Here is a 115,343-nt window from a genome sequence, read left to right as displayed (position 1 = left end):
AACAATGTCACCGAAGTTGCAAGGATCGCGCCTGCGCCCATTAGCGTCGCAGACATCGCCACCAGTGCCCCCAATGCTGTCCCTGTCACTGTTCCCCAACCGGTGCGCCGTCCGCTGCGCAGTGCAAAATTCACCGTCAGTATGATATTTGGGCCGGGGATCACCACCACAATTGCGCTGGCGAGGACGAAAGCGATCCAGGTTTCATAGGTCATAGGTATTTCCATATGTAAGACCGACGGAGAATTGCACGGCACATAGGCTCTGTAAATAACCGATCACCAATGCGCCGCGTTCAGGCCTTTAGACGGTAACCCGTGCGCAGCATCGCCCAGCCTAGCAGGCAGACTGCAAAAGTTGCGCCACTGCAGACTACCAGTCCCAACCAAGGTGAGCTGTCTGAAGTGCCGATCATGCCGAATCGCACCCCATCAATCAGATAGAAAACCGGGTTCAGATAAGAAAGTGTCTTAAGAACCGGTGGCAATGCCGAGACGGAGTAGAAGGTGCCGGACAAAAACGCCAAAGGTGTGACGATAAAATTCGTGATCGCTGCCATCTGGTCGAACTTTTCAGCAAACACACCGGCAACGATCCCAAGCCCGCCCAGAAAACACGCGCCCAGAAGGACAAACACCAGCGCGACAAGGGGATGCGAAGGCCATATACCCAGCGTCAGTCCAAGCCCCAGTGCAATGCCCAGCGCCACCAGCAAGCCGCGGGCAACTCCGCCCGCCAGATATCCCAACAGGATCTCCAGCCCGGACAAAGGCGGCATCAGGGTATCCACGATATTGCCTTGTACCTTGGTAATAACAATCGACGATGTGGTATTGGCAAAGGCGTTCTGGATCACCGTCATCATCAAGATGCCCGGTGCCAGAAAAGTCAGGAACGGAACCCCCATGACATCACCGCGCTGTGGGCCGATGGCGATATTGAAAATCATCAGAAACAGCGCAGAAGTCACCAGTGGGGCGAGCAGGGTCTGGGTCCAGACCACCAGAAACCGGGTGATCTCTCGACCGGCCAGTGTGCGCAGCCCCATCCAGTTAAAACGACCAAAGCGACGTTCGCCCAGGCCAATACGATAGCTGGTGTCTGACATGTCTGCCCCTAAATTCTGTGTCCGGCCTGCATACCTATTGCACCGACAAGTGCAAGATGGCTTGTAACTCGCGGCGCAGTGATTAGAATAGGCCACTGATACGGAATACTATGGCGGTCGCAGGTTTCTTGGGGCCGCTTTTAGCTTGGAAAGGCAAGATATGTCCTGGACAGACGAGCGCGTTGAACTGCTCAAAAAGATGTGGGGCGAGGGTCAGTCGGCCAGCCAGATCGCCAAAGAACTGGGCGGGGTCACCCGCAATGCGGTGATCGGCAAGGTGCACCGGTTGGGCCTATCCAACCGCAACTCCACTGGTGGGGCCAAGTCTGCTGAACCTAAGGAGAAACCCGCAGCCGCGGCGAAACCTGTGCCCAAGCCCAAGGTGCAGCCCAAGACCGAGCCTGCACGTCCAATCACCCCACCTGCTGCCAAGTCAGCCGATGGCAAGCCGATGCTACCTGCTCGCAAGCAAATCATTCCAGCTGGTCAGCCGCTGCCACCGCAGCCCTCGGCCAATGAAATCAGCCCAGAGGCACTGGCCAAGGTTAACGAGATCGAGAAGAAGGCCAAGCGCCTGTCTCTGATGGAATTGACCGAACGCACCTGTAAGTGGCCTGTTGGCGACCCCGCAACCGAGGACTTCTGGTTCTGCGGTTTGTCAGTTCAGCAGGGCAAACCCTATTGCGAAGCCCATGTTGGCGTTGCCTTCCAACCGATGAGTGCCCGCCGCGACCGTAAACGGTAACCTCTGGCAGATATCTGACTAATCTAACGGCGCCCCTTTGGGCGCCGTTTTTTTTGTTGCCTGGGATCATCTGGTAATGCTCAATAGCTCAAGCTTCCTTCGACATCGTTGGCAAACTACCGCAACGTCCAGGACGGACACTTCAAAAGGACATTGCAATATGGGCGATCCATTTTTCCACCCGGTATCGGGATTTGATCTGCCGCGATTTGCCGGCGTACCGACATTTATGCGGTTGCCACATGTATCGCTAGACGATCCCCGGATCAAAGACGTTCAGATTGGCCTGATCGGCACACCCTGGGACGGGGGCACAACAAACCGGCCCGGTCCCCGCCACGGCCCCCGTCAATTGCGGGACATGTCCACGATGATACGCGCCCAGAATGGGGCCACCCAAATCCGCCCGTTTGAACTGGTGAACTGCGCCGATCTGGGTGACGTAGCCCCCAACCCAGCCGGACTGGAAGACAGTATGGCGCGGATCACCGCATTTTATGATCAGGTCACCGAGGCAGGCATTCTCCCCATGACTGCTGGCGGAGACCATCTGTGCTCGTTGCCAATTTTGCGCGCACTTGCAAAGGACGCCCCATTGGGAATGATCCATTTTGACAGCCACACAGACCTGTTCCACAGCTATTTTGGGGGCACGATGTATACCCACGGAACCCCATTCCGTCGCGCCATCGAAGAGGAGTTGCTGGATCCCAAACGCGTTGTCCAAATTGGTATTCGGGGCACAACCTACGACAGCGAAGACCGTGACTTCGCCCAAAACGTCGGCGTGCGAATCATTCCCATCGAGGAATTCCACGCGCGTGGCGTCGACGATGTAATGGCGGAAGCCAAAGAAATAGCAGGTCACGGCAAAACCTACGTGTCCTACGACATCGATTTTGTCGATCCAGCTTATGCCCCCGGCACCGGCACCCCCGAAGTTGGCGGCCCCAACTCGTTTCAGGCCATCCAGGTGGCCCGGATGCTGGACGGTGTGAATATTGTCGGCGCAGATCTGGTGGAAGTTTCGCCACCCTTTGACACGGCTGGTGCGACGGCATTTTTGGGGGCTTCGATCATGTTCGAAATGCTCTGCAACATGGCACAAAACCTAGCATCCGATTAACGCCCCAATGACCAGAAATGGTCACTGGGGTATTTTGTTCCTAGACCTTAATCAGGCGCAGAAGAGGTGAAGTTGGGGATCTTGTTACCCGAGGCATTGTTGGGCTCGATCCCCGGCCAGTTTCCCTCTGCCAGGTTGATGTTGCCGGGAATGTCTTCTTCCCAGAACCCGTTCACAACCGTGGTGATGTTCAGGTAGAGCTTGTCATCGACAATACGCCACAGGTTTGGGTTGCCCGGCACCTTGCCACCTTTGGACACCCCATATGCACAGTGGCCATCGTACTGCGGCGCGTAGTAATCAGGGTCGCTTAGAAACGCTGCGCGATTGGCTTCGGTTGCAAAGGCAAAGGTAGCGCCATTGTGCTCTGCGGTGAGGCTGGATTTCCCTGGAACACCGGAAGGCTGAGAGGTGCCAACCGTCGACTGCGGTAGGCTACGATAGGCAACGACATCATACCCGGACACCGCATACCCCGTACCATCGATGTACTGCTCCCCCGCAAAGACTGGCAAACCAAGGGAGATAACCGCTGCGGCCGCCAATAAAATACGCTTCATCACGTCATCCTCTCAAAGATGTTATTCGTTCATTTTCACCAGCATCCCGCCGGGTTGCTGATCACAATATGCATTGCAGCCATAATGCGAAGGGGGTGTCACGTCTCTGTGTCCCGCCACGAGTGGATGTGAACAAACAGGGCAAAATGTTTCAATCAGACCTTCCAGTCATTGGAATTTTCAGAATGCACCTTAAGTCAGGGAATGCAATTTGCAGCAAAAGCGTTATTGCTGGACTAAACAGTGTTTCCAACAACAAGGCCCAACAGATGAGTGATACTTCTTATACCCCGGCAAAGGTCTGGACATGGAGCCAGGAAAGCGGCGGTCGTTTTGCCTCGATCAACCGTCCCGTGGCAGGCCCCACCCAGGACAAAGACCTGCCCGTGGGCAAACATCCCATGCAGCTCTATTCGCTGGCCACCCCCAATGGGGTCAAGGTCACGGTGATGCTGGAAGAGCTGCTGGCTGCCGGCCATACAGGGGCCGAATATGATGCCTGGCTGATCAACATCGGCGAAGGCGACCAGTTTGGATCCGGTTTTGTCGACGTCAATCCGAACTCCAAGATCCCCGCATTGATGGATCACAGCGGCGACGCCCCACAGCGGGTCTTCGAATCCGGCTCGATCATGATGCATCTGGCAGAAAAGTTTGGCGCGTTCCTGCCCAAAGAGGGCTCTGAGCGGACCGAAGTGATGAGCTGGTTGTTCTGGCAGATGGGCAGCGCGCCATATCTGGGCGGTGGCTTTGGCCACTTCTACGCCTATGCGCCTGAGAAATGGGAATACCCCATTGATCGCTTTGCGATGGAAGCCAAACGGCAGTTGGATGTGCTGGATCGCCAACTGGCGGATCATCAGTACATCGCTGGTGGTGACTACAGCATTGCCGACATGGCGATCTGGGCCTGGTATGGCCAGTTGGTTCTGGGCCGCTTGTATGACGCGGCCGAATTCCTGGACGTTGAAAGCTATACCCATGTGGTACGCTGGGCTAAAGCCATCGATGCCCGCCCAGCGGTCAGCCGGGGCCGTATGGTGAACCGTGCCTTTGGTGAGCTGCATACTCAGCTGCGCGAACGCCACGATGCATCGGATTTCGACACCCGCACACAAGACAAGCTGGAAACAGCAGCGGAATAAAACATCTTGCCCGGCCGAAAGGCCGGGCTTGCCTATGAACTTATTTCAGCCGTGGCGGATTGTCCGGGTCTCCTCCCGGTATCTTTGGTTGATGCACCTTAGGCTCTTCCGGTTGAGGCAGGTCAAACCGCAAACCGACCTTAGCCAGTTTGGCTGACATCGGATCAGACGATGCAAAAAAGCCGACATCCATCGCTCCAGCCTCGATCCCAGAGAAGGTCAACGCTTCACCTGCGGCCTTGGCCAGGGCCGATTGCGCTGCCTCCTTGGCATCAACAAAGCCCAAGAGGTGCCCCTGCCCTCCTCCGTCATACCGTACGCCAACCAGATACGCCGATGTTGCCAGCCCAGCGGCACTGGCCAGCTTCGCGTCCAGCGCAGTCAACAGAACCTCCGGCAGTCCGATCGGAGGCACAATCTCGGTCAGCGCTGCCTCGACCTGATCTGGCGCATGTTCCAAAGTTTGATGCAGCCAATCCACTGCCTCGGCCGGGATCAGGATCGATGAAGGAGCGACTTCGAGGTTCACCCCCAGCCCAATCCCCTGCCCGGCCAGCATCTGGGCCACAACCCGCCCGGACAGAGCCACATAGGGCACCACCCGGTCGGCAAACTGGGCCAGCCGCTCTTCGCGGTCGAACACCAGTACAAACGCACCATCCGCCAGCTCAAACATCTCGGGCGAGATATTGTCGCCCTCTGCCTCTTTGCTCAGCATCATGAACAATTCGGAATCCGCTAGTCGCTCGTAAAAGCGCAGTCGCGCTGTATCATCTTGCGGCGCGGCGATCATCGCAGCATGGGCGCGGTCCAGCGCTGTGGTCTCAGTCATCTCAACACCTCTTTCACCCTAGCTTGCAGTTCTGGCACCAGCTCAGACTCGAACCACGGGTTTTTCTTCAACCATCCGGTATTGCGCCAGGACGGGTGTGGCAAGGGAAAGACCTGCGGCGCATGATCCCGCCAGCTACGCACTAGATCGTTCACCGGTGTTTTGCCGCCCAAGTGATAGTGCAGTGCATGTGCACCTACCAAGACCGTCAAGGACACCTGTGGCAGGTGCTGAAACACCCGTTCATGCCAGGTGCGGCGGCACAAAGCAGGCGGTGGCAGGTCAGCCCCCTTGGCGTTGTAACCGGGAAAACAAAACCCCATCGGCACCACCGCGACGCGGTCCTTGTCATAAAATTCAGCGTCATTGATCCCCAGCCATTCTCGCAACCGGTCACCAGAGGCATCGGTAAAAGGGCGACCGGTTTGTTGGACCCGCGCGCCCGGTGCCTGACCAGCAATCAAGAGGCGCGCCGAGGATCGAAGCCACACTATAGGCCGGGGCGAGTGGCCCGTTGCCGTCATCGCAAACCTATCCGCACACAGCCGGCAAGCACGTATCTCTCTCTTTAGCGTGCCAAGGTTCTCCATTGTTCATCCTCTTGACATATCCATTGTTGCCCATCAGGAAACAATAAGACGCTAGACCCAACTTCGTTTAACCATCGAAATAACCATAGTAATTTACGCGTTCGCAATTTCAGGCCAACCAAGAAGGTTAATAGACCATTGATAAACTATGCTACAATTCGACATAATATGGCCAAATTCGACGCGTAAGCCGTTAACACTCCTCTGATATGGAGGGAAAAGGTGCCACGTCACCAAGTAACAACCGTGTCAAGAGTCCCGGACCAGGGGCCAATCGGGCAGTACCGGAATATCGATGCTTGAGTTTGTAAATGTCAGCAAGTCCTTTTGGACAGGAACCCAGCGCAAGGTGATCCTGGACAAAGTCTCGTTCCAGGTGGAACTGGGCAAGTCATTGGGCGTGCTTGCACCAAACGGCACTGGCAAGACAACCCTGATCAACATGATGGCCGGATTGGAAAAACCCGACGATGGGGAAATCATCCGATCCAGCAAAGTGTCGTTTCCGCTTGGCTTTATGGGCGGCGTGGTCAATCGGCTTTCGGCCTTTGAAAACTCTCGCTTTATTGCCAAACTATATGGCTTGGATCCTGATTACGTCGAAGCCTATTGCCGCTGGCTTTGTGGCTTGGGTGAGTACTTTGACCAGCCACTGGGCACCTATTCCTCAGGTATGCGGGCGCGGTTTTCGTTCTCTTTGATGCTGGCGCTGGATTTTGATATCTACCTGATCGATGAAGGCATGCCCGGCACCACAGATGTTGAATTCAATAAGAAAGCGGGCGCAATACTGGAAGAGCGGCTGCTGACCACCACCATTATCATCGTCTCGCATCAGGCAAAGACGTTGGAAAAATTTGCCCGCTCTGCCGCAGTCCTCTTGGACGGGCATTTGCATATGTTTGAAACCTTGGAAGAAGCGAAACAGCTCTATGACTATGAAACCCAAGGCTAAGAAATTTCGCATCCGCCGCGGCGCCGGACCTACCGCAGCGGCAGCCGCCGCTCGCCCGTCCGCGGATGCGGCCCCTCAGGCTGCGGCACAGCCGCCAGAGCAACCGGCACGGGCAAAATCTATTCCCGGCCCCAAAGGTGGTGCCGCTGCGGCACCTGCACAGCCAACTGCAAAACCCGCAATGAGCGGTCAGGTTAGTTCGGCGCGAGAGACCGGTGCGGAAACTGATATTGATGCCATTCGCCAAGAAGGGCTGACGGGGCGCCAATTGCGCATGGCACGCCGCGTCGCGCAGAAACACAATTTGCCGGCCACCTCAGACTTTGATGCCGTACGTCTGTTGCGGAAAAAAGGCATCGACCCGTTCAAACGCGCCAATATGCTTGAATTGGTGGTGCCACAGAACAGCGCCCAACCTGCTGGCGGGCCATTGGCCCCGGGCGCGGTGCAGCTGCCTCAAACGGTGCCGGCAGCCAAAACCAACCTGCCATCAACCGAGTTGAGCGCAAGCGAGCGGCGCAATCGCCAAATTCAGGATATCCAGCGCGACATTGCCAGCCGCCGTCGCCGCAAGCTGCTGCTTCTGGTTAGTCGTCTGGCGTTTTTCGTCATGCTGCCAACAATTCTTGCTGGCTACTACTTCTACAAAGTGGCGACCCCGATGTACGCCGCCAAATCTGAATTCCTAATTCTGAAGGCTGACAATGCTGGCGGCGCCGGTCTTGGCGGCTTGTTGAGCGGCACCCAGTTTGCCACCAGCCAGGATTCGATCGCAGTACAAAGTTTTTTGCAGTCCAAAGAGGCCATGTTGCGATTGGACAGAGATGTTGGTTTCAAGTCCCACTTTACCCAGGAATGGATCGACCCCCTGCAACGGTTGAACGAGAACCCAACCAACGAAGAGGCCTATAAAACCTATTCGCGCAATGTCAAAATTGGCTATGATCCAACCGAAGGTGTGGTCCGGATGGAGGTCTCTGCCGCCGACCCCGAGGTCTCAGCCCAGTTCGCCCAAAGTCTGATCAACTACGCCGAAGAGATGGTCAACAATCTGTCTGTCAACAAACGCTCCAATCAGATGAAAGATGCTGAGCGTGGCATGGAAATCGCTGGTCTTGAGCGCCGAAGAGCCCAGGAGGCGCTTGTGCGTCTTCAGCAAAAGGGGGCTGTATTAGACCCTGAAGGTGTAATTCTGTCGCTGCGATCACAGATCAGCACCTTTGAATTGCAAGTTCAGGAAAACGAACTGGAGCTTGCAGCTTTGCTCGACAATGCCCGCCCAAACCAGGCAAAAGTCGCCGGCACCCGTGCCGACATCGCCCGGCTGCAAGCCGTTATTGATCGTTTAAACCAACGCATGATCAATGCTTCGGCTGGTGAGAATTCCTTGGCCAGTCTGAGTGTGCAGATCCAGATGGCACAGGCTGATCTCGCCACCCGTGATCTGATGTTGCAATCCGCGCTGCAACAAGTTGAACAAACCCGCATGGAAGCCAACCGTCAGGTGCGCTATCTGACCACTGCGGTGCAGCCTGTTCCCAGCCAGGAACCCTCCTATCCACGCAAGTTTGAAAATACGATTTTGGCTTTCCTGATCTTTTCAGGTATCTATCTGATGTTCTCACTCACAGCCTCCATCCTTCGCGAACAGGTCTCATCTTAAGCCATGAAAAATATCCAAATCGCCGACCTTACCATCGGCAATGACCGCCCCCTGACCCTCATTGCTGGCCCTTGCCAGTTGGAAAGTGCCGATCACGCACAGATGATCGCAGGAAAAATGAAAGAGGCATGCGACGCCGCCGGGGCACAGTATGTGTTCAAAGCGTCCTACGACAAGGCCAACCGCACCTCGATCAGCGGTGTTCGTGGACCCGGCATGGACGAAGGTCTTGCGATGCTGGACAGCGTCAAAAAGGCCATCGGTGTGCCTGTTCTGACGGATGTACATACCACCGATCAATGCGCGCCAACAGCTGCGGTCTGTGACATCCTGCAGATCCCGGCGCTGTTATGTCGTCAGACCGACCTATTGCTGGCAGCGGCGGAAACCAGCGCCGCGATCAATGTCAAAAAGGGCCAGTTTCTGGCACCCTGGGACATGGCCAATATCGTCACCAAGATCGAAAGCACCGGCAATCAGCGCATTCTGCTGACCGAGCGTGGAACCTCGTTTGGCTATAATACTCTGGTCACCGATATGCGGTCCCTGCCGCAGATGGCCTCCACCGGTTATCCCGTTGTGATGGATGCCACCCATGCGGTGCAGCAACCGGCTGGCCTTGGGGGCTCAACCGGTGGTCAGCGTGAGTTTGCGCCAGTGATGGCCCGTGCCGCAGCTGCCATAGGCGTTGGTGCAGTTTTCATCGAAACACATGAAGATCCTGACCGTTCTCCTTCGGATGGTCCCAACATGATTTATCTCGACCAGATGCCCCAGCTCATTGAAACCCTGATGGCATTTGACACTTTGGCAAAAGCCAATCCAATGACCTTTTGATTTAGCGATAAGAGTTTTTCCATGACAAAACCAACCGCCCCGGTGACGCCCAACACCTGGAATTTCCTGCGCGATCCAATGATAACCCCCACCGGTTTTCGCGAATATGACGCGCGCTGGAAGTACCCGGATGAGATTAACCTGCCCGGCATTACCGCCTTGGGTCTTGGTCTGGGCACACAGATGATTGCGCGTGGCATTGACCCGGTCATTGCCGTCGCCAACGATTATCGCGATTATTCGCTCAGCATCAAAAACGCACTGATGCTGGGTCTGATGCAGGCCGGTATCGCCGTCAAAGACATTGGTCCAGCGGTGTCACCCATGGCCTATTTCTCACAGTTCCACCTAGATGTACCTGCGGTTGCCATGGTCACCGCCAGCCACAACCCCAACGGCTGGACCGGAGTCAAAATGGGCTTTGAACGCCCCTTGACCCACGGCCCAGATGAGATGAGCGAGTTGCGCGAAATCGTCCTGCAGGGCAAAGGTGTTGCCCGTGCCGGTGGATCCTACGAATTTGTCGATGGGGTCAAAGAAGCCTACCTGGATGATCTGGTCGGCGATTTCAAAATGTCCCGTAAGCTCAAGGTGGTCTGCGCCACCGGCAACGGCACTGCCGCTGCCTTTGCTCCGGAATTGTTTGAACGCATCGGCGTCGAAGTTGTACCCAGCCATAACGAGCTGGACTATACCTTCCCCCATTACAACCCAAACCCCGAAGCCATGGAAATGCTGCACGACATGGCGGACAGCGTCAAAGCCTCGGGCGCAGATTTTGCGCTTGGGTTTGATGGCGACGGTGACCGCTGCGGTGTGGTCGACGATGAAGGCGAAGAAATCTTTGCCGACAAAGTGGGCGTCATCATGGCGCGCGATCTGTCCAAGCTGCACCCCAACGCCACCTTTGTCGCGGATGTGAAATCCACCGGTCTGTTTGCCTCTGATCCAGAGCTAAAGAAAAACGGCGTCACTGCTGATTACTGGAAAACCGGTCACAGCCACATGAAGCGCCGAGTCAAAGAAATCGGGGCCCTCGCTGGCTTTGAAAAGTCCGGACATTACTTTCTGGCAGAACCCATTGGCCGTGGTTATGACTGCGGTATGCGGGTGGCGGTTGAGATCTGTAAACTGATGGATCGCAACCCGGATATGAAAATGTCCGATCTGCGTCGGGCACTGCCCAAAACATGGGCCATGCCCACCATGTCGCCCTACTGCGCTGATATCGAAAAATATGATGTGCTGGATCGTCTGGTCGCCAAATTGGTTGCGAAACACGCAGCTGGCGAAACCCTGGCTGGCCGCAGCATCAAAGAGGTGGTTACAGTCAACGGGGCCCGTGTCATCCTTGACAACGGCTCATGGGGGCTGGTGCGTGCCTCTTCCAACACTCCCAATCTGGTGGTGGTCTGCGAAAGTTCGCAAAGTGAAGAAGAACTGCGCGCCATCTTTGCCGAAATCGATGCCGTGATCCGCACCGAACCTCTGGTAGGCGACTACGACCAGACCTTCTGACTAGAACATTCTCATGGCGCGCTGTTTTCAATCCCCGCGCCATGAGGCCCCCAGACCGGATCCCAGGTTTCATCTAGCTATAAATATCCCGGGGTCTGGGGCAGCGCCCCAGCTCTTACCCGCTCTTAGTTCCCCTGCAACAGCCGCAATAGACTGTCCTTGGCACGTTGCTCCAGCCCATCCTGAATCGCTTCTTCCAAATCCTGCGTTGGTGCAATTTCAACCTCCAGCTCTTCGCTCAACTTCTGACGCAGCTGATCTGTGGCCTGCTCTTCAAGACCATCTATCTCAGCCTCCAGCGCCTGGCTCAGGTCGGGGCGGATCTTAGGATCAGCCCAAGGGCCAGTAATCCGCAGCGGGATCGATAGACCCTGACCACTGTTTGCAGCCAGTGCTGTTGGCACAAACAGGTAATCCAGATCCTGCGCGCCCAACCCGATGCGTCCTTTGCCCTCTGCCCGCAAGGCTTTTAGCGAAATCAGCAGATCCTGATTGTCCAGGTTGCCGTCTTTCATAGTGTAACTGGCACTCAGCGCATCAAACACCGTACTGCCGCCATTGCCGCCGCCGGACCGCATCAACCCTTCCAGGTCAAACCCGTCGAAGAACCCCTTGCCAATTTCCAACCATCCTGCGCCACTCAAGGATCGCATAATAGTATCTTGTGAATTGCCGACCCCAAGAAAATTCAGCTCGCCCAGTGCCTCGCCGTTCAGCCGATTATACCCTGCCAACTGCCCCAGCGCCTGTTCCAGCTGGATACCGGAATAGGTCAGCTTACCGCCAACCGACAGCCCACCGCGGTTGTTGGCCACCAACTGACCCTGCACCGTGCCGCCAAAAATCGCCGCCGGATGAAAGCGCATGACAGCCCGCGCGTTGTCGATCGACAGGCTGAGCTTACTCGCCCCTAATTTGACCTGCCCCAAATCCAGACTGGCCAGCGACAGGTCCAATGTTCCGTTGGCCAGCCCCAAGGCTGAAGCGTCAATCCGCTCCGCTGACCAGCCACTGCTTGTACTCGCTGCCCCCCCGGTTCCACCGCTGCTGTCACCCCCTGCGGCCAGTGCCGACAAATCCAGCGCCTCGGCCTGCAACTTTGCAGTAAACTGCGGCACCTTCCCCATGACCAGATCCACAGCTCCGGTCATGGCATTGCCATCAAGATCCAGGCTCAGGTCGCGCAGCGCCAATCGGCCGTCTGGAGTATAGGTCAGATCACTGCCAATCACAGCGCCCTGCCCCAACCCGCGTGGGAGACTGACCTCACCCAGGCCAGTTGACCGCATCAGTCCAACAGTGTCCTCGGTCTTGGCGGTAAACCGTCCGGTCACCTCACCACTGACCCCGGCGCGGCCATCAAACCGCGCAAATCCACCCGCAGTGGTCACCGTGGCCCCAACCGAAGACACCTGACCGCCAAGAAACGCTGCAAATGTCCCAACTTCTGCCAAAACTTTCACCGGGGTGCCGTTCGGATGCAGGGTCAGCGTCATATCCGCCGTGCCACCGGGCTCCGGCCAGGCCAGATCCAGATCAATTGCTGTCATTTCAACCGGGGCCTCGCCATGCGCCGCATAGGTGACGCTGGCACCGCTGAGCACCAGTTTTTCAATGCTAAAAGGCTGCGCAGCAGCACTCGTCTCTGCAGTGGAAGCCGGATCAGCAGTTGTAGTTGAACCCGCCAGCACCCAGTTGCCCTGCCCATTGGCATTGGTGGCCAGGTTCAGATGCGGTTCTGTTGCTGTGACCGAGGTGATCCTGATGTCGCCGCCCAACAGATCGGGCGCTGAGACGCCAACCGACAGGCCCTCGGCCGTCAGCATGGGTTCAGGGCCAGCCCAGTCTGCATTGGAAAGAGTCACTGCCCCGGTGCGAATACCCAGCACCGGCCAGACCGAAAACGCCACCTCACCCTGCACCTGCATCCGGCGCCCTGTCTGCGCCTCAAGCTGATCTGCCGCCAGTTCGGCAAACTTTTCCCCCGGCAGCAACAACAAGCCGCCAATGACAACAATCACCGTCATGCACAGCGCTACAAAAATCCGAAATAACAATCGCATGACGCGTCTCCTCGTCTGTTTGGCATCAGATTAACGCGTCAGAGCCTGGGTGCAATGCCTGTGCCCGTTTGCACCTAGGGTACCAAAGCCAAATCAAAGATTTACCCACTACCGCAACCGGAATCGCTGGCGCAGACCAAGGCCAAGGAAGAACAAAAGTGGCAGGCTGAAAATGGTTTGAACCCCCGAAAGAACGGACAACGATGTTGGTAGATCGTTCAGTACCTCACTCAGGAAGGTACGGCCAAAGCCAAATAGTGGGAACAGATTGGAAAAACTGAGTGCCATAGCAGTTCCCATTGGGTGGTCGATGATCTCGGTTGGCGAGGGAACGCAACAACTCGCCAGATAGCCCCAGAAACACGCAAACCCAAAGGCCCAGATAATGGTCAACCCTATCACCGGGCGGGCTATAGAATGGCCATAGTCAGAAAAATATCTGTAAACTTGATAGGGAAGACGCCTAAGTGGCTCCTCATGGCGCGATGCAAAATACATCTCGCGGCGAAAGAAAAAATGTTGATCTTCAGTCAAACCCTTCTTGGCAAGCAGGTTTCGAATAATCCCGCAACTTTCACGCGCCTCCTTTGCTGGGGTGGTCATACCCTTGGGCCAATGCGCTGCATCTGCGGTGAAGTCAGTAACTGGATAGAGGTCGGTGTTTGTAAACTCAGGATATGAGCGCGAAAACAATGTGCCCCGGAACGATGCTGACTTGCTGAAGATCGCGTCGGTGAATCGAACTCCTGCTATACTGATTGTTCCGGGAGTGTGAAATTTGCTCTCGGCAAAGTCAGTGATCCCTTTGAATTGGACATTTGGAAAGTCTGCTCGCTTGATGAATGTCGAAATTCGAAACGTCACATCTTTTTCAAATGTACTCGATGCAAAAGAGGTGTCTGCTCCAAACCTGGTCCAAACAAAGCTTGCCGGGCCACCAAAAGTCACTTGTTTAAAATCTGTCTTGCCGTTGAATACCGTGAAATCAAAACTTGCACTGTCTGTAAATTCACCCCCATCAAAAATACATGTCTGTACGAAGCTTCCTTGGTTAAAAACAGCACAACCTTTGACCTTTAGTTTTTCAAGAAGAGAGGAGCCAGTCACCGAAACCTTCTTCAGATCCAAATCGCCATCAACAGCCACATCGTTCAGCACCAAGCGACCATCAACTTTGAATGCTTCAGCCAAAAAGTCAGATGTAAAACAGGAGTCGGCAAAATGCGCACTTCCTGCAACTTCTGTTCCTGACAGATCAACCTTCTTGGCGAACCCACATTTGATGAACAGGGCATCGTTCTGAAACTTCGATCCTTTAAGATTCAGATCAGAATGAAAATAAAAATTGTTTGCTGAAAACAGCTTCACAAAATCAGTTCCGCTCAAGTCAACTTGATCATGGGGCCTCGGAATTGTTTGTGCGGGCGCATCTGGGCCATTTCTTTTTTCCCATTGCTCTTGAAACCGTTCCTCAATTTGCCTTGTTACAACGCCCGGAGTTCCTCCCGCTTCAAACACTAAACCGTGTTTTCTGGTTCTTTCAACTGCCGACGTTCCGGACACTACTTGAGAATACAAATTCCAAAGTTTTACATTTCTCTTATGAAGCTCTTCATCAATCTCCTCTCCCTCCTGCTCCCCTTCGAGTGTCATCAGCACATACCAGGGGTTCTCATTTGCGGGCTTCAGGTCAGATTTAGGCGTTAGCGCCTCTACTGTTTCATCACGCATCTATCTGTCTCGTCATCCCAAATGGCTTCACCCACACGTTAAGGGCGATTACCGTGACCTATCAACTGCTATCTAAGGGCAGCGCCTGACCCTGGGTGGGCGTGAAACGCCCTCCCCGTTTTGCCCAAGGCAAACCTCCGGTTTGACGGGAGGGTCGGGCGTTGCCCGGTCTTACAGCCGGGCAGTAACGCATAGCTGCAACCCGGTGCACGGGTGGTGCACGCTTAGTGCACGCATATCACCCCCGTCATTCTTGCCTATTGCGGCATTCCTGATATATGCGCGCACATGACCCAGAACCCATCCAGCAATCCGCCAGAACTCCGCCCCGACCTCGCCCCTCAGCTGCAAGTGCAGGAAACCCCGCGCGCAGGCCAGCCGACGCTGGGCATGGTCTCTTTGGGCTGTCCCAAAGCGCTGGTGGACAGTGAGCGCATTCTGACCCGGTTGCGGGCCGAAGGTTACGGTATCTCACCCGATTACACCGGTGCGGATGCGGTGATCGTCAACACCTGTGGCTTTCTCGACAGTGCCAAGGCCGAAAGTCTGGATGCGATTGGCGAGGCGCTGAAGGAGAACGGCAAGGTCATCGTGACGGGGTGTCTGGGCGCGGAACCCGATTACATCCGCGAGCACCACCCCCGCATTCTGGCCGTTACCGGCCCGCACCAATACGAACAGGTGCTGGACGCGGTGCATGCCGCCGTGCCGCCTGATCCAAACCCGTTTGTGGACCTGCTACCTGCCACTGGCGTGCAGCTGACCCCGCGCCACTTCAGCTATCTGAAAATCTCTGAAGGCTGCAATCATCGCTGCAAATTCTGCATCATCCCGGATATGCGTGGCCGTCTGGTGTCGCGTCCGGCCCATGCGGTCCTGCGCGAGGCTGAAAAGCTGGTCACGGCTGGCGTGCGTGAATTGCTGGTGATCTCGCAGGATACCTCTGCCTATGGCATGGACCGCAAGCACGATCTGAACCCTTGGAAGGGCGATGAGGTCCGCAGCCATATCACCGATCTGACCCGCGAACTGGGCCGGTTGGGCAACCCCAAGGATCTGTGGATCCGGTTGCACTATGTCTACCCCTACCCCTTTGTCCGCGAGCTGATCCCGCTGATGGCGGACGCGGACACTGCCGTGCTGCCCTATCTGGATATCCCATTCCAGCACTCGCACCCGGATATGTTAAAGCGCATGGCACGACCTGCTGCTGGGGCCAAAACCCTGGACGAGATCGCCGCTTGGCGCGCCACCTGCCCCGACATCACCCTGCGTTCGACCTTTATCGTTGGCTATCCGGGTGAGACTGAGGCCGAGTTCCAGCACCTGCTGGACTGGATGGACGAGGCGCAGTTGGATCGTGTGGGCTGTTTCAAATACGAAAACGTCGATGGTGCGCGGTCAAACGCCCTGCCCGATCACGTCGCGGAGGAGGTCAAGCAGGACCGCTGGGAACGCTTCATGCAAAAGGCGCAAGCGATTTCGGAGGCCAAGCTGGAAGCCAAGGTTGGCCAGACCATGGATGTGATCATTGACGACATCGACGAAGACGGCATCGCCACCTGCCGCACCAAGGCCGACGCGCCCGAGATTGACGGCAACCTGTTCATCGACGAAGGCACTGACGGGCTGAAGGTGGGTGAAATCGTCACCGTCGAAGTGGATGAAGCCGGCGAGTATGATTTATGGGGTAAACTCGGATAAAGAAATGGTCCGGGGGACCATTTCCCGAGTTTACGGGCGGAGCCCAAAGCATTGCCCAACTAGTGCTCAGAAAGCACTTGGGAATCTGCGGGTCGTTTCATGCGGCCCACCGGCCACGCGACACCCGCCAAGACACCTGCTAGGCTTCCACTATTCAACCGGAGGAAGCCAATGCCCGCCTATCTCATCTACGACGTCGAAATCCACGACCCCGCCCCCTACGCTGAATTCATGGAGCGGGTGAAACCGCTGGTCGAGGAGATGGGCGGCACCTATCTGGCCCGTGGCGGTGCCCACGAGGTGTTAGAAGGCGACTGGAACCCCACACGCATCGTGCTGTTTCAATTCCCCGACATGGACAGCGCCCGCGCCCTGTTCAATTCAGAAGATTATGCGCCGTTGAAAGAGTTGCGACAGAGTTGCTCAACCGGGCATGTGGTGATTGTGGAGGGGGTTTAGGTCGACCGGACTCCGATAAAATCGGCTATCTCAACTCAAAAACACTTGCGCTTTGCGATTTAAAGCCACTTGTTGCGACCAGCAAGATAGATCTCTTTACCCTTTGAAAGTTCAGCATGTTTCGCCCAATAGACCTAGGCCCGTTTGTTGCCAAGTGGGAAGCCAATAAGACAAATTCCAAAAGTTACAATGAAAGCTACAGCGCGTTGCTTTCTTTTGGTGAGAATGTTCATGAGCAGTCGGAAGTATGCGTTTTGGCACATGCAGTCTACGGTTGGATGCCAACAATCCTGAAATCACACTGTTTAAACGAAATCTCCATTCAAAAAATCCGAGAAGGAGGCCTGCCAAAGGAACCACCCCTAAACAATTCTTGGGTTGGAACCTCAAAAATGCTCCATTTCCTCGCCCCAAGTGTTTAGCCCATTTGGGATAGCCGCGTCGCTGTACATTTTGGACTACCGCGCAGTGATCAGCACAATCGTCGTGAGGTGTATAGAGACTACACAGACTTCATGCACAATGAGGTCAATAACTACGTTAACCCGACGCACTACAACAATCTGCGTTTTCTGGAACTATGCCTGTTTTCAGACAGACCTGACTCTAAAACGAGTCGAGTGAGCACGCAGTAGTGTTAAACCAAGACCACAAAACGCCACGAGTGTAGGTTTACACCCCAGCATGTTGGACTGACTGAATTGCAAATAAAATGCAAAATCCCTCAAACCAACCCCACCAACACCACCACCCAAGCAACCCCAACGGCAACCGCAGTCACAAACACCCCGGCACTGCCTGCATCCTTGGCCTGCCCGGCCAGCGGGTGTTGCTCTTGCGATATGTAATCCACCGCCCGCTCAATCGCGGTGTTAAACAGCTCGGCTGCCAGCACCAGCATGCCCAGTGCCAGGATTAGCGCGCGCTCTCCGGTTTCCAGCGGTAGCCACAGGGCAAACCCGGCTGAGGCCAGATTGGCCCAGACCCATGTGCGAAAGCTGTGTTCGTTGATCCAGGCATCACGGCAGCCGGACCAGCTCCAGAGGATGCGGTATTTCAGTCGGTTCAAAAAGTATTTCATACCGCCAGACTGGCGCGGTGGTGCCGGGGATACAAGCGGTCGGCTTGACCTGTGGCCCTTGCGGATCACGTCTTGGGGGAACGCAACCCCTTTGGGAGAACCGCAAGCCATGTCAACACCCCCAAATATCGCTCAAAAAGCCCCCTTTGCCGTCGAGGTCACAGAGGGGAAGATCTATTTCTGGTGCGCTTGCGGTATGTCCAAGAAACAGCCCTTTTGTGATGGGTCCCACAACGGCAGCCCCTTTGGACCCGTTCAATACACCGCCGAAGCCAGCAAAAAGCTGTTCTTTTGTGGATGTAAACACACCGGCAAGGCGCCGCTTTGTGACGGCAGTCACTCTAAGCTTTAACCCGTTGGGCTAAGGGGCGGCGCGACAGGAATGAAGGGCCTGACCTAACGCTTTAACTGCGTGAGCAAGGCCCCGTTGACGCAGAACTCAGGCGCGGAACTGGAGGGGCCATTCTGTTGCGACAGCCATAACGCGCAGCTTTTGTCGCAGCCAGCGTTGCGGCAGTTGGTCAACATGCGGCTGTAGTCTGAAGCGGCTAGCGTGCCCTCGGCCCGGGCAGCCCCAAGATCAACACCAACGGCCTTGGCTACGGAACTCGTCAGCCACATGTGCCGGTAGATATCTCCGGCGGGTATGGGCTTGGTGTTTCCGTCTTTCATTTACCTAGGTCCTTTTTTGCGGCATCGCGAAGCTGGTGCAATGACTCTGCATTGCAGCACCCAGACGGAGGTGCCGCGGCTTGTTCAGTCGCGTCCAGCCAGGCATGGCATTTTTGTGGATAGGGACAACCACGACAATTTGTGATCATTTGGGTCCAGGTTTCGTTGTCGATTTTACCGGCCTCAAAGGCCTGCACCAGATCAGCACCAACTGTGTGACCCATGCGGCCCAGCAGACGTAGATGATACAGAGGGTCGCCCAATATCTGCATACCTCCGGCTCCTCTGCTCAAATGGTTTGCTCATGCAGGTAGTCCAACAGGTCACGGTTGCGGCAATAGTCCGGCGGAGAAATCGAAGCGATACTATCTGTGGCCAGCAACTTGCCACACTGGCCGGGATGGGCGCATTTGGTGCACCTCAGCACCGCCTCGGACACCTCGTCCAGCGCCAGTGCGCCATCAATCGCTTGTTGTTGCAGGTCCAGTCCCGTTGCGGTGCCCATGTCATCAAACAGGGCTGCGTGTTTTTTCAGAGTGGCAAGGTCGGGCACGGCTATCTCCTGATCTGATCCAATACCGATCTGAATAGATGGCGCCGTCGTGCTTTGCATTGATGCAAGTCAAAACAGCAAAGAGCCTTATTCCGCAAACCCCTGATCCGACAAATAGGCCCGAACGGCATCCTGGACCCGTCGGAACCGATCACCCCCCAGTTTCTTGCCCCCATACCAGCGGGTGACAATAACCACATGATCTTTCAACTCGGACCGCTCCAACATGCGCAGAATAACCATACCAGCGCCGCTTTCACCGTCGTCGGCCTTGAGCCCGCCAGTGGGAAGAAGTGCCGCCCAGGTGTTATGGCTGGCCTTGGCGTAAGCCTTGTCGTGTTTCAGCCGCGCCAGCACGGCATCAATTTCGGCGCGCGAAGTGACCGTGGCGCCGGATACGGCGTACCGAGAACCACGATCCGTCAGGATCACGCCCAGCTGTACCAACTGCGGTTCTGGTGGTGTCATCTGTGTCATCAGTTAATTCAGACCTGGTGTTAGAGCGATGGTGCGGTGCACAACCTTGACCCTGTCATGGTTGGAAGGGTGGGTGCCCAGAAACCGGTCTCCCGGGTCTGGCAAACGGTTGAAGAACAACACACCAATGCTGGGCGAATAGCCAGATTGATGGGTTATGATGGTGCCCAGTTCATCCGCCTCCAGTTCAAACTCTTTGGAATAGCTACGGGCACCAACCAGAGCGCCCAGATCTTGCGCTTCGGCGATTTCTCCGGCGCTGGCGCCCGCTGCAGTTGCCAATCCAGCAAAGATGATTGCGCCGGACACCGCGTTCTCGTGCTGCCGCCGTAGATGACCACGAATATGGTGCGCGGCCTCATGTGACATCACAAAGGCCAGCTCGTCACGGTTTTCAAGATCTGCCAGCATGGCACGCGTAAAGGTAATCACCGGGCGACCGGAGCGCGAAAGACTTTGATAGGCATTGGCTGGCGCATCAGGGTTGCGGTCGATTTGGATCAGAAAATCACAATTCACCCCTTTGGTTCGGGCTCGGCATTCCTGTTCGGCCGCATAGTCAACCTGACGGGCCACAGTGGCAAATGCGGTCCCCACTTCATGTGGCGTCATGTCTCCTAAATTCTTAGCTGACTCGCCACTGCGCACCTTTTCCCCGGGGAAAGGAGGGGTATAAACTTCACATCCACCAAGGGCAAAAAGAAGCAGTAACAAAAGGCGGCGCATAAAAATCCCTTGGGCAATTCAAGTTGATACTAAAGACCTATCAGCACTGAGATCAATTGCACCCAGTCAATCCTTATCCCACATCAGTTAAAGATACTGTGATGCTACAAAGCCTTGCCAGAGGGACTGTCTCACGGCAAGCTGGGATTATGTTTACCATAGAACATGAGTTTGACGCCACCGTGATCACCCTCTTGGACGAAGGCACCGCGCCTTTGCAAGAAGATATCACCATCAATTCCTTTGCTGAATGTGTCACTATCGAGCAATACGACCCACGCACGGATCGGGTACAGCTGATAACCCTATCGCTGGACCAGCTACGCGACCTTTCAGTTGCACTAGACCTTCCCGAAGGGGTGTATCAGCTGCGTGATGCCACTGAATAGACAAACAGCTTTTCGCGCGCACCCTGCCCGCGTTTCAAAGTAAGATGCCTAGGTGCGACCCCCATTGCCGTTGCAAGCAGGGTTCGCACCGCTTCGTTGGCTTTACCGTTTTCTGGTACAACAGTCACCCGGACCCGCAGGCCGTCTTTGCCAAGCTCAATCCCGTTTCGTGATGCCTTAGGGGTGACCCGCACCAGGATCTCCATTCCGGGCTGAGCCAGATGGCTCAGGTCAGGCAGGTGTTTTTTCTTTGGTTTGCCCATTGTGGCAGTGTTGAACTGTACGGCGACGGATTTCCATGGATTTTATGCCTCCGGCGGGGATATTTATAGCTAGATGAAGCAGATCCGGGCAAATACTGGACCATCCGTGCTTTTAACCTTGAATTTCCTGCCCGGGCTGCCGAAATGGAAGCCATTCGATGTAACAAGGTTTTACATATGCCTCTCCAAAACGACGCCGCGCTGGATTTTCTACTGACACGCCGGTCACGCCCTGCCAAAACACTTGTCGCACCTGCCCCGAACCGTGCCGAGTTAGAGCCCCTGCTAACCGCAGCCGCCCGCACCCCGGATCATGGTAAGCTGGAGCCCTGGCGATTTATCGTCGTGGAAAAAGGTGCCATGGCACGACTGGCTGATCTGACCAGTCAGGCTGGGCACCGGCTGGGCAAAAGCCCGGAAGATATCGCCAAAGGGCGCAGCCAGTTTGAGTTGGGCCACCTGGCCGTTGTTGTGGTGGAGGTGCAAACCCCCAGCGCCAAAGTTCCTGCCCTTGAACAAACCTATTCTGCCGGGGCAGTCTGCTTGGCCTTGTTGAATGCGGCCCTTGCAGCAGGCTGGGGGGCCAATTGGCTATCCGGCTGGGTCAGCCATGATCCTGAGTTCTGCAAAGCGGCGTTTGATCTAGCGGACAATGAGCGCATCGCCGGGTTAATCCATATCGCAACCCAGGGTCCGATCCCGCCCGAGCGGCCACGGCCGGATCTGAACGCCAAGACAACCTGGATGACCCAATGATTTTTGATGCCTTCTTCAAAGCCATAGCTCAGACGGGCGATCCTAGGTTCCGCCGTGTCCTCGCCCTTGGTATTGGTCTGACACTGGCCCTTTTGGTCGCGGCCTACGCCTGTTTTCTGGTCTTGATCCAGTGGTTGGTGGGGCCTGATGCAACCGTGCCTGTGCTGGGTGAGGTGCGTTGGTTGGACGACCTGATGTCGATTGGTTCACTGATTTTCATGCTGATCCTGTCGGTGTTTCTGATGGTCCCGGTGGCCTCGGCCATTACATCAATGTTCCTGGACGAGGTGGCGCAGGCGGTTGAGGATAAACATTTCCCGCATTTGCCCCATGTCAGAAAGGCACCATTGTGGGAGTCAGCAAAGGACACTGTGAACTTTCTTGGTGTGTTGATCACGGCCAACGTGTTGGCGCTCATCCTCTATGTAATATTTCCACCCGCAGCGGTGTTCATTTTCTGGGGCATGAACGGGTTCTTGCTGGGGCGAGAGTATTTCACCCTTGCTGCAGCACGGCGTATTGGCTTGCCCGAAGCCAAAAAGCTACGCCGTAAACACGCCGGCACCATTTGGATGGCTGGCACGCTGATGGCCATGCCCCTGTCCATTCCGCTGATCAACCTGGTGATCCCGATCCTTGGTGCCGCCACTTTCACGCATATATTTCACGCGCTCAATCGGCGGGGGTGACCTCCTCCGCAACTTTCAGAGATTGGTGCCAAACACATATTGGACAGGTAACATGGACAAGCCAAAACGGGACAAACGCCAGATCGCGCTGATCATCATAGGGTACCCGTTTGGCCTCCTGATTATCGGTCTTGCCATAAACACGCTGGTCTTTGGTATTGGGCGCATCACGGTTTCGATGCCATCAATTGAGATCGTTTCGGCACTGATTATTGCCAGTGTTCTGCTTGTCATCAATCATGCTTGGTTGATGACAACAACGGAGCTAACCCGTTTAAAACACACTCTGTATGCCACCCCAGAAGAATGGGCAAAAAGTGGGGTCGACCCGCAGAACGCCTCGGCGGTTGGACTGCAGGAATTGGAACGTCGCCACAATGCCCATCGAAACACCACTGAGAATACTGTCTATTTTTGCCTGCTGGCGGCACTATTTACCGTCACATCCCCATCCACGCTGGCGGCGCAGGTCTGGTTGATTGGCTTTGCCATCGCCCGCTTGGGATACACCTACAGCTACATTGCCGGTCGGGATAATCTTCGAGGTTTTTTTATGAGCCTGAGCTTGCTGGCCATGTTTGGGTTGGCCAGCTACCTGTTGCTCAGCTTGGTGGTTTAACCCGAACGATCACTGTGGGTCCGGGTAGACATCCAGCCAGTCGAAATCATTGATGCTGATCACCTCGGACAGGATGATTCCGGCAATCACGGCCCACAACACCGCCGCAACCACGGTTGTGATAATCGCTTTTTGTTTCAGGTAGTGATTTTCTGGCGCACTGGAGTGTGTGCCGGGCACCACTTTGCCTTTATCGCCCTGGGTTTCCAGGCGGATCGGAATGATCACCAGGAAGCTCAGGAACCAGATCACTGCATAAAGCACCAATGCTGATGTAATTGCCATGTCGCGCGTCTCCATATACGGCCTGCCCCGCAAATGCGGGACCAGACCAAAGTAGTGTCAAACCTGTTCCAGTTCCACCAGGCAGCCGTTGAAATCCTTGGGATGCAAGAACAACACCGGTTTGCCATGTGCGCCAATCTTTGGTTCACCTGTCCCCAGAACTCGTGCGCCCTGCGCCAATAGATGATCACGGGCCTGCAAGATATCATCGACCTCGTAGCAGATATGATGGATGCCGCCAGCTGGATTTTTTTCAAGAAATCCAGTGATCGGCGAGCTGTCGCCCAAGGGGTATAGCAGTTCGATCTTGGTATTGGGCAATTCAATGAACACCACGGTCACACCATGGTCTGGCTCGTCCTGTGGCGCCCCCACAACAGCCCCAAGGGTGTCACGGTATTGCGCTATCGATGCCTCTAGGTCGGGCACCGCAATGGCCACATGATTTAACCGGCCGATCATCATCGCTTCTCCTGTTTGGTTTGGTGGTGCGGTTATGCGGGCTGTCGCCGTATGGAGCAAGTGCGCGAATGCGCCCAGTACCGCGCCGGAATTTTTCATATGGCAAGACCACGCGCTGCGTTAACCCAGAATTAGCCTCGATTTCCTAGCGTCATGTCCATTGCCGAAAGGAGCAAGAGTTATGGACGATTCGGACCTGTTTGCCGCCGCACACTGCCAACCCACCTCACGGCGCCCCCTGTTGGGGCTGACCATTCTGGTGGTCGAGGACAGCCGCTATGCCTGCGAGGCCATGCGACTGCTATGTCTGCGCAGTGGCGCCAGAATACGCAGAGCAGACTGTTTGAAATCCGCGCGTCGGCATTTACAAGTCTATCGACCCTCGGTGCTGATTGTTGATCTGGGCCTGCCGGATGGATCTGGTGTAGATCTCATTGAAGAAGCCGTCGCCGCCAGCCCACGGGTCAGCGTTGTACTTGGCACTTCTGGCGATGATACTGGTCAAGACGCCACACTTGCCGCTGGTGCAGATGGATTTCTGGCCAAACCCGTGACCTCACTTGCCACTTTCCAAGAGGCAATCCTGTCGCGCCTGCCGGCCGATCGTCAACCCATGGGTCCACGCGAACTGCAGGATGAAGTCATCCACCCAGATCGGCTCGCCTTTCAAGACGACATGGCCCATGTCGCCGATGTGCTGAGCGACTCGCATGAAGAGAAAATCCTGAACTACGTTGCGCAGTTTTTGGGTGGCGTTGCCCGCAGTGTTGGGGATAACCCACTTGCCGACGCCGCAAGCGGGCTGTCGCACGCCTTGTCTTCAGGCAGTCCGGTCAACGCCGAAGCTGCACGCATTGCTGGGCTGGTACAAGAGCGCATGAACCAGAGGTTGGCCATTTGATATGCTGGAGGCTGTTCTGATCACAGGTGTTACCCTGGTCATTGTGTTATATGGTCAGGCCCGGCATGCGGCGCGCGAAATCCGCCGCAATCGGACCAACAGCTATCAGTACAGATCCGAATCTCTGCTCATTTTGTCGCAGGACAGCTAGCATATACGTCGCATGACTGTTGCTTGACAGATCTCAGCCGAACCGCCCTGCTCACGCATGTTTTAGTGGTCAAAGTTCCAGTTGAGCAAAGCGCCGTTTGATGGGTTCAGTAAGATCTGGACCTGAGCTTCCAGATCGCAGATCTAAAGCTCTCTGCTACAGGATCGAACATTTAGAGTTCCTTCGGTTAGGGGCTTTGGGGAAGGAAGCTGTCAAATTTAGCCGCTCACAAAAGAAGCCCCGGATCTTCTCCCATGTCCAGCCCAGGAAATACCTCCTGCTCCAGCGTTTCCCGGCCAACCCCAATCAACCCCTGCAGGACCCAGGCCGCCTGCCCGCGCACATCGGCGGTCGGCATAAGGTCGCGGCGGTCAAATAGATCGGCCTCTGCCAATCCGGGCCAACGGCCGTGGACCTTGCCGCCATGAATGGCGCCACCCGCCAGTAACATCGCCCCCCCGGTGCCATGGTCTGTGCCCTCAGTCCCGTTTTCACGCACAGTGCGGCCAAATTCAGTCATCGCCAGAACCGCTGTCTTGTTCCACACCGCTGGGCCTACGCCATCTCGCAACGCCAAAATGCAATCCGACAACCGGCCAAATCCGGCTTTGAGCCCCGCAGCTTGTCGTGAGTGCGTATCCCATCCGTTGATCGAAAATGCGGCAACCCGGGTCTCGTTGCGAAGCCTTTCAGCTGCGTATTCTGCTATCTTTTGATGGGTTTTACCGCGAGTGGGTAATGGCATGGTCATTTCCATCATGGAACTGTCATCACCTTCAAAATCCTGCTGCCCCACCCCACCCTGAGACAGGGCCAGGGCTTCGGCCAAAGCCGACTGGAACAACGGATCACCCTGCATCAATTGCTCTGCCAGTAATTCAGCCTGTGGACTGAGAATGAGCGCCGCATCCGGACCCCATTCCGAAACCGGTGCTCCTCCGTTCAGCAGCTTCATCTCACCCTGACCGATGGCAAATGCAGTCCGGCTCTCTACCCCTCCCATGTGCTGTAACATTCGGTTCAACCAGCCATCAGACACCTGCCCTAATCCCATGCTGCCGGCCTCCAGCAAATCTTGACCATCGAAATGGCTACGCCTGTTTCGATATGGCGTGGAAACCGCATGAACAAACCCCAACTCACCTGCTTTCCAAAGCGGCATCAACCGAGACAGTTCAGAGTGCAAAGAAAAGAACCCATCCAGATCCAAGCCCCCCTTCAGGGGCCCCCCGGCCAGCTTGTTTCGCAACCCCGCATAGGCAGGGTCACCATAGGGCTGCACCATATCCAAAGCATCTAGTCCACCGCGCAGAATGATCACCACCAGTCGCGTGTCCCAAGGGGCAGCAGCAAAACTAACCGGCGTCAGCAACGGGCTCGCGGCGGCTGAACACCCGATAGCGGCAGAACGGGTCAAAAAATGGCGTCGGGTCAGGGTCATATCATGCCTCCTGTTAGCGGCGCTGAAATGCGGGCGAGGACAAGACCAGCCCGATTGCTTCGGATTGGGTTTCTGCAGCACCCGCAGCAAACTGGACCGGGCCTGTGGCAAAGGAACCAAGACTGGTCATGACAAAGGTTTCAGGTGGCGGTAAGAGATCGACGAGATGCTGTGGCGCCAACATGGCCCAGCGGATCCGGGCCGCCAAACTCTGAGGCGTTATCCAAGCGTCATCCTCTTCCGGCCAGCCATCCGGACCCAGCGGAGTCTCCCACTTCTGCCCCATCATGGTCATCGGTTTGATCAGATGACTGACGACATTTTGTGGAAAACCCTCTTGCAACTTTTCCGGGCGCACCGCCAATGCGCGGCAGGCACTTGTAACAAAATCCAATGGTGGCTTTACATTGCGCAACTCTGACACCCAGGCAGCGGGATGTTCCAACAGCGCAGCATAGACCTGCTCCAAATTGCCGCCGGTGTCGCGAAACCGGGCTGCAACATGGTCAACCAGGGCGGGGTCTGGGGTGTCCTCTACAAAATGCACCACCAGTTTGCGGGCGATGTGGGCAGCCGTTGCAGGGTGCACGGAAAGGTCATGCAACACGGCATGAATTTGGGTCAACCGTGCGGGACCACCTCCATATTGCTTTCCCAGAATTGTCTCATGTCCCGGTTCGGCCAAATTAGGACGGAACTGAAACCCCTTTTTGAAATTGCTCTTCAGCCCCGTAAAGAGCTCTGCCAGTTGTCGAACATCTTGCTGACTGTATGGACCATCCACCCCAAGTGTGTGCAATTCCAAGACTTCACGGGCCAGATTTTCATTCAACCCTATTGGTTTACCTGCGCGCTGCGCGGCGCGACTACCGGGGCCAACTGATCGGTTTTGATCCAAATAGCTCAACATGAGTGGATGGGTGACAGCTGCAACCAACAACTCAGAAAATCGGCCTGTCAAATGTGGTCTAATCGCTGTTTCCACATAGGGCGCATTCATCTGGCGACTCAAGCTGCCTTTGCCAATGGCTGTAAAGTGGTCGGCCCAAAACAGCGTCAGTCGCTCACGGAAGCCATCCCTGGTTTGACTATGACGCAGAACAACGTGGCTAAACCAGCGCGCCCAATTGGCGCGCTCATGCCTGCGCATCGCCTTGTACGTCTTGTTCAATTCCTCAAAAGCATCAGTCCCCTGCGCTTTTCTGCGCTTGCGGCGCAATGCATTGAGTTCGGACAAGTACGGCATCAAGCTGTCGGAGCTATCAATTGGGTAGGCGGTGGCCATGTGATCTGGTCCAGCCAAGTGCTGCAAAATATCTTCGACAGCGTCTTTCGCGGGCAGAACGGGTGACAATCCGCACCCAAATCGAATCTCTGCCAACTCTGGTGTAAATGCCATGATCTTACCCCCAGGCGATTTCGCACTTCTAACCCGGCTCTGATCGCTTCAAAGTGGATCTTCCCTTATTATACGTGCCCCAACTGGAATTCCGTCGCTTTTTCTTCAGCAGGCTTCTTTTTGCTCACGAAAAAGGCCCGGGAATTTCCCGGGCCTTTGAATTCTAGTTCTAACAGTGCCGTAAGTTACTGATCTTGTGGGATCACCCGCAGTCCCAGCTCCATCAGCTGATCCGAAGTTGGATCACTTGGGGCGTTCATCATCAGATCTTCGGCGCGCTGGTTCATTGGGAACATCACCACTTCGCGGATGTTGGCCTCGTCTGCCAGCAGCATCACGATACGGTCAACACCAGCGGCACAGCCACCGTGTGGCGGGGCACCGTACTGGAACGCATTGACCATACCGCCAAAGCGCTTTTCGACTTCGTCTTTGCCGTAGCCAGCGATTTCAAACGCCTTGAACATGATTTCAGGACGGTGGTTCCGGATCGCACCCGACACTAGTTCATAGCCGTTACAGGCCAGATCATACTGATAACCCAGCACCTTGAGCGGATCGCCCAGCAGCGCGTCCATGCCACCCTGCGGCATCGAGAACGGGTTGTGCTCGAAATCAATCTTGCCGGTTTCTTCGTCTGCTTCGTAGATCGGGAAATCTACGATCCAAGCAAAGGCAAAGCGGTCCTTGTCAGTCAGACCCAGTTCGTCACCAATAACGGTACGGGCGCGGCCAGCAACGGCTTCGAACGCCTTAGGTTTACCACCCAAGAAGAAGGCCGCATCGCCCACGTCCAGACCCAGCTGCTGACGGATCGCCTCGGTGCGCTCGGGGCCGATGTTTTTGGCTAGCGGACCGGCGGCTTCGTTACCCAGAGTGATCTCGCCGGATTTGACCAGCGCGTTCACCTCTTTGACGGTGATGCCACGTTCCTGCGCAATCGAGTCCGGCGACTGTTTGCGCCAGAAGATATAGCCCATGCCCGGCAGACCTTCGCCTTGGGCGAATTTGTTCATGCGGTCACAGAACTTGCGGCCACCGCCACCGGGGGCTGGAATGGCACGCACTTCGGTGCCTTCGTTTTCCAGCAAGCTGGCAAAGATCGCAAAACCGGACCCACGGAAGTGATCCGAGACCACTTGCATCTTGATCGGGTTCCGCAGGTCAGGCTTGTCCGAGCCATACCACAGCGCCGCATCCTTGTACGAGATCTGCGGCCATTCCTGGTCTACCTTGCGGCCTCCGCCGAACTCTTCGAACACGCCTTGCAGAACAGGCTGGATGGTGTCGAACACGTCCTGCTGCTCAACAAAGGACATCTCTAGGTCGAGCTGGTAGAAATCGGTTGGCGACCGGTCGGCGCGCGGATCTTCGTCGCGGAAACACGGTGCGATCTGGAAATACTTGTCGAAGCCAGCAACCATCATCAGCTGTTTAAACTGCTGAGGGGCCTGTGGCAGAGCGTAGAATTTGCCAGGGTGCAAACGCGATGGAACCAGAAAATCACGCGCGCCTTCTGGCGAGGACGCAGTGATGATCGGTGTCTGATACTCGCGGAAGTCTTTTTCCCACATGCGCTTGCGCATCGAGGTCACAACATCCGAACGCAGCTTCATGTTGGTCTGCATCGCCTCGCGGCGCAGATCCAGATAGCGGTACTTCAGGCGGGTTTCTTCTGGGTATTCCTGATCGCCAAAGACCATCAATGGCAGTTCTTCGGACTGGCCCAGAACCTCAATATCGCGAATAAAAACTTCGATTTCGCCGGTCGGGATCGCCTTATTGATCAGGCTCTCATCCCGGGCCAACACGTTGCCTTCAATCTTGATGCACCACTCTGAGCGCACTTTTTCCAGCTCGGCAAACACCGGACTGTCGGGATCGGCCATGACCTGCGTGATGCCGTAGTGATCGCGCAGATCGATGAACAACAAGCCGCCGTGATCGCGGACACGATGGACCCAGCCAGACAGGCGAACAGTCTCGCCAACATTGGCGGCAGTCAGGGCGGCGCAGGTATGGCTGCGATAGGCGTGCATGGTTTGACCTTTCGTCACTCGGTATCGGCGCAGCAAAGCGCGGAATTCGTCCGGGCCGATACACAGGGTTGCGGCCCGGTTGTCAAGCAAACTGGGCGAAATGACTGCATTCTGGTGCCCAAATGGCCTGCGTTGCCCCGCGCAGCGCGTTGACCAGTTCGATACGGCCTGCCCCCTTTAGGTCTGACAGTGTCAGGACTGCCTCGCGCAACATCCCCAGTTCCAACTGATTTTGGCGGTAGACACCGGGCAAACACCCCGAACTAAGCGGTGGCGTGAGGTGGTCCCCGTCCGGTGTGACGATTAAAACGTTGGAGATAGCCCCTTCACACACCTCGTCACGTTCATTCAGAAAAACCGCTTCGCCCACGCCCTCGGGCAGCGCGGCCCTTGCCCGGTCAAATTGGTCTCGCAGAGTGGTTTTGTGACGCAACAAAGCAGTTTCAGAATCGAGCCGTTCCTGGGAAATCACAAATCGCATCAGATCCATCGGGGCAGGCATCGGGGCGGTTTCCAGATCCAGATCCCCAGCCCGGCCAAGGGTCAGCCGACAGCGCAACGCCACATTCGCAGAGATACCATTCAGCCGCTGCAACACCGAATTCAAATCAAATTCAAAGCCCAGCGCCGCAGCCGAGGCCTGCAACCGCTGCACATGCAGGGATGCGCGTGCAACTCCCTGGCCTGGAACATAGCCAAAGGTTTCGATCAGGCGAAAGTCTTGGTCAGAGGTTGTGCAAATCTGGTCTTCCATACGGCTTCCTCATATTCGGATTCAGCTGTGCTATCCCAGACCACTCCACCGCCGACATTCAGCACCGCCTTGTGATTTTCAACCAGCAACGTACGGATCGCGACGTTAAAGCAAGACCGCCCATCAGGTGCAGCCCAACCGATAGAACCGCAATAGATGTCTCTCGGCCAAGGCTCCAGCCCGCGCAGGACCTCCATCGCACGGATTTTCGGCGCACCGGTGATAGATCCACAGGGGAATAGCGCCCGAAAAATGTCACCCAGCCCAGCATCGTCGTTCAACTGGGCGCGCACAGTCGAAACCATCTGATGGACAGTGGCATAGCTTTCGACGGCAAACAGTTCCGGCACATGCACAGTGCCGATTTTTGCCACGCGACTGATGTCATTGCGCAGCAGATCTACGATCATCAGGTTTTCAGCACGGTTCTTTTCATCACGTTGCAGAAATTCACGAAGGACAGCATCTTCTACCGGATCGTCACTGCGCGGCTGGGTGCCCTTCATGGGACGAGTTTCGATCACACCATTTGCATCTGTTCGGAAAAACAGTTCCGGCGAGCGTGAGAGCAGATCTGGCAGATTGGCCTGTTCGACCAGCGCGCCGTGTCCCACGGGCTGCAACTCAGCCAGCGTGGTATAAAGATCGCGGCTGTTACCCTGCAAATCCGCATCCAACGGGAAGGTCAGGTTGGCCTGATATATGTCGCCAGCCCCGATATCTTGATTGACCTGTGCAAAGGCCGAAGTATAGCGAGCAAAATCCCAGCGAGGGGCTAGATTGCGAAGCCCCAGCTTGCCCGGTGACATCTGCGCCTGTGCGACCGGAGGGACATAGACGCCAAAGCAGATCAGGGGCAGCCGTCGGTCGGTCGGCATCAAGGGCGTCAACTTGGGTTCCAGCGCATAGCCAAGCTCGTAGGAGGCATAACCTGCCACCCAACACCCATCCGCACGTACCGCATCCAGTGCCGCAAGTGCGGCAGGCACCGAATCGGCGTCATCCGCTCGAATGATCCTTCCCGGGTCAGCGAACACGGTCCCCGCCCCCATGGGCCCTTGATCAAAGGTGATACGCACTTAGTTCCATCCCATTGGTCTGTTACCACGTCATATAGATGTTCGCATAACGCACGAAAGGGATGGTTGCGGCAATTTAGAACCTATTTGCGATCCCCCTTGCACCTTTCCGCGCGGGGCCTATAACGCAGGACAATTTGGGCGCTTGGGGGCGCTCTCGACTCGCGCACATCGAAGGAACATGGCCATGCCAAAAAGAACCGACATCCAATCGATCATGATCATTGGTGCGGGGCCCATTGTTATTGGCCAAGCCTGCGAATTTGACTACTCCGGCGCACAGGCCTGTAAGGCGCTGCGCGAAGAGGGATACCGGGTTATTCTGGTCAACTCGAACCCCGCCACAATCATGACCGATCCCGGTCTGGCAGACGCTACTTATATCGAGCCAATCACCCCCGAAGTGGTTGCCAAGATCATCGAGAAAGAGCGCCCTGACGCGCTGCTGCCGACCATGGGCGGCCAGACCGGGTTGAACACTTCGCTGGCGCTGGAAGAGATGGGCGTGCTGGAGAAATTTGACGTCGAGATGATCGGTGCCACCCGCGATGCTATTGAAATGGCAGAAGATCGCAAGCTGTTCCGCGAAGCGATGGATCGCTTGGGCATTGAAAACCCGCGCGCCACAATCGTCACCGCCCCCAAACTGGACGACGGCAAGGCTGACCTGGATGAGGGTGTGCGCATTGCCCTCGAATCTTTGGAAGACATCGGGTTACCGGCCATCATCCGCCCTGCATTCACCATGGGCGGAACTGGCGGCGGTGTCGCCTATAACCGCGACGACTATGTCCACTTCTGCCGCACTGGCATGGACGCCTCTCCGGTGAACCAGATCCTGGTCGACGAGAGCTTGCTGGGCTGGAAAGAATTTGAGATGGAGGTTGTGCGCGACAAGGCTGACAACGCCATCATCGTCTGCGCCATCGAGAACATCGACCCAATGGGCGTGCACACCGGTGATTCGATCACAGTTGCCCCGGCGCTGACCTTGACCGACAAAGAATACCAGATCATGCGGACCCATTCGGTCAATGTTCTGCGCGAAATCGGCGTGGAAACTGGCGGATCGAACGTTCAGTGGGCGGTAAACCCTGCCGACGGCCGAATGGTTGTGATTGAAATGAACCCACGGGTCAGCCGTTCTTCTGCGCTGGCGTCCAAGGCGACCGGCTTCCCGATTGCCAAGATCGCCGCAAAACTGGCCGTCGGATATACTCTGGACGAGCTGGACAATGACATCACCAAGGTGACACCGGCCAGTTTTGAGCCGAGCATCGACTATGTTGTCACCAAGATCCCAAAGTTCGCATTTGAGAAATTCCCCGGTTCCGTGCCCTATCTGACCACCGCGATGAAGTCGGTTGGTGAGACCATGGCAATCGGCCGCACCATCCACGAAAGCTTGCAAAAGGCGCTGGCGTCGATGGAATCTGACCTGACTGGGTTTGATGAAGTCGACATTCCCGGTGTTTCAGTCGGGCTGTGGGAAGATGCAAGCGCTGACAAAGCCGCCGTGATCAAAGCAATCGGCATGCAAACCCCAGACCGCATGCGCACCATTGCGCAGGCGATGCGCCATGGGTTGACGGATGATGAGATCCACGGCGTCACCATGTTTGACCCTTGGTTCCTAGCCCGCATCCGCGAGATTATCGAGGCAGAGGCCGAAGTGCGCGCCAATGGGTTGCCCACTGACGAGCGCGGCATTCGTAATCTGAAGATGCTCGGCTTTACCGATGCGCGTCTTGCCAACCTGACAGAAGCAACCGAAACCGACGTGCGCAAATCCCGCCGTGCCTTGGGTGTTACTGCCGTATTCAAACGCATCGACACCTGCGCAGCTGAATTCGAGGCGCAAACGCCGTACATGTATTCCACCTACGAAGCCCCAATGATGGGCGAGGCGGAATGTGAGGCCCGCCCAAGTGACCGCAAGAAAGTGGTTATTCTGGGTGGCGGTCCAAACCGGATCGGCCAAGGGATTGAATTTGACTACTGCTGCTGTCACGCCTGTTATGCGCTGACCGATGCTGGGTACGAGACCATCATGGTCAACTGCAACCCGGAAACCGTGTCGACCGACTATGACACTTCGGACCGGTTGTATTTTGAGCCGCTGACGTTTGAACACGTCATGGAAATTCTGGAGACCGAAAAGCAAAACGGCACCCTGCATGGTGTGATTGTTCAGTTTGGCGGTCAGACCCCGCTGAAACTCGCCAACGCGCTAGAGGCCGAAGGCATTCCAATCCTTGGCACCACACCTGACGCAATTGACCTGGCCGAAGACCGCGAGCGGTTCCAGGCGCTGGTCAATGAATTGGGCCTGAAACAGCCAACCAACGGCATTGCCTCGACTGACGAGGAAGCGCTGGAAATTGCTGGTGAAATCGGCTTCCCACTGGTGATCCGCCCGTCTTATGTGCTGGGTGGCCGCGCGATGGAAATCGTCCGCGACATGGCCCAGCTGGAACGCTACATCGCTGAGGCGGTTGTGGTGTCCGGCGACAGCCCTGTTTTGCTCGACAGCTACCTGTCCGGCGCGGTGGAACTAGACGTGGATGCGATCTGTGACGGCAAGGACGTGCACGTCGCTGGCATCATGCAGCACATCGAAGAGGCTGGTGTGCACTCGGGCGATAGTGCCTGTTCGCTGCCCCCCTACTCTCTGTCAGACGAAATCCTGACAGAAATCAAAGAACAAACCTATGCTTTGGCCAAAGGGTTGAACGTTGTTGGCCTGATGAACATCCAGTTCGCCATCAAAGACGGCGTGATCTACCTGATCGAAGTGAACCCGCGCGCCAGCCGCACCGTGCCGTTTGTCGCCAAGGCCACAGACAGCGCCATCGCTTCGATTGCGGCGCGTGTCATGGCCGGCGAGCCGCTCAGCAACTTCCCGATGCGCGAGCCATATAAGGCTGACGCCAAATATGACGACGTGTTGCCACTGGGTGATCCGATGACACTGGCCGATCCCAACATGCCCTGGTTCTCGGTGAAAGAGGCAGTGCTGCCTTTCGCTCGCTTCCCCGGCGTTGACACCATCCTGGGGCCAGAAATGCGCTCCACCGGTGAAGTCATGGGCTGGGACCGCGACTTCCCACGCGCCTTTCTGAAGGCGCAAATGGGCGCTGGAATGGTGCTGCCGTCCTCCGGTCAGGCCTTTGTGTCGATCAAGGATGCTGACAAGGGTGCCCTGATGCTGGAAGCGGCGCAGGTTCTGGTCGAACAGGGCTTTACCCTGCTGGCCACCCGCGGCACCCAAAGCTGGCTGAGCGGCCACGGCGTTGCCTGTGAGCTGGTCAACAAGGTTTATGAAGGCCGCCCCCACGTGGTTGACCTGCTAAAAGACGGCCATGTGCAGCTGCTGATGAACACCACCGAAGGCGCGCAGGCGGTTGAGGACAGCAAAGACATGCGGTCCGTCGCCCTGTACGACAAGATCCCCTATTTCACCACCGCCGCTGGTGCCAACGCTGCCGCCTTGGCAATCAAGGCACAGGCTGAGGGTGAAGTTGAGGTGAAATCGCTTCAAGGTTAAATCCTTAGCGGGGCGGTTTTACTGCCCCCCTACCTTCCGTTTGTTATAAATTCCTCGGGGTCCGGGGCTCCGCCCCGGCTGCCTACCCTGTTGAACCCTAGGTCATCTATTGACCTCGCTCCCCGAAAATGACCAAATTGCAGGCACTTTGAACCAGCCAGAGTTCCAGCTCATGTATACTCCTGCCATCACCGGCACCGGGGTTTTCACCCCCTCTCAGATCATCACCAACGCCGAACTGGTGAAAGCCTTCAACGCCTTTGCCGATAAGACGAACACCCAGAATGCTGGGGCGATTGAGGCGGGTGAGATTGAACCACTGGCGCATTCGTCTGAGGAGTTCATTCTCAAGGCATCGGGCATTGAACAGCGTTACGTCATGGACAAGTCAGGCGTGTTAGATCCCGATGTCATGCATCCAAAGCTGCGCCAGCGTGAGGATGACGAGCCGTCGATCATGGCTGAAATGGCGCTGGACGCGGCGAAGAAAGCACTGGAACAGGCTGGACGCACGGCAGCGGATGTGGATTTGGTGATCTGTGCCGCGTCAAATCTGGAACGCGCCTATCCAGCAGTCGCAATAGAAATTCAGCAGCTCTTGGGTTGTCCCGGCTTTGCCTTTGACATGAATGTCGCCTGTTCGTCAGCCACCTTTGGCATTCAGGCGGCGGCGGATATGGTGCGCTCGGGTTCGGTGCGCGCGGCGCTGGTGGTCAACCCCGAGATCTGCTCGGGCCATCTGGAGTGGCGTGATCGGGATTGCCACTTCATTTTTGGCGACGTGGCCACTGCCACCCTGATTGAACGCAAGGAAGATGCGCAGGGGCCGCATTTCGAGATCCTGTCGACCCGCTGTGCCACCCAGTTTTCGAACAACATCCGCAACAACAACGGCTACTTGCGCCGCTCGCGTCCAGATGGGGTCAAGGATCGCCGCGACATGCAGTTCATGCAAAACGGCCGCAAGGTGTTCAAAGAAGTGCTACCGATGGTGAGCAAGCACATTGCGGACCACATGGCCGACAACGAGATTGCCAACACCGATCTGAAACGTCTGTGGCTACATCAGGCAAACAAGGCGATGAATGATTTCATTGGCAAAAAGGTATTAGGTCGCACACCGGAAGATGGTGAACAGCCTAATATCCTGCAGGACTATGCCAATACATCCTCGGCCGGCTCGATCATCGCCTTCTCGCAGAATTCCAATGACTTGAGTGTCGGCGATTTAGGACTGATCTGTTCGTTTGGTGCCGGCTATTCTGTTGGGTCGGTGATCCTGCGTCGCAACGCCTAGATCCTTCGGTGAAATTTCCGGTGGTAGGAGCCGCGCTCGTCAAATCCGTGGCGCAATTCGTGCTGCAGACGGCCTGTTGTTACATCCTGCTGGGAAGTCTCTGGCGGTTATGAGCCCGTCTTGCAATTTTCTTTTCGGTCCAGCTAATCTCCGTTTTGATGGTGGGGTTGCCCGCTGCTGCCGATCAGGAAAGTTGACATGGTTCAGATCCCGCATCTTCAGACGGAACGTCTTTTGCTCCGCGCCCCCAATGAAAGCGACTTCGACGCCTATGCTGAGTTCTTTGGCGATGGCGACGCGTCTCATTTTTACGGCGGCCCGATTGGTCCGCTTGCCGCTTGGGGCAGGCTTGCCAGAGACAGTGGTCATTGGCTCCTTCGTGGCTACGGTCAGTGGACCATCGTGCACAGAAATAGTGGTGACGTTATTGGCAGCGCCGGTTTTGCATGGCCCACAGGTTGGCCGCGCCCCGAACTGACGTGGTGGATCGGTCCTCACTGGCGCAGAAAAGGGATTGCAAGAGAGGCGTCAGTGGCGGCAATCGGTTATGGGTACGACGAGCTGAAGTGGGGTCTTGTTCAGACACATATGAATGACGAGAACACAGCAGCGAAATCTCTTGTGGTGTCACTAGGTGGTCACAAAATAGCGCGCGAAGCCTTCCCTGATGGGATAAGCCGCGATATCTATTGTCTTCCTAGGCCACCAAGCAGCTAATGGAAATGAGTGGCGAAATATCCAACAGGAGCATCGTCCGCACAGCAATCATTGCTGCGACACACAACGAACCGCTCCTTTCCGCACTCTAACAAAAATTTGGCCCCACCAGAGGTAGAGCAACCAATAAAACACTGCCACTTTTTCAAATTAGATCGCACAACTTGGAATGCATCATCCGATCGCGGGTGGTTTTCTTATCGGTACTGAAAAATGTTAGCTTGGGTAAAGCGATCAGAGAAAAACCTCAGCCGCTTTCTTCTTCCAGATGTAGCTTCATGTCGATCAGGACGTGTTGCAAATTTACAGTCTCTCGCAGCAGGCGCTTGGCTTCATTGACTGTGATAATGCCGTCCTCCATCGCCGATTGATACTCGCTCATCAACATGGCGAATCGCTGGCTCAGGGCGATGACATCCGCGTTCACCCCACCGGTGCTGGGCGCATTGGGCTTGCGGTCATCATAGGACAAAGAGATCTTCTTTAGATCCGCCAATGCCGATGTCACATGCGGATAAGAAGAGGATTCTTCCAGCTTGGCAACTGCGTCCACAGGCATGAACCGGTCAGCATGTTCGGCATTATCAGAGTAATACCGGCCCAGTGTAGCCTTGGATTTACCGGTGATCTGGCAGGCAGCTTCAATGCCGACATCCTTGACCAGGGCCTCAGTATGTTTTTTTAGATAAGTGCCAATTTCCGCCATTAATATATTCCCGGCTTGCGGTCCGGCGCCCCAAGGGGAACCGCCCGATCTTTTTCCCATTATGGTCTTCTATGCTAAATGCGATACCTTTGCTATCCCTCAGGTTTTCAGGGATTTTTAAAGAGTGCAATGGTGGAATTTAACCACCTAGGTACCCAACAGGGACAGGGAGTGAGTGAGTTACCTGATCCTGGGTCGTTTTTGCGACCTAGTAGCGCTGTCTGTTTTGTCTTGTTCCGTCCATCCCCAGGGTTGTTCCACCCGGTTTGGGTAAGCAAACAGACAGCGCTATATTTTGACGCACATTGCCTTGGGCATAAATTTTAACAGCACCCGAATTTGTGGTTCCCCCCCCTGCTGCCAGCGGTTACATCAGCAGCATGGCAAAACTATACTTCAATTACTCCACCATGAACGCGGGCAAGTCGACGGTTCTATTGCAGGCCTCGCACAATTACCGCGAAAACAACATGGACACCTATCTCCTGACTGCTCAGATTGATGATCGGGCAGGCAGCGGACGTATCGCCTCGCGTATTGGTATCACCGCCGAGGCTGATATGTTTGCCGATGAAGACGATCTTTTTGCCATGGTCGATGCCCGCCTGAAACAGGGCAAGCTGGCCTGTGTTTTTGTTGACGAAGCCCAGTTCCTTACCAATGCTCAGGTCTGGCAACTGGCCCGTGTTGTCGACGATCTGAAATTGCCGGTGTTATGCTATGGGTTGCGGGTCGACTTTCAGGGTCAGTTGTTCCCCGGATCGGCGGCACTGCTGGCACTGGCAGACGAAATGCGCGAAGTCCGCACCATTTGCCCCTGCGGGCGCAAGGCCACTATGGTGATCCGTCAAGATGACAGCGGACATGCCATCACAGAGGGTGCCCAGGTGCAAATTGGCGGCAACGAAACCTATGTCTCGCTGTGTCGCCGCCACTGGCGCGAGGCCGTCGGTGATCTCGCCGCTGAAAACCCGGAACAGTAACTCAGCCCAAAGCCATTTTCAGACCGGCTCAGCACCTAGGTTCCAACTGGATTTGGCAACGCCTGCCCGGCGACAAAAGCCGCGACGTTGTCCAAAGCCATATGGCCCATATTGCTACGCACTTCTTCAGTCGCGGTGCCCAGATGTGGGAGCAGAGTAACGTTATCCAAATCCATCAGCGCCTGCGGCACCTTGGGTTCAAACTCATAGACATCCAAACCAGCACCCGCGATCTGCCCAGTTTGCAACGCGGCAATTAACGCCGCCTCATCCACCACTTCGCCCCGCGCAATATTGATCAGATGCGACGAATGCCTCATGGCTGCCAGTATCCCGGCGTCAATCAGGTGATGGGTCTCAGCCCCGCCCGGAACAGCCACCACCAGCACATCCACTTCAGCCGCCATCTTTGTCAAATCACCCGCATGGTGGGCCTCAAAATCCAGCTGCTTGGCGCTGCGGGCGATATAGCTCACCTGCATGCCAAACCCAAAATGGCAGCGCCGGGCGATGGCTTGGCCAATACGTCCCATACCAACAACTCCCACATGCTTGCCGCTCAGGTGCAGCCCTAACATCTGGGTGGGGTGCCAGCCCTGCCATTGCCCCGAGCGCACCAAACGCTCGCCCTCGCCGGCGCGACGGGCTGACATCAGCATCAGGGTCATCGCAATATCAGCGGTGGCATCCGTTACAGCGCCGGGGGTGTTGGTTACCTCGACACCCGCAGCCATCGCAGCCCCCACATCGATGTGATTATACCCAACTCCAAAGTTGGCCAGCAGCTTGCAGCGGGGCTCAGGAACCTGAGAAAACACCCCCGCGTCGAACGCATCCCCCAAGGTGGGCACGACAACGTCAAACTCTGCCAAGGCACGCAGCATTTCAGCCCTCGACATCACCGACGTATTGGTGCGGATCTCGACATCAAATTCTGACCGTGCGCGGGCTTCCACCTCTGCCGTCATTGGCCGTGCTATCAAGACCCGCATCAGTGCATCCTACCGCCCAATGGCACAGCGCCATCAGGACCAATCAGGCGAATTTCACCGCTCTCGTCTGGCAATCCCAGCACCAGGACCTCTGACATGAACTTTCCGATCTGACGGGGCGGAAAATTCACCACGGCCATGACCTGCTTCCCCACAAGTGTCTCGGGCTGGTAATGCGTGGTGATCTGGGCCGAGGTTTTTTTCTCGCCAATGTCGCCACCAAAATCGATCCACAGCTTAATTGCAGGCTTGCGCGCCTCGGGGTAGGGCTCGGCACGGATGACCTCGCCAACCCGCACGTCGACTTTCAGAAAATCATCAAACGTAATTTCAGTCACGAGAAAGCTCCTTGGATCGGTTGGTTGCAGCGCCAACAGCGGATTCTAGAAGTGTCGGAAACCCAGATGTTTTGTCCATCAACACCTCAAGCGCGGCTTGGGTCGTGCCATTTGGACTGGTGACGTTCACGCGCAGTTGGCTGGGGCTCTCCTCGGATGCCTCAGCAAGGGCGCCTGCCCCGGCAACAGTGGCCTTGGCCAATTGCATGGCCAATTCCGCCGGCAACCCCTGGGCCTCGCCTGCTGCTGCCATGGTTTCTATCAAATGAAATACATAGGCCGGACCAGAGCCGCTCACGCCGGTTACAGCATCCATCTGCGTTTCACTGTCCAACCGCACCACCTGCCCTACTGCGGACAATAACAATTCCGCGCTGTCCAGATCTGCAGCACTTGCACGGGCATTGCCAACAATTGCAGTGATGCCACGGCTGATCGCGGCGGGTGTGTTGGGCATAGCCCGCACCAACGGTGTATTTGCGCCCAGAATATCCTCGTAGGTGGCAATTGAGGTGCCCGCAGCCACCGAGATAAACAGCGTGTCGCCACCTCCCAGCAGTTGCAGATTGGGCAGTGCTTCACCCATCATCTGCGGCTTAACGGCAATCAACACAATTGCCGGAGTTTCTGGCAGAGGCTGATTAATGTGAACACCGGACTCTTGCAGCCAGTCAGACGGGTACGGGTCAATGACGGAAACGGAGGCAGCAGGCAGTCCACCTTCCAGCCAACCCGCCAGCATCGCTGACCCCATCTTACCGCAGCCTAGTAAAACCAGCCCCCGCGCTGCAATATCTGCCATATCCATCTGCTCGCCCTTCCCTGCGTCGTCTTTCAGAGAAGAGTGTTACGCGCGGCCATAAGCCTCTGCAATGGCCACCTGCATTGCTTCTTCTGGGGAACGATCCCCCCAAACCATCAATTGGATGGCAGGGTAGTACCGTTCGGCGCTGTTCACGGCGGTGTTGATCAAGGCGTCTATCTGGCCTGAACCAGCCACCTGCCCCCCGGTCAGCACCAGCCCATAGCGATAGACCATCAGTTTTTGCTCTGGCCAATAGGTAAAGGCGCCGGCCCAACACTGGTCATTCATGCGATTGATTAGTTCGTAAAGCTTGGGAACCTTGCCTTCAGGCGGCTCCATTTCAAAGCTGCACACCATACGCAGGGTTTCGTCATAGCCTGACCAGGCCAGGGTCAGCGAGTAAGTGCGCCATTGTGCCTCAACCGCCATGGCGATCTGATCGTCGCCAATGCGGTCAAATTCCCAATCGCGGTCAGTGGCGATATGTTCTACGATGTCGATTGGATGAACTTCGTCTTCCAGAGGATGCTCGGAAAGGGTCATGGTGCCACCTCACTTTATCTCTAGCTATGCTGGTCCATAAGTCCACAGTTGCTAGCTGATTGCACAATTGACCGGGGTTATTCCCCGTATCCATACCAGATATGGTGGAGTTCAAGGGGCACTCTGGCAACCCTTATTTTGGGGATAACTGCAATAAGTTGTGGATGAATGGCATATCACCGCAAGATACAGGCCATTCTATATTGGGACCATCAGGCAGGTCTCAGCGCCTCAGCTTGTCCAATGTCATTTGGATTGTGACCCCATCCAACACGGGATCACCCATTTCCTAGCCCAGACCAGTGTCAAACTGTTGCACCGGTTCGCATAGGCGGGCGTTCAGTCTTTGTTGGCTTCAAGCGCCGCCAAGCGAGCATTCAGGGCTTCATTTTCTTCGCGCGCCTTCTGGGCCATCGCACGGACAGCGTCAAACTCTTCGCGGGTCACAAAATCGCGATCTGCCAACCAGCGGTCCATCAGGCTCTTCATCGCAGTTTCTGCTTCATCCTTAGCGCCTTGGGCCACGCCCATAGCGTTGGTCATAAGCTGTGAAATATCGTCCATGATCTTATTTCGGCTCTGCATCATCTTCTCCATGTCTGGCTTTCTCCCTATATGGGCAAGCAATTGGTCAACGGCAAGACGTTGACTTTGCATCAACAGCACAGGCATTCAGTTCCACATGCAGGCAATGATCCAATTCCCCGACCTTTCACCCGAGATTTTCTCGATTTCCATTGGTGGCATGGAGTTCGCCCTGCGCTGGTACGCGCTGGCCTATATCACGGGCATTGTCATAGCCTGGCGGCTGGCCGTAGCGGCCCTAAAGCGCCCTGCCCTATGGCCGAACCAAACCCCACCCATGCGTCCCGAGCAAGTCGAAGATCTGCTGACCTGGATCATCCTTGGCGTCATTCTGGGTGGTCGACTTGGCTTTGTGTTGTTTTATCAACCCAGCTATTACCTATCCAACCCCACACAGATCCTGAAAGTTTGGGAGGGTGGCATGGCCTTCCATGGCGGTTTGATCGGAGTGATTGTGGCCAGCTGGCTGTATGCGGCGCGTCACAATATCGACAAGTTGGCCATGGCTGATCTCGTGGCCCATACGGTTGCCGGTGGGTTGCTGTTGGGGCGGCTGTCAAATTTCGTCAACGCTGAACTTTGGGGGCGCGCGACCGCCCTGCCCTGGGGCGTCGCCTTTCCGGGCCACGCCGCACAGGATTGCGGTCAAGCCGTCGGAGAGCTCTGCGCCCGCCACCCTTCACAACTGTATGAAGCCATGCTCGAGGGATTGATGCTCGGCGCGGTTTTGTTGTGGCTGGTCTATCGGCGCGGCGCGTTTCAAAAACCGGGCTTGGTGCTAGGCACTTTTCTAGCCGGCTACGGCGCCGCGCGTTTCATAGTTGAATTTGTTCGCCAGCCAGACGCGCACTTCATCTCACCTGGAAATCCGCTGGGGCTAGCCTGGCAGATCGACGGATTTGGCATCACCCAAGGACAGGCCCTATCCCTACCGATGATCATTCTAGGGCTATATTTCATTCAACGCGCCCGCACCAAAGCCGAGCTCCTGGCATGAGCCTGCGCGACCACCTGATTGCGCGCATTGACGCGGATGGACCAATGTCTGTGGCCGATTACATGAATGAATGCCTGCTGAACCCCAAATACGGCTATTACACCACCCGTGATCCACTGGGCGCTGCGGGCGATTTTATCACTGCACCCGAAATCAGTCAGATGTTTGGCGAACTGCTGGGCCTGTCACTGGCACAAAGCTGGCTGGATCAGGGATCCCCAGCGCCGTTCACCCTCGCCGAACTTGGCCCCGGCCGCGGCACACTGATGGCAGATCTATTGCGCGCCACCAAATCGGTTCCAGGCTTTCACGCTGCCGCGCAGATTGTGCTGGTCGAGGCCTCGCCCACATTACAGGCTGCCCAGCAACAGGCGCTGGCCGGGTATGCCGTCCAGTGGGAAGACACCGTATCATCGCTTCCAGACACGCCCTTATGGTTGGTGGCGAATGAGTTCTTTGATGCGCTTCCCATCCGCCAGTTCTTGCGCGACGGGGATGGATGGCGCGAAAAACGGGTCGGGCTGCAACAGGGGCAACTTGCCTTTGGCTTAGGCCACTCGACCCCGCAGCCCGCGCTGGATCAGCGCATGGATGACACTCAAGACGGCGATCTGGTCGAATTTTGCGAAACCGCGGCCCCAATACTGGCCACTGTTGCCAAGCGCATTTCTACGCACGGTGGCGCAGCACTAATCGTCGACTACGGTGACTGGCGCGCATTAGGCGATACCTTGCAGGCCCTGCGCAGCCATAAGTCCACCGACCCCCTCGATGACCCCGGACAGGCGGACCTAACGGCGCATGTGGATTTTGAAGCCCTAGCCCAGGTGGCCCAGGCCGCAGGCTGTGCCTATAGCCGCGTGACACCACAGGGCGTGTTTCTGGAGCGCCTTGGCATCACCACCCGCGCCCAGACTTTGGCGAAACAGCTAAACGGCCCAGCATTGGACAACCTTATTGCCGCACATCAGAGGTTGACGCACCCGGAAGAAATGGGAAACCTGTTCAAGGTGCTGGGTCTTTACCCAGACCAGACCACGCCTCCACCGGGATTAAACGCATGACGCTGGAAATTCTCACTTCCGAATTGCTCTCCCCCATTCGGCACGGCTTTTTTACCCGCCATGGCGGGGCTTCATCCGGCATTTTCCAAGGGCTTAACTGCGGCACCGGGTCATCGGACCAAAGCGAGGCCGTTCGGATGAACCGCACCCGTGTGGCTGAGGCAATGCAAGTCGACCTGCAGTCTCTGGCCGGGGTGCATCAGGTCCATTCGCCGGATGTGGTGACGGTCACCAAACCTAGCGATGAGCGCCCCAGAGGCGATGCGATGGTGACCAATGTGCCAGGTATCGCATTGTCCATCCTGACCGCCGACTGCCAACCCGTGTTGTTTGCAGACCCACAGGCTGGTGTAATTGGCGCGGCCCATGCGGGCTGGCGCGGGGCGCTGGACGGCGTACTGGAAGCCACGCTAGAGGCCATGGAGGCGCTGGGCGCCAACCGCAACGATACCGTGGCAGTCATTGGCCCGGCCATCTCGCAGCGCGCTTACGAAGTCGGGCCGGATTTCTTTGACGATTTCATGATGCAGGACCCCGACAATGCCCGCTTTTTTGCCAATGGCGAGGGAGGGAGGTACATGTTCGACCTACCTGGGCTGGGCCTGCAAAAATTACGTCAGGCCGGCGTCGGGACTGCAGAATGGATCCGCCATTGCACCTACAGCGACCCCGATCGGTTTTACTCTTACCGCCGCACCACCCACTCCAAAGAAGCTGACTACGGTCGATTGATCTCTTGCATCCGACTATAAGTCAACGAACCAGAACAATTGCGGCGAAATCGTAGAACTGTTGCCACAATTTCTGTGTGCCACTGCTCAGAAACAACTGCCCCTCGCAGCCACGTTTCGAAATACGTATTTTCTTCTGATATTTAGACGCTCTCCTGCCTCCTTAGCATTCACGTAAATCAATTGGGCGAAATTAAATCAAATTCCCCCGAACAGCCATATTGCCGGCGCATTGGACCTCCATAACTAAGCCATCACAGCAAAGGGTACCGATCTTGCCCGGCAGGAGAAAAACAATGACGGCCAAAACCCGCTTTTTGAACTCGATAATCACCAGTGCCAAAACCCAGGATATCACCATGCCCTGGACACGCGGCTCTGTGCGTCGCGCTTCGATTGCCCGGCGCCGGAACACACAGGACAACACTCAGGTCACAGTGACACCAACCGCCAAGAGCGCCTGACCTCCCGTGCTTTCCCCAGCGCCATTTGCGCCGGGGCCCCGCTTCGACAGCTGCCCATCGCGGAGCGGGACCTGGGGTCTGCCTCAAACCCACGGCGGACCCCGCACTCATTATTTTTTAGGACATTGTGGCGATACTGTTGGCGGAACTGGAAACAGTCTGCACCGCCCGCAAACATTGGATGCGGGTTAACTATAATCGCCTTGATTTTTTGACAATTATAAGCAAATGCCCCCATTATTGCTACCATATAGACAATCATCATGTGTTTTTGGGTTATCGGTGGGGGCCGATCCTGTGACGCGAATGAGAGAGGTCCTTCTGCCATGACCATCCCCCACTCGCTGCAACGTGCAGCGAACAACTCAGTCGAAACTGCAGCCATTCTGCAGGATCCTGCAGCTCTGCGCGCTGCCAACCGGCCACAGCTGCGCCGGTACGAAGTCGCCAGCTTGCTACCCAACGGTAACGTTGCTGAAACCCGTCACATCGCCCCTGCCTTACCCCTATTTGAATCCGCTTTTTGCGCCTTTACACGCGGCTCTTTGGTGACAACCGAAACCGGCCCAATTGCAGTCGAAGATCTCCTGCCGGGTGATCGCATCATCACCCATGGTGGCGGCGCCAAGACATTGATGTGGAAGGGCTGCACCAGCCTGATCCCTGGACGCCCCGATAACCGCGGCCGCAGCCACAAATTGACCAGCTTCATGGGTGACTGTTTTGGCATGCAAAAGCCAATGTCCTGCGTCATGACCGGACCTGCGGCGCGCCTGCTGCGTACCCCGCCACACCTGCGCACCCCTTCCAGCGATACGGCACTCCTGACCTCAGTCGAAGAATTTCATGACGGCATGAACATTGTTGAAACTGCACCTCCAACACCAGTGGAAATGTTCCATCTCTGCCTAGACGGGCATTCTGTCATCAACATCGGCGGCCTCGACTTTGAAACCTACCACCCGGGCCCCAAGGCCCTCCACCTGATCAGCCATGCAATGCGGTCACTGTTTTTGAACATGTTCAGCCATATTGAACAACCATCCGATTTTGGTCCATTGGCTTATGCCCGCTCGGGCGAAGTGCAGATCGACCCGCTCTCCAGCTAGCCCGTCAGAACAGCTTCATCTAGCCAAAAATATCCCAGGGTGAATTGGCCGTCAGGCCAAGAGGGGCAGCGCCCCTAGCCCTGCACATGCTCCACCCCAGGTCCTCAACGATTAAAACCCCAGTGCCAAATCCGGGCGCGCCAGCATCAGCCACAAGATGACCAACACCGCCACAAAAGCCGGGATGCCACAGGTAAACCAAATCGCAAACAGGCGGAAATATTCAGCTGGCAAAGGAGTCTGTGCTTGATCCGCCTGCCGCGCCAGACCGCGCAGGCGGATCTGGATCCAGACCACTGGCAACCAGAACAGCCCAACCAACACGTACAACATCAGCGACGACAGCAACCAACCCTCGCTCCAGTCCCACCCCAAACGCCAGGCCAGCACTGCTCCGGTGACCGGCTGCACCACCACAGCACTGGTGGTGAACACCAAATCCGCAAACACAACAACACCGGCGGTATGGGCAATGATTGCCGGTTGCCGACTGCGATGTGCCATCAACATGAAAAAGGCAATGCCCGCACCAGTCCCAAGCAACACACAGGCGCCAATGACATGCAGCCAGCGCAGAATAAGATCCAGCTCTATCAACGCGACTGCACCAACTGATGTGTGATCAGGGCAAGCACCAGTGTCGGCAGCACCTTGACCAGCGGCCCCAACGGATCTGCCCACAAAGATGGCACAAACACCGTGGACGCCGCCAAATAGAACACCGACACCGCTGCCATTGCCAGGCAGACCGACGCCGCCCAGCGACGCCACAGAATAGCCACGCCCAGTGACAGATCAACCAGCGACCATAGCGCAACCGAGGACATCGCGGCCCATTGTGGCCAGCCAACATCCGTCAAGACCGCAGCCGCACTACCAATTTGCCAAAGACCAACCAGACCGGACAGCAGCCAGAACAGGGACAACACCGCCACCGAAAGTGGCATCATCAGCGCCATACGCGCGGCCAAACGTTGCTCCTGCCCGGTCCTCAACCCTGCATAGATCTGCCCCAATGGTTGAAAGACCTGCCCGGTGGCCCGGCGATAGGGCAGCGGATCACCACTAATTCCCTGTTCCAACACCTGCAAAGCAGTCGACCGCAGCGGGGCCCGCCACCCAAGCCGCCCCAGCTGATCCGCCAATCGCCCTACAATTTTTGCGAGCCAAGCCGGAACTGGCAAAATGACCCGCGCCGGAGCAAAACCCAACCAATTGCGGGTTTCAGCCACCACCTCTTTCAGGGTCTGCGCGTTGTCTTCAACCAGATCATATCCCCCCGGGGGAAGGTCACCAACAACGGCGGCCTCGACCACCTGCGCCAGATCAGCCAGTGCCAGCGACTGCACCGGCGCCTGCCCCATCGCGAGTGGCTGCACCCAAGGAATAGCGGCCAACATCCGCAACAACCCGGTTCCCCCATAGGCCCCCTGCCCGATCACCAGTCCCGGTCGTAAGATCCAGACTTTGGCGCCTGACTGGTTCAGCTCTGCATCACCGCGCCCTTTGCTGCGCAGAAATTCGGTCGCAGCAGTTTTTGCCGCCCCCACTGCTGAGACCTGCACCACACCAACCCCTAACTGCTCTGCCGCCTGTGCCATCGCTGCAACCGCACTGTGATGGACGGCAGACAGATCATCGTCCGGGCTGTCCTGCAACACACCGGCACAATTCACCACAATGTCAAATCCAGCCAACAGGTCCTGCCAGTCACTGACGGCCTGCAAGTGGCGTAAATCAGCGCGGACGAAACCAACCCCCGGCAATACTCGCGCGGCCAGGCGATCATCGCGCCCTGCGGCGCAGACCTCGCATCCGCTGCTGCGCAAAGTCCGCACAACCGCAGCGCCGATAAATCCATAGCCCCCCAACACCAGGACCCGCGCGGCGGTTTGTCTCTTTTCCTTGGTCATGTCGATCCCTATCTATGGCCAAACAAATATCACATACAGGCCTGCCCATGCCCGAAACCACTTTGGACAACCCGTTGAAACGATTTGACATCACCGCGAGTGAAATCGACCGCGTGGTGACAGTATTCTACGCACAAATTCGCCGTCACCCGGATCTGGGCCCTGTGTTTGGCGCCCATCTAGAGGGTGCTGACTGGCCCGAGCATGAAGACAAAATCGCCCGGTTCTGGCGTAATGCGATCCTGCGCGAGAAGAGCTACAATGGCAATCCAATGCGGGTACATCTCTCGCGCCCGGATGTAAAAGCTGAACATTTCCCCCTGTGGCTGGGGCTATTCCATCAGGTTTTAAAGGCAGAACTGCCAGAGCCGACCGCCAGCAGTTGGGGCCTTCTGGCTGACCGCATTGGCGAGGGGTTTCGCGCCGGAATTGTCTCTATGCGTCAGCCAAAGGATGAGCCCCCCAAACTGTTCTAACCGGGAGTCTCAAAGTTTTGACAGGCGTCAGCCGACAACCTGTTATTGTGATGCTTTGGAAAACAAACCCGTCAGTGCCCGTTTCACAACAGCGCGCACCTTGGGTTTACGCTCCTGCGAGAAGGGCATCGGCCGACAAACATCCATCGCAGCGATGCCAACACGGGCCGTCAGAGCACCATTGACCAGCCCCTCGCCAAACCGGCGCGACAGTTTTGACAAAACGGACCCGCCCAGGACCGGCTCCAGCAAATCATCGCCCACCGCAACGGCCCCCGTCGCCACCAGATGTGACAGCACGGCACGGGTGAGCCGCCAAGAGCTGAAGAACCCACCGCGCCCGCCATAGATCTCGGCCACCCTGCGGATCATCCGCATCGATGACACCAGTGCCGTCACCACATCCGCCAGCGCCAGCGGCACCAAGGCAGTCACCATGGCAACCTGCCGCGCGGCGGCTTCGACCTCACGCAGCGCCAAAGCATCTAAGGGCACCAACAGTTCTGCCTCGGTCAGATGTAACACCGCATCGGCGTCCATCAGATCCTGCCGACGCTCCGCCAGCCGCGCCCGCCCCCAGGACAGTTCCTCGCGATGGGAATAAAAACGGTCGATCCGGGTAGCATAGGCATTGGCCAAGGCCAGGTCACCCTGCGCCTTTTCCGCGCCCCGGCGCAGCCCGTCTACCCGGCGCAATCGCGCCAGCGCAGCCAGTTCGCGCACCCCCATAAACAGGGCCAGTCCCAGCGCAACCGCCAAGGCAACCGTCACCGCCCAGCCCAGTACCGGTATCCGCAAAATCAAATCGCTGGCAAAATCCCAAGCGGCAACTGAAATGACAGCACCAACCAGCGCCGCAATGACACTCCAGAACCAGCGGGACAGCCGGGACGGCTTGCCCGCCACCATTTTGGCCGCTTGTTGCAGCGCAGCGGTTTGCGGCTCCGACGTCAGCTCGGGCACCGCTTGCGCGGCAGCAACATCTGGCAGGGGGTCATTCTCTTCGAGGTCAAATACAACCGGCTTATTGCTCATGCCAGTTCCCCTGTGCCCATTGTAAGAAAATATCCGGCAGGCCTTCATCGTTGTTCGAACCATCACCGCGACCGATTTCGATAAACCCCTGTCGATGGTAGAATCGCCGCGCGGCCTCATTTGCTTCAAAGGTTCGCAGCACCAGTTCCGGGCTGGCCACTTTGGCCTCTTCCAACAAGGCCCGACCAAATCCCTGCCCCCGGGCATCATCTGCCAGATACAGAGAGCAGACTTCACTCCTGTCGCGCGCCAAAAAGCCAACCATTTGCCCCTGAACCTCGGCCACAGTAACCCAACCGCGGTCGATCATGGTACTGCACAGCTTGGTCACTTCGTCCAGAGAGTACAGGTTCGGCATCCAAGTGGTGCCCTGCTGAAACTGATGCACGATTTCCCCGGCGGCCTGCGCATCATCGGCAGTGGCCGCGCGGATATGCACCGTCATAACCGGTCTCCGATCAGAAATTCAGCTGCCCGATCCAGCCGGATATGAGGTGGCCCATAACCAGGCTTCATCTTTAATTTTGCAGGGGCAAACGCCATTGCCTGATACTCTCCGCTCAACCAGTCCCTGGCGCCGGTACGCGCCGCGCCCAAAAGTTCGCCGGGATCGTCCGGCAATGTTCCTGGATAAAAAGCTGCCTGTTTTCCGCTGTCCAACAAAGTGCCGCGAACGCAGGGCAAATCAGCCCCACTATGGTTGCGAATTTCCTCTGTTGTAGCGCGTAGCGAAGCCAGCGCAAGGGCTGATGTCTGTGCCCCGGAAAACTGTGCCCGATCTTGTGCCTCACGGGTCAAGGCCTTGATGATAGATGTCATTTGCGGGTGCTGGGTGTGATGCAAGTGATCCGCCTTGGTGGCTGCGAACAGAATTCTTTCAACACGCTTACCGCGCAACAATCGTGACAGTAGCGCATTACCGCCCGGCCTGAATGCACTTAGAATATCGCCCATCGCATGCCGCAAATCTTCTAAGGCGCGTGGCCCGGAATGGATCGCGGTGAGGGCATCCACCAGAACGACCTGCCGATCAATTCGGGCAAAGTGATCGCGGAAGAATGGTGTTACGACCTTGCGTTTATAAGCCTCATACCGGCGCTGCATCTCGCGGTGGATTGAACCACGCTGTGACGCGGCAGAAAAGGGAATTGGCGCAAAGGTCAACACGGGCGAGCCCGCCAGATCCCCGGGCAGCAAAAACCGCCCCGGCGTACAGTCGTAATAGCCATCCACACGTGCCGCATTCAGGTAATCCGTAAATGCCTTAGCCAATTGCTGAGCGGTGTCTTCGTCATGCGCTGCGGTGGCATCGACGGATTTTGCCCGTTTCAGAAAGCCACGCGCAGAGCCCCGTTTCCGAATTCGCTCAAGCACCTCTGCCGACCAGGCGTCATAGCTCTTATCCAGCAGCGCCAGGTCAAGCAGCCATTCGCCCGGATAGTCTACAATATCGATATGAACCGTCCGTGGTCCCTGCAACCCAGACAAAAGCCCGGACGGCGCCAACCGCAGGCTCAACCGCAATTCGGAAATTGCCCGTGTGCTGTCTGGCCACTGTGGCGCAGGCCCGGTCAGTGCTGCCAGATGTGTCTCATAATCAAACCGCGGCACTGTATCGTCCGGCTGAGGCTGCAAGAAAGCCGCATTAATCCGGCCATCCCGCGCCGCTGCCAGTTGCACCATTCGGCCCCGGTCCAACAAATTTGCCACCAGAGAAGTGATGAACACAGTTTTGCCCGATCGTGCCAGACCAGTTACACCCAACCGGATGGTGGGTTCAAAAAACCGTTCAGACACGGAATCACCGATGCTCTCAACACCACGCACAATCCCATCGGCCAATGAAGAAATCACCAAATCTACACCCTGTCCAAATACTTACCCGCTAAGATAGTCAAGCAGTACTCCGGATACCACCCCAACCGTCGGTGCAAAGACAAGACTTGTGCGGACTGACGTAGCGCGGTACTTGCCCCGCCATGCCTCGTTTTGCTTTGAAAGTCGAATACCAAGGTGCGCCTTTCGCCGGATGGCAGCGCCAGAAAGACCAGCCCTCGGTACAGGGTGCGATCGAGACGGCATTGGCACGTCTGGAGCCTGGCCCCCACACCATTGCGGCTGCCGGCCGTACCGACGCAGGCGTACATGCTGTCGGTCAGGTGGCGCATTGTGATCTGACGCGCGAATGGGATCCTTTTCGCTTGTCCGAGGCGTTGAATTATCACCTAAAACCAGCACCCGTGGCCATTGTCGCCTGTGTTCAAGTGACGGATGACTGGCACGCACGGTTCTCGGCGCTGGAGCGCCAATACCTGTTCCGCATCCTGACACGCCGCGCTCAGCCCACCCATGACGAAGGCCAAGTCTGGCATTTGAAACATGATCTGGATGTGGAGGCCATGCAGGCCGGAGCTGACATGTTGCTTGGCCGCCACGATTTTACCACGTTCCGCTCGACCATTTGTCAGGCCGAAAGCCCGGTCAAAACGCTGGATGAATTGCGGGTTGAGCGCGTTAATGGATTTTCAGGCCCGGAAATCCACTTCCACGTCCGCGCCCGGAGCTTTCTGCACAACCAGGTGCGCAGCTTTGTCGGTACTCTGGAACGGGTTGGGGCTGGCTCTTGGTCCCCCCAAGACGTTGGCGATGCACTGGCCGCCCGGGAACGCGCGGCCTGCGGCCCGGTCTGTCCCGGTCATGGGCTTTATTTGGCACGGGTTGGATATCCTGAGGACGTGTTTGGTTAACCTGTCCCTCCTTTGGTGCCAGCTGTTTGCCAACATTGCCTTTGGGACAAATTCACCTATCTCGAAAACTGGAGAGACAGGCTGGAAAACTCCAGCCAACATCACATGGGATCGCGACCAAAGGTGATACAATGCCCGATGACATTCAAACCCTCGAGAGAAAAGTCCAGAGCATCGAGAAGACGCTAGAAGCCAAGCTGAAAGCCAACCAACAAGAAGACGCAAAACGCGCGGCCAAGATTGAAAGTCAGGCAGATCAGTCGGCGCAGAATGTACAAACTCTCGTGAAAAAATTCTCCGAAATCGACAGCCATCTAAAAACCAATGACTCGCAGATCAAGGCAAACACCCAAGACACCGAAGGCAACCGCCAGGCCCTGATCCGCGCGCGAAAATATGTCGACACAGCGGTTCAGGGCATCGGGTCTCAGGTCAGGGCCAACGCCCACGAAGCGGAAGAAAACAGGCTGGCTCTGGTCCGTGCGCGCAAATATGTCGACGACCACGACACCACACTCGAAAAGAAGATCACCGAGCTAAAGAAACTAATCTCGGAGATGGAAAAACGGCATGTGAAACTGGTCGATACTCAGATCAAAAATTACGACAAGCTGATCCGCAAGGTAATCTCGCAAGAGGTGGCCAAGGTTGCCAAAGGCAAACGCTGAACGCACCACAATCCTACCCTGAATCTGGATCAGGGCAGGATCGGAGCCCCACCTACATCTTTTCTTGGGTGTATTTCTTCAGCTCAACCCGCGCCACCTGACGCCGATGCACCGCATCTGGCCCGTCTGCCAGCCGCAGGGTGCGCACATGGGTCCAGGCCTGCGCCAGCGGAGTGTCCTGGGAAATCCCCTGCCCGCCAAACATTTGCACGGCCTCGTCAATCACTTTCAACGCCACCCGTGGGGCCACAACCTTGATCTGGCTAATCCACGGGGCCGCCGCACGCGCATCGCCCTGATCCATATACCAGGCCGCCTTCAGACACAGCAGCCGCGCCATTTCGATCTCCATCCGGCACTCAGCGATGATGTCGTAATTGGCGCCCAACTGGGCCAGTTTTTTGCCAAAGGCCTCACGCGCGAGTGACCGTCGGCACATTTGTTCAAGCGCAATTTCCGCCTGCCCCACCGCCCGCATACAGTGGTGGATACGGCCAGGCCCAAGGCGCCCCTGTGCAATCTCAAACCCACGCCCTTCACCCAACAGGATATTCTCAGCTGGCACCCGAACATTGGTAAAGCGGATATGCATATGGCCATGCGGCGCATCATCACTGCCATAGACCTGCATTGGCCGCAGCACTTCAATCCCCGGCGTATCCGCCGCCACCACAATCATCGACTGTCGCTGATGTTTGGGCTTTTCTTCACCGGCGGTCCGCACCATCACGATGTAAACCTTACACCTGGGATCCCCAGCCCCACTGGCCCACCATTTTTCACCGTTCAGAACATAGTCATCGCCATCGCGCACACAGGACATCGCCACATTGGTCGCGTCTGAGCTGGCCACATCCGGCTCGGTCATCAGATAGGCCGAGCGGATCTCACCAGCCAACAATGGTGCGAGCCACCGCTCTTTCATGGCCGCACTTCCATAACGCTCGAACACGTCCATGTTGCCGGTGTCGGGGGCGGCGCAGTTGAACACTTCAGCCGCCAAAGGAGTCTTGCCCATCTGTTCCGCAAAATAGGCGTATTCCACCGTACTCAGACCAAAGCCTTTATCGCTGTCAGTCAACCAGAAATTCCACAGACCCGCCGCCTTAGCTTTGGCTTTCAACCCTTCCAGAATCTCAGCCTGACGCTCGGTATAGGTCCATCGGTCTCCTTTGCCGATCTCAGCGTGATAATCATCCTCCAGCGGCATAATCTCATCACGGATCATCGCAGTGACCCGATCCAACAGGGTGCGTATCTCCTGCCGCATTCCAAAATTCATATCCATCAGCCTCGACCTTCCCAACAACCGCTCTGCGTATGGGGAACCATGTCTCAGCCACCTCAGCCTGTCTACCAGAGTGACGAAACGTCACCGTGTCAAACGTCGACAACCCTTGCTCAGCGGATCTCTTCATCTAGCCAGAAATATCCCCGCCGGAGGCCAGGCCCCTTTCTCAAAAAGGGCCCAAAACCAAAGCGACGGGCCCAATTGGGCCCGTCACAATAATCAAAATCAAAGAAGGATATCCCTATCAGCCGATAAACGTCTGATACTCAGCTTCATCCATGTAATCATCCATTACCGACAGGTCTGATGCCTTGATCTTAAAGAACCATGCCCCCCCTTGGGCGTCTTCGTTGACCAGACCGGGTGTGTCAGCCAGGCTTTCGTTGACTTCAACAATCTCACCATCCAGAGGCGACAGAATATCAGACGCAGCTTTGACCGATTCAATCACCACAACTTCTTCGTCTTTTGTCACTTCCATGCCTGCTTCAGGCAGTTCGATGAACACAACATCGCCCAGCTGCTCGGCAGCATGTGAGGTAATACCAACCACAATCAGATCGTCTTCGGGCAACAACCATTCATGTTCTTCGGTGAATTTCATCTTTGGCTTCCTTTGGACCTAAGGAGTATACGTTGCCGACAATCTATCAATCCCACCACATCCGTTCAAGCAGCATCACAGCACTAAGGCTTAGAATAAATTGAAGTACTCCGTCTGCTCCCATTCGCTAACGGTGTTCAAATAGCGGTTCCACTCAAACCGTTTGAGATGCAGAAGATAGTCCGAAAAATCAGTTCCCAGGGCGCGGCGAAACAGCGAAGAGGTCTCAAACGCATGCAGCGCTTCCCCTAATGAGCGCGGCAGCTGCGCACCTTCGCCCTCATAGGGGGATTGCGTCGGAGCAGGTGCCACCCGGCCGCTAGAAATGCCTTCGCCACCGGCAATCAGCTGCGCCGCGAGCGCGTAATAGGGGTTGGCGGAGGTATCAGGGGCGCGGTTTTCAATCCGGCTTGCGCCGTCCCCCTCCTGCAGCAGGGCCCGCAGCATTGCGCCCCGGTTGTCTTCGCCCCATTGAATTTTGTTCGGCGCCAGTTGAAACGGCAGGTAGCGTTTATAGCTGTTGACGCTTGGTGCGATCAACACCGAGGCGGCAGCGGCGTGGGTCAGCAACCCGGCGATCCAACCGCTGGCCTGCGGGGTCAACCCGCCGCCCTCATCCGGCATGAAAAGATTACGACCGTTGTTCACATCCAGCAATGACTGGTGAATGTGCCAGCCATTGGCCATGGTATTTTCCAGCCTTGGCTTGGCCATAAAGCTGGCGTGCAGCCCCTTCGCCGCGCAGACTTGTTTCACCATAGTGCGGAACATAACCAGCGCATCCGCCTGGGTCATCGGGTCTGCTGGGTCAAAGGTAAATTCAACCTGGCTGGGACCCATTTCGATCTCAACCGACCGTACGGCCAGCCCCAACCCCTGGGCGTAGCGCCGCAGGGTGTCCAGAATGCCTTCCAGCTCGCCATAACGGTTTTCGGTCAGGAACTGATAGCCCTGCGCCAGATTACGTGTCTCAACCGGGGCGCCGGGCATTTCAGACTGACTGTGGGTCGTGGCGGTGTCGGTGCGCTCAAAAATGTGAAATTCGATTTCCAACCCAATCACTGCGGCCATGTTCTGATCGGCCAACCGGTCCATCGCACGTCGCAGCACATGGCGCGCACTAAACGGGATTGGGCGTCCATCCCGGAACACGACATCACAGAAAATCCATGCGGAATGCGGTGACCAAGGCAACACCCGAAATGTTTCCGGGCACGGCACCAGCAACACGTCATTGGCCCCCTGCATCGGACCCGCCTGAATGCCACTGTTGTGTGACCACACATCAAAGGCTGTCCGATGTGAGGTGTCCTTCAGCAATAATGTGGAGGGTACGGCGATACCGGTGCTAAAAACCGAACCAAAGGCACTGGCAACGATGGTCTTACCACGCAAAATACCATGCTGATCAACAAACAACACCCGAACTGTTTCAATACCGTCAGACTGTACCTGCGCCACCAGGTCGGCAGCCCTCGCTCCATCTTCAGCTGACAACAGCCCCATTTGGGCCAGCTTGCCCGCCTTAAATGTCTCACGCATGACGCGCATCCTCCCGCAGTAACATGCCCTAGACAGACGCATCCCAAGGGCAGGCATCACGCCGCGCAGCGTCGGACTCTGCAGTGGCCTTGGTCCAGTCACCATCCTTGGCAATGGCATCGTTGGAGACTGGGCCAAACAGGGTGGAAAGGTCCAGCCCCTTTCGCATCAGCAACGCGTCGTCACGATCTTCTTTGACGGCCGCGATGGCCGCGCGCAGCATCCGACGATTGCGGACGATCGCCACATCTGTCTTGCCCAGATGTTCTTGCGTTCGATCCTGTATGGCGCCCATGCTTTCAACCGCCCACTGGTCATGCACGTTGATGTCCAAACCCATGCCCGTATAGGTTTCGCTTTCCTGCTCAGCAGCATCATAACCATAATTGTTATGGGCGCCTTTCAGTGGTGCATAATCCGGCAGACTGTGTTCTTGCAGTCGCTGTGCCCGCATCAGCTCTTTGTCAACCGGGCTGGTGTAGCTGGTGAACATCGAGAACCAATAGCAGTTTTCGTCGTCGATCGGCACATGCCACTGGGTGATGGTCATTTCACGCGACATTGGAATACAGATTGCCTGTGGGAATATCTGGTTGGTCACGCGCACATGGGTCTGCCCCCCATCGAGGTGGCGCAATGCGGTCAGCTTTAGCCCATAGTCAGTTTCATCGACCTGAATTTCGGGTCGTGGATAGTCGCGCAACACCTTGGTGATTGGGATATTTGTGTTTGCAGCATTGTCGCGGAATTGCTTGCCATAGCTGTCGGCCGGATCTTCATCTTGCAAAAACCGGTGCAGGAACGAGGCATGGGCCGGGTCAATGCCAACCTCAAGTGCCTGCAACCAATTACACTTCCACAGCCCCTTAAAGGCAAAGACATGCGTACCCGGCGCACGAAAACAATCAAAATTCGGGAAGGCAGGTGGCTCACCCGGACCCATATAAGCCCAGATGATGCCGTTCTTTTCCACCACCGGATAAGAGGTGGACTGGATCTTCTCATGCATCCGGCTGCCCTCAGGCTCTCCCGGTTGTTCAACACACTGGCCAGTGCGGTCAAAATGCCAGCCGTGGAAGGGACAGCGCAGCCCATTGTCCTCTAGCCGACCAAAGCACATGTCAGCGCCGCGATGCGGACAGTGTCGACCGATCAATCCCAGCTCTCCAGAACTATCGCGAAACAGAACCAGGTCTTCGCCAAGCAGCTTAACGGGCACCACTGGGCGCTTTTGATCCAGTTCATCCAACAGCGCGGCTGGTTGCCAATATCGCCGCAGGACCTCGCCGGCATCACTGCCCTTGCCCACTCGGGTGAGACTATCGTTCATCTCTTGGCTGATCATTGCGGGCTCCTGTTCGCTTGCAAATCGGAAAGCTTGGTCTTGACTTAGTTCGTATAACGAACTAATCGCTGCCTATACGATCAAGTTGCAAGAGCCACTCCGTTCTGTCAAGACCGGACAGTCCAATGAGGTTAAAGATGCCAAACACTGCGCAGGACCGTAACATTTCGTCCAGCTTTGCCAAAGGCTTGGCCGTGTTGGCTGTGTTCGACGCCCAAACCCCCAGCATGAGCCTGGCAGAGATTGCCCGTCGCACAGGTCAGGACCGGGCGACTGCACGGCGCGGCGCACTCACATTGGTTCAGGCGGGATACCTGCGTCAAGACGGCCGCATGTTGTCGCTGACCCCAAGAGTGCTGGAACTGGCCGGGGGCTTTCTGCAAGCCAATCAATTTGGCCGCCATGTGCAACCCCTATTGGATCACCATGCCACCATTCTGGGGGCTGAGATGACATTGGCAATGCTGGACCATGGTCAGGTGCTACTGCTGGCGCAATCAACGGTAGACCACGGGCCTGTAACCTACGGCTTTACGCCGGGCGCGCGTATCCCACTGATCCACACCAGCCTAGGCCGGATGCTACTCGCCTGCCTGCCCCAGGAGCAGGTCGAAAAAATAATACACAGCGCCGAAATTCCCAGTCATACGGAACAATCAATCCAAAATCCCGGCACCATCCTTGAGCGGATTTCACAGGCCCGCCGCAATGGGCTTGTCGTCACCGACAGTGAATTTGAAGTTGGCATCATTGGATATGCTGTTGTGGTCTCACGCCCCGGCGACACACCTGTCGTGGTGGGAAGTTCAGCCCCGCGAGGTTTGAACGCGCAGCACCAACCCGAAAAAATTCTACGGGAACTACAGCTCTGCGCTGCAGAACTCCGCCAGGCTGGCGCTGTCGCTGGGTTATAGGATCTTCCTCAGGGCTGCAGCACCCAGATCCCATCAGCATTTTTGCAGCGACGGGTATGGATGAGTATCGGCTTGTCTTTGCCACCCGCCGTCGCCTCATGGCGTAGCAAAACGCAATTTCCACTGGTTTCCTGAAGCCGCACAGTGCCTGCCGCACCTGACTCGCTATTGCTCCATTGGACCGAGGCCCCCGCTTTGGGCGTACCGCGTTCATACAGCCCGGCAGCATATTGCCCCATCAGGTCAAAATCTTCACTACTAAGACCACTTTCGGCCAGAATACGCGACAATGGTTTTGCTTGGACAACGGCCCCTACGGTGACCAGAACAGCGCAAGCACAAAGAAGCTTTTTCATAATATCCCTCAATTCAGCGATGCCACCAACGCAGCTCTCTCCAGCGTTACACCTCTCCCGCAGGATTGTCCAAAGCCCTGCGCCTGATATTCAAATATTTGCGAAGAATGCTATTTCATTAGGCCATCTTTCAGCCGGTCGGCGACACTCGCATAGTTGCGCCAATCATAGAGAAAGGATCCGCACATGGCGTCGCCCACCTATCACACTCCCCACGGGGGCCATCCGGGGCAAGAGCAACTGCTGACCGATCGCGCAATGTTCACTGACGCCTATGCGGTGATCCCCAAAGGCACCATGCGCGATATCGTGACCTCATTTCTGCCCGGCTGGAACGGAATGCGGATGTGGGTGATTGCCCGCCCTCTTAGCGGCTTTGCCGAGACATTTTCTCAATACATCGTCGAGCTGCAACCTGGAGGCGGATCAGACGCCCCCGAGAGCGATGAAACCGCGCAGGCCGGGTTGTTTGTCACTGAAGGCGATCTTGAGCTGACCATCGACGGATCAGCCCATGCATTGACACCGGGCTGCTTTGCCTACCTGCCCGCTGGCGGCAATTGGACAATCCATAACACAAGCACTGCCAATGCTTCATTCCACTGGATTCGCAAACAGTGGAAATCTGCACCGGGCGTTCAAAAGCCCAAGGCCTATGTGGTCAACGAACAGGACATCGCCCCAAATGTGATGCCCGATACCGAAGGCCGCTGGGCCACAACCCGGTTCATGGATCCTGAAGACATGAGTCACGACATGCACGTCACAGTGGTGACTTTTGAACCCGGCGGCGTGATCCCGTTCCTTGAAACCCACGTGATGGAACACGGACTTTTCGTGCTTGAAGGCAAGGCCGTCTACAAGCTGAACCAGGACTGGGTCGAAGTGGAAGCCGGCGACTTTATGTGGCTGCGCGCTTTCTGCCCGCAGGCCTGCTATGCGGGTGGACCGGGCCGGTTCCGCTATCTGCTGTACAAAGACGTTAACCGTCACATGCCGCTGGGTTGAAACCACCGGGCTGATCACCATTGCATGTGACGGCGCAAACGCTAGGGTTGGGGCAAACATTTAAGCCGGAGATTTGCCATGTTAAAACACCTGACCCTAGCCGCGACACTGGGCTTGGCACTGACGCCTCTGGCACAGGCCAAAGAGGCCCCTGGCAAACACGTCACAGTGCTGGGCCGCAATTGGGTGGTGACTGCTGTCGAGGACGCACCAGGACGTTACCGTGCTGAACGGTTGAATGTGGAACTTATTCCCTTTCGCCCACCAGCGATGATTGGATCCCGTCAGGCTGTGCGCGCCTTTAAGGCCGCCACCGGATGCAGCGCCAACATTGACACCCTGGTACAGTCGATCGACGGCTCTTACTCTGCCCAAATGATCTGCCCAAATTAATCCAGCTTGGGCAAAACGGCGCGACCCAGTTGTGAGCTGGATTGCGCCGTTCACAAAATGTGATCAAATTCACCGCCAAAGTGGATTGAGCCGCACCACAACCCCTGCCATAGCTACGTCATGAAGATTGCAATCAACGGATTCGGCCGCATCGGCCGCGCAATTCTGCGCCAAATCCTGACCTCTCCACGAGGTGCAGGCATTGAAGTGGCACTGATTAACGATATCGCCACACAAGAGATGTGCGCCTATCTGTTTCAGTACGACAGCACCTTTGGGCCCTTCCCTGCACCCGTTGAGGTGGGCGACAGCACGCTGAACGTTTTGGGTCACTCTATCCCGATGAGCCACCATGCTGACCTGACGCAGGCAGACCTGTCTGGTGTTGATGTAGTGTTAGAATGTACCGGCATTGCCCGAACCTCTGACGTGGCCGAGCGTGGCCTGGCAGCGGGGGCAGGTAAGGTGTTGATCTCAGGTCCCTCGCCCGCTGCCGAGCAAACCGTGGTTCTGGGCGCCAATGACGAGGCGCTGAGAGGCGCGCGGATCGTATCAAACGCATCCTGTACAACCAATGGGCTGGCCCCACTGGCCAATCTGATAGATCAAATCGCGGGCATTGACACCGCCCATATGACCACCATTCACTGCTATACCAACAGCCAGCCCATGGTCGACGCACCGCGTGGTGACTTTGCCCGTTCCCGCGGTGGTGCTCAGTCCATGGTGCCTACAACCTCTTCAGCTACACACCTAATTGACCAGGTTTTGCCCCATCTGGCAGGCCGGATCAGTGGCGCAGCAGTGCGGGTCCCGTCTGCCTCTGTCTCGGCTGTAGATTTGGTCGCTCAGCTGTCCCGGCCCTTCAGCCAAGACAGCTTTGTCGCTGCCCTGAAGGAGGGCGTTGCCAACTCACCTGTGCTGGGTTGGACCGAACAACCACTTGTATCATCTGACCTGCGTGCCCGGCCAGAGTCACTGGTTATCGCCGCACCCGAGACCCGCATGGTGGGGGATCGTCAGGTCCGAGTGTTTGGGTGGTATGATAACGAATGGGGATTTTCCGCCCGGATGCTGGACATGGCGCGACGAATGGCAGCGGAATAAATGCTACCTGCACTTAGCTGGCAATAGAGACAGCTCGCGCTCGCGCCCTGAAACCTCAGTGTAAACTGTTGAAAATACCTGTTTGCAATGCGGAAGCGATTTCTGAGCGTAGATCCCAACGGCCTCTGCAATTTGATCTTTTTCAAGATGCCCTGTCATTTCGAACCCTGCTGTTACCAGCCCTTCCACTTCCGCAAACGCATTGGAAAGACGGCTGGCGGCATCTGCATCAAGCGCTAACCGTTTGACCACAAATGTCAGGTTCCTAAGGTCGGACTGGGCTTTCCCCGTTGATTTACTAAGTGTCCCGGTTGGCCCGAAAAAACCGCCATCGTCGATCCCAAGCACAAGACCAGACTGCATTTCGATAAGAGCCTGAGACTGCGCATGTAGCAGAGTATTCGACAACATCTCAATTTTGCGAAACACGCTTATGATTTCCGCTGTTTCTGCAAAGGCCCCGATGGAGCAACCATCCTTGTGGCCCTTAGCAATCGCTGCCTGCCAAAACATCGCACTACACAGACTGGCCGCACCAACAATAGTCGCATAGCGGACAGCCAGGCGCAGCCCTTTCACCCAATGATGCCCTGTGCACACCAACATATTCTCCGCTACACGATTCCCTGTCACTCCCTTTGCAAGCTTACATCAAAACGCCCCAACCGTCCCGACGCCCACAATACATTCGAATACTCCCTTGCAAGAGCGCAAGAGGCTGCCCTCACCCGGGCCAGCATACCGGAGATAGCGCGATGAATGGCAGCAGGCTAACAAGGGTCGAACGCACGCCTTGATGGGTAAGTGCACTCTAGCTTATTTGTTCCAAGCTCTGATTTCAGCAATCAGTTTTTTGCGCTGCACAGTGTTCTTTCCTGCGCGTCCAAGGTTGCGAACAGCCTGTGCATGGGCCCTCTCAGCCTTTTTTACCAACTCCATCACCCCTTTGGTCTGCTTACCAAATTCCTTTGTTACAGCCTTATACAATACCAAATAGGTTTTGATCTCTTTTTGCAGCTTTTTGACCTTTGCAACTTCTACCCCAACCCCAATGCCACTGATTAGGAGTGCCGTAGTTTTGGATAGTGATTTAAAAACAGCGAAATCCTTATTTAGAAGAGTCTCATACGCATTAAACGCCGTCATACCTGGCGCCGTCGCAGCGGCGAGCTCTTTGGCGCCACCTCCACTTGCATAGGTCGTATTGATGACTCCTTGAGTTGCAGCAAGCCCGCCTTTCCAGGCAAGTTTGACAAGCTGGCGCTGCGGGCAAATAACAGAAGACAATACGGTAAGCGGTAAAGTTAACGCCGCCTTCATCGCTTTATCCCGAGACGACTTAATAGCCGGCCTCAGTTCAGAAATGAGGCGTGTGGTCTTATCGTTTAGTTGCTTGTATCGAGCGCCAAGCGGGCTCATCTCGTTGAGAAGAATAAAAAGGGCCGCGAGTTTCAGGCCAAGATCCGCTTCGACCAGCGCACTGTGATCTCCGTTTTGCCCCTCAAGGATCTCAAGGTTTAACATGTAGGTATGGTAGGTATTAGAAAAGTCATTCAGATTTTTGGCCTTGCCAGATCCAACCTTTGTGTACTCAACATTGAACCTCGCCTCAGCGTGAAGGAGTTTTTTTAGATCTGATTTGTACTCTGTGATCAGTTTGGGGGGATAGTGCCTCAACCCTTTATACGCCAAATTGGATTTGGCGATATCAATCGCAGACTGCGCGTCATTGCCAATTTCATCCAAGTAACGAAGCACAATGGGCTGACGTAAAAAATCTGCAAAATCCCGTGTCAAATTGACCGTGGCCATAACGCCCTCACCAAATAAATAAACAACAATCCAAAAGTTGCGTTCAGCGTAGGACGGGGGACACGACCTAACATAGTCCCCAAATGGTGCTATAATTCAGCTTCTGACATTCATCAGTTCTACAATCACCCAAACAAAAAGCCCCACTGCGTAAGTGGGGCTTTTCCGCTTTATATTTGCAGGATTACTCTCCCGGCAGGCTACCCTCTCCATGGCCGGCATGACCACCAGAGACCTCGTCGGTGGCTTCATCTGCCAGCTCTTCGGGCAGGAGAAGGTTCAGCACAATGGCGATCAGCGCGGCAGGCAGAATGCCAGAAGCCGCTAGAATGCGCAGGGTATCTGGCAGATACTGCAGCGCATTTGGCGAACCGGGCTTGAGGTTCATGACCTCCAGCTGCAGACCAAAGCCGATGGACAGGGCAATGGCAAAGATCACCATGTTGCGGCGGTTCCAGACAACGTCAGACAGCATCGAGATACCCGCCGACACCACCATGCCGAACATCACAATTACGCCGCCACCCAAGACCTCGATCGGAATGGTGCGAATCACTGCGCCGACCTTGGGGATTAGCCCGCAGACGATCAGGAAGATCGCACCAATTGTCACCACGTGGCGGCTCATCACACCGGTCATAGCGATCAGCCCGACATTCTGGCTGAACGAGGTGTTGGGCAATCCACCGAAGAATCCAGCAACCGCAGTGCCAACACCATCGGCGTAGGTCGCGCCCTGGATCTCTTTGTCAGTGGCTTCACGTCCTGCGCCGCCCTTGGTGATGCCGCTGACGTCGCCCACAGTTTCAACTGCACTGACAAAGGACATCAGACAAAAACCGATGACTGCTGCGGTGGTAATCTCAACCCCGTATTTGAAGGGGTTGGGCAGACCAAAGGCATCTGCGCGTTGCCAGCTCTGCCCGATACCTTCAAAGGTCACAAGGCCAAAGAACATCGAATAGACATAGCCGATCAGGATGCCGATCAGCACAGCAGACACCGACAGCATGCCGCGGGCAAAGAACTTGAAGCCTAGGGTTGAGAAAATGACGACCAAAGCCACCGACCAGTTCAACGCGCTGCCGTATTCTTCCTTGCCAAAGACCTTGGCCGGTACACCGCCTGCGGCATATTCAATGCCAACGCGCACCAAATAGAGACCGATCATCATCACAACCAGGCCTGTCACCAGCGGTGGCAGAGCAAAGCGAATGCGGCCAATGATTGTGCCTAAGGCGGTATGGAACAGACCACCGACCAACACCCCGCCGAAAATGACCGGCAAGGCTTCGGGGCCTTTGCCAACAACCAGCGGGATCATGATCGGAATAAAAGCAAAGCTGGTCCCCTGCACGATGGGCAGGCGGGCGCCAACTGGCCCCATGCCGATCGTTTGAATCAGCGTCGCAATGCCTGCAAAGAGCATCGACATCTGGATCAGATAGCTCATATCCGGGAAACCCTGCGCGCCTGCGTCAGAGCCAAAGCCAAAGCCTGCAGCACCCGAAATAATGATCGCAGGTGTGATGTTTGACACAAACATCGCAAGCACATGCTGGATGCCCAGCGGCACCGCCTGCATCAGCGGTGGGGTGTAATTGGGGTCGCGCAGTTGCTGCGGCGTCCCTATGGAACCAGTTGACATAATGTCCTCCCTAATGGTCGTTCCGTGTTGGTCCTTGCCACCTCTCATGCGGGTGGCTTTGGATTTATGGGCGCGACACCCTGTAGGGCGTGTCGAACCAGTATTCTTCAAGATTGTCACCGTCCCCAATCCGGTCTACGACAGCAAACATCCCCGGTGCCGACAGCGGTGTCAGCACCCCGTGCCAGGTGCCGCGATGCAGGTTGATTGATTGCCCTGGAGCGGTTTCAAACGCCAGTGGAGTGCCCGGTTTGCCGTCCTGATCCGGGGCCACAATGACCAGAAAGCTGTTTTGTGACATTGGGATAAAGGCCTGACTGCCATCGGGATGCCGTTCAACCATATCCAGCGTATGAGGAAAACTGCGTGGCTGCGCATCAAACAGAGAGATCCCGGCGCGACCGCCATGGAAGTCCATCTCAGCCAGATCATGATGGCGGCCACAGAGGCCCTGATTGATCAATTTGTCGGGCTGTGATTTGAGCTCCAGCACATCGCCATAGGGGGCAAAGGCTGCGGCGGTCAGCGGTTGGGTGAGGATTGCGGTCATTTGATTTGGCACTCAACAGTAGGGATGCGTTTGCCCGTAGTGGGCGCGAATGTGCCCGCCTGAGGCGGGCGGGCGCATCCCGGATCGCAAGCAATCCGGGAAATAAGTTAGGGAATGGGCTACCGCAGCTACACTCACGACGGCAAAACATCGCGCAGCCGGAACTCGGCAATGCGTTCAACCTGTTTACAGGCCTCGGTAAACTCAACCTCGCGACTGTTATTAATCCGACGAAGGAACGCCGCCATGATGCTCGCCTTGTCGTGATCGCGTACCGCAATGATGAACGGGAACCCGTGCTTTTCAACATACTCGCTGTTCAACCGGGTAAAGGTGTCACGCTCCTCATCGGTCAGCATGTCCAACCCGGCACCTGCTTGCTCGCCCGTGCTTTCTGCCGTCAACCGTCCAGCCGATGCCAGCTTCCCAGCCAGATCCGGGTGCGCCGTCAAGACGCCAAGCCGCTCGTCCTCACTGGCACTGCGGAACATCCGCGCCAGCGCATTGTGCAGACCGCCAGCCGTGTCATGCGCAGGTCCCAGTTCCAGATCAAAGGCCCGTTCGGCAATCCAAGCTGAATGCTCAAAAATAGAACCATATTTGCCGACAAAGGTCTCGCGCTCCATCTGGCTTGGGCGCTCGTAACGCTCGTGCGGGTGGGTCTTGGCCCAGTGTTCGGCAATATCAATGCGACGCGGGCACCAGACGCCCTCGAACCCTTGGATATACTCGATAAAGCGCTTCAGCCCGGCAATCTTACCCGGACGCCCGATCAGGCGACAATGCAACCCGATGCTCATCATCTTGGCCGCGCCGTCGCCGCCCTCGGCATAGAGCACATCAAAGGCATCTTTGAGATATGAGAAGAACTGCTCACCCGTTGTGTATCCGGGTGCCGTGGCAAAGCGCATGTCATTGGCTTCCAGCGTGTAAGGTATGATCAATTGATCGCGATCGCCCTGCTCTCGCCAATGGGGCAGATCATCATCGTAAGTGTCCGAGATGTAGTCAAATCCGCCTTCTTCAGTCACCAATCGCACTGTGTTTGCGCTGCAACGGCCCGTGTACCAGCCCCGCGGGCGCTCTCCGACCACTTCGGTATGCAACCGCACCGCCTCAGCAATAGTGGCGCGTTCATCGTCCTCGGGCATGTCTTTGTGTTCGACCCATTTCAGACCATGGCTGGCGATCTCCCAACCTGCTGATTTCATCGCTGACAACTGGTCTGGACAGCGTGCCAAAGCAGTGGCAACACCGTAAATGGTAACCGGGATATCCGCCCCGGTGAACAGCCGGTGCAAGCGCCAGAACCCAGCCCGCGCGCCATATTCATAGATCGATTCCATATTCCAGTGGCGTTGACCGGCCCAGGGTGCCGCGCCAGGGATATCAGACAAAAAGGCTTCCGACCCGGCGTCGCCGTGCAAGACATTATTCTCGCCGCCCTCTTCAAAGTTCAGCACAAACTGCACCGCCACACGGGCCTCCCCCGGCCACTGCGCATTGGGCGGGGTTGCGCCATATCCGATCATGTCACGCGGGTATCTGGTCATACAGGCTGGCCTTTTAAGCTAATGGATTACCCCTTAGTATGACAGAAGATGAGGGCGGTTTTTCAAATATTCCCGAAGGCACTGTCAATTTCACCAAGTTTGCAAGTGACGCAGCTCTGCGGCAGGAGTGATAAAAGGCATTAGGAGAACGCAAGATGACAGGCTATCTGACCACCCATGTTCTGGACACGGCACGCGGCTGCCCGGCCGAGGGGCTGAAAATCACTCTTTACCGGATAAAGGGCGAGACCCGCAGCAAGCTGGCCGAGACCGTAACCAACGACGACGGTCGCACCAATTCGCCAATCTTGCCCCAAGATGACTTTACCACCGGCACCTATGAACTGGTGTTCGAGGCGGGGGATTATCTGCGCGCCAGTGGCCAGTCCAAAGACGATCCGCTATTCTTGGATCAGGTGCCAATCCGCTTTGGCATGAGCGACCCGGACGCACATTACCATGTGCCCCTGCTGCTATCTGCCTTTGGATATTCCACCTACCGCGGCAGCTGACTCCGCCCCTTCGAAGCATGTCCGCCCACGAGGCCTGTGCACCGCTTGATCCCACTGACGGTGCACTCCCGCCCAGCGCCACCTGCATCAAAGATGCCGGCGCGGCAGCGGTGCCTTCAAGTGGTCAACACCGCTACATTTCATAACATCAACTTACATCATATTGCGGAATATGCCCTGGCAAATCACCATAGTGACGCCGCTGGCCAGCCAATATCCGGCATCCACCGCCCGTGCATAGGCGCTGTTCTGACGGAACATGCCCCCCGCGTAGCCCATGACTGAAAATCCAACCACCGCCAGGATAATGGTGAACAGGGCATTGTTTACAGCGGTGACGCCAACCAGCCAGCTGACGAGAAAAAGCCCTGAAATCTGGCTTATCATCGCCCCCGTGGGCATCTCATTGGCAGCGCCCATCTGCACGCCGACCCCTTCGGCCCACTTTACACCAAACAGTTTGGGCGAATACCAAAGCCAGCCCAGCATAAAGGACGCTATCGCGCCAGCAATAACCCCGGCCCAGCTGACACCCTGTAAAAGTTCTTCCATCAATGATCCCCTTGTTGATTTCTTTTGCAGGCCACGCCCACCTATATTTAACCGCATTGTTAATTATATCGATAGAAACAGTTAGTCAACAAGGGTTGCTGTTCAGGCAGTCAAACAATCGTTGCGGTGCCCCATGCCTACCACCTAACGGCCTGCACCGCGCAAAGCGCGGTGCCATGCCCAAACCCTGTAATGCGCCTATGGGCGCCTTCAGGGGCGGGAGACCTCCTTTGCAACACGAGCCTCAGCCTCGCGCACCGCGCGCCCCATCCGCTCAGTTATAAAATCCATGAATAGGCGGGTTTTGGGATCCTGATGTCGGCGGTGCGTGTAAAGGCAAGCCATCTGAATCGGCACCGGGGGAGTCTGTGTCACCACAGGTACCAATCGCCCTTCACAAAGGTGGTCCGCCACTTCAAATACCGGCTTCAGCGCAATCCCATGCCCGGCCAACGCCCAGTCCGTCAACACATCGCCGTCATCACATTCATAGCGCCCCGACACCGCGTAACGTTTCGGTCCATCAGGTGTTTGCAGCATCCACTGGAATTCGGCCGCCCCCGGATACCGCAGGTTCAAACAGTCATGGGTTCCGCTCACCAAGTCAGCGCCGCTGTTTGGAGTGCCCTCGCGCGCAATATATTCGGGCGAAGCACAGAGCACACGCTGGCAGTCGGCCACCTTGCGAATGCGCAAATTGCTGTCCTCGGGCTGTCCGAGGAAAAACGCCAGATCCAGCCCTTCGGTTGTCAGGTCCACCGAGCGATCCGTCAATCGCAACCGGATACTGATTTCCGGGAATTCGTCCAGAAACTCCGGTACCTGTGGGGCCACTAGCCTACGACCGGCCCCCAGTGGTGCGGCCACAAACAACGATCCCCGCGGCACCTCGGTCAGGTGCATCACCTTGGCCTCGGCTGCATCCACCGTTTCCAGTACGGACACCGCTCCGGTGTAGAACGCCTTGCCTTGTTCAGTCGGACTTAAATTGCGCGTGGTACGTTGAAATAGTCTCACCCCTAAATAGTCTTCGAGTTGCGAAATTCTCGCAGAGGTGACCGCAGGCGAAATACGCAGATCTCGCCCCGCAGCTGACATCGAGCCCAGCTCATAGACCCTCACAAAGGTCCGTATGTTATCAAGATAGGACATTGTTCCATTTTTTTTGATACAGTTTGATAATATGTGGGAATACCGAATAATCCAGACTTTGCCTAGAGTGGCAGTCGACAACAATGATGAGGCGTCCAATGTTCGAATTGGTGATGATGTGGGATTGGTTGGGCTTTGCGGTACGCTGGCTGCATGTGATTACAGCAATCGCATGGATTGGTTCTTCCTTTTACTTCATAGCCTTGGACCTAGGCCTACGCAGGGCTGAGGACCTCCCCGTCGGGGCCCACGGCGAAGAATGGCAGGTGCATGGTGGCGGCTTTTACCACATCCGAAAATATTTGGTGGCCCCGGCAGAAATGCCTGACCATCTGACCTGGTTCAAATGGGAAAGCTACATGACTTGGCTCAGCGGCGCGGCGCTGCTGATGATTGTGTATTGGGCTGGAGGCGAACTCTATTTGATCGATCAGGCCAAAGCGGAATTGGAACTCTGGCAGGGCATTGCGATCTCGGCGGCCTCGCTATCTGTCGGATGGCTGATCTACGACCGTCTCTGCAAATCCGGTCTGGCGGAGCAACCGACCCTGTTGATGGTCTTGCTGTTTGTCCTGCTGGTTGTGATGGGCTGGGCCCTGAACCAAGTCTTTACAGGTCGTGCAATGATGCTGCACCTGGGCGCCTTTACCGCCACTATCATGACGGCAAACGTGTTCTTCATCATTATGCCCAACCAGCGCATTGTGGTGGCAGATCTTCAAGCCGGGCGGACGCCGGACTCAAAATATGGAAAAATCGCAAAGTTGCGGTCGACCCATAACAACTACCTCACCCTGCCAGTGATCTTTCTGATGCTATCCAACCACTACCCACTTGCCTTTGCTAGCCAGTACAACTGGTTGATCGCAGCGCTGGTGTTCCTGATGGGTGTCACAATTCGCCACTATTTCAACACCCGTCACGCCCGCGCTGGCGATCCAACTTGGACTTGGCTGGTCACCGCACTTCTATTCCTAGGCATCATCATCCTGTCTACCTTTGGACTGGAGAATGAAGGCGACGAGGACCAACAGGCGCAATTGACCGGTACTGCGCTTGTCATGGCGCAAACCGAAGGTTTTGAAGAGGTCCATGAGATGATCATGGGCCGCTGCTCAATGTGTCACGCGCGCGAGCCGTTTTATGACGGTATCCGCCGCGCACCCAAAGGCGTGTTGCTGGAAAGTGAGGCAGACGTTGCCCGCCAAGCTGAAGCCATTTTTCTGCATGCTGGCGTGACAGATGCAATGCCACCAGCCAATGTGACCTTCATGGAACCCGAAGATCGCGCCGCCATCCGTCGCTGGTTCCGCGCCGCGCAAATGTAGGGCGTTTTGCCCGATGCACTTAAAGTAGAACACCCCACAAATATCGCTCATGGCGGATCACCGGGCTGAAGCAGACATCCCCCAAATCTAGCAGTCAAAAGGGCGATTTCCCGGCTTCAACCACCATGACTGGTGTGCTACCTCTAGTCCAACCCACGAGTCTCTGTTTTTTCCAGAGAGGTTGGATTTTGCAGGCAGCCCTGGAGCCCGCCGATGTATTTGTTTTGTTACCCGCGTCACATTCTGCACGCGTTTTTGATCGGCTTCTGCAGCCTTGGCATTGCCTTGCCAGATCCAGCACAAGCGGCCACGACGAGCTTGGCCGCTCCTGGTGCCGATGAAGACTTGACCGAACAATTACGCAGTGCTTCAGCAGTGCTGTCAGTTCCACCGGATATCGATGTGCAAGGATTGCTGGCAACAGCACTGTCGGACTATCGCACTCTGGTGCAAGTGCTTTATGACCGCGGTTACTTCTCACCCGAAGTGCACATCCGGCTGGATGGCCGCGAAGCAGCCTCGATCCAACCGCTCTACCCGCCGCGCACCATCAACACGATCGCAATCACCGTAAAACCGGGGGCAAGGTTTACTTTTGGCGAGGCCCGTGTCACCCCCTTGCCCAATCCCAGCGATGTTGAACTCCCTGAAAGCTTTGCGCCGGGGCAGACCGCCAGCACAGGCGCCATCCGGGATGCCAGCCATGCCGGGCTAAAAGCCTGGCGCCACGCTGGTCATGCCAAGGTAGCCTTGCAGGATCAGGATATTACCGCCAACCATCTGCAATCCCGCCTGAACGCCACCCTGCATCTGGCGCCCGGTCCCAAGTTGCGATTTGGCCAATTGCGCCAGACTGGCCAAACCGCCGTCAACGCCGAAGCGATCCGCCGCATTGCTGGCTTTCCCACCGGGGAGGTCTATCACCCGGATGATCTGGCCAAAGTTGGCACCCGCCTGCGCCGAACTGGCACCTTTTCGACCGTGTCGCTCACCGAAGCCCCGCAAGCCAACCCGGATGGCACACTGGATTTCGCTGCCAATTTCGAAGACCTGCCCCAGCGCCGCCTGACTTTTGGGGCCGAACTCAGCTCAAGTGACGGGCTGGAGCTGACTGGCAGCTGGATGCATCGCAACCTGTTTGGCAATGCTGAAAAGCTGCGTTTTGAAATGCGGCTTAGCGGTTTGGGTGGCTCTACCGATATCGATGGACGCATAGCACTGCGGCTGGACCGCCCGGCCACCTTGGGGCCTGACGACAACACCTATTACCTGCTCGAAGTCGAACGACTGGACGAAGAACACTATAAGGCCACCCGCGGATTGGGCGCCATTGGTGTCCGGCGGGTGTTTTCCGACACACTGTTTGCCGAAGGCTCCATAGGGTTTGAGTCCATTCTGGCAGAAGACGTGTTTGGCAAACGCCGGTTTAAGTTTCTCGAGGGCAATCTACGGGTCGAAAAAGATCGCCGAAACAACCGGGTCAGCGCCACCAGCGGCTACTACATGGATGCGCGTGTTGTGCCCTTTATCGGTCTTGATGACAGCAAATCCGGGGCTCAGTTGAAGCTGGACGGGCGTATTTATTACAGTCTGGGTAGTTCTGAAAACATTGTTCTGGCGGGACGGTTGCAACTGGGGTCAGTTGTGGGCCCTGCATTAAATGAAGTGTCACCCACCATGTTGTTTTTCTCAGGCGGGGCCGGATCAGTCCGGGGACACGAGTACCAGTCACTAGGGGTCCCGGTGGCTGGGGGAACCGCAGGCGGCAAAGGGTATCTGGCGCTTTCAACCGAGGTGCGCGGCAAGGTCACCGACAAAATTTCACTGGTTGGTTTCTATGATCTGGGCCTGGTGGACGCGGATAGCTTTGTCTCTAACTCCTCCGAACGCCACGCTGGCGCCGGTATTGGTCTGCGCTATGATGTGGCAGGCATTGGGCCGATCCGGTTGGATCTGGCCTATCCTGTGGACGGGGGCAGTACCGACGGGCTGCAATTCTACATCGGAATAGGACAAGCGTTTTGAACCGGTTCATCGCATATACCCTTGCTGGAACGCTCTCAGCCGCCGGGCTAGCGACGCAGGCGCAAACCACCGAAGAGTCGGGTGGGTTTCTGGTTGAGTTTCTGGAAGACAGCCTGTCAGGTGAGAACCGCCAGATCAGCGTTATCGGACTGGAGGGGGCGTTGTCCTCTTCGGCCACCATCGAACAGATCAGTATTTCGGACGATGAAGGCGTTTGGCTGACCATCGACAACGCTGTGCTGGACTGGAACCGGCTGGCACTGATCCAGGGGCGCTTTTCGGTCAATGCACTCACCGCTGATGCGATCAAGCTGGTTCGGGCTCCAAACCCCACACCTCAGGATCCTGAACTGCCAAGCCCAGAGGCAACGCCATTCCAACTGCCAGACCTGCCCGTCGCCGTTGAGCTGGGTGAAATCAGTGTTGGCGAGATTGCTCTTGGTAAGGACCTGCTCGGTACAGCTGCCAGCCTGTCGCTAAATGGTGCCTTGAAATTGGCCGATGGCACATTGGACAGTGACCTTTTGATTGCTCGGCTGGACAGGCCCGGTGATCTGTTGCGGTTGGATGCGTCTTTTGTCAATGAAACCAGCGTGATTTCACTGGATGTCACCCTGCAGGAATCTGCTGATGGGCTCGTCGCAGCGGCGCTGAACTTACCCGGACGACCAACCGTGCGGCTGTCGATGCAGGGCACTGGCCCTGTCAGTGATTTCAAGGCCAATCTCGAGTTGGATTCCAACGGTGCTGAACGATTGCGCGGCCAAGTGGTCCTGGCGGCCCAAGCCACAGGCGACTCCGAAACCCCGAAATCGATCGCTTTTTCCGCCGATCTGGGCGGCGATATCGATCCGCTATTGCCACCGGCTTACCGATCATTCTTTGGCCCCGGACTGCGCGCCAACCTGAAAGGACACAATGACCCGGGCGGTGGTATAACACTGGACAATCTGGTTCTGCGCACTCAGGCGATGCAACTGACAGGTGCCTTGGCGCTAGCGCCCGGTGGGGTGTTGGAAACGGCAAACATCAAGGCTGCGATCACACCTCTGGAAGGTCAGGCTGCGGTACTGCTCCCACTCGCCGGAGGCACCACCACAGTGGCCGGGGTCGCGCTGACAGCACATAAAACCGCTGAAGCGGACTGGCAGGTCCAGGCTGTATTGGATCGGTTAAGCCACCCGATGCTGTCCCTGACACAGGGCGAGCTGACCGCAACCGGCACATTGGACCAAAGCCAGGGCCTCGCCATCAGCGGAGATATACAGGCGGATCTAAGCGGCGTGAAACCTGCTGACCCGGCGCTGGCACAGGCGCTTGGCAGTCGGGTCAGCTTTGCGGGAAATCTGTCCGCACAGGGTGACGGAGCGTTGCGGATCACCGACATGGCCCTGCGTGGCAGTGACTACCAAGCCAGCGGAGATGTACAAATCGAAGGGCTCGACAGCGGATTAAAGATCACCACGGATCTGCATGCCGGCGCTGCGGATCTCGCGCGGTTTTCCGGACTCGCCGGGCGAGACATCGGTGGGGCTGTCACTGCTGGTATTAAAGGATCAGCCGCACCATTGTCAGGCTCGTTTGATCTTGATCTGTCCGTTCGCGCAGATCAGCTACGCAGCGGGATCCCTCAAGTCGACCCGCTAATTGCAGGCAGCACCACCCTGAAACTTCGCGCGGCCCGAGGGACTGATGGTCTGCGCATTGACCATTTTGACCTGAGCAACCCCGCGGTCTCTGCTCAGGCAAACGGCCAGCTGAACAGCACCACCGGAGCGCTTACCCTCACCGCCCGGCTGAATGACGTCAATCCGCTGGTGCCGCAAATCTCCGGTGCACTGGAACTGAAAACAGAACTCTCACGGAATGGCGACACCCTTGCTGGCAAGGTGCATCTTAAGGGTCCCAATACCTCCCGCGCTGAACTGAACGGGAGTATCGATCGTAATGGAACCGCAGATCTTGCATTTGATGCGGTTCTGGAAGAGTTGCAGCGCTTTCTGCCAGAGCTTGCGGGGCAGCTAACGGCGCAGGGCAAGGCCAGTCGCCGTGATGGCATCTGGCAGATCGACAGCAACGTAAAAGGCCCAGCGGGCATTGATACCACCGTCAAAGGCAGCTGGGACGAGGCCAAGGCCAGTGCCGATCTAAATGCCAAAGGCCATCTGCGTCTGGACGCCGCCAATCTGTTTATTTCCCCCAATTCGGTCCGTGGACTGGGTGAATTTGACGTGACCCTTCGCGGCCCACCTGCGCTGTCATCCGTCAGCGGCACCCTTCGTACATCGGATACAACGCTTGCCCTTCCCGCTGCCAAGCAGCAGATCGAGGCCATCGCTGCAACAATTTCAATCGACCAATCCCGCGCCAGTCTTCAGGTCTCGGCGCGCCCCCGTGCTGGTGGTAACATACAGATTTCTGGCCCCGTCGCCCTGACCGCCCCTTTTGACGGAAATGTACAGGTGACTTTGGGCAGTGTGGTGCTGACGGACAACCTGATGTACGACACCGTTCTGGACGGAGCACTCACTTTCTCCGGCCCCCTTACCGGCAACGGAAATCTGCGAGGGCATATCAATGTGGGGGAGACCAATATCAACCTGGCGGCCGCTGGGGGCTCGGTTACCTCGGCGCCAATCCCACCCATCCGCCATGTAAACGAGCCTGCCACGTCGCGCAGCACCCGCGCCCGAGCTGGACTGATAGATCTGGCCAAAGCCGGTAGCGGCCCGGATATCGGGCTGGATATCATGATCAATGCACCCGGACATGTATTTGCCCGCGGCCGGGGCCTTCGCGCCGAACTGGGTGGACAGATTCATGTACGCGGCAGCACTGCCAATTTGGCACCGTCAGGGCAAATTGGGCTAATTCGGGGCAATTTCAACCTGCTCGGCCGCCGTCTGGAACTGAACGAAGGACAAGTGACACTACAGGGCAATCTGGTGCCCTATCTCAACTTCAAATCCACCGCCAGCACCTCTGAAGGCTCGGCAACCATGGAAATCTCGGGACTGATCGACGCGCCGGTGATCAAGGTCTACTCGGACCCAGCCCGCCCCAGCGAAGAGGCACTCGCCCTATTGCTGTTTGGTGACAATATCCAAGACCTATCACCGCTGGCCCTTGCTCGAATGGCCGGATCTTTGGTGGAACTCAGCGGTCGCGGTGGCAAGACAGAGGGCGCATTGCGCGATGAAACCGGGGCCGATGATGCCGATTTGGGCCTCAGCGGATTGGGGCTTGGTGGCTATGTCGCCGATAAAATCTACACCGATTTCAACGTCAATACCGCTGGCGAAAGCGAGCTGAACATCAACCTTGATGTCACCAGCAACATTACCGTTTCCGGAACTGTTGAAAGCGACGGTGACACTGGTCTGGGCTTATTTTTCAAGAAAGATTACTAGGATAAAACCTGAGCCACCTTTTGGTTTTGGTTACCCCACCCAAGCTCGGGTGTGCCTTACTGTGTAATGACACACCCATATTCCGCTCTTGGAAAAACAGGACTAAGGGGCGTCGGCCTCAGCCTTTGGCGCCGGTGCGCACCGCGTCCAGCGCAACTCGCGCCGAGCCGCTAACACCGGCGGCATCGTCGGTAATCACCCACAAAGGTGTCTTTTGGCATTGTGCCTGCAACAAGCCTTCGATCTGATCGAACCCTGCCAGAAATTGCGCTTGCGCTGGGGAGTTCAGCACACCTCGGGCAACGCTTCCCGCAAAAAACAACCCCTGACCCGGCATATATGTTGGGACCAAATTGCAGGCAAGCAGACCCAGCAATTCAGCCCAAGTTTCGACGGTACGCGCAGCAGCACTATTAGGATCTGCCAGATATTGCTCCATCAATTCCGCGCCACCCGCGATTGCAGCACCGCTCATCGCCAAATGGAACCGCACCAAACCATGCCCCGAAAACAAATTCTCGGTGCTGTCAAATTCATCCGGAGAGCGCCCGAGTGCCGCCTCTAACCTTGTGTAAACTGAAGCAGGCAGTCTGGCATGTCCCAGCTCTGCGCCCGCGGCCTGAGTCCCGACCACCAAGGCAACATTGAAGCCCGTCCCAATACCGACAACAAGGGCCTGATCACCCTGTTGATGGCCTGCCTTTAGCGACGCCAACTGGCCGGGGATCAGCACCGGAAGCGCATAGCCCAAGGCAGCCAGATCATTGATCAGGTCCATGCGTGCGCCATCCGGCAATTGTAGCTGACGTGCCAGCCCATCGGCATCGCCATGCCAATTTCGGTTGGTTAGCCGATATTCATTGCCATACACAGGTCCTGCAACCGCAATGCAGGCACCCTGAATGTCTGGCAAATCAGGTTGTGCGCGATAGGTCGCGAGCACTTCTTCCAGACTGGTAAAACATTCATTGTCAAAACTTTTTAGGGCTGTGACACCAATCCCCGGACCGGCCAGGGCCAGCCGAGTATTGCTGCCGCCAACATCGCCAACCAGTACCGTGACATCTGTATTCATCTTAGCTTGCCTTTATCGCTAACATCCCTTGCGGATGGTGCTGTATATGGGTCTCAAATGCAAACCCTCTGAACACATGTGCTTGCAGCTGACAACCAATTGCCTAATTTACCAGCGGCGACAGTCACCAAAAGGCGTCACAGACGATGAAGACCACCAAAAGGCCCCTCTGGCAACGCCTGCGCGACCGGTTGAACCGCGCCGTGCATCATCGCCGCCTGCTGTCGTCGATCCGGCATCTGCATGGCCCGGCCACGCCTCAGGCCACGTTGAACGAGGTCACCTTGGTGACGCTGGTTCGCGATGGTGCCTATTACCTGCCTGCCTTCTTTGATCATTACCGCTCCTTGGGCATTTTACATTTTGTCTTTATCGACAATGGGTCGACCGACGCGACACTGGACATGATCCGCGCCGAGCCGGGGACTGTTATTCTTCAGTCTCATCTGCCCTGGGGACAGTTTGAGAATGATCTGCGCCGTTATGCAGCAGTGCGGTATTGCCGCGACCGATGGTGCCTTTTCGCAGATATGGACGAGATTTTTGATTTTGAGGGCCGCTCCGAAATCGGTCTGGATGGCCTAACCAACTACCTGCACTCTCGCGGCATGACTGCACTGATGGCCCAGATGCTGGAAATGTTCCCAAAGGCGCCGCTGAACACAGTGGCCCAGATGCCCTACGATCAAGTACTAACCCAGTTTCACCACTGTGATGTCAGTACAGTACGCGCCCTGGACTACACCAGCCCTGACACTGGGTTTTCTTATTTCTTACAGGGAAATACCCTGGAAAACCCCAATGCTGAAATCTTGTTCGATGGTATTCGGGGTAAGGTTTTTGGCGAAAACTGCTGCCTGAGCAAGCATCCACTGGTGTTTGTTGGCGAGGGCGTTGAACCCGGCGTGCATCCACATTGCTCCTCCGGGGTGCGGGTGGCGGGGTTTGCAGCGCTGATCAAACACTACAAATTTGCCAATGACGCTCTGGGGCGTGACCGTGCCAGCATCGCCAAGGCCAGTATCAACCACGGCGAAGACAGGCTGCGCGCAGAACACATGGAACGCTCGCCAGATTTGTCTCTCTGGTCGTCCAGCGCACAGGAGTTTCCCGGCATCCCTGCGCTGCAAGCACAGGAATTTTTGATGACATCAGACGCTTACAAAACCCACCTTGCAGAGGCCTCCCAATGAGCACCCCGAAAATTGACGCCGTGGTGATCGGCCGCAACGAAGGCAAACGTCTGCTGGCCTGCCTGGCCTCGCTAAAAGGGCAAGTGCGGCACTTGATTTATGTCGACAGCGGATCGGATGATGGATCAGTTGCGGCAGCGCGTGAAATGGGTGCCACCGTGGTAGAGTTGGATATCTCGCAACCCTTTACCGCCGCACGAGCGCGCAACGCCGGTTTGGCGAAGCTGGGTGACGATTGCTCATTGGTTCAACTGGTTGATGGCGATTGCATAGTAGACCCGGATTGGCTCAGCCGTGCCACTAGCTTTCTGCAGGCCAATCCTAACGTGGCTGTGATCTGTGGACGACGTCGCGAACAGTTCCCAGATGCCTCGGTTTACAATCGCTTGTGCGATCAGGAGTGGGATACTCCACCGGGTGAGGCCAAAGCCTGTGGTGGTGATGCCCTGATGTATCTGGCACCGCTGCGACAGGCCGGTGGCTACCGCGAAGATCTGATTGCTGGTGAGGAACCCGAACTGTGCCTGCGGTTGCGAATGGCGGGTTGGCAGATTTGGCGGCTGGACGCTGAGATGACCCTGCACGATGCGCAAATGCTACGCTTTGCACAATGGTGGACCCGTACCCGGCGCGCCGGATATGCCTTTGCAGAAGGCGCAACACTCCACGGCGCGCCACCGGAACGCCACTGGGTCGCGGAAACCAGACGCGCCTTGCTCTGGGGGATGGCGCTGCCTTTCGCAATTGCACTGTCCAGCCTAGTGACCAGCTGGGCCTTGGTGGCTCTGCTGATTTATCCAGCGCAATTGTTGCGCCTGTCACGCAGAATGGGGTGGGAAACTGCGATATTCAGCCTGTTGGGAAAAACTCCCGAGGCGCTGGGTGCCCTAGACTACCACTGGCATCGCATTCTGGGCCGGAAACGGGGATTGATTGAATACAAATCGTAGCAATGGCTGCGTTGGTTCCCAAGCTCGCGAGCATAGCTCAAGTGGTTAGCGGCCGCTGCGACGAAGGAACAATGTAGGATTTCCAAAATCGCAACACTTTGCACGTGGACGCTTGGCAGAAGTTGATCACATGTCTACTCGGAGTTGGAGAGTGCCATGTGATCCTGTGCTTTCGCGAGCAATAAGGCTTGCTGGGTTGTCAGCACAGGGCGCACAGCTGGATAAACCTCAGCGGCCTTTTCAGTGAGCACCTCGGGGAACATCTCCTCAAGTTCGGCAGTCGCCTTTTTTGTTAAGAACTGTACAGCATAAGGTCTGGGCAGGTAGCTCTCCACTTCCACACCTTCAGCGAAAATAATCTGATGCGTTTTAAACATCACCGTCACGTATTCCACACTGGCCTTTCCAGGTGTGTTTCGGATTCCTTTCCAATCTGTCAAGGCTTTGGCCGGAACAAGAACCTCGCTTGCACCGCATTTACGCCTGACCACTGGACCATCCAATAGCACCCTGTGCTGCGGTGACAGGTACAGATCATTCAATGGCTTACGTGGACCCAACGCGCCCTTCTTTATGAGGATTGGTTTGAAGTTCACCTCGCCTACCGAAAACACAAGACGACGTTTCTGGATCCAGCATATCGGTTGGGGACCACTATCAAGGGTCTCAACCAGATCCCCCACCTTTAAGTCCTGAGCCCTTTTCATGCCATTTGGCGTCGACACCAATGTTGCAGGCGTCAAACAGGGTGGGTTGATAACCATACAGGCATCCCCAGGATCAATCTCAACCGTATGGCTTTCCCCATCAGAGCCAATGTACTCAATCGTGTAGACACCCCCATCTTCTTCGAAACTGGTGGCATTTTGAATAATGAAACAGTCAAAATCGAACTCACCGCTGATATCCACGGTAAAGTCATCATCAAACCCTGAAAGATCAAAGTGGAACTCGTCCGGCTCCTCACCTTTCTCCTTCTTATTTTTATGAAAGTCCTTGATTACGATCTCGTCGATGTCCCAGTCATCGCCATCAAAAAAATGGACAAACTGCGAGTCTTCCAGAGGCGTGGTGGCATAATTCTTGATCTTGATCTCTTGCTTTCCCTTCTTGTCAGGGATTGAATCATCGATCGTAATGTTAATAATTTCAGGCATATATCACCTGTCGCCTCCAGTTCGGTCGCTACTTTTTCGAAACGCAGCCTGCCCAATTTTCAAACGCCCCAATGGTACGTTTTGAATTTTGCCATCCCGGGTCCGCGTGGCTTTTCTGAAGTTACTCCCCGTGCCCGCGATACAAAGAATGCTTTCGGGGGGGCGGGCACCGATAGTTTTCAACAAACGTTGCGCTGATCCGCAGGTATAGCGATTGCAGGTGTCTGAACGCATCTCACGCGGCAGGTTGCAACCCTTTTTAGCATGAAAGAAACAGGAGTCCTTTACATATGATTTAGGGACAAAATCAAGATAGGTTTGGGCAACTTGTTGCACGTCCTTATCGGGGTTGGCCTTCATCACATGGTAAACCGCGTCTCTATCTATGAACGCATTTTTACCAACTCCCATCTGGCAGCAATTGCCCTGACATGCCCGACATAGCGCGCCGAGTTCAAGAGGGGGTTGACTGTTAGATGCAGGCGCAGGCTTAGGTTCCAGCTTGTCCAGGTTCGCACTGCGCTTTACTTGCCGTGCAAGATTAAGAACATGCCGTTCAAACGCCTCAATAACATGCTTTTTCTGAGGGCGGAACTTTGCGGCCAGGAATGGGGAGGTTGCGACGGCATCACATTTCACCTTGCGCCGACGGTTGAACGCTTCGAGCGCGAGGTGTGACGGCGGCGGTGCAACCTTACGTCCCGTTTCGAAGACCATGCCCAGCACAAACAACCGTATCAAGGTTAGATAGCGATCCGATGTGGCCTTTGTTCCGCTGCTATATCCGTCAGACAAGGCGCGTGTAATAGCATCTGTTTGTTCAGGGAAAAGCTGCACCAGCGCGCGTGCTGCCAAGAGCAGGTCCCACCCTGCCGGTTTTATCCGGGTTCGCGCGAATTTAACACTCATCGGGCCCTGCGCCGACATAACAAAATCACGCAGCAATGCGGTGTTTTGCGAAAGTACAAAATTATTGATTTCGAACGTTTCAAGAAATTGTTGGCTGGCGCTGATCGCCTGCGATTTGCGAAGGTCGGGATAATCCGTCAGATATTCAAACCAGTTGCCAGAGCCGGGTTTCGAAGGCGCCCGTTGGGCACATTTCTTTAGCCACGCGCCAACAGCCCGACTATGACAAACCACGGTTTCAGCAGTCACGACATCGCGCAATGGTTCGCCTTCGACATACTGGCGGATCAGGATTTGATCGTCATCAGAAAATGCAGTCAGTTTAGGGGCCAACCCAGCACGTCCCAGCAATTTGAGTGCATTGCGTTCCGTGGTATATGCTGTCTCGCTCTCTGCAGTCGTCTTGGAGAAGTGTTTGAGAAATACGGTTTGACTGTTCACGGTCAGGGCCATTGACAGGGTGCAATGTGTTTTCCCCAACACCTTGGCATGCAGGTCATACTGATCGCGGTCAGGGTCAATTTGTTCTGCCATGGCCATACCAAATTTTTGAATAAAAACGGATGGCTCAAGTGTGCTGCGGGTTGGTGCAACGGTCAATTTTCGTTCTCCAATCCATGATCAAAGTAGGCCTGAGTATTGGATTACAAAACCTATCCTGCCAAAATAGTCGCTAGTTTTGGTCAATTTGGAACCGATTTTGGCGCACTGTCAATGAAAACCGGCTGAAGGCAGAAAACCCCGTAGCCCCAATCGTCAGCGCATGTAGCTGCAACTGGAATATGTCTGACTGCGCCAGCTAGGACGCTTGCACTGCGTAGCAATACCAGGGCTCGCTGTCTCGCAGAGCAAGGCAGTCACCTGCTCTCTCTGACGGTTTTAAATAACAATCACATTGAGAGACGAAGTGGCCACTCTGATCATCAGTTGCTTCCCAACCAAATGTCAGACAAGGGCCCATAGTGCCCGTTGGGCCTTCACCGCAAAGATCTGCATCACGGCCTTTTCTAAAATGCCGGTTTTCCTGCCAAACTAGAAGAAATCAAACCTACCGCTGTTGCCACGCCCGCACCATCTGTTGCGGCAGAACGGCAAAGCAGCGGGCATAGCGCGGTAGCATCCGCAGCGGGCTACTAACCGCTCGCCAAAGCCACTCCAACGCCAATCGGCGCATCCACAGGGGCGCACGACGTTGATAGCCGCCCAGAAAATCCAGCCCGGCCCCAATTGAAGCAAAGCCAACAGCCGGTGCCAGTTGACGCCCACGAGCAGCCAGCATTTCCTGTTTTGGCGCGCCCAGCGCCAGAAAACACAGCCGTACACCGCTGTCATTCAACTGTTTTAGGATCTGAGTCGCCTCTTCTCCCGCCGGATCGAACACGCCCGAAGGGGCATGACATATACTGATGTCCAGACCGGCCACTTCGCGCTGCAAAATACGCGCCGCATCATCCAACGCCAGCTGGGTACTCCCCACCAAAGCCACTGGCACCCCAGCTTTCGCGGCGAGATCACACAGGGGGAAAACCATGTCGGACCCAGGTAACAGATCAACCGGATGACGGGCCAACTGTGACAACCAGACAATTGGTCGACCATCCGCCACCACCAGATCCTGAGCACGATAAGCCTCCAGAAAACCCCTGGACGCGCCCATCTTGACCAGATGATCCAAATTCACGGTTGCCAACGCAAACCCGTTCCCCTGCGCAAAACGCTGCTCAATTTCAGCATCAAGCGCAGCGCGATTTGGGACATTCACCGCAATTGTCTGACCGTGGAACTCGAACTGCACGCGTATCTCTCCGTGATAACCAGTAGTTAGGACATACTCTGCACCCGCGCCAGGCACCAGAGCACACCCAAATTTGTACCGACAATCGTTGTTTACCTTCCATGTCTGAATAAAGACTGACTGAAAGGCGGGACTTGATCGTAATCTGCAGCTATAAACCGCCTTGGAACCCCACCAAAGCCAGCAGGTTACTCGAAACTATGCCCAACAACTTAGCCTATTTTATGTTGATGACATGGCCGTTGGTCACATTATGGCTTTTTCGTCGCCTCCCTATCGAGCGGGCTATATTGTGGAGCATTCTGGCGGGCTACCTGATCCTCCCCCCTCTTGCCGAATTTGATTTACCGCTGATACCGGATATGGACAAGTTTACGATCCCATCGGTGGCCGCTTTTTTGGTTTGTGTCTTCGGCTTTAAAAAACCCGTCCCGCTCTGGCCACGCCATCCAGTGGCCCGGCTTTTGGTGGCCGTGTTTGTGATGAGTGTCATGCCCACCGTTTTCACCAACGGTGATCCGATCCTGTTTCGGGTGATCGAGAATTCAGATCCCATCGTCTTTGTTACAGATGCCTTGCCGGGGTTACGCTGGCGCGATTTTGGATCTGTCATGATTAACCAGCTTATCGTGTTGCTACCGTTTTTCATGGCCCGACGTTATCTTTCGACTGAAACCGGGCTGCGAGAGCTGTTGCTGGCGTTGATGCTGGGTGGATTGTTCTATTCTATTCCTTCCTTGATAGAAGTCCGGCTAAGCCCGCAAATGAACGTCTGGGTTTACGGGTTTTTCCAGCACAGTTTCGAACAGATGATGCGACAAGGGGGCTTCCGGCCCATTGTGTTCTTACCACATGGGCTCTGGCTGGCATTTTTCCTCATGTCATCGGTATTGGCAGCGACAGCTCTGGCGCGTGCAGCGCAGGGCGGCGACCGTGTCCGGATGGCACTGGCAGTAGGCTATTTGTTCTGGGTTCTGGTGCTATGCAAAAGCCTGGCCTCACTGGCCTATGGGTTGGCTTTCACTCCGATTATTGCGCTGGCTCCGTTGCGTTGGCAGCTCCGGTTTGCTCTTGTACTGGCCCTGGTTGCAGTGATTTATCCAATGCTGCGCAACCTTGGTCTCGTGCCCATTGATCTTATTCTGGCGCAGGCGGAATCGATCAGTGCTGAGCGAGCACAATCGCTTAACTATCGTTTTGAGAACGAACGGATACTGCTGGAACGCGCCGCTGAAAAACCCTGGTTTGGCTGGGGTGGCTGGGGGCGCAATCTGGTCCGCCACATTGAAACAGGGCAGATCCTGTCCGTTCCAGATGGTCGCTGGATTATCACCTTTGGCGCCTTTGGCCGGGTCGGCTACATCGCTGAAATGGGACTACTGGCTGCGCCATTGGTTCTCTTGGCGGTACAGGTTCGACGCAGACATGTGCGGGACATCTCCCCTTTTGTGGCTCCAATTGCGCTGATTCTTGCGCTCACAATGTTGGACATGCTGTTGAACGCCACCTTGATCCCGTTCACCTGGATCTGCGCCGGCGCTGTCCTTGGCTATGCTGAACGGTTGCAATATCAGGATTTTGATCGCTCAAAACCGGCTCTGTTTGGCGGCACACAGGTGATGACTGAAGCGTCAACATCAGGTCAGCGCAGTATAATGTGAGGTGGTGCCCCAATCTTTCCACTATTGCGGCCCAATTGAACACATAATGTTCATACCGCAGCCGCATAACTTTCCGAACTTTACTCGATCTATGTTGGGGGTATGCGGTGGTAGTGGGTACCGCAATCAGCAGACTGAAGAGTTCAGACTGGGGGACCGGCATTGTTACTTAATTTGCCCTTTGGGCTGGCCAGGTCATTGGTGAGGCTTATGATTATGGCAGGCGCGCGGGTACCTTTGCAAAGGGTCACTTGGTCTGACTATGAAGACACATAATACTCCCATTTCCTCTGGTGCCCCGGCAACCGGAGATATTGCCATTGTTGGCCAATCCGTCTGTGTGCCCGGTGCCCAGTCAGCGGCTGAGTTTTGGACAAACCTAAAGAATGGCGTTGAATCAATTTCCCGCCTGGAAGAACAGGCCCTGCTAGAGGCCGGGGTTAGTCCCCAAACTCTATCAGATCCTAATTACGTTCCCTCTGCAGCCCTGTTGCAGGACTATGACAAATTTGACGCCGATTTCTTTGGTTTCAGTCCCAAAGAGGCGGCCATTCTGGACCCGCAGCATCGCAAGTTTCTAGAAGTTGCCTGGTCCGCTATGGAAGATGCCGGCCACCCTCCTGAAAGTTTAGAAGGGAAAATTGGTGTTTATGCAGGCTGCGGAATGGGCAGCTATTTCTATTTCAACATCTGCTCTAACCCGCATCTGGTTGACGATGTGGGCATGTTCCTGCTGCGCCATACCGGCAACGACAAGGATTTTATGTCCACCCGCGTCAGCCATGTGTTTGATCTGAAAGGCCCCTCGATCAGCATGCAGACCGCCTGCTCCACCTCTTTGGTGGCAGTGCATTACGCCTGCAAGGCGCTGCGCGAAGGCGAATGTGACATGGCTCTGGCCGGAGGATCAACCATCGAACTGCCACAGGGACGTGGCTATTTGTTCAAGGAAAATGAGATCCTGTCGCCGGACGGCCATTGCCATGCGTTTGATCACCGGGCTCAGGGCACAGTGTTTGGATCTGGCGCTGGCGTGGTGGCGTTGCGTCGTTTGGAAGATGCGATAGCCGATGGCGATCATATCTGGGCCGTGATCAAGGGGTCAGCCGTCAACAATGATGGCGCGGCCAAGGCGGGTTATCTGGCGCCTTCCGTTGATGGGCAATCCGCGGCAGTACGTATGGCGTTGCAGGCCGCTGATGTTTCCGCTGACACCGTGGATTACGTCGAGTGCCACGGCACCGGCACCTATCTGGGCGACCCGATTGAGGTTTCCGCCCTGACCGAAGCCTACCGCGACAGCACTGATGAGACCGGATATTGCCGCATAGGATCGGTGAAGACCAACATCGGCCATCTGGACACTGCAGCGGGTGTGGCCGGACTGGTGAAAACCACATTGGCCCTGCATCACCAGCAAATCCCTGCCTCACTTGGGTATGAAGCACCAAACCCTGCAATTGACTTTGACGACAGCCCATTTCGCGTCAACGATAGGCTGCACAACTGGACCTCACACAAAGGCCCCCGCCGAGCGGCGGTGAATGCCTTGGGGGTTGGCGGCACCAATGCACATATGGTGCTGGAAGAGGCCCCAAAACGAGCGGCCTCTGAAGAGAGCGACTTCCCGTTTCACATTCTGTGCCTGTCCGGCCAATCCAAGGCCGCGTTGGACGCCAACAGTTCAGCACTGGCCGCACATCTACGGGATAATCCGGATCTGGATCTGGCTGATGTTGCCTGGACGCTCAAGGAAGGTCGGCGCGGGTTTTCCAAACGTCGGATTCTGGTGGCAGAAACCTGCGCTGAAGCAGCCCAATTGCTAGACGGCGGTGACCCGCGCCGGGTATTCAGCCATGATCATCTGGGCGATGCCCCCGAAACCGTGTTCATGTTCCCCGGCGGTGGCGCACAATACGCTGGCATGGCGCGGGACCTATACGAGACCGAGCCCGAGTTTGCTGACTGGATGGACCGTGGGCTAGATCACCTGCAAAAACAGCTTGATTATGACATCAGGGCACTTTGGTTACCGGAAGTTGGCGAAGAAGACACTGCAAACAAGCGCCTGCAAAAACCTTCTGTGCAATTACCTCTGATCATGATTGTGGAGTATGCGCTGGCTCAGTTGTGGATCAGCTGGGGCGTAAAGCCCACCGCCATGGTTGGCCACTCGATGGGCGAAAACACAGCGGCCTGCCTGGCGGGTGTGATCGGTTTTGAAGATTGCATCGATCTGGTTCTGCTGCGTGGGCAATTGTTCGATACTGTCCCAGCAGGTGGAATGCTGAGCATCTCGCTGCCACTGGATCAGGTTCAAGCCCTGATCGGTCCGGATCTGGACATTGCATCAGTCAACGCCCCGAACCTGACCGCTGTCTCAGGTCCGCAAGCCGCTCTCGATGACCTGTCAGATGACCTGAAGGCCCGCGATGTGGATCACCAACGGATCCAGATTGATATCGCTGCCCACAGCCGAATGCTGGACGGAATTCTGGACCAATATCGCAGTTTTCTGAACGCACTGACGCTCAATGCGCCGCAGATTCCACTGATGTCGAACCGCACTGGCATAGCCCTGACGGACGCACAGGCCACCGACCCTGAATACTGGGCCGGGCAGCTGCGCAACACCGTGCATTTTGCCGATTGCATCAACACCCTTGCCGCAACGCCCAACCGTGTATTCCTCGAGGTTGGCCCCGGCAAGGCGCTCAGTTCTCTGGCACAAATGGCGCCGGATGTTCAGCCCACACAGGTGCTCAGCAGTCTGCGCCATCCGGATCAGGACATCGCTGACGATTCCTATTTCTTTGGCGTTATTGGCCGCCTCTGGGCCTGTGGTGTCAGCGCCGACTGGGATCAGATCTGGGGCGAGGCCAAGCGAAACCGCCTGCCACTGCCGACCTATGCCTATCAGCGCACTCGCTACTTCATTGAGCCGGGAAAGCAGATTACATCCGAAGAACAGCCCCTGCCCGCTCGCCACGACGACATGGTAGATTGGGGATATCGCCCTGCTTGGCGCCCCCGTTTGGCGGATTGTGATCTGGATGTAGACAGCGAATTGGCCAGCGCGCCGCAAACCTGGCTGTTCTTTGAAGATGAAACCGGCGTGGCAGCTGCAGCAGCCGACAGATTAACCGCAGCTGGACATCAGGTGGTGCAAGTGCGCCCTGGGGACAGCTATGCAAAGCTGACTGACACGTCTTATGTGCTCCCCCCCGAACAGGGTCGTCTGGGGTATCAGGCCTTGCTGGCGGACCTTGAAATCACCGATCTTTTGCCAACCCGGATTGGTCATTTCTGGCTGGTCACGGCAGCCGAAACCTTCCGTCCCGGATCGTCGTTCTTTGATCACACTTTGGAAGTTGGATTCTACTCATTGACCGCACTGGCGCAAGAGTTAGGCAATATGGACCTGCCTGCACCGCTGCACCTAAGCATATTCACCACCGGAGCAGCACAGCTGCGGGACGAGCCGCTCCCCTACCCGGAAAAAGCGTTAATTGCCGGACCGGCCGGGGTCATCCCGCGTGAATTGCCCGGCCTGACCTGCGCCACTGTAGATATTGAATTGCCTGTCCACCACAAAGGCTGGCGCAATCTGCTCAGCACTGCTGAACCCACAGACATCACCTCTCGCCTGCTAGAAGAATTGCTGAGTGAGCCTGCCAACCTGACCGCCCTTTGGCGCGGTGACAAACGGTTTGAGCAGAACTGGCGCCCTGCGCCCTTGCCCACCATGGACACAGAAGTATTCAAACAGGGTGGCCACTACCTGATCACCGGCGGATATGGCGGTATTGGCCTGACAATTGCCGCCGATTTAATGCGCAGTCAGAACGCAAAGGTAACGCTGATCTCACGCGATGGGCTGCCTCCACGCGAGTCATGGGATCACTACCTGCACAGCCACAGCCCTGCCAATCGCACCGCGATCCGAATTCGCGCTCTTTTGGCGCTTGAAGACATTGGCAGCGGGCAGATCCTGCCGCTGGCAGCTGACGTCTGCAACAGCGGTCAGATGCGCGCTGCGGTGGAGGCAGCCGAAGCCGAGTTTGGCAAATTAAACGGGGTCATCCACGGCGCAGGTCAGATCAACGACGGGCCTATTCTGGCCAAGACCGAACAACAAATCGCCGAGGTGTTTGCCCCTAAAATCAGCGGATTGCGCGTGTTAGACGGGCTGTTCCCCGATGGCACCCTGGATCTGATGGTGCTGTTTTCGTCATCATCAACCGCCACCCGGCCTGCCGGACAGATCGATTATGTCGCGGCCAATGAATACCTGAATGCATGGGCCAAACATCGAAAGGGTGGCAAAACCCGTGTTGTTGCGGTGGATTGGGGGGTCTGGAGCGACACCGGCATGGCCGCCGAAGCCATGGCCCAGCGTATGGGCGGCGATGGTCCCTCAGAACGGACCCCTTGTGACCAGCCACTCCTGCAAGCTCAGGGGTTTGATGCCTTTGGCAACCGTATTTATGCCACAAAATTCACAGGCCGTGATGATTGGCTATTGGATGATCACCGCACCCTTGACGGGACAGCACTGGTTCCCGGCACCGGCTACATCGAACTGGCCGCCGAAGCACTTGCTGCGCAGGGCGTAAATGAACCCTATGAAATCCGCGACCTGTATTTTCTGCGCGCCCTCCGGGTCAAGGACCACACTCCGCGTGAAGTTTTGGTGCGACTTGAAGCCAATCAGGATGGCTATGGTTTTGCCGTCCACGCCGAGGCCCAGCAAGGCTATGCCCTAAACGCGCAGGCCACAGTGGTGCTAACCCCCGAAGCGGCGCAGCCTGCCACGTTGGACCTGACCGCAATTGCAACCCGCTGCCCGCAGGTGACACCGGGCGGCAAAGAGAGGCTACGTTCGCCCCAGGAACAGCACCTGAAATTTGGCCCACGTTGGCATGTCCTGGAACAAACAGCACTGGGTGACAGAGAAGGCCTGGCCCATCTGCGTCTTCCAGACATTGCACAAAATGACGACACTCTGCTGCACCCCGGTCTGCTGGACCTTGCCACCGGATGGGCTATTGATCTGGTCCCCAGCTACGGCGGTAAAACCCTATGGGTACCGGTTTCTTACCGGACTATCCGGGTATTTGCACCGCTAAGCACCGAAATTCGCAGCCATATGCGTTTGGCGCCCAACCAGTCCGACGGTTTTGCACTGTTTGATGTCACGCTCAGTGATGCCCGTGGCAAAGTGCTGGTTGAAATCGAAGGCTTCCAGATGAAACGCCTGGATGGCGCACTGGACTTTTCAGCCGCTGAAGAAGCTGACACCAGCGCCGCCAAACTGGGTTTGGCTGCCACCAGCAACGCGCAGCCGCTCTCACCCGACGAGCAAAGACTTCAACTGAACATCGCCAATGGCATTCAAGCCAGTGATGGCGCGGCGGCCCTGAACCGTGCATTGGCAACGGGTCTTTCGCAGGTACTGGTTTCTTCCTTGGACCTGCCCGCTTTGATCCAGCAAGCCGGAAAGTCCGCCACCCAAGCGGACGGCGAAGCACAGAGTTTTGAACGGCCAGATCTGGATACCGACTATATCGCCCCACGCAATCCAGTTGAGGAAGCGCTGGAGCGCAGCTTCTCGACCCTGCTGGGGGTGTCGCAGGTCGGGATCGAGGACAGTTTCTTTGACCTTGGCGGGCACTCGCTGATTGCTGTGCGTCTGTTCGCCCAGATCAAACGGCAGTTTGACGTCGAATTCCCGATTTCAGTGCTATTTGAAGCCCCAAGTGTCGCAAAACTGGCGGATCTGGTCATTCAGCGCACCGGTGGCGGCATCACTGCTGACGCCGCACAGACCTCCGCTGATACCGCCGAACAGCCAGCTCAGTTCAAGCATCTCGTCACCCTGCATCCGGGCGACGGCACCGGGCGCAGACCGTTCTTCTTGGTTGCCGGCATGTTCGGCAACGTGCTGAACCTGCGCCATCTGGCCCAGATGGTGGGCCGGGATCGACCGGTCTATGGCTTGCAGGCCCGCGGCTTGATCGGAGATGAGACCCCACACACCCGTATGAAAGACGCCGCACGCGATTATCTGGACGAAATCCGTCAGGTGCAGCCAGATGGCCCCTATCTTCTGGGTGGCTATTCTGGCGGCGGCATCACGGCCTATGAAATGGGACAACAGCTTCTGGTTAGCGGAGAAGAGGTTGCCCTTATGGCCTTGCTAGACACACCGCTTCCCGTACGTCCCAGTCTGAACCGGCGCGACAAAGCAATGATCAAAAGCCATGAAATACGTCGTAAAGGGCTGTCCTATCTGGCGGAATGGGCCACGAACAGGGTGCGGTGGGAGTTTGAGAAACGCCGCGCAAAACCCGAAGACACCCACTCGGCTGCCGAATTTAACAACCATAAGATCGAAGCGGCATTCCGCGAATCTCTCGACACCTATGACCTGCAACCATGGCAGGGACCTCTGGCCCTGTTCCGTCCGCCATTGGACCGCCACTGGCAGGTTTCAAACGGGAATTGGGTCAGTGCGGCGCGTGAATATGTCTTTGACGACAACGATTGGACGGCTTGGGCCCCTAAGACACAAGTGATCGAGGTTCCCGGTGACCATGACAGCATGGTGCTGGTGCCCAATGTGTCTGTTCTTGCTGAACACTTGCAGGCCCTGATCATCAATGCAGAAGCTGAAGCCGCACCTTCAACGATGCCCGCCGCTGACTGGCAACCAGAACCCACAAACGCAACCGCTGCTGAATAACCCCGAAAGTCACCATGACCAATCCGTCGATCCTGACCATCATCCTGAACTACCGCACAGCTGAGATGACAGTGCGCGCAGCCGAGGCAGCCCTGCGTGAAATGGCGGACCTGCCAGGCGAAGTGCTGGTCATCGACAACGGATCAGGGGATGGGTCTTACGACGTCATCCATAAAGAGGCCAAGGCGCGTGGCTGGGTCGACAGCGGCCAATTCCGCCTGCTGCAATCGCCGCGCAATGGCGGGTTTGGCGCGGGCATGAATTTTGGCATCAAGGCCGGCCTGTCCGATGGAACCGCGCCCGATTTCTATTACCTGTTGAACTCAGACGCCTTTGTCGAACCGGACGCGATCCGCCTGTTACGCGATTTCCTGCAAACCAACACCAAGGCGGGCATGGTCGGATCTTATGTATGCGGAGTGGACGACACCCCCCATGCAACCGCGTTCCGGTTTCCCTCAATTGCAGGTGAATTCGAAGGTGCCGCCCGCACCGGGGTGATCTCTCGCCTATTGCGCAAATCGATTGTGGCGTTGGAAATCCCCACCAACGAGATCCAGGTTGACTGGACTGCGGGCGCCAGCCTGATGATCCGGCGACAGTTGATCGAGGACATTGGCGGCTTTGATGAAACGTTTTTTCTGTACTATGAGGAAACCGACCTATGCCGCCGTGCAGCAGCCGCAGGGTGGCGAACGCACTACCTTCCCTCCAGCAAAGTACGACATGTTGGGTCAGCCTCTACCGGGATGAAGGAATGGGCACGCGCCCCGTCTTACTGGTTTGACTCGCGACAGCATTATTTTGCTAAAAATCACGGTGGCCTCTACGCCGCAACCGCGACACTGGCATTGGTGGCGGGGGGGCTAATTTGGCGGTTGCGTCGGCTTGTACAAAACAAACCCAGAACTGATCCTCCTCATTTTTTACGTGACCTCATCAACTATTCTTTGCGCGCATTAATTAAACCGGGGCGCCAAAGCCGCCCTGATCCAAAACTGACCGCCGTTCCCCCGGAGGAATTGAAATGAGCCATTTTTCCTGTGTTGTCATTGGCAATGAATCACTGCTTATCGGTTGCGCAGATGCGTTGTTGCGCGGTGGGCACGACATCCATGCCGTGGTCTCTACCGATCCGGATATCTGCGCCTGGGCAACGGACAAGGGATTAACCCAATACGCCAAAGCCGCAGATTTAAGCGGCGGTTTCGACTGGCTGTTCTCTATCGCCAATCTGACGCTGATCCCCGATGCCGTGTTGAACATGGCCAGCAAGGGCGCGATCAATTTCCATGACGGCCCGTTGCCACGCTATGCCGGGCTGAACACGCCAAACTGGGCGCTGATCAACGGTGAAGCCGAGCATGGCATCACATGGCACATGATCGAAGGTGGCGTTGACGAAGGCGACATTGTAGCCCAGCGCCTGTTTCCGCTATCCGAAGACGAAACTGCGTTTAGCTTGAATTCCAAATGTTATGCCGCTGCAATCGACAGCTTTGGCGAGGTAATGGCGCAGACGGAGTCCGGTGCAATATCCCGGACGCCGCAGGATCTGAGCCAGCGCAGCTATTTTTCCCGTGCCGACCGCCCTGCGGCTGGCGGCCGGTTGGACTTTACCCGCCCAGCCAACGAGCTGTCACAACTGGTGCGCGCGCTGGACTATGGCGGGTATTGGAACCCCCTTTGCGCAGCCAAGATCGACGTCAACGGTCAGATCGTTCTGGTTGGCTCGGCAACTGTTGCTGAGGGCAGCGGCCCGGCAGGTACAGTTTTGGATCACCACGCTAACCAGCTGACCATCGCCACCGGTGAAGGTGCTGTCACGCTGGGAAAACTGACCCAGCCCAACGGTGCGGTTGTTGACCTGAACACTCTGTGTCAGCCAGGTGATGTTCTGACCTCATTGAGCCAAGAGCACGCAGATGCCCTAACACCCCAAATGGCGGCGACGCAGGCTGGCGAAACCCATTGGCGAAACCAGCTCAAGAGGATGCAGCCGGTGACTGTGCCATTGGCCCGGAAAACTGGTGAAAGTGGTTTTGAAACCATCGCAATAGCTTTGCCGCAAGAACTAACATCTGAACACATCCAAGCCGCTGTCTTGGGATGGGCCCTACTTAGTACTGGCGATGATCAGGCCGATCTGGCTTTGTCCAGCGCCAAACTCGGCGGTGCTGCTGTCCCGGGCATAATTTCAGACTGGGTGCCGATCCAGGCACGCCGGGATGAACCTCTGCCTGATCTGTTGATCAGGCTGGAAAATGAGCAGAACAAGATCACTAAATTTGGCGGTTTTGCTGCTGACTTGGCAGCCCGAGATCCAGACCTGTCAGCACAGGGCATGCCCGGCCTTGGCCTGATGTTGGATTTGAACGCGCCCATCCAGGGTTGCGCTGCGACGCTGGCGGTCACCAATGGCACAGCCAATTTGCACTTTGACCGAGCACATCTGGGATCAGCTGAGGCAGCTCTGCTCGCCGCCCGCCTGCTTGAGGCGCTGAAGGCCATTTCGACACTCGGCGAGCAGCCGTTGTCCATGTTGTCTGTCCTGCCCGAAGATGAACGCCGTAAGCTGCTGACGGATTGGAACGCCACGGCGCGAGACTATCCCACAGATCTGACCATCCACGCCGCATTTGAGGCACAGGCAGCCCGCAGCCCAAATGCCACAGCACTGGTGTATGAGGATCAGACCCTCAGCTATGCAGCCCTGAACGCGCTGGCCAATCGGGTGGCAACCAAATTACAGGCCATGGGCGTTAAACCCGGCAGTCATGTTGGTCTCTACGTCTCACGGTCTCCTGATCTGGTGATTGCCGCCCTTGCGGTGATGAAAGCAGGCGGAGCCTATGTCCCGCTGGACCCAGCCTATCCCGCTGATCGCATTGCGCATTATCTGCAGGACAGTCAGGCACAGGTTGTTGTGACCCAAACCGCACTGCAGGACAACCTGCCCAGTTCCGACGCGCAGGTTTTGGCTCTGGATGCATTGAACCCGACAGATATCATCCAGCCCAACGTCGACGGTGGCGCAACAGCCGAAGATCTGGCCTATCTGATCTATACCTCTGGCTCGACTGGCACCCCAAAGGGCGTGATGTTGCGCCATGCGAATGTTGCGAATTTCTTTGCGGGTATGGATGATCGCATCCCGTTTCAGGCCGGCGACACCTGGCTGGCCCTGACCAGCCTATCCTTCGATATTTCTGTACTCGAGCTGTTCTGGACCTTGTCACGCGGATTCAAGCTGGTTTTGTCCAGCGACGAAAGCCGGTTGAACCTGTCCAACGGACCGATTGCGACGTCCAACCGCAAGATGGATTTCAACCTGTTCTACTGGGGTAATGACGACGGACCAGGACCGCGTAAATACCAGCTTTTGCTGGATGGCGCGCGCTTTGCTGATGCAAACGGCTTTAACGCCGTCTGGACACCTGAACGCCACTTTCACGCCTTTGGCGGCCCCTACCCCAACCCATCCGTCACCGGAGCAGCTGTGGCGGCAGTCACCAGCAACATCAGCGTTCGAGCCGGGTCTTGTGTCGCGCCCCTCCACCACCCTGCCCGCGTGGCCGAAGAATGGTCAGTGATCGACAACCTGACCAATGGCCGCGCCGGTCTGGGCATTGCATCAGGCTGGCAGCCGGATGATTTTATCCTGCGGCCAGAAAACACACCGCCTGCCAACAAACCTGCGATGTATGAAACCATCGAAGTGCTGCGCAAACTGTGGCGGGGTGAAGAAGTAGAGTTCCCCCGCAAAGACGGTGGCAAACACGCGGTTATTACCCAGCCGCGCCCTGTGTCCAAGGAACTGCCGATCTGGGTCACAACGGCCGGCAACCCGGACACTTGGCGCGAAGCTGGCGAAATTGGCGCCAATGTGTTGACCCACCTGCTGGGTCAGAGCATCGACGAGGTGGGCGGCAAGATCCGCATCTACCACGATGCCCTGCGCAAGGCGGGTCACAACCCGGATGACTTCACCGTCACTCTGATGCTGCACACCTATCTGGACGACACCCGCGAACAGGCGCGCGAGATCGCCCGCGAACCCATGAAAGACTACCTGCGTTCAGCTGCAGGATTGATTAAACAATACGCTTGGGCTTTCCCGGCGTTCAAGCGGCCCAAGGGCGTGGAAAACGCCTTTGATATGAAGTTGGACGGGCTCAGCACAGACGAACTTGAGGCGATCCTTGAATTTGCCTTTGAGCGTTATTTTGAGGACTCAGGCCTATTTGGCACCGTTCAGGATGCGGTCGCGCGGGTCGAACAGCTAAAGCGCATCGGCGTGGATGAGATTGCCTGCCTGATCGACTATGGCATTGCGCCGGATGTGGTGATGGAGGGGCTGAAACCGCTGGCAGAAACCCTGCGCCTGTCCAATGCGCCCACCGAACTGGCCGCGGATGATTTCTCGCTGGCTGCACAGGTCATACGTCATGATGTCAGCCACATGCAATGCACCCCGTCGATGGCGCGGATGATTTGCATGAACGACGAGGCGCGCATGGCGCTGGGTCAGCTACAGCAGTTGATGATTGGGGGCGAGGCCCTGCCCGGCGATCTGGTAGAGGACCTCCGCCAAACCACTCGGGCGCAAATTCACAACATGTACGGGCCGACAGAAACCACAATTTGGTCCACCGTTCAGACACTAGAAGAGATCCCGTCGGGCATTGCACCAATTGGCACACCAATCGCCAATACCAGTACATATGTGCTGGATGACAAACGATGCCCCGTTCCTATTGGCGCAGTTGGTGAATTGTTCATCGGTGGTGCCGGTGTTGCAGCAGGGTATTGGCAGCGTGCGGATTTAACCGCTGAAATGTTTGTTGACGATCCCTTTAACGATGGCAACGGGCGCATGTATCGCACCGGTGATCTGGTGCGTTGGCGCAGTGACGGGCAGCTCGACTATTTGGGGCGCACCGACACTCAGGTCAAAATCCGCGGACAGCGCATTGAATTGGGTGAAATCGAAGCCGCAATTGCTGAATTCGACGGGATCACTGCCGCCGTTGTTGTGGCGCGCACGGTCAACGGAAACGAGACGCTGGTCGGCTATATCACAACCACAGAGCCGATTGATGATCTGGCGCTATGTGGCAGTCTGGCCTTGCGGTTGGCCGAGGTAATGGTGCCTGCGCATATTGTGACGCTGGACCAGTTCCCGCTGACACCCAACAAAAAGATCGACCGCAAAGCCCTGCCCGACCCCAAACCAATGCGTGAAACCGTCGCGATTGATGCCCCACCACCAGCTGCGGGTGCTCAGGCGCAGATAGCTGCGATCTGGGGACGGATTTTGGGCGTTGGGAACATCCGGGCCCAGGATAGTTTCTTTGCTCTGGGAGGCCATTCACTGTTGGCAGTACAGGCACACCGCGATATTCGGGCTGAAACCGGGGTGACCAAACTCTCAATCACCGATATATTCCGCTTTCCAACACTGTCCGGTCTTGCCGCGCATCTGGATAAACTGTCCGGTGGCACGACGGCGGTCGAAGAAAAACCCGACGCCGAAGCAGAAGCCGCAGCAGAGGCGGAGAAGTCGGACAAAATGTCAAAACGCCGCGCCATGCGGGCCAACCGCAAAGCAAGGACCGGATGATCACAGAATTGACGGCGCAGGATACTCAGCGGCATGCTCTGGCGCGGGTGCTGTTTGAAGAGGATGTGGCATTGGCGGTGTGCAATCCACTGGCCAATCCGCCACGACCATTTTCGGCTGAACTGTCCTGCCTGTCACCCAATGCTGTTGAAAAACGCCAACGCGAATTTGCAGCGGGCCGCGCCGCGGCCCATACGGCGATGGGTGATTTGGGGTATCCCGCCCAACCGGTGCTGGTCGGCGACAAGCGCGCGCCCATTTGGCCCAAAGGGCTGACCGGATCAATCACCCATACCCGCAGCTGCGCGATGGCAGTGCTGGCACGGTCTGATAATTTACGCGGCCTTGGTATTGACGTCGAAGAAGACACACCGCTGAAAAATGACTTATTGCCCGCGATTTGCTCGGAGCGGGAACAGGCCTGGCTCAAATCGCAGAGTAATCCGGGCCAGTTGGCTAAAGTGATTTTCTCGGCCAAAGAAGCCGCCTATAAGTGTCAATATACCTTGAGCCAACGGTTCTTTGGGTTTGATGGGATGGAGTTAGAGCTAGATCTGGCGCAGGGTCGGTTTCAGGCCCGCCTGACCGCTGAACAGCCTCCCTTTGCCCGTGGTGCAACCTTTGATGGGCAATTTGCCATTGGTGCTGGGGTGATTGTGACCGCAGCCGAACTGCGTAACTAAAAGGAAGCCAGGATGACACGACGTGGGTTTCTGGCTCTGCTGGCGCTGCTACCAACCTCTGGTGCCGCGGCCTCAACTTTGGCCATTCCGCAACTTTCGCCACCCAATGCTCCGCTGAATGTTTATCATCTCGGGCACTCTCTGGTGGGGGCAGACATGCCGTCGATGCTGGCGCAACTGGCCGGTGAGGGACATCGCTGGAACAGCCAACTGGGCTCGGGAACGTCGTTGAAGCAACATTGGGAACCGGCTGAGCCAATCCTTGACTTTGATCTGGTCAACACCCCGCCCACCTATCGCGATGCACGCGAAGCCATCGGGGCCGGAACCTATGAGGCCGTGATCCTAACCGAGATGGTCGAGCTGCGTGACGCCATCCGCTATTTTAACGCGGCCAAATATCTGCGCCGCTGGGCAAATCTGGCACGCGATGCCAATACCGAAACACGCCTCTATCTGTATGAAACCTGGCATCCGCTGGATGATCCCGATGGCTGGTTACACCGGATTGACACAGACCTAGACCGCCTGTGGCTGGGAAAACTGGCCGGGTCGGACAGCCGTCGCAACCCCAAACACCCGCTATATCTGATCCCCGGCGGCCAGGTGATGGCTGCGGTGACCCGTGCAGCTGAAGCCGGTAACGTTGACGGCTTGACCAAACGAGGGCAATTGTTTGCCAAAACACCATCGGGCGAGCAGGATATGATCCACTTCAATGATCTGGGGGCCTATGTGGTGGCACTGACCCATTATGCCGTGTTGTACCACCGTTCGCCGGTTGGCTTGCCCCATCAGTTGCTACGCGCTGATGGACACCCCGCAGACGCCCTTACACCAGCAGCCGCGCGGCAGGTGCAAAACATCGTCTGGCAGGTCGTCACCTCTTTGCCGCGAACCGGAGTTACGCCATGAGCTGGACCAGTGTCGTTGGCTCGGTTGTTATGATCGGTCACAGCCTGTTTGGCCCGGACAATCCGCAGATGCTGGATCAATTGCTGACCGCGCGCAGCCCGGCGGCGGTGTCGGTTCAATCACAAATTATCAACGGTGCGCCACTGCAATACAACTGGGAGCACGCCGACAGTGCCGAGGGCATCAATGCCCGCACGCGTTTGCAACGTCCGGCCGACGTCGTCATCGTGACCGAAGCCATTCCACTGGCCAATCACCTGAAATGGAGCAACACCCCCGAGGCGGTGACCCGCTTTTATGAGCTGGCCCGCGCGGCTAACCCGGACGTACAGTTTTTTGTGCAAGAGACCTGGCACAGCCTGAAAAGCGGAAGCGGTGAGGTGGTGGAGTTTGACGACGGCATGAAAACCCCATGGCGTGATCGCCTGGAACACGATCTGCCGCGCTGGCAGGACGTGGTGGATACGGTCAACGCCAGCACCAACGGCAACGTGGTGTTATTGCCAGCAGGTCAGGCGATGGGCCGGTTGGATGATGCCATTCTTGCCGGCACAGTCCCCGGTTTGACGCATATCAGTGATGTTTTTGCCGACGACATCCATCCCAATGACATCGGTTTCTATTACTTGTCTCTTTTGCAATACGCGGTGCTGACTGGCGACACTCCGGTGGGCCTGCCGCACGAGTTGGATGATCGTTGGGGGGCAAAATTTGATCCACCGTCAGCCCAGTTGGCCAAACGGTTGCAACACATCGCCTGGGAGGCTGCACAGGGCAGCCCGACCCGTACCGCCCTGCCCCCCGAGCCTGAAGCTCTGCCCGAAGAACCAACAATAGCGCGGCTCAATGTGCCAGTCTCTGACGAGGGTGCTGTTGCCCCCACCGCGCTCCGCCAACCCATCGCGATCAATCTGGCCGCGATTGCGGACTGGAGCCCGCAGGCCCCGTTTCTGGACCACTTTAAAACCGCGCGACCCTGGATTGGCCATATCGCTGGACAGTGGGGCGGTGCCGGGCACGATGACTTGGCCTCTGCGGACTATTTGGACAAAAACGGCTGGCCTACCGCACTTCCTCCAGAGCTGGGTTCAATTGGCACGGTCATCCTGACCGACCTGCCAGAAACAGCGACTTCGCTAGCCGGGCGCTATGTGTTGCGGTTTGAAGGCGATGGTATTGTCGAGGTCTCTGGGCGCGGTAAGAACGTCCGCTATGGCAAAGGTCTGGTCTGGTTCGACTATACGCCCGGCCCCGGCCCCGTTGAGATCCGCATTCAGCGCACGGACCGCCCGAACACCGGCGACTATGTGCGCAACATTACCGTGGTCAAGCAGGAGCATCTGGACGCCTATGATGCAGGTGCCTTGTTTAACCCGCTCTGGCTGGACAGGTTGCAGGGCTTTGCCGCGCTACGGTTTATGGACTGGATGGAGACCAATGGCTCTGCACAGATCGGTTGGGAAGACCGCCCGCTGATCAGTGATTACACCTGGGGCCGCAACGGGGTCCCCGCAGAGATCATGTTGGAATTGGCGGATCAGCTGGCGACCGATCCATGGTTCACCATGCCCCATGCGGGCGATGACAGTTACTTTCGCCAGTTCGCCATGCTCGCAGCCGCCGGGCTGGATGATGATCGTCAGGTCTATGTGGAATACTCCAACGAAGTCTGGAACTGGCAGTTCCCACAGGCCAAATGGGCTGATGATCAGGCGCACACCCGTTGGGGCGGTGATGATTTGTGGATGCAGTTCTACGGTGGCCGCGCCGCCGAAATGGCGCAAATATGGACCGCGAGTTTTGGCGACAAGGCCCCAGAACAATTGGTACGGGTTATCACCACCCAGACTGGATGGCTGGGACTAGAGCAACAAATCCTCGAAGCCCCACTGTGGGTGGCCGAAAAAGCCGACCGACACCCCCCGGCACGATACTTCGATGCCTATGCAGTCACCGGCTACTTCGGCGGCATTTTAGGGCTCAAGGATCGGGCGGGCATGGTGCGGGCCTGGATTGCAGACAGTGCAGAACGCGCTTATGACGCAGCAACAGCTCAGGGTTTGACAGGCACCGCACAGAGAGATTTTGTCTCAAAGCATCAATACGACATCGCCAGCGTTCAAGCCGAAGCGGAGCTGCGCGACGGGCTGATTTCAGGCGACCCCGCAGATACATTGGCGGACCTGCTGGGCCGGGTCCTGCCCTATCAGGCCGATATCGCTGCCAAACATGGCTTGGACCTGATCATGTATGAAGGCGGCAGCCACATCGTGGGCATCGGGCCCATGGTTGATGACGATACGCTGACGGGCTTTTTCACCCATTTCAACTATACAACCGAAATCGGCACGCTTTATGGTGAGTTGCTTGCGGGTTGGCAGGCTTTGGGCGGCCAGATGTTCACAGCCTATGTTGATGTCTACACCCCTGCCAAATGGGGCAGCTGGGGCGCCCTACGCAACCTCAATGACAGTAATCCACGCTGGGATGCTCTGGAGGCGGTGAAATGACCCAATTGGTCTCGGTCTTGATCCCAGCCCATAATGAGGCCGGTTATATCGCTGCCTGCTTAGACGCATTGTTTGCCTCTGACCCTCTGCCAAATGGGATGTCGGGCGAGGTTTTGGTACTGGCCAATGGCTGCACCGATAACACCGCCGAGATCGCACGATCTATTTCGCCCGCTGCGGGTTGGGTCACGCAGGTTCTGGAAATTGCCGAAGGCGGAAAATTGAACGCCCTGAATACCGGCGATGCCACGGCTAAGGGCGACGTGCTGATTTATCTAGATGCGGATGTTGTGGTCGAGCCTGCCCTGATCCAGCAAATTGCCACGGGTTTGGCCGGGGACGGACCGCTTTATGGCAGCGGACGCCCGGTGGTTGCCCCAGCCCGTAGCCCACTCACCCGCGCCTATGGTCGGTTTTGGCAGAAACTTCCCTTTGTCAGCCAAGGTGTGCCGGGGTTTGGCCTGTTTGCGATGAACCGGGCTGGACGTCTGCGTTGGGGTAACTGGCCTGATATCATTTCCGATGACACCTTTGCCCGATTGAGTTTTTCCCCCTCTGAACGGATTTCTCTGCCAGCCCGCTATCACTGGCCAATGGTCGAAGGTTTGGAAAATCTGGTTCGGGTGAGACGTCGTCAGAACATTGGGGTCTCTGAAATTGAGGAGACATTTCCTCAGCTTCTGGAAAACGATGAGAAAATGCCGGTGGGAGTTGCAGGATTGCTCAAGATGGCCGGGGGGGATCCTCTTGGTTTTAGCGCCTATGCACTGGTCTCGATGCTTGTAAAAACGCCTATGTATTCTTCTAGGTCTCGTTGGGCACGCGGGCGTTAACCGATAGCTTGCCGGAAATGCCCGGCCAGCTTTGCGGCCTCTATCTCACTGTCATGGCGTTGCAGAACCCTGTCGCGCCCGACCTGCCCCATCGTCACCAACTGATCATGTGGCGCAGTCCCCAGCTGTAACATCGCCCGGACCAGCGCCGCGCTATCGCCAGCCGGAACCAGCCAGCCGGTCTCTCCCGGCAGCACCAGTTCCGGAGACCCAGCAATATAGGTGGTAATGACCGGACGTGCGGCAGCCATTGCCTCCATCACCACCATCGGAAGCCCCTCGGCAAACGACGGCAGGACAAGCGCCTGTGCGGCTGAAAGCTGGGCTCGGACATCTGCTTCGGACAACCAGCCAGTCAAGGTGATGTTCCCCTGCAACCCTTTGCTCTTGATCGCCGCTTCAAGATCTGCGCGCATCTCCCCGTCTCCAATCAAAGTCAGATGAGCATCGGGGAGGTGTTGCACCAGTTCAGCCATCGCCTCCACCAGGATCATCTGGCCCTTTTGCTCGACGAAACGGCCGATCGACGCCAGCCGCAGCGGCCCTTTTGGTACTGTAGTAGGGGCGGAAAACTTGGCCGGTTCTATGCCGCAATGCACCACTTTGATGCTGTCCCAGCGGCTAAACGCAGCCCAGCGGCTAAGCTGACTGCGGCCGAAACTGCTAATGGCTACCGAAAACGCCGCACTGTTGACCTTGTCTCCCAAAGACTGCGCCTTTGGGGTATCAAATTCTTCGGGGCCATGGGTGGTGAAACTGTAGCTGGGTCCGCCAAGCGCCTGGGCCAGCATCGCAACAGCGGTGGCATTGGTGCCAAAATGGGCATGCATATGCTGAACACCTGCCGCGGCACAGCGCCGCTTTACATATGCGGCTTCAGCCAAATAAATCAGATGCCGCAGCACACCCCGATCAGAGGCGCGCGCCAATTTCAAGGCCAGCCGCACAGCCCGCCAACTGCGACGCGGCGCGCGCGCAACCTCTGCCAGAAAACCTGCCAGTAGTCGCGCCGCGCCGATGCGCAGAACGTAAGACGTCCGTTCGGCCTCCTCCAGATCGCCGGGATCAACAAGTGGCGTATCTGACGCCCGCATTGCCAGCCGCAAGACCTCCACACCCTGATGTTCCAGCGCCTGGACTTCGCGGCGGATAAAACTATGCGAGGGCTGGGGGTAGGTATTGAGAACATAGGCAATTTTCAAAACGTGCATCCAATCCGGGCATGATGTTTTTTGGCAGCGTAGCGGTGGTTTCATCGCTTGCAAAGCTTATCGCATATAGGCGGTCACCTTAACCACCAATCCTGCGGATACCGTGGGATTGTCGCCCGTCCAAGCCCAAATCACCGATGAAAACCCGGATACACCCGACAGCAATTGACGCGATTCCCCCCTGCCCATAGCGTGCCGGTGACAACATCAGGAGACCACATGACTCGGTTTGCACCGCTTTTCCAAGGACACGGCCTGATGGCGCGGGTGCTGCGATCGGCCTCGTGGCTGGTGATTGGCTATGGCGGCAGTCAGGCGCTGCGGTTGGCGGCCAATCTGGTCCTGACCAGACTGTTGTTCCCCGAAGCCTTTGGTCTGATGGCCTTGGTCTCAGTTGTGACTGTTGGCTTGTCGCTGTTTTCCGATGTGGGTGTGGGCCCGTCCATTGCCCAGAGCAAGCGTGGCGATGATCCCGATTTCCTGAACACCGCCTGGACCATACAGGTGACGCGAGGGCTGCTCCTTTGGGCTCTGACCGGGTTGGTAGCCTGGCCCATGGCACAGTTTTATGTGGCTCCCGAACTGCTGGTCTACCTGCCCATAGCTGGCATCACCCTGTTCATCTCAGGTTTTAATCCCACCCGCATTGAAACAGCGCATCGCCATTTGCTGGTTGGGCGGTTGACCGCGCTGGATCTGGCCAGTCAAGTGATCGGCATCGGGTCTATGATCCTGCTGGCACTGGCAACCCAATCGGTTCTGGCGCTGGTGCTGGGCGGGGTCATTCAGGCCGCGGCAAAACTGGCCCTGACCCACTTTGGCCTACCCGGTGTAACCAATCGTTTCCGTTGGGAAAAAGCCGCAGCCAAAGAGCTGATCCACTTTGGAAAATGGATCTTTTTGTCCACCGCATTCTGGTTTGCCACGTCTCAGGGGGACCGGGCCATTTTGGGGAAATTTGTGTCGCTTGATGTGCTTGGAGTTTATAACATCGGCTACTTTCTCGCCAGCTTCCCCATGTTGCTGGGGCACGCTGTGAACCAACGACTGATGATCCCGGTCTACCGCGACAAGCCGGTGCAGGCCGCCCCCGAAAACCGCCGCAAACAGCGCCTGCTGCGCAGTGGGTTAAGTGCCGGGATCTTGTCCTTGGTGTGGTTAATGGCTTGGGTCGGACCGGGACTGGTGGAGCTGCTCTACGATGATCGCTATGTGGCCGCCGGGCCAATGGTGGTGCTAATCTCGCTCTCCCTCGCCCCTGCTGTCATCGGTATGACATACGACCAGGCAGCCCTGGCAGCAGGTAACAGCCGGGCCTTTTTTATCTTCACGGCCAGCCGCGCAATACTACAGACAGTGTTTTTCCTGATTGGCGTCGCCTTGTTTGGCCTGCCCGGAGGCATTGCCGCACTGGGTCTTTCGATGCTCACCGCCTACCCTGTACTGATCTGGCTGGCGCGCAAACATCAGGTCTGGGATGTGGCGCATGATCTGGGATTTGCCGGGCTAACCTGTGCCATTGGCGCCGGCGCAGTGTGGTATCATCATCAAGAGATTGCGCTGTTGATCAAAACCCTAGGCTAAATGTAAACGCCACTCTGGATCCTCAGGCATCTGCACCAGATTTGAAACGACCACGCCATAAATCGCTCAGTCGGCGTTTGCGCCGAGTGTCCAATACCGGGATCGAAACCACCGGAGCCAACCCGGTTTCACGCTGCATCTGTGCCGCGCTCCGCAACACTGGCTGACGCAGCTCTTGTACATAGGCAACCGCCAGTGCCACCATCACGCTCACCAGCACCCCCATAATCGCCAGCCGCTTGCGGCCCCCAGTGATCGGGTAGTCCGGCAACGCTGCGGGTTCAATCACGGTTAGCCGCTCGGACTGATGTCTGGTTTCCAGACGAAACCCAACTTCGGCCTCTGTGCGCCGCGCGGTGATTGCATCCAGAGCATTTTGCAACTGCTGTTGTTGCCGCTCAAAGTCATCCAACTGGCGTTCAGCCTCAGGCGAGGTTTCCAGAGACGCCTCCAACTCACTTTTGTGCTGCAACAAGAGGTCGTTCTGGGCTTTTAATGTGTCCAACTGTTCCTGGAATCCCTCCAGCATCCGCTTTGCAGTTGCCGGACGCTCTGTTGCGGAAACATGATCAGCCGCGCGGCGCACTTCGATCTGCTCGCGGGCGATGTCCAGCAAACCACCGTTAATAGTGGCCAGCTCAGCGCGACGGAATTCTGCGGTGCCGGGCAATGTCAGGTCGTTAGCATTGCGAAAGGCCGTAAGCTCATCCTCGAGAGCCGCCAGATTGGACGCAAGTGCGGCCTCTTGTTCTGCAAAAAACGTCAGGGTTTCGCGGGCAAGTTCGATGCGTGAGTTCACACTCAGCTCAATCGTTCGGCGGGCGAATTCGCTGGCCACCTGCTGCGCTTGTTCGGCGGTTGGCATCCTGGCAATGATCGTCAACACCGAAATGGTACCATCGTCAGAGAACCCTTCGCGGGCGGCTGCGACACCTTCGATACGAACCGATTCACGCATCAAAGCCACCAGTTGCGACGGTTTCAGCTGCGGCATGTCAGAGTAGAGGTCGAGTTTTTCAACAATTTCCAGCACCGTACCACGCGCCATCAGGCGCTGTTGTATCAGCTGCAAACGCCGCGCCGAGGATCCTTCGACTGTGGATTTGGCGAGGTCGTCCGCAATCTTTGGCTGAACAATTTGGATCACTTCGGCGGATTCGTATTCGTGTGTTTGGCGCGCCGCGAACCACAGCGAAACCAGCGTGCCCAAAAACACAACTTTGGCCATCAACACGACCCGTCGGCGCAGCATGTCCACAAAATCTTCGAAAGAGTAAATCGGGCCCATTCAATGTCTCAACACTGTTAACCAAAATTCGCCGCAGCAGGGGTGCGGCGGCGGTTGTCCATTGTCTATCTTAGCAAACAGGCAAAACTATGACAGCCCCAGACTTCACCGTGCCAGACGATCACCGACCCAGATAGGCATTTTCTGCATGTCGGGCACGGTTCAGCACCACCCCGAGCAACTGCGTATGGCCAGCCAGCATTTTTTCACAGGCCGCCAAATGCTCTGCCGTGGTTTGGGTGCCATCCGAAACCAGCAGCACCCCATCCACCTGAGGCAAAAATGCGGTCAGATCATCATATTCCAACACGGGTGGCAGATCATAAATCACCACATCCGCTTTGGTACGATCGATCATGTCTTCCAATGTATCGGCACATTGGCTGTCGTGCAGGATTTCGGCCGCATTCCGGTCTGGTGCTTCGGTCAGCCCCAAAGCCAGAGTTTCAGCGGGGCGGATCAGATGTTCCTCCATCGAAACCTCGCCTGTCAAAAACCCAGCCATGTCCCCTGGCTGATCCAGTTTCAAGGCAGTGGCCAATCCGGGGTGGCGATGGTTCAAATCCATCAGGATTGTGCGACTGTGGGGCACGCGTGCCAAGCTAAGCGCTAAATTGACCGCCGTAAAAGTCGTCCCTGCCCCTGAGGTAGGCGCAGCGATGGCAACACGTTTCCAGCCGTTCGCCTTGAGTGTGTGCAACAAACGGGTGCGCAGTAGATCAAAGGCTTTGGCAGCGGGGTCGTCGCGGAAAAAATTTACCAGTGGCGAACAGGCCAATTGGTGCTCACGTACGCCAATCGGCACCCGGCGCAATATTTCCCAGGGTTCAGGCAGCGGCGCTGGGACCTGTGCAATGGGCTCTGGCTGGACCACGTCATCCGCTTGCGCAGGTGCGTCAGCAAATCCAAGCACTTCAGGCGCCGCTTCGACCACCGGATCCTGTCGGTTTCCACGGCGGCGGCGGAACTTTTTAAAGCCCTGTTGTGTCATTGCAGGCTCTTCTTTCCATTGCGGTGACGCTGCTCCAGCCGGGGTATCCAACTTGGCTGTCACAAAGTCTTTCATGTCCTGATCTCCAGATCAAAGGTACCACGGTCCAGCGGCGCCGCAAACAGAGGTCGTGACGGGTTAGCCATACTGCACCATCGCCACCAAAGGGTTAATATCCAGTGCCACGCAGAACGACACCAACTGTCTGCAGGATCAGGGAAATATCCTGTCGCAGAGACAGGTTCCGGCCGTAAACCGCATCAACTTGCGCCCGGTAGGAAAAGTGGCTCTCGTTGCGGGCAGAAACCTGCCAAATGCCGGTAATGCCAGGCTTAAGAGAGAAGTACGCACGCGCATCACCATAGAGCGGCAATTGTTCAGGCAGCATTGGGCGTGGGCCGACCAAGCTCATATCCCCTTTCAGCACGTTCCAAAGCTGAGGCAGTTCATCCAGCGAGGTCGCACGCAAAATTCTACCAATTGGGGTGATGCGAGGATCCCGCTTCAGCTTTTGGGTCTCGTCCCATTCCCGGCGTAGCTCAGGGTCGGCCGCCAAACATTGTTCTAACCGAGCATCCGCATCGCGCACCATTGTGCGCAGCTTCAAAATTGAAAACCGCCGCCCCTGTTGACCCAACCGGTCCTGCCGATAAAAGGGCAAACCACCTTCGACCCATAGGGCCAAAGCGCAAAGGAGAATGACTGGCAGGGTCAGAGGCAGCGAAAGCAGAACCAGAGTGACATCCAGAATACGTTTGCCCAGTTTGGCATATGCTACTGTGCCAATGGAGTGGGCTGATCGTGGTGTCTCGGCAGATGTGGCGCTGTGGGACGCATTACTGTTCGCCGTAGCCATTTCAAACAAAGGCACAGGCTGCGACAGTAAGACTTGGGCGTCGAGAGCCGTAGCCCCTTGCTGGACCGGTTTCATCGACGCGATCAAAGATTTTTTGTGCGCAATATCTTCCATATTAACCCCCAAGCCAGCAGCCAAACGACCGACAAAAGCGCGCCATTCGGCGGGCTATTTCCAAATTTGTATTGTCCCGGAGCAGCAGCTACCGAGGTATCATCGTCTTGCGGTTCAAGATCAGATCGCACCCCCATGCGACACGCCATCCCCATGGCAAGATCAGGTCAAACCAGCGCCCAAAAACTGCCATGAACACTGTTAGCATGTGTTGAGATAAATTTTACGGGATCAGTGTAAACAGTCTGTTTCGTATTAATTTTTCCTTAAATCGGTCAGATTTCATAGTTAACGCAGAAACAAACCAAGAAATCGCCGACCATTGTTTCCCTCAGCAACGCCAACCAGCTCGGAATCAATTCAAATTTGAGGCAAATTAGTGGCCAGCTTTAGGTGGTTTTTTAGTGAAGTTTGGAAAAACAGCGCTATTTCGCCGGAACATCGCGGCCCAGCAAAACGACCTGTCGGCCAGTTAGGCCGTGCGGAATTGGCCGGGACTGTTACCGGTCCATCGCTTAAAGGCATCGTTGAAACTGCTAAGTCCGGAATAGCCCAAAAGAAACGCGATTTCAGCCAACCCGAGATCGCTCTCACGCAGATAGCTTTTGGAGAGTGATTTACGCAGATCCTCTAGCAATCGAAAGAAACTTGTCCCCTCCGCAGCTAGTTTGCGCGACAAGGTTCGCGGGCTCATCCCCATGCCAGCCGCGATGGCCTCCAACGTCACGGATCCAGCAGTCAATCGGGCCGCGATGGCGCGTTCGACTTCGACAACCACACTTGGCAGTTGGCGGCCCATTTCCGCGAGAACCTGATCTCCACAGGTCTGCAAAACATTCAGAAGCTGCGGATCAGCAGAAATCAAAGGCTGTTCCAGATCTTCTGGGGTGAAATCATATCCATTTCGAGCAGCGCCAAATTCAACCCGACAGCCAAAGTATTCTTCTATTTCCTCAGCATGGGAACGTCGATTGTGCTGAAACCTAACCATTTGCGGCGTGATCGTGCTGGTGCAGAACAGACGCATCGTGTTCAAAAGAATTGCTGAGGAAAACTCGACATACTGGCGTTTATTCAGACCGGGTGAAATAGCATATTCCCAATCAATGCTCCCTTCACTGAGCAGTCGGGACATATCAATTTCCAGCGCTTCGCTGACCACGCGGGAATAGCGTGTGAAATTAGCCAGAAAGCCGCCTATGGTTGGCGATGCCAAGCCAAGATAGCAAATTAGTCCAGCCCGGCGGATGTCTCGCGTCTTCCCCAGCTGAAAACCTAAGTTTCTATTATTGGTCAGCTCCGCAGCCCGTTCAAAGAAGTTCATGCTGTCGACCAGATACCCGACGGGAGCCTCTGCCTGCAGCAGCGCGGCATCAAAGCCGCTACCTTCAAAAATCGTATCCCTGTCAAACCCACGCTCAAGCAGAACCTGCGCCAGCATCTGCGAGAAAACCGCTGAGTGTTTCTTGACCGGGTTTGCCATTTCCGAATGTCTCCTTTCAAAACATCTTTTTTCAATAACCTAAATGTATCGCTCTCAATCCAGAGAGCCTCGGTCCACAGTAGAGTACCATGATTTTTCAGTTCAGGTAAAACACCGACATCGACACAATGTTGAGAGCTTCAACTGTTCGGCTGTTCAGAAGGATTGCCATGTCTGTTACTTGTGGGCCATGAGTCTTTTAAAATTGGAATTGATTTTTCCGATTTCAAGTCGCCCGGAATTGGCCAGGACTGTTGCCAGTCCAGCGCTTGAAAGCATCATTAAAACTGCTAAGCCCGGAATACCCCATCAAGAAGGAAATTTCAGCGAGCCCCAGGTCGCTATCGCGCAGGTAGCTTTTGGACAACGACTTGCGAAGTTCTTCCAGCAACTGAAAAAACGTGGTGCCTTCAGCCGCCAGTTTGCGCGACAGCGTGCGCGGACTCATTCCAATGCTGGCCGCAACATTATTCAACGTGGCTGCACCTGTCGCCAACTGATCCGCAATCGCGCGCTCGACCTCTACGATCAAATCAGGCATTTGTTGCCCCATGTCTTCGAGCACTTTGTCAGCGTAACTCATCAGAACTTTCAGCAAGGTGCGATCTGCGGTCTTCAAAGGTATCTCGAGATCGCTCAGTTCGAATTCTATGCCATCAGTTTCGGCACCAAATTCTACCCGGCCACCAAAGTAAGCATCAAACGCCTCAAGGTGACGGGATCGGTTGTGATGAAACCTGACCAACCGCGGGGTCAGGGAAGCATGAGTGTTTTTTCGCAAGGTATGTAGAAAACTGGCACATGTCGTTTCGACATACTGACGCCTGGTTAAAGTGGGGGACACGTCATAGCTCCAGTAAAATGCCCCTTTGTCATACAAATGGGAAACATCAACGTTGAGAAGCCCGTTGATCACTTTGACGTAGCGGCCATAATTGGCCAAAAAACCTGCCAGATTAGGCGATGCCAGCCCGACATAGCACACCAAACCCAAATGCCGGATATCGTGCGTCATCCCCATTTTCAGCCCCATTAAATCATTCTTGGTCAGCTTAGCCGCCAGTTCAAAAAACCGAAGACTGTCTGAAAATTTAACAACAGGAGATTGAGCCTCAAGAATGGTAGCATCAAAGGAGCACCGGCGCATGATGGCGTCGATGTCATACCCATTTTCGATCAGATCACCAGCCAATGCCTGAGCAAGGGCAGCAGTATGCATCTGAGCTTTTCTAGCCATGACTATCTAAGCCTCCTGTCCAGAGAACTTTTTGTACGACCCATAAAGCCCCCCCTTAAGAAGTATGAAAAGGCTGCGGTTATGGCGTCGACTGACCAACAACTGGCGAACATCCAAACATCACCGCTTTTGGGTGTCGCGCTAAAAAACAAACTTCATCCAAAAGATAGCTCTATTTCTGAATACGACAGCCCTTTTTCCAGAACCACATACAGGTTTTTCGTCAGTATACTTCCTACTAAAGGCCAATCTGAGCCTGTTTGGCACAGTGGTCTGTATGCTGGATCGCGTCACACCGCCCGAAACTGGCCTGGACTTTGGCCTGTCCAGCGTTTGAAGGCATCATTGAAACTACTCAATCCGGAAAACCCTAGTAAAAAGGCAATTTCAGCCAATGCCAAATCGCTGTCGCGTAGATAGCTTTTGGACAGTGATTTACGCAGATCTTCAAGAACCCGGAAGAAGGTTGTATCCCTGTTGGCCAGCTTGCGAGACAGGGTCCGCGGGCTCATCCCCAATTCGGAGGCCACTGCATCTAACGAGGCCCCTCCTGCCGCCAACTGATCAGCAATAGCTTGTTCAACCTCAGGGATCAGTCCATCATGTTGGCCCTTCTTCTCAGCCAGAACCTGATCGCCGTACCCCCGCAAGACCTTTAGCAGTTGTTCGTCAGCAGAAATTAGCGGCAATTCCAGATCCGCTTTTTTGAACTCAAAACTATTGCATTCTGCCCCGAACATAATTTTGCAGCCGTAGAATTCCTCCAACACTTCGACATGATCCTTGCGTTGATGTTCAAACCCGACCTGTCGGGGGACCAGCTTTGTGCCGGTATAATGCCGAAGGGTATTCAGTAGCACCGTCACTGAATACTCGACATATTGGCGCCGCTCGATGTTGGAGGGGATGCGATAGCGCCAGCTCAATAGGCCTTGATCCTTTAGCCTCGACAGGTCTCCATCAAAGACATCGCTCACGACCCTGACATAGCGCCCATAGTTGAGCAAAAATTCGAGCACATTTGGAGAAGCCAATCCGACATAACTAATCAGACCAATGCGGCGATTGTCCTGTCCCTGAGACAGTTGAAACCCAATCAGATCATTCTTGGTCAAGTCTGCAGCGTGTTCAAAAAAGCCAAGGTTGTCTGCTGCTTCGACCATGGGTGCCTCTTCCTGCAGCAAGGAAGCATCAAAAGCCGTCCCGCGAAAGATCGTTTCCTCGTCATACCCGCGTTCAAGCAGTTTATCGGCCACTATTTTAGTATAAACCGCAATGTGCTTTGGGCTGTTTCCCATCTTCTAGTCTTTCTGTGATATCGTTCAGATCCAGTATGAGAACGGGTTGAGCGTGCCTCTCCTTCCTCCAACTTACCTTGCGCAACTCATACCCGCCGTCACCAAAAAACCAGACCCAGCCCCCTATCCCAAAGTGGCACGCGAAAGCTTGAGGCTGCTGGTTGGCCGCTACGGTCACAAGGTAGTTCTGACTTTCATATCGTCATTCAATTTTGTGCGCTAAATCAGATTTCGTACACATACCGCTGAAGGATGTCCGGTTTCCATGCACACAGCAAAGCAGCGTAAATCTAAACCAAACGTCATGGAAAGCACCCGATCTGCCAAAACACCAGCTAACGTTCGGCGATCAGTGATACTCATGGTTTTACAAACGTTCGACCAATCATCTGTTGCAACTGATTTACGGCAATCAACGCATTTTCGGGCTGATTTTGTTCTCCAAAACCGATCAGACGGTTCAAAACTTGCAGACAGCGCCACCTCGTAAGAACCCGCCAGCGGCCCGGATGGGCTGCGAAAATGGGCGCGAGCCAATCCCAGGACAAATAGACCGTACCTTCGGGGTCGCGGGCCTCAAGAATTTGCTACGCGGTCTGCAGCTTGCGATATTGGTCCAGCGTCTCGGCGCCTTCGACGTGCAGGTCAGTGGCGACCAATGAAGGGCGCGGCGCCGCAGTCATGGGTCAAGCCCGTTTCAAAGAAGAACCATCTCGCAGGATCTGGGCAAAAGCACGGGCCGCACCTTCAAAGTTAACGGTCAACGGGGCCGTCAGTTGTGATTGCGCCGAGAAATATTGCCCTACTTTGCAAATCTGAACAGCAAATTCAGGATGCACGCCCGCATCATCATATTTGCGGACTTTCTCTTTCGACAACCAGCCGCGCTTCTTGGCCTCTTTGATAATCAGCTTGAACCGCTGCACACAGTGCAGCGTCAGATAGACCGAGAGGTATTCCAGATAGTCAGCGATTTCGTGGCCGCATTCCGGATCAAACGCGTCGATCATCACGTCAACCATCTGATCAGGTGCGACAGGCCAAGCCTCGTCGCCAATCAACCAGGCAAAATCTTCAGCACCGTGTCGCAACCCACAATACTCAAAATCAAACCAGTTCATCCGGTCGTCAGCACCAATGGCAGCATTGCCCGAGCGACAATCCCATTTCACAAACTGGCGTCCCGGATAAGCCACAACCGAAGCCACTGCACTGCGGTCAAACGTGCTGGAAATCCCACGCGAGTAAGGCTGCAAGGCATCTACTGCATCTACAATGTTGGTGATCCAATCGTCATTGGCCCCGAGGTGCGGCAGGGATTTATCCAAATCCGTTTTGCGCGCGGCCGCATGAATGCGGAAAATACCCGCCACCGCCTCGGCCGCTAGGTCCAATTGTTTAGCTTTGTTGTGGCGGGCGATTTCCTGATTTAACCGACGTAACCCTACATCAGATTGGAACATGATTTCCCCGACCACGCCCAACACTTTGGGAATATTGCTGGTATGTGGTGCCAGCTCATCCAGCACAAAAGCTTCCAAATGGGTGCGACGGAAATTAGGGCGCAGCGTAGCAATGACATCCCTGTTTTCAAAGTGCAGCCGGAACGACGATCGTCCTTCGCCACCCGGCGCAGTCACCCGATCTACATTTTGGCCAAAATGCTGCTCGGCGGCTTCGACAATACGGTTGATGCGATCCTGGTTGCTGTCCTTCGCCACGGAAAATACCTTTCATGCGCTACAACTGGCCGCACGAAGGCGGGTGAGTTTCAAATCTGATCTTATCTCTAGTTCGCAAATCCGGCAATTTTGTGGACCGAATTACGGCACAACTATTAACTTTTTGCATGATTCGAGCAGCACTCATCCGATGTGACACCCCAAATACCCCACATTCGGAAGCAATCCCCAAGCCTACCCTGCATTGTTTCCAAAATCTGCACAACTTAACCAAAATTCTGATAAAATTGCGGCTAAAATTTGTCACCACTCTATTTCCACCCTTAGGCTGCTTGCCAAATGACGACATAAAACCTTGCTGTATGACTGCCCTGCCAGGACGCCATGCGGTTACCGTGTTGATTTTGATAGATGATTGGGCAGTGTATAACGATGGCTTGGGAACATTTGGATTCAAACGGTTTTCACTCGGATAGTGAGAGCCGACAGTCCGACGACAGCGGCAGTGGTGCCTATGCCAGCGGTGCAAAATCCTATCACAATGGTGGCGTAGAAGGCGGTAGTTTTAGCAGCTGGTATGACAACAACCTAGCCAAACAATATGAAGACGCTGACGGTTCTGACGGCAGCAAGGGCTCTGGCTCTGGTGGCAGCAAGGGCTCTGGCTCTGGCGGTAGCAAAGGCTCCGGTTCAGGCGGCAGCAAGGGCTCCGGCTCGGGCGGCAGCAAGGGTTCCGGTTCGGGTGGCAGCAAGGGTTCCGGCTCGGGTGGCAGCAAAGGTTCCGGTTCGGGTGGCAGCAAAGGATCCGGCTCGGGTGGCAGCAAAGGTTCCGGTTCAGGCGGCAGCAAGGGCTCCGGCTCCGGTGGCAGCAAAGGTTCCGGTTCGGGCGGCAGCAAGGGCTCCGGCTCCGGTGGCAGCAAGGGTTCCGGCTCGGGTGGCAGCAAGGGTTCCGGCTCGGG

Annotated in this window: 104 protein-coding genes (1 of these 104 running past the window's edge); 48 read left to right on the top strand and 56 right to left on the bottom strand. The window is 56.2% G+C overall.

Annotated features, from left to right (window positions below; all coding sequences use genetic code 11):
- Nucleotides 1-215, bottom strand: the 5' portion of a protein-coding gene (locus tag GO984_RS09610; RefSeq protein WP_157022311.1) for a LysE family translocator. 412 nt of this gene lie to the left of the window's left edge; 215 of the gene's 627 nt are visible here — the first part of the coding sequence; its start codon is at nucleotides 213-215; its stop codon lies off the left edge, out of view.
- Between the two features lie 80 nt (nucleotides 216-295).
- Entirely contained in the window at nucleotides 296-1,108 is an 813-nt protein-coding gene (locus GO984_RS09605) for an ABC transporter permease (protein ID WP_157022310.1), read from the bottom strand.
- Between the two features lie 160 nt (nucleotides 1,109-1,268).
- Here GO984_RS09605 and GO984_RS09600 point away from each other — a divergent pair, with 160 nt between their 5' ends.
- A complete protein-coding gene (locus GO984_RS09600) occupies nucleotides 1,269-1,853 on the top strand; it encodes a GcrA family cell cycle regulator (RefSeq protein WP_138162467.1) in 585 nt (194 codons plus the stop codon).
- Between the two features lie 160 nt (nucleotides 1,854-2,013).
- Entirely contained in the window at nucleotides 2,014-2,979 is a 966-nt protein-coding gene (gene speB, locus GO984_RS09595) for an agmatinase (protein WP_157022309.1), read from the top strand.
- A 47-nt stretch (nucleotides 2,980-3,026) separates the two neighbouring features.
- Here the strand turns inward: speB and GO984_RS09590 are convergent, their stop codons facing one another.
- Entirely contained in the window at nucleotides 3,027-3,539 is a 513-nt protein-coding gene (locus GO984_RS09590) for a YHS domain-containing (seleno)protein (RefSeq protein WP_157022308.1), read from the bottom strand.
- A gap of 269 nt (nucleotides 3,540-3,808) precedes the next feature.
- Here GO984_RS09590 and yghU point away from each other — a divergent pair, with 269 nt between their 5' ends.
- Nucleotides 3,809-4,684: a glutathione-dependent disulfide-bond oxidoreductase gene (gene yghU, locus GO984_RS09585; RefSeq protein ID WP_138162470.1), complete on the top strand. Its 876-nt coding sequence runs from the start codon at nucleotides 3,809-3,811 to the stop codon at nucleotides 4,682-4,684.
- A 40-nt stretch (nucleotides 4,685-4,724) separates the two neighbouring features.
- On the opposite strand, the gene GO984_RS09580 is transcribed toward yghU, so the two are convergent.
- A complete protein-coding gene (locus GO984_RS09580) occupies nucleotides 4,725-5,516 on the bottom strand; it encodes an SseB family protein (protein ID WP_157022307.1) in 792 nt (263 codons plus the stop codon).
- Nucleotides 5,513-6,106, bottom strand: a complete 594-nt coding sequence (locus GO984_RS09575; protein WP_157022306.1) for a uracil-DNA glycosylase family protein — start codon at nucleotides 6,104-6,106, stop codon at nucleotides 5,513-5,515. Before GO984_RS09575 ends, GO984_RS09580 begins: the two co-directional genes overlap by 4 nt.
- A 295-nt stretch (nucleotides 6,107-6,401) precedes the next feature.
- Between GO984_RS09575 and GO984_RS09570 the strand changes: the two genes are divergently transcribed.
- The 4 genes from GO984_RS09570 to GO984_RS09555 are packed head-to-tail and all read left to right on the top strand — an operon-like array spanning nucleotide 6,402 to nucleotide 11,079.
- Nucleotides 6,402-7,061: an ABC transporter ATP-binding protein gene (locus GO984_RS09570; RefSeq protein WP_138162473.1), complete on the top strand. Its 660-nt coding sequence runs from the start codon at nucleotides 6,402-6,404 to the stop codon at nucleotides 7,059-7,061.
- Nucleotides 7,039-8,724, top strand: coding sequence for a KpsE/RkpR family capsule polysaccharide export protein (locus GO984_RS09565; RefSeq protein ID WP_157022305.1), 1,686 nt, complete (start codon nucleotides 7,039-7,041; stop codon nucleotides 8,722-8,724). The genes GO984_RS09570 and GO984_RS09565 overlap by 23 nt, the downstream gene beginning before the upstream one ends.
- Nucleotides 8,725-8,727: 3 nt before the next feature.
- Nucleotides 8,728-9,561, top strand: coding sequence for a 3-deoxy-8-phosphooctulonate synthase (kdsA, locus tag GO984_RS09560; protein WP_157022304.1), 834 nt, complete (start codon nucleotides 8,728-8,730; stop codon nucleotides 9,559-9,561).
- Between the two features lie 21 nt (nucleotides 9,562-9,582).
- Complete coding sequence (locus GO984_RS09555; protein WP_157022303.1) at nucleotides 9,583-11,079, top strand: phosphomannomutase/phosphoglucomutase; 1,497 nt, start codon at nucleotides 9,583-9,585, stop codon at nucleotides 11,077-11,079.
- Nucleotides 11,080-11,204: 125 nt separating this feature from the next.
- On the opposite strand, the gene GO984_RS09550 is transcribed toward GO984_RS09555, so the two are convergent.
- Both GO984_RS09550 and GO984_RS23605 read right to left on the bottom strand, forming a co-directional pair.
- Nucleotides 11,205-13,142: an AsmA family protein gene (locus tag GO984_RS09550; protein ID WP_157022302.1), complete on the bottom strand. Its 1,938-nt coding sequence runs from the start codon at nucleotides 13,140-13,142 to the stop codon at nucleotides 11,205-11,207.
- Between the two features lie 108 nt (nucleotides 13,143-13,250).
- Nucleotides 13,251-14,873 carry a pentapeptide repeat-containing protein gene (locus GO984_RS23605; RefSeq protein ID WP_245231061.1) on the bottom strand — a complete coding sequence of 541 codons (1,623 nt, stop codon included), beginning with the start codon at nucleotides 14,871-14,873 and terminating at the stop codon, nucleotides 13,251-13,253.
- Nucleotides 14,874-15,161: 288 nt separating this feature from the next.
- On the opposite strand from GO984_RS23605, the gene rimO reads away from it, so the two are divergent.
- Complete coding sequence (gene rimO / locus GO984_RS09540) at nucleotides 15,162-16,577, top strand: 30S ribosomal protein S12 methylthiotransferase RimO (protein ID WP_157022301.1); 1,416 nt, start codon at nucleotides 15,162-15,164, stop codon at nucleotides 16,575-16,577.
- Nucleotides 16,578-16,748: 171 nt separating this feature from the next.
- Nucleotides 16,749-17,036 carry a DUF1330 domain-containing protein gene (locus GO984_RS09535; protein WP_157022300.1) on the top strand — a complete coding sequence of 96 codons (288 nt, stop codon included), beginning with the start codon at nucleotides 16,749-16,751 and terminating at the stop codon, nucleotides 17,034-17,036.
- 724 nt (nucleotides 17,037-17,760) lie between these two features.
- On the opposite strand, the gene GO984_RS09530 is transcribed toward GO984_RS09535, so the two are convergent.
- Nucleotides 17,761-18,228, bottom strand: coding sequence for a diacylglycerol kinase (locus GO984_RS09530; RefSeq protein ID WP_342448072.1), 468 nt, complete (start codon nucleotides 18,226-18,228; stop codon nucleotides 17,761-17,763).
- Between GO984_RS09530 and GO984_RS09525 the strand changes: the two genes are divergently transcribed.
- Nucleotides 18,227-18,469, top strand: coding sequence for a CDGSH iron-sulfur domain-containing protein (locus tag GO984_RS09525; RefSeq protein WP_138162482.1), 243 nt, complete (start codon nucleotides 18,227-18,229; stop codon nucleotides 18,467-18,469). The two genes, GO984_RS09530 and GO984_RS09525, sit on opposite strands and share 2 nt — an antisense overlap.
- Before the next feature lie 44 nt (nucleotides 18,470-18,513).
- Here GO984_RS09525 and GO984_RS09520 read toward each other — a convergent pair whose 3' ends face one another.
- The 5 genes from GO984_RS09520 to GO984_RS09500 are packed head-to-tail and all read right to left on the bottom strand — an operon-like array spanning nucleotide 18,514 to nucleotide 20,545.
- Nucleotides 18,514-18,789: a DUF6455 family protein gene (locus tag GO984_RS09520; protein WP_157022298.1), complete on the bottom strand. Its 276-nt coding sequence runs from the start codon at nucleotides 18,787-18,789 to the stop codon at nucleotides 18,514-18,516.
- Nucleotides 18,786-19,061 (bottom strand): DUF6455 family protein, encoded by a 276-nt coding sequence (locus GO984_RS09515; RefSeq protein ID WP_157022297.1) that lies wholly within the window; start codon nucleotides 19,059-19,061, stop codon nucleotides 18,786-18,788. The genes GO984_RS09520 and GO984_RS09515 overlap by 4 nt, the downstream gene beginning before the upstream one ends.
- A gap of 17 nt (nucleotides 19,062-19,078) precedes the next feature.
- Nucleotides 19,079-19,402: a DUF6455 family protein gene (locus GO984_RS09510; RefSeq protein ID WP_245231060.1), complete on the bottom strand. Its 324-nt coding sequence runs from the start codon at nucleotides 19,400-19,402 to the stop codon at nucleotides 19,079-19,081.
- 27 nt (nucleotides 19,403-19,429) lie between these two features.
- Nucleotides 19,430-19,819, bottom strand: coding sequence for a YigZ family protein (locus tag GO984_RS09505; protein ID WP_209279396.1), 390 nt, complete (start codon nucleotides 19,817-19,819; stop codon nucleotides 19,430-19,432).
- Nucleotides 19,820-19,822: 3 nt separating this feature from the next.
- Nucleotides 19,823-20,545, bottom strand: a complete 723-nt coding sequence (locus GO984_RS09500) for a M48 family metalloprotease (RefSeq protein WP_157022296.1) — start codon at nucleotides 20,543-20,545, stop codon at nucleotides 19,823-19,825.
- A 149-nt stretch (nucleotides 20,546-20,694) separates the two neighbouring features.
- Here GO984_RS09500 and GO984_RS09495 point away from each other — a divergent pair, with 149 nt between their 5' ends.
- On the top strand, nucleotides 20,695-20,934 hold the full coding sequence (locus tag GO984_RS09495; RefSeq protein ID WP_138162615.1) for a hypothetical protein: 240 nt from the start codon (nucleotides 20,695-20,697) through the stop codon (nucleotides 20,932-20,934).
- Here GO984_RS09495 and GO984_RS09490 read toward each other — a convergent pair.
- Nucleotides 20,910-21,197 carry a DUF167 domain-containing protein gene (locus GO984_RS09490; RefSeq protein ID WP_157022295.1) on the bottom strand — a complete coding sequence of 96 codons (288 nt, stop codon included), beginning with the start codon at nucleotides 21,195-21,197 and terminating at the stop codon, nucleotides 20,910-20,912. The two genes, GO984_RS09495 and GO984_RS09490, sit on opposite strands and share 25 nt — an antisense overlap.
- A gap of 177 nt (nucleotides 21,198-21,374) precedes the next feature.
- Here GO984_RS09490 and GO984_RS09485 point away from each other — a divergent pair, with 177 nt between their 5' ends.
- Genes GO984_RS09485 through GO984_RS09475 form a run of 3 tightly spaced genes read left to right on the top strand, consistent with a single transcriptional unit; the run spans nucleotide 21,375 to nucleotide 23,261 of the window.
- On the top strand, nucleotides 21,375-21,953 hold the full coding sequence (locus GO984_RS09485) for a nitroreductase family protein (protein ID WP_157022294.1): 579 nt from the start codon (nucleotides 21,375-21,377) through the stop codon (nucleotides 21,951-21,953).
- Nucleotides 21,950-22,642 (top strand): EI24 domain-containing protein, encoded by a 693-nt coding sequence (locus tag GO984_RS09480; RefSeq protein WP_157022293.1) that lies wholly within the window; start codon nucleotides 21,950-21,952, stop codon nucleotides 22,640-22,642. The genes GO984_RS09485 and GO984_RS09480 overlap by 4 nt, the downstream gene beginning before the upstream one ends.
- Nucleotides 22,643-22,694: 52 nt before the next feature.
- Nucleotides 22,695-23,261 (top strand): MAPEG family protein, encoded by a 567-nt coding sequence (locus tag GO984_RS09475; protein WP_157022292.1) that lies wholly within the window; start codon nucleotides 22,695-22,697, stop codon nucleotides 23,259-23,261.
- 9 nt (nucleotides 23,262-23,270) lie between these two features.
- Here the strand turns inward: GO984_RS09475 and GO984_RS09470 are convergent, their stop codons facing one another.
- Both GO984_RS09470 and mce read right to left on the bottom strand, forming a co-directional pair.
- Nucleotides 23,271-23,546, bottom strand: a complete 276-nt coding sequence (locus tag GO984_RS09470) for a DUF1467 family protein (protein ID WP_138162490.1) — start codon at nucleotides 23,544-23,546, stop codon at nucleotides 23,271-23,273.
- A 57-nt stretch (nucleotides 23,547-23,603) separates the two neighbouring features.
- Nucleotides 23,604-24,008 carry a methylmalonyl-CoA epimerase gene (mce, locus tag GO984_RS09465; protein ID WP_157022560.1) on the bottom strand — a complete coding sequence of 135 codons (405 nt, stop codon included), beginning with the start codon at nucleotides 24,006-24,008 and terminating at the stop codon, nucleotides 23,604-23,606.
- A gap of 181 nt (nucleotides 24,009-24,189) precedes the next feature.
- Between mce and GO984_RS09460 the strand changes: the two genes are divergently transcribed.
- Together GO984_RS09460 and GO984_RS23350 are read left to right on the top strand one after the other, a co-directional pair.
- Complete coding sequence (locus GO984_RS09460) at nucleotides 24,190-24,909, top strand: response regulator (protein WP_157022291.1); 720 nt, start codon at nucleotides 24,190-24,192, stop codon at nucleotides 24,907-24,909.
- Nucleotide 24,910: 1 nt separating this feature from the next.
- On the top strand, nucleotides 24,911-25,060 hold the full coding sequence (locus GO984_RS23350) for a hypothetical protein (protein WP_167740282.1): 150 nt from the start codon (nucleotides 24,911-24,913) through the stop codon (nucleotides 25,058-25,060).
- A 226-nt stretch (nucleotides 25,061-25,286) separates the two neighbouring features.
- On the opposite strand, the gene GO984_RS09455 is transcribed toward GO984_RS23350, so the two are convergent.
- From GO984_RS09455 to GO984_RS09435, 5 genes are all read right to left on the bottom strand, one after another.
- Nucleotides 25,287-26,501, bottom strand: a complete 1,215-nt coding sequence (locus GO984_RS09455; RefSeq protein ID WP_157022290.1) for a DUF1501 domain-containing protein — start codon at nucleotides 26,499-26,501, stop codon at nucleotides 25,287-25,289.
- Nucleotides 26,502-26,514: 13 nt separating this feature from the next.
- Nucleotides 26,515-27,900, bottom strand: coding sequence for a DUF1800 domain-containing protein (locus tag GO984_RS09450; protein WP_157022289.1), 1,386 nt, complete (start codon nucleotides 27,898-27,900; stop codon nucleotides 26,515-26,517).
- Between the two features lie 185 nt (nucleotides 27,901-28,085).
- The gene (gene aspS / locus GO984_RS09445) at nucleotides 28,086-29,939 is read right to left on the bottom strand and encodes an aspartate--tRNA ligase (RefSeq protein WP_157022559.1); all 1,854 of its coding nucleotides are present in this window, start codon (nucleotides 29,937-29,939) and stop codon (nucleotides 28,086-28,088) included.
- 82 nt (nucleotides 29,940-30,021) lie between these two features.
- Nucleotides 30,022-30,693, bottom strand: coding sequence for an aminotransferase class IV family protein (locus GO984_RS09440; RefSeq protein WP_157022288.1), 672 nt, complete (start codon nucleotides 30,691-30,693; stop codon nucleotides 30,022-30,024).
- Complete coding sequence (locus GO984_RS09435; RefSeq protein WP_167740281.1) at nucleotides 30,648-31,772, bottom strand: aminodeoxychorismate synthase component I; 1,125 nt, start codon at nucleotides 31,770-31,772, stop codon at nucleotides 30,648-30,650. The genes GO984_RS09440 and GO984_RS09435 overlap by 46 nt, the downstream gene beginning before the upstream one ends.
- Before the next feature lie 187 nt (nucleotides 31,773-31,959).
- On the opposite strand from GO984_RS09435, the gene carB reads away from it, so the two are divergent.
- The 3 genes from carB (at nucleotide 31,960) to GO984_RS09420 (ending at nucleotide 37,333) form a co-directional block, all read left to right on the top strand.
- Complete coding sequence (gene carB / locus GO984_RS09430) at nucleotides 31,960-35,319, top strand: carbamoyl-phosphate synthase large subunit (RefSeq protein WP_157022287.1); 3,360 nt, start codon at nucleotides 31,960-31,962, stop codon at nucleotides 35,317-35,319.
- Between the two features lie 172 nt (nucleotides 35,320-35,491).
- Nucleotides 35,492-36,616: a beta-ketoacyl-ACP synthase III gene (locus GO984_RS09425; protein WP_157022286.1), complete on the top strand. Its 1,125-nt coding sequence runs from the start codon at nucleotides 35,492-35,494 to the stop codon at nucleotides 36,614-36,616.
- Between the two features lie 198 nt (nucleotides 36,617-36,814).
- A complete protein-coding gene (locus GO984_RS09420; RefSeq protein ID WP_157022285.1) occupies nucleotides 36,815-37,333 on the top strand; it encodes a GNAT family N-acetyltransferase in 519 nt (172 codons plus the stop codon).
- A gap of 247 nt (nucleotides 37,334-37,580) precedes the next feature.
- Here the strand turns inward: GO984_RS09420 and GO984_RS09415 are convergent, their stop codons facing one another.
- Nucleotides 37,581-38,039, bottom strand: a complete 459-nt coding sequence (locus GO984_RS09415; protein ID WP_157022284.1) for a hypothetical protein — start codon at nucleotides 38,037-38,039, stop codon at nucleotides 37,581-37,583.
- Between the two features lie 380 nt (nucleotides 38,040-38,419).
- Between GO984_RS09415 and GO984_RS09410 the strand changes: the two genes are divergently transcribed.
- Nucleotides 38,420-39,022 carry a thymidine kinase gene (locus GO984_RS09410; RefSeq protein WP_157022283.1) on the top strand — a complete coding sequence of 201 codons (603 nt, stop codon included), beginning with the start codon at nucleotides 38,420-38,422 and terminating at the stop codon, nucleotides 39,020-39,022.
- Nucleotides 39,023-39,057: 35 nt separating this feature from the next.
- On the opposite strand, the gene GO984_RS09405 is transcribed toward GO984_RS09410, so the two are convergent.
- The 5 genes from GO984_RS09405 to GO984_RS09385 all read right to left on the bottom strand — a co-directional run bounded on the left by GO984_RS09405 (nucleotide 39,058) and on the right by GO984_RS09385 (nucleotide 42,285).
- Entirely contained in the window at nucleotides 39,058-40,014 is a 957-nt protein-coding gene (locus tag GO984_RS09405; protein ID WP_157022282.1) for a 2-hydroxyacid dehydrogenase, read from the bottom strand.
- Complete coding sequence (locus tag GO984_RS09400; RefSeq protein WP_167740280.1) at nucleotides 40,014-40,352, bottom strand: tRNA-binding protein; 339 nt, start codon at nucleotides 40,350-40,352, stop codon at nucleotides 40,014-40,016. The genes GO984_RS09405 and GO984_RS09400 overlap by 1 nt, the downstream gene beginning before the upstream one ends.
- Entirely contained in the window at nucleotides 40,345-41,160 is an 816-nt protein-coding gene (gene proC, locus GO984_RS09395; RefSeq protein WP_157022281.1) for a pyrroline-5-carboxylate reductase, read from the bottom strand. The genes GO984_RS09400 and proC overlap by 8 nt, the downstream gene beginning before the upstream one ends.
- A 39-nt stretch (nucleotides 41,161-41,199) precedes the next feature.
- Nucleotides 41,200-41,700 (bottom strand): type III secretion system chaperone family protein, encoded by a 501-nt coding sequence (locus GO984_RS09390; RefSeq protein WP_157022280.1) that lies wholly within the window; start codon nucleotides 41,698-41,700, stop codon nucleotides 41,200-41,202.
- A gap of 339 nt (nucleotides 41,701-42,039) precedes the next feature.
- Complete coding sequence (locus tag GO984_RS09385; protein WP_157022556.1) at nucleotides 42,040-42,285, bottom strand: accessory factor UbiK family protein; 246 nt, start codon at nucleotides 42,283-42,285, stop codon at nucleotides 42,040-42,042.
- A 97-nt stretch (nucleotides 42,286-42,382) separates the two neighbouring features.
- On the opposite strand from GO984_RS09385, the gene lgt reads away from it, so the two are divergent.
- The 5 genes from lgt (at nucleotide 42,383) to GO984_RS09365 (ending at nucleotide 46,650) form a co-directional block, all read left to right on the top strand.
- Nucleotides 42,383-43,282: a prolipoprotein diacylglyceryl transferase gene (gene lgt / locus GO984_RS09380; protein ID WP_157022279.1), complete on the top strand. Its 900-nt coding sequence runs from the start codon at nucleotides 42,383-42,385 to the stop codon at nucleotides 43,280-43,282.
- Nucleotides 43,279-44,346 (top strand): class I SAM-dependent methyltransferase, encoded by a 1,068-nt coding sequence (locus tag GO984_RS09375; protein ID WP_157022278.1) that lies wholly within the window; start codon nucleotides 43,279-43,281, stop codon nucleotides 44,344-44,346. Before lgt ends, GO984_RS09375 begins: the two co-directional genes overlap by 4 nt.
- Nucleotides 44,343-45,098, top strand: coding sequence for a peptidoglycan editing factor PgeF (gene pgeF / locus GO984_RS09370; RefSeq protein ID WP_157022277.1), 756 nt, complete (start codon nucleotides 44,343-44,345; stop codon nucleotides 45,096-45,098). Before GO984_RS09375 ends, pgeF begins: the two co-directional genes overlap by 4 nt.
- Nucleotides 45,099-45,373: 275 nt before the next feature.
- Nucleotides 45,374-45,541, top strand: a complete 168-nt coding sequence (locus tag GO984_RS23345; RefSeq protein ID WP_167740279.1) for a hypothetical protein — start codon at nucleotides 45,374-45,376, stop codon at nucleotides 45,539-45,541.
- A gap of 326 nt (nucleotides 45,542-45,867) precedes the next feature.
- On the top strand, nucleotides 45,868-46,650 hold the full coding sequence (locus tag GO984_RS09365; protein ID WP_157022276.1) for a Hint domain-containing protein: 783 nt from the start codon (nucleotides 45,868-45,870) through the stop codon (nucleotides 46,648-46,650).
- 111 nt (nucleotides 46,651-46,761) lie between these two features.
- Here the strand turns inward: GO984_RS09365 and GO984_RS09360 are convergent, their stop codons facing one another.
- The gene (locus GO984_RS09360) at nucleotides 46,762-47,244 is read right to left on the bottom strand and encodes a DUF2269 family protein (protein ID WP_167740298.1); all 483 of its coding nucleotides are present in this window, start codon (nucleotides 47,242-47,244) and stop codon (nucleotides 46,762-46,764) included.
- Complete coding sequence (locus GO984_RS09355; RefSeq protein WP_157022274.1) at nucleotides 47,244-48,563, bottom strand: SDR family oxidoreductase; 1,320 nt, start codon at nucleotides 48,561-48,563, stop codon at nucleotides 47,244-47,246. Before GO984_RS09355 ends, GO984_RS09360 begins: the two co-directional genes overlap by 1 nt.
- Before the next feature lie 47 nt (nucleotides 48,564-48,610).
- Here GO984_RS09355 and GO984_RS09350 point away from each other — a divergent pair, with 47 nt between their 5' ends.
- A complete protein-coding gene (locus GO984_RS09350; protein ID WP_157022273.1) occupies nucleotides 48,611-49,039 on the top strand; it encodes a group III truncated hemoglobin in 429 nt (142 codons plus the stop codon).
- A gap of 42 nt (nucleotides 49,040-49,081) precedes the next feature.
- Here GO984_RS09350 and GO984_RS09345 read toward each other — a convergent pair whose 3' ends face one another.
- From GO984_RS09345 to GO984_RS09335, 3 genes are read right to left on the bottom strand one after another with little or no spacing between them, the layout of a single operon-like run.
- Complete coding sequence (locus tag GO984_RS09345) at nucleotides 49,082-50,074, bottom strand: YcjF family protein (protein ID WP_157022272.1); 993 nt, start codon at nucleotides 50,072-50,074, stop codon at nucleotides 49,082-49,084.
- Nucleotides 50,064-50,519, bottom strand: coding sequence for a GNAT family N-acetyltransferase (locus GO984_RS09340; protein WP_157022271.1), 456 nt, complete (start codon nucleotides 50,517-50,519; stop codon nucleotides 50,064-50,066). The genes GO984_RS09345 and GO984_RS09340 overlap by 11 nt, the downstream gene beginning before the upstream one ends.
- On the bottom strand, nucleotides 50,516-51,931 hold the full coding sequence (locus tag GO984_RS09335; protein ID WP_157022270.1) for a YcjX family GTP-binding protein: 1,416 nt from the start codon (nucleotides 51,929-51,931) through the stop codon (nucleotides 50,516-50,518). Before GO984_RS09335 ends, GO984_RS09340 begins: the two co-directional genes overlap by 4 nt.
- A 122-nt stretch (nucleotides 51,932-52,053) precedes the next feature.
- Here GO984_RS09335 and truA point away from each other — a divergent pair, with 122 nt between their 5' ends.
- Nucleotides 52,054-52,821, top strand: a complete 768-nt coding sequence (gene truA, locus GO984_RS09330; RefSeq protein ID WP_157022269.1) for a tRNA pseudouridine(38-40) synthase TruA — start codon at nucleotides 52,054-52,056, stop codon at nucleotides 52,819-52,821.
- A 131-nt stretch (nucleotides 52,822-52,952) separates the two neighbouring features.
- A complete protein-coding gene (locus GO984_RS09325) occupies nucleotides 52,953-53,489 on the top strand; it encodes a hypothetical protein (protein ID WP_157022268.1) in 537 nt (178 codons plus the stop codon).
- 52 nt (nucleotides 53,490-53,541) lie between these two features.
- On the opposite strand, the gene GO984_RS09320 is transcribed toward GO984_RS09325, so the two are convergent.
- From GO984_RS09320 to GO984_RS09305, 4 genes are all read right to left on the bottom strand, one after another.
- Nucleotides 53,542-54,777, bottom strand: coding sequence for an acyl-CoA dehydrogenase family protein (locus GO984_RS09320; protein WP_157022267.1), 1,236 nt, complete (start codon nucleotides 54,775-54,777; stop codon nucleotides 53,542-53,544).
- A gap of 247 nt (nucleotides 54,778-55,024) precedes the next feature.
- Entirely contained in the window at nucleotides 55,025-55,384 is a 360-nt protein-coding gene (gene gcvH, locus GO984_RS09315; protein ID WP_157022266.1) for a glycine cleavage system protein GcvH, read from the bottom strand.
- A 90-nt stretch (nucleotides 55,385-55,474) separates the two neighbouring features.
- Entirely contained in the window at nucleotides 55,475-56,926 is a 1,452-nt protein-coding gene (locus GO984_RS09310; protein WP_157022265.1) for a glutamine synthetase family protein, read from the bottom strand.
- Between the two features lie 28 nt (nucleotides 56,927-56,954).
- Nucleotides 56,955-58,271: an aromatic ring-hydroxylating dioxygenase subunit alpha gene (locus tag GO984_RS09305; protein ID WP_157022264.1), complete on the bottom strand. Its 1,317-nt coding sequence runs from the start codon at nucleotides 58,269-58,271 to the stop codon at nucleotides 56,955-56,957.
- A gap of 125 nt (nucleotides 58,272-58,396) precedes the next feature.
- Here GO984_RS09305 and GO984_RS09300 point away from each other — a divergent pair, with 125 nt between their 5' ends.
- Nucleotides 58,397-59,185, top strand: coding sequence for an IclR family transcriptional regulator (locus GO984_RS09300; protein ID WP_245231058.1), 789 nt, complete (start codon nucleotides 58,397-58,399; stop codon nucleotides 59,183-59,185).
- Between the two features lie 8 nt (nucleotides 59,186-59,193).
- Here the strand turns inward: GO984_RS09300 and GO984_RS09295 are convergent, their stop codons facing one another.
- Entirely contained in the window at nucleotides 59,194-59,541 is a 348-nt protein-coding gene (locus GO984_RS09295) for a hypothetical protein (protein WP_157022263.1), read from the bottom strand.
- 186 nt (nucleotides 59,542-59,727) lie between these two features.
- Between GO984_RS09295 and GO984_RS09290 the strand changes: the two genes are divergently transcribed.
- From GO984_RS09290 to GO984_RS09280, 3 genes are all read left to right on the top strand, one after another.
- Complete coding sequence (locus GO984_RS09290) at nucleotides 59,728-60,549, top strand: bifunctional allantoicase/(S)-ureidoglycine aminohydrolase (protein ID WP_138162525.1); 822 nt, start codon at nucleotides 59,728-59,730, stop codon at nucleotides 60,547-60,549.
- Between the two features lie 78 nt (nucleotides 60,550-60,627).
- Nucleotides 60,628-60,942: a hypothetical protein gene (locus tag GO984_RS09285; RefSeq protein ID WP_157022262.1), complete on the top strand. Its 315-nt coding sequence runs from the start codon at nucleotides 60,628-60,630 to the stop codon at nucleotides 60,940-60,942.
- Nucleotides 60,943-61,062: 120 nt separating this feature from the next.
- Complete coding sequence (locus GO984_RS09280; RefSeq protein WP_157022261.1) at nucleotides 61,063-62,049, top strand: type I glyceraldehyde-3-phosphate dehydrogenase; 987 nt, start codon at nucleotides 61,063-61,065, stop codon at nucleotides 62,047-62,049.
- Between the two features lie 3 nt (nucleotides 62,050-62,052).
- Here GO984_RS09280 and GO984_RS09275 read toward each other — a convergent pair whose 3' ends face one another.
- From GO984_RS09275 to puuE, 5 genes are all read right to left on the bottom strand, one after another.
- Nucleotides 62,053-62,628 (bottom strand): hypothetical protein, encoded by a 576-nt coding sequence (locus GO984_RS09275; RefSeq protein ID WP_157022260.1) that lies wholly within the window; start codon nucleotides 62,626-62,628, stop codon nucleotides 62,053-62,055.
- Nucleotides 62,629-62,865: 237 nt separating this feature from the next.
- A complete protein-coding gene (locus GO984_RS09270) occupies nucleotides 62,866-63,861 on the bottom strand; it encodes a hypothetical protein (RefSeq protein WP_157022259.1) in 996 nt (331 codons plus the stop codon).
- A 184-nt stretch (nucleotides 63,862-64,045) separates the two neighbouring features.
- On the bottom strand, nucleotides 64,046-65,509 hold the full coding sequence (locus GO984_RS09265) for a uracil-xanthine permease family protein (protein WP_157022258.1): 1,464 nt from the start codon (nucleotides 65,507-65,509) through the stop codon (nucleotides 64,046-64,048).
- 64 nt (nucleotides 65,510-65,573) lie between these two features.
- Nucleotides 65,574-66,059: an ureidoglycolate lyase gene (locus GO984_RS09260; protein ID WP_157022257.1), complete on the bottom strand. Its 486-nt coding sequence runs from the start codon at nucleotides 66,057-66,059 to the stop codon at nucleotides 65,574-65,576.
- A 134-nt stretch (nucleotides 66,060-66,193) separates the two neighbouring features.
- A complete protein-coding gene (gene puuE / locus GO984_RS09255; protein WP_157022256.1) occupies nucleotides 66,194-67,612 on the bottom strand; it encodes an allantoinase PuuE in 1,419 nt (472 codons plus the stop codon).
- A 155-nt stretch (nucleotides 67,613-67,767) separates the two neighbouring features.
- On the opposite strand from puuE, the gene uraH reads away from it, so the two are divergent.
- On the top strand, nucleotides 67,768-68,124 hold the full coding sequence (gene uraH, locus GO984_RS09250) for a hydroxyisourate hydrolase (RefSeq protein ID WP_157022255.1): 357 nt from the start codon (nucleotides 67,768-67,770) through the stop codon (nucleotides 68,122-68,124).
- A 153-nt stretch (nucleotides 68,125-68,277) separates the two neighbouring features.
- On the opposite strand, the gene GO984_RS09245 is transcribed toward uraH, so the two are convergent.
- Together GO984_RS09245 and GO984_RS09240 are read right to left on the bottom strand one after the other, a co-directional pair.
- Nucleotides 68,278-68,676, bottom strand: coding sequence for a DUF1761 domain-containing protein (locus GO984_RS09245; RefSeq protein WP_157022254.1), 399 nt, complete (start codon nucleotides 68,674-68,676; stop codon nucleotides 68,278-68,280).
- Nucleotides 68,677-68,886: 210 nt separating this feature from the next.
- Nucleotides 68,887-69,828, bottom strand: a complete 942-nt coding sequence (locus GO984_RS09240; RefSeq protein ID WP_157022253.1) for a LysR family transcriptional regulator — start codon at nucleotides 69,826-69,828, stop codon at nucleotides 68,887-68,889.
- A 98-nt stretch (nucleotides 69,829-69,926) separates the two neighbouring features.
- Here GO984_RS09240 and GO984_RS09235 point away from each other — a divergent pair, with 98 nt between their 5' ends.
- The 3 genes from GO984_RS09235 (at nucleotide 69,927) to GO984_RS09225 (ending at nucleotide 76,591) form a co-directional block, all read left to right on the top strand.
- Nucleotides 69,927-71,156: a urate hydroxylase PuuD gene (locus tag GO984_RS09235; RefSeq protein ID WP_157022252.1), complete on the top strand. Its 1,230-nt coding sequence runs from the start codon at nucleotides 69,927-69,929 to the stop codon at nucleotides 71,154-71,156.
- Nucleotides 71,157-71,369: 213 nt separating this feature from the next.
- Nucleotides 71,370-73,181, top strand: coding sequence for an autotransporter assembly complex protein TamA (locus GO984_RS09230; RefSeq protein WP_157022251.1), 1,812 nt, complete (start codon nucleotides 71,370-71,372; stop codon nucleotides 73,179-73,181).
- Nucleotides 73,178-76,591 (top strand): translocation/assembly module TamB domain-containing protein, encoded by a 3,414-nt coding sequence (locus tag GO984_RS09225; RefSeq protein ID WP_157022250.1) that lies wholly within the window; start codon nucleotides 73,178-73,180, stop codon nucleotides 76,589-76,591. The genes GO984_RS09230 and GO984_RS09225 overlap by 4 nt, the downstream gene beginning before the upstream one ends.
- A gap of 118 nt (nucleotides 76,592-76,709) precedes the next feature.
- On the opposite strand, the gene GO984_RS09220 is transcribed toward GO984_RS09225, so the two are convergent.
- Nucleotides 76,710-77,666, bottom strand: coding sequence for a glucokinase (locus GO984_RS09220; protein WP_157022249.1), 957 nt, complete (start codon nucleotides 77,664-77,666; stop codon nucleotides 76,710-76,712).
- Between the two features lie 146 nt (nucleotides 77,667-77,812).
- On the opposite strand from GO984_RS09220, the gene GO984_RS09215 reads away from it, so the two are divergent.
- Both GO984_RS09215 and GO984_RS09210 read left to right on the top strand, forming a co-directional pair.
- The gene (locus GO984_RS09215; protein ID WP_157022248.1) at nucleotides 77,813-78,859 is read left to right on the top strand and encodes a glycosyltransferase family 2 protein; all 1,047 of its coding nucleotides are present in this window, start codon (nucleotides 77,813-77,815) and stop codon (nucleotides 78,857-78,859) included.
- Complete coding sequence (locus GO984_RS09210; protein ID WP_157022247.1) at nucleotides 78,856-79,809, top strand: glycosyltransferase family 2 protein; 954 nt, start codon at nucleotides 78,856-78,858, stop codon at nucleotides 79,807-79,809. Before GO984_RS09215 ends, GO984_RS09210 begins: the two co-directional genes overlap by 4 nt.
- Before the next feature lie 134 nt (nucleotides 79,810-79,943).
- On the opposite strand, the gene GO984_RS09205 is transcribed toward GO984_RS09210, so the two are convergent.
- The 3 genes from GO984_RS09205 to GO984_RS09195 all read right to left on the bottom strand — a co-directional run bounded on the left by GO984_RS09205 (nucleotide 79,944) and on the right by GO984_RS09195 (nucleotide 83,670).
- Nucleotides 79,944-80,966: a Hint domain-containing protein gene (locus tag GO984_RS09205; RefSeq protein ID WP_157022246.1), complete on the bottom strand. Its 1,023-nt coding sequence runs from the start codon at nucleotides 80,964-80,966 to the stop codon at nucleotides 79,944-79,946.
- A 3-nt stretch (nucleotides 80,967-80,969) separates the two neighbouring features.
- Complete coding sequence (locus GO984_RS09200; RefSeq protein ID WP_157022245.1) at nucleotides 80,970-82,475, bottom strand: BUD32 family EKC/KEOPS complex subunit; 1,506 nt, start codon at nucleotides 82,473-82,475, stop codon at nucleotides 80,970-80,972.
- A gap of 448 nt (nucleotides 82,476-82,923) precedes the next feature.
- Nucleotides 82,924-83,670, bottom strand: a complete 747-nt coding sequence (locus GO984_RS09195; protein ID WP_342448071.1) for a WecB/TagA/CpsF family glycosyltransferase — start codon at nucleotides 83,668-83,670, stop codon at nucleotides 82,924-82,926.
- A gap of 200 nt (nucleotides 83,671-83,870) precedes the next feature.
- Here GO984_RS09195 and GO984_RS09190 point away from each other — a divergent pair, with 200 nt between their 5' ends.
- The 8 genes from GO984_RS09190 (at nucleotide 83,871) to GO984_RS09155 (ending at nucleotide 102,640) form a co-directional block, all read left to right on the top strand.
- The gene (locus tag GO984_RS09190; protein WP_157022244.1) at nucleotides 83,871-85,331 is read left to right on the top strand and encodes a hypothetical protein; all 1,461 of its coding nucleotides are present in this window, start codon (nucleotides 83,871-83,873) and stop codon (nucleotides 85,329-85,331) included.
- Nucleotides 85,332-85,593: 262 nt separating this feature from the next.
- On the top strand, nucleotides 85,594-92,076 hold the full coding sequence (locus GO984_RS09185; RefSeq protein WP_157022243.1) for a type I polyketide synthase: 6,483 nt from the start codon (nucleotides 85,594-85,596) through the stop codon (nucleotides 92,074-92,076).
- 14 nt (nucleotides 92,077-92,090) lie between these two features.
- Nucleotides 92,091-93,107, top strand: coding sequence for a glycosyltransferase family 2 protein (locus GO984_RS09180; RefSeq protein WP_157022242.1), 1,017 nt, complete (start codon nucleotides 92,091-92,093; stop codon nucleotides 93,105-93,107).
- A complete protein-coding gene (locus GO984_RS09175) occupies nucleotides 93,104-97,699 on the top strand; it encodes a MupA/Atu3671 family FMN-dependent luciferase-like monooxygenase (protein WP_157022241.1) in 4,596 nt (1,531 codons plus the stop codon). Before GO984_RS09180 ends, GO984_RS09175 begins: the two co-directional genes overlap by 4 nt.
- Nucleotides 97,696-98,382 carry a 4'-phosphopantetheinyl transferase family protein gene (locus tag GO984_RS09170; RefSeq protein ID WP_157022240.1) on the top strand — a complete coding sequence of 229 codons (687 nt, stop codon included), beginning with the start codon at nucleotides 97,696-97,698 and terminating at the stop codon, nucleotides 98,380-98,382. The genes GO984_RS09175 and GO984_RS09170 overlap by 4 nt, the downstream gene beginning before the upstream one ends.
- Nucleotides 98,383-98,394: 12 nt before the next feature.
- Nucleotides 98,395-99,297: a hypothetical protein gene (locus GO984_RS09165; protein WP_157022239.1), complete on the top strand. Its 903-nt coding sequence runs from the start codon at nucleotides 98,395-98,397 to the stop codon at nucleotides 99,295-99,297.
- Nucleotides 99,294-101,807, top strand: a complete 2,514-nt coding sequence (locus GO984_RS09160) for a hypothetical protein (protein ID WP_157022238.1) — start codon at nucleotides 99,294-99,296, stop codon at nucleotides 101,805-101,807. Before GO984_RS09165 ends, GO984_RS09160 begins: the two co-directional genes overlap by 4 nt.
- Nucleotides 101,804-102,640: a glycosyltransferase family 2 protein gene (locus GO984_RS09155; protein ID WP_157022237.1), complete on the top strand. Its 837-nt coding sequence runs from the start codon at nucleotides 101,804-101,806 to the stop codon at nucleotides 102,638-102,640. The genes GO984_RS09160 and GO984_RS09155 overlap by 4 nt, the downstream gene beginning before the upstream one ends.
- Here the strand turns inward: GO984_RS09155 and GO984_RS09150 are convergent.
- The gene (locus tag GO984_RS09150) at nucleotides 102,637-103,842 is read right to left on the bottom strand and encodes a glycosyltransferase (protein WP_157022553.1); all 1,206 of its coding nucleotides are present in this window, start codon (nucleotides 103,840-103,842) and stop codon (nucleotides 102,637-102,639) included. The two genes, GO984_RS09155 and GO984_RS09150, sit on opposite strands and share 4 nt — an antisense overlap.
- 228 nt (nucleotides 103,843-104,070) lie before the next feature.
- On the opposite strand from GO984_RS09150, the gene GO984_RS09145 reads away from it, so the two are divergent.
- The gene (locus GO984_RS09145; protein WP_245231057.1) at nucleotides 104,071-105,435 is read left to right on the top strand and encodes an oligosaccharide flippase family protein; all 1,365 of its coding nucleotides are present in this window, start codon (nucleotides 104,071-104,073) and stop codon (nucleotides 105,433-105,435) included.
- Between the two features lie 22 nt (nucleotides 105,436-105,457).
- On the opposite strand, the gene GO984_RS09140 is transcribed toward GO984_RS09145, so the two are convergent.
- The 7 genes from GO984_RS09140 to GO984_RS09110 all read right to left on the bottom strand — a co-directional run bounded on the left by GO984_RS09140 (nucleotide 105,458) and on the right by GO984_RS09110 (nucleotide 114,423).
- Nucleotides 105,458-106,723, bottom strand: a complete 1,266-nt coding sequence (locus tag GO984_RS09140) for a GumC domain-containing protein (RefSeq protein ID WP_157022236.1) — start codon at nucleotides 106,721-106,723, stop codon at nucleotides 105,458-105,460.
- Between the two features lie 121 nt (nucleotides 106,724-106,844).
- On the bottom strand, nucleotides 106,845-107,789 hold the full coding sequence (locus GO984_RS09135) for a CpsD/CapB family tyrosine-protein kinase (protein WP_157022235.1): 945 nt from the start codon (nucleotides 107,787-107,789) through the stop codon (nucleotides 106,845-106,847).
- A gap of 94 nt (nucleotides 107,790-107,883) precedes the next feature.
- Entirely contained in the window at nucleotides 107,884-108,684 is an 801-nt protein-coding gene (locus GO984_RS09130) for a sugar transferase (RefSeq protein WP_245231056.1), read from the bottom strand.
- 472 nt (nucleotides 108,685-109,156) lie between these two features.
- A complete protein-coding gene (locus GO984_RS09125) occupies nucleotides 109,157-110,167 on the bottom strand; it encodes an AraC family transcriptional regulator (protein ID WP_157022234.1) in 1,011 nt (336 codons plus the stop codon).
- A gap of 226 nt (nucleotides 110,168-110,393) precedes the next feature.
- Nucleotides 110,394-111,404, bottom strand: a complete 1,011-nt coding sequence (locus GO984_RS09120) for an AraC family transcriptional regulator (protein ID WP_157022233.1) — start codon at nucleotides 111,402-111,404, stop codon at nucleotides 110,394-110,396.
- Nucleotides 111,405-111,694: 290 nt separating this feature from the next.
- Nucleotides 111,695-112,702 (bottom strand): AraC family transcriptional regulator, encoded by a 1,008-nt coding sequence (locus tag GO984_RS09115; protein ID WP_157022232.1) that lies wholly within the window; start codon nucleotides 112,700-112,702, stop codon nucleotides 111,695-111,697.
- A gap of 686 nt (nucleotides 112,703-113,388) precedes the next feature.
- Nucleotides 113,389-114,423, bottom strand: a complete 1,035-nt coding sequence (locus GO984_RS09110; RefSeq protein WP_245231054.1) for an aminoglycoside phosphotransferase family protein — start codon at nucleotides 114,421-114,423, stop codon at nucleotides 113,389-113,391.
- A gap of 393 nt (nucleotides 114,424-114,816) precedes the next feature.
- On the opposite strand from GO984_RS09110, the gene GO984_RS09105 reads away from it, so the two are divergent.
- The coding region (locus GO984_RS09105; protein ID WP_245231053.1) for a hypothetical protein at nucleotides 114,817-115,343 on the top strand (527 nt) is incomplete at its 3' end.

Origin of the sequence: Parasedimentitalea huanghaiensis (genome assembly GCF_009753675.1) — a bacterium.
Lineage (GTDB): Bacteria > Pseudomonadota > Alphaproteobacteria > Rhodobacterales > Rhodobacteraceae > Parasedimentitalea > Parasedimentitalea huanghaiensis.
The sequence above is the reverse complement of the archived record's forward strand: the minus strand, read 5'-3'. Positions and strand labels throughout refer to the sequence as shown.

What these genes read in the sequence shown, in the direction of transcription:
- GO984_RS09605 (WP_157022310.1), bottom strand. Translation starts at nt 1,108, where the DNA reads ATGTCAGACACCAGCTATCGTATTGGCCTGGGCGAACGTCGCTTTGGT.
- GO984_RS09600 (WP_138162467.1), top strand. Translation starts at nt 1,269, where the DNA reads ATGTCCTGGACAGACGAGCGCGTTGAACTGCTCAAAAAGATGTGGGGC.
- speB (WP_157022309.1), top strand. Translation starts at nt 2,014, where the DNA reads ATGGGCGATCCATTTTTCCACCCGGTATCGGGATTTGATCTGCCGCGA.
- GO984_RS09590 (WP_157022308.1), bottom strand. Translation starts at nt 3,539, where the DNA reads ATGAAGCGTATTTTATTGGCGGCCGCAGCGGTTATCTCCCTTGGTTTG.
- yghU (WP_138162470.1), top strand. Translation starts at nt 3,809, where the DNA reads ATGAGTGATACTTCTTATACCCCGGCAAAGGTCTGGACATGGAGCCAG.
- GO984_RS09580 (WP_157022307.1), bottom strand. Translation starts at nt 5,516, where the DNA reads ATGACTGAGACCACAGCGCTGGACCGCGCCCATGCTGCGATGATCGCC.
- GO984_RS09575 (WP_157022306.1), bottom strand. Translation starts at nt 6,106, where the DNA reads ATGGAGAACCTTGGCACGCTAAAGAGAGAGATACGTGCTTGCCGGCTG.
- GO984_RS09570 (WP_138162473.1), top strand. Translation starts at nt 6,402, where the DNA reads ATGCTTGAGTTTGTAAATGTCAGCAAGTCCTTTTGGACAGGAACCCAG.
- GO984_RS09565 (WP_157022305.1), top strand. Translation starts at nt 7,039, where the DNA reads ATGACTATGAAACCCAAGGCTAAGAAATTTCGCATCCGCCGCGGCGCC.
- kdsA (WP_157022304.1), top strand. Translation starts at nt 8,728, where the DNA reads ATGAAAAATATCCAAATCGCCGACCTTACCATCGGCAATGACCGCCCC.
- GO984_RS09555 (WP_157022303.1), top strand. Translation starts at nt 9,583, where the DNA reads ATGACAAAACCAACCGCCCCGGTGACGCCCAACACCTGGAATTTCCTG.
- GO984_RS09550 (WP_157022302.1), bottom strand. Translation starts at nt 13,142, where the DNA reads ATGCGATTGTTATTTCGGATTTTTGTAGCGCTGTGCATGACGGTGATT.
- GO984_RS23605 (WP_245231061.1), bottom strand. Translation starts at nt 14,873, where the DNA reads ATGCGTGATGAAACAGTAGAGGCGCTAACGCCTAAATCTGACCTGAAG.
- rimO (WP_157022301.1), top strand. Translation starts at nt 15,162, where the DNA reads ATGACCCAGAACCCATCCAGCAATCCGCCAGAACTCCGCCCCGACCTC.
- GO984_RS09535 (WP_157022300.1), top strand. Translation starts at nt 16,749, where the DNA reads ATGCCCGCCTATCTCATCTACGACGTCGAAATCCACGACCCCGCCCCC.
- GO984_RS09525 (WP_138162482.1), top strand. Translation starts at nt 18,227, where the DNA reads ATGTCAACACCCCCAAATATCGCTCAAAAAGCCCCCTTTGCCGTCGAG.
- GO984_RS09530 (WP_342448072.1), bottom strand. Translation starts at nt 18,228, where the DNA reads ATGGCTTGCGGTTCTCCCAAAGGGGTTGCGTTCCCCCAAGACGTGATC.
- GO984_RS09520 (WP_157022298.1), bottom strand. Translation starts at nt 18,789, where the DNA reads ATGAAAGACGGAAACACCAAGCCCATACCCGCCGGAGATATCTACCGG.
- GO984_RS09515 (WP_157022297.1), bottom strand. Translation starts at nt 19,061, where the DNA reads ATGCAGATATTGGGCGACCCTCTGTATCATCTACGTCTGCTGGGCCGC.
- GO984_RS09510 (WP_245231060.1), bottom strand. Translation starts at nt 19,402, where the DNA reads ATGCAAAGCACGACGGCGCCATCTATTCAGATCGGTATTGGATCAGAT.
- GO984_RS09505 (WP_209279396.1), bottom strand. Translation starts at nt 19,819, where the DNA reads ATGACACAGATGACACCACCAGAACCGCAGTTGGTACAGCTGGGCGTG.
- GO984_RS09500 (WP_157022296.1), bottom strand. Translation starts at nt 20,545, where the DNA reads ATGCGCCGCCTTTTGTTACTGCTTCTTTTTGCCCTTGGTGGATGTGAA.
- GO984_RS09495 (WP_138162615.1), top strand. Translation starts at nt 20,695, where the DNA reads ATGTTTACCATAGAACATGAGTTTGACGCCACCGTGATCACCCTCTTG.
- GO984_RS09490 (WP_157022295.1), bottom strand. Translation starts at nt 21,197, where the DNA reads ATGGGCAAACCAAAGAAAAAACACCTGCCTGACCTGAGCCATCTGGCT.
- GO984_RS09485 (WP_157022294.1), top strand. Translation starts at nt 21,375, where the DNA reads ATGCCTCTCCAAAACGACGCCGCGCTGGATTTTCTACTGACACGCCGG.
- GO984_RS09480 (WP_157022293.1), top strand. Translation starts at nt 21,950, where the DNA reads ATGATTTTTGATGCCTTCTTCAAAGCCATAGCTCAGACGGGCGATCCT.
- GO984_RS09475 (WP_157022292.1), top strand. Translation starts at nt 22,695, where the DNA reads ATGGACAAGCCAAAACGGGACAAACGCCAGATCGCGCTGATCATCATA.
- GO984_RS09470 (WP_138162490.1), bottom strand. Translation starts at nt 23,546, where the DNA reads ATGGCAATTACATCAGCATTGGTGCTTTATGCAGTGATCTGGTTCCTG.
- mce (WP_157022560.1), bottom strand. Translation starts at nt 24,008, where the DNA reads ATGATCGGCCGGTTAAATCATGTGGCCATTGCGGTGCCCGACCTAGAG.
- GO984_RS09460 (WP_157022291.1), top strand. Translation starts at nt 24,190, where the DNA reads ATGGACGATTCGGACCTGTTTGCCGCCGCACACTGCCAACCCACCTCA.
- GO984_RS23350 (WP_167740282.1), top strand. Translation starts at nt 24,911, where the DNA reads ATGCTGGAGGCTGTTCTGATCACAGGTGTTACCCTGGTCATTGTGTTA.
- GO984_RS09455 (WP_157022290.1), bottom strand. Translation starts at nt 26,501, where the DNA reads ATGACCCTGACCCGACGCCATTTTTTGACCCGTTCTGCCGCTATCGGG.
- GO984_RS09450 (WP_157022289.1), bottom strand. Translation starts at nt 27,900, where the DNA reads ATGGCATTTACACCAGAGTTGGCAGAGATTCGATTTGGGTGCGGATTG.
- aspS (WP_157022559.1), bottom strand. Translation starts at nt 29,939, where the DNA reads ATGCACGCCTATCGCAGCCATACCTGCGCCGCCCTGACTGCCGCCAAT.
- GO984_RS09440 (WP_157022288.1), bottom strand. Translation starts at nt 30,693, where the DNA reads ATGGAAGACCAGATTTGCACAACCTCTGACCAAGACTTTCGCCTGATC.
- carB (WP_157022287.1), top strand. Translation starts at nt 31,960, where the DNA reads ATGCCAAAAAGAACCGACATCCAATCGATCATGATCATTGGTGCGGGG.
- GO984_RS09425 (WP_157022286.1), top strand. Translation starts at nt 35,492, where the DNA reads ATGTATACTCCTGCCATCACCGGCACCGGGGTTTTCACCCCCTCTCAG.
- GO984_RS09420 (WP_157022285.1), top strand. Translation starts at nt 36,815, where the DNA reads ATGGTTCAGATCCCGCATCTTCAGACGGAACGTCTTTTGCTCCGCGCC.
- GO984_RS09415 (WP_157022284.1), bottom strand. Translation starts at nt 38,039, where the DNA reads ATGGCGGAAATTGGCACTTATCTAAAAAAACATACTGAGGCCCTGGTC.
- GO984_RS09410 (WP_157022283.1), top strand. Translation starts at nt 38,420, where the DNA reads ATGGCAAAACTATACTTCAATTACTCCACCATGAACGCGGGCAAGTCG.
- GO984_RS09405 (WP_157022282.1), bottom strand. Translation starts at nt 40,014, where the DNA reads ATGCGGGTCTTGATAGCACGGCCAATGACGGCAGAGGTGGAAGCCCGC.
- proC (WP_157022281.1), bottom strand. Translation starts at nt 41,160, where the DNA reads ATGGATATGGCAGATATTGCAGCGCGGGGGCTGGTTTTACTAGGCTGC.
- GO984_RS09390 (WP_157022280.1), bottom strand. Translation starts at nt 41,700, where the DNA reads ATGACCCTTTCCGAGCATCCTCTGGAAGACGAAGTTCATCCAATCGAC.
- GO984_RS09385 (WP_157022556.1), bottom strand. Translation starts at nt 42,285, where the DNA reads ATGCAGAGCCGAAATAAGATCATGGACGATATTTCACAGCTTATGACC.
- lgt (WP_157022279.1), top strand. Translation starts at nt 42,383, where the DNA reads ATGCAGGCAATGATCCAATTCCCCGACCTTTCACCCGAGATTTTCTCG.
- GO984_RS09375 (WP_157022278.1), top strand. Translation starts at nt 43,279, where the DNA reads ATGAGCCTGCGCGACCACCTGATTGCGCGCATTGACGCGGATGGACCA.
- pgeF (WP_157022277.1), top strand. Translation starts at nt 44,343, where the DNA reads ATGACGCTGGAAATTCTCACTTCCGAATTGCTCTCCCCCATTCGGCAC.
- GO984_RS23345 (WP_167740279.1), top strand. Translation starts at nt 45,374, where the DNA reads ATGACGGCCAAAACCCGCTTTTTGAACTCGATAATCACCAGTGCCAAA.
- GO984_RS09365 (WP_157022276.1), top strand. Translation starts at nt 45,868, where the DNA reads ATGACCATCCCCCACTCGCTGCAACGTGCAGCGAACAACTCAGTCGAA.
- GO984_RS09355 (WP_157022274.1), bottom strand. Translation starts at nt 48,563, where the DNA reads ATGACCAAGGAAAAGAGACAAACCGCCGCGCGGGTCCTGGTGTTGGGG.
- GO984_RS09350 (WP_157022273.1), top strand. Translation starts at nt 48,611, where the DNA reads ATGCCCGAAACCACTTTGGACAACCCGTTGAAACGATTTGACATCACC.
- GO984_RS09345 (WP_157022272.1), bottom strand. Translation starts at nt 50,074, where the DNA reads ATGAGCAATAAGCCGGTTGTATTTGACCTCGAAGAGAATGACCCCCTG.
- GO984_RS09340 (WP_157022271.1), bottom strand. Translation starts at nt 50,519, where the DNA reads ATGACGGTGCATATCCGCGCGGCCACTGCCGATGATGCGCAGGCCGCC.
- truA (WP_157022269.1), top strand. Translation starts at nt 52,054, where the DNA reads ATGCCTCGTTTTGCTTTGAAAGTCGAATACCAAGGTGCGCCTTTCGCC.
- GO984_RS09325 (WP_157022268.1), top strand. Translation starts at nt 52,953, where the DNA reads ATGCCCGATGACATTCAAACCCTCGAGAGAAAAGTCCAGAGCATCGAG.
- GO984_RS09320 (WP_157022267.1), bottom strand. Translation starts at nt 54,777, where the DNA reads ATGGATATGAATTTTGGAATGCGGCAGGAGATACGCACCCTGTTGGAT.
- gcvH (WP_157022266.1), bottom strand. Translation starts at nt 55,384, where the DNA reads ATGAAATTCACCGAAGAACATGAATGGTTGTTGCCCGAAGACGATCTG.
- GO984_RS09310 (WP_157022265.1), bottom strand. Translation starts at nt 56,926, where the DNA reads ATGCGTGAGACATTTAAGGCGGGCAAGCTGGCCCAAATGGGGCTGTTG.
- GO984_RS09305 (WP_157022264.1), bottom strand. Translation starts at nt 58,271, where the DNA reads ATGATCAGCCAAGAGATGAACGATAGTCTCACCCGAGTGGGCAAGGGC.
- GO984_RS09300 (WP_245231058.1), top strand. Translation starts at nt 58,397, where the DNA reads ATGAGGTTAAAGATGCCAAACACTGCGCAGGACCGTAACATTTCGTCC.
- GO984_RS09295 (WP_157022263.1), bottom strand. Translation starts at nt 59,541, where the DNA reads ATGAAAAAGCTTCTTTGTGCTTGCGCTGTTCTGGTCACCGTAGGGGCC.
- GO984_RS09290 (WP_138162525.1), top strand. Translation starts at nt 59,728, where the DNA reads ATGGCGTCGCCCACCTATCACACTCCCCACGGGGGCCATCCGGGGCAA.
- GO984_RS09285 (WP_157022262.1), top strand. Translation starts at nt 60,628, where the DNA reads ATGTTAAAACACCTGACCCTAGCCGCGACACTGGGCTTGGCACTGACG.
- GO984_RS09280 (WP_157022261.1), top strand. Translation starts at nt 61,063, where the DNA reads ATGAAGATTGCAATCAACGGATTCGGCCGCATCGGCCGCGCAATTCTG.
- GO984_RS09270 (WP_157022259.1), bottom strand. Translation starts at nt 63,861, where the DNA reads ATGGCCACGGTCAATTTGACACGGGATTTTGCAGATTTTTTACGTCAG.
- GO984_RS09265 (WP_157022258.1), bottom strand. Translation starts at nt 65,509, where the DNA reads ATGTCAACTGGTTCCATAGGGACGCCGCAGCAACTGCGCGACCCCAAT.
- GO984_RS09260 (WP_157022257.1), bottom strand. Translation starts at nt 66,059, where the DNA reads ATGACCGCAATCCTCACCCAACCGCTGACCGCCGCAGCCTTTGCCCCC.
- puuE (WP_157022256.1), bottom strand. Translation starts at nt 67,612, where the DNA reads ATGACCAGATACCCGCGTGACATGATCGGATATGGCGCAACCCCGCCC.
- uraH (WP_157022255.1), top strand. Translation starts at nt 67,768, where the DNA reads ATGACAGGCTATCTGACCACCCATGTTCTGGACACGGCACGCGGCTGC.
- GO984_RS09245 (WP_157022254.1), bottom strand. Translation starts at nt 68,676, where the DNA reads ATGGAAGAACTTTTACAGGGTGTCAGCTGGGCCGGGGTTATTGCTGGC.
- GO984_RS09240 (WP_157022253.1), bottom strand. Translation starts at nt 69,828, where the DNA reads ATGTCCTATCTTGATAACATACGGACCTTTGTGAGGGTCTATGAGCTG.
- GO984_RS09235 (WP_157022252.1), top strand. Translation starts at nt 69,927, where the DNA reads ATGTTCGAATTGGTGATGATGTGGGATTGGTTGGGCTTTGCGGTACGC.
- GO984_RS09230 (WP_157022251.1), top strand. Translation starts at nt 71,370, where the DNA reads ATGTATTTGTTTTGTTACCCGCGTCACATTCTGCACGCGTTTTTGATC.
- GO984_RS09220 (WP_157022249.1), bottom strand. Translation starts at nt 77,666, where the DNA reads ATGAATACAGATGTCACGGTACTGGTTGGCGATGTTGGCGGCAGCAAT.
- GO984_RS09215 (WP_157022248.1), top strand. Translation starts at nt 77,813, where the DNA reads ATGAAGACCACCAAAAGGCCCCTCTGGCAACGCCTGCGCGACCGGTTG.
- GO984_RS09210 (WP_157022247.1), top strand. Translation starts at nt 78,856, where the DNA reads ATGAGCACCCCGAAAATTGACGCCGTGGTGATCGGCCGCAACGAAGGC.
- GO984_RS09205 (WP_157022246.1), bottom strand. Translation starts at nt 80,966, where the DNA reads ATGCCTGAAATTATTAACATTACGATCGATGATTCAATCCCTGACAAG.
- GO984_RS09190 (WP_157022244.1), top strand. Translation starts at nt 83,871, where the DNA reads ATGCCCAACAACTTAGCCTATTTTATGTTGATGACATGGCCGTTGGTC.
- GO984_RS09185 (WP_157022243.1), top strand. Translation starts at nt 85,594, where the DNA reads ATGAAGACACATAATACTCCCATTTCCTCTGGTGCCCCGGCAACCGGA.
- GO984_RS09180 (WP_157022242.1), top strand. Translation starts at nt 92,091, where the DNA reads ATGACCAATCCGTCGATCCTGACCATCATCCTGAACTACCGCACAGCT.
- GO984_RS09175 (WP_157022241.1), top strand. Translation starts at nt 93,104, where the DNA reads ATGAGCCATTTTTCCTGTGTTGTCATTGGCAATGAATCACTGCTTATC.
- GO984_RS09170 (WP_157022240.1), top strand. Translation starts at nt 97,696, where the DNA reads ATGATCACAGAATTGACGGCGCAGGATACTCAGCGGCATGCTCTGGCG.
- GO984_RS09165 (WP_157022239.1), top strand. Translation starts at nt 98,395, where the DNA reads ATGACACGACGTGGGTTTCTGGCTCTGCTGGCGCTGCTACCAACCTCT.
- GO984_RS09160 (WP_157022238.1), top strand. Translation starts at nt 99,294, where the DNA reads ATGAGCTGGACCAGTGTCGTTGGCTCGGTTGTTATGATCGGTCACAGC.
- GO984_RS09155 (WP_157022237.1), top strand. Translation starts at nt 101,804, where the DNA reads ATGACCCAATTGGTCTCGGTCTTGATCCCAGCCCATAATGAGGCCGGT.
- GO984_RS09145 (WP_245231057.1), top strand. Translation starts at nt 104,071, where the DNA reads ATGACTCGGTTTGCACCGCTTTTCCAAGGACACGGCCTGATGGCGCGG.
- GO984_RS09140 (WP_157022236.1), bottom strand. Translation starts at nt 106,723, where the DNA reads ATGGGCCCGATTTACTCTTTCGAAGATTTTGTGGACATGCTGCGCCGA.
- GO984_RS09135 (WP_157022235.1), bottom strand. Translation starts at nt 107,789, where the DNA reads ATGAAAGACTTTGTGACAGCCAAGTTGGATACCCCGGCTGGAGCAGCG.
- GO984_RS09130 (WP_245231056.1), bottom strand. Translation starts at nt 108,684, where the DNA reads ATGGAAGATATTGCGCACAAAAAATCTTTGATCGCGTCGATGAAACCG.
- GO984_RS09125 (WP_157022234.1), bottom strand. Translation starts at nt 110,167, where the DNA reads ATGGCAAACCCGGTCAAGAAACACTCAGCGGTTTTCTCGCAGATGCTG.
- GO984_RS09120 (WP_157022233.1), bottom strand. Translation starts at nt 111,404, where the DNA reads ATGGCTAGAAAAGCTCAGATGCATACTGCTGCCCTTGCTCAGGCATTG.
- GO984_RS09115 (WP_157022232.1), bottom strand. Translation starts at nt 112,702, where the DNA reads ATGGGAAACAGCCCAAAGCACATTGCGGTTTATACTAAAATAGTGGCC.